Genomic DNA, 115,343 nt, shown 5'->3' with positions numbered 1-115,343 from the left:
CTGGCCGCTCAACTAATGGTGTTATAGCATTCAGTTGAGTTACTATTTTTTCAGGCTTGATACCAATAATGTTAACCGCTTTATCAGCATCACTTTGTGAAACACACCATATAACATCCGTGATATTTGATAATAATTTTTCAATATAACAAAATACGGACTTCAATACGTTACCATTGTAAATACATGACCATCCATGAGAAACATACACACCACGGAAACGCAAGAACAAACGAGCTAACCGACTATAAAGACCAGCATTAGCAGAACTGGATACAACAATATCAATTTTGTTTTCTTTAAGTGTCTTATACAAAGCGTAAATAGCCTTAATACTGGCCATTTTTCTGATTTCAGGAATAATAACCACTTTGTCACAGACAATTGTTTCAGTTAACCAACCTGGTTCAGAGGTTATCAAAATAACTCTACAATCTTCTTTAAGAAGCTTAACTTGCTCTATAACCCAACCTTGGGCACCGCCAATAATTGATTTTGTGATTACAAATGCAACATTCTTCATATCATTTCCATAAACAATAAAATGCAAACATGATTAGATAACAGCCTAAAAACCGTCAATGAACACTAATGTGTTTTGCATTTTCGTCGTGAGTCTTTTGCCAAACCAAGTCGCAGATACCATCTGTTGGTTGAAATCCAGCGGGTGCTTCTAATAATAACGAACGAATAGATTCATAATTAAAGTCATCGCAGGCAGTTTCAATCCTGTTTAGTAAAGCACTCAAATTATCCCATTCAAGCATAACTTCAGTTGCGGTCATAATTCGTGGATGATAGGTGTTTTGCACAGATTCACCGATTAGTAACTCTTCGTATAACTTCTCGCCAGGCCGCAAACCTAATATCTCTATCGCAATATCACCATCAGGATTTTCGTCACTCTTAATTGAAAGACCAGAAAGATTAATCATCCGCTTTGCCAAATCAATAATTTTAACCGGCTCACCCATATCTAATACAAAAACATCGCCACCTTGCCCCATTGCACCGGCCTGAATAACAAGCTGAGCCGCTTCAGGAATGGTCATGAAGTAGCGAATAATATCTTTATGAGTAAGAGTGATCGGGCCGCCCTCAGCGATTTGTTTCTTAAAGAGAGGTACGACTGAACCTGAAGAACCGAGTACATTGCCAAAGCGAACCATACAAAATTTTGTCTTATCTTGTTCTTTAGATAATGCCTGCAATACAAGCTCAGCCATTCTCTTAGTGGCTCCCATGGTATTGGTTGGCCGCACGGCTTTATCCGTAGAAATTAAAACAAATTTTTCCACCCCAGACTTGATTGCAGCTTTGGCGCAATAGAGCGTACCGAATATATTGTTTCTCACGCCCTCAACCACATTATTCTCGACAAGTGGGACATGTTTGTAGGCAGCAGCATGATAAACGGTATTAACCTGGAAGCTAGTCATGACTTGGACTAACCTCTTTTCACTTTGCACAGAACCAAGCAATGCTACAAACTCAGTATCAATTTTATTATTTCGACAGATCGATGCTATTTCATTTTCGATGGAGTAAAGTGAAAATTCAGAAACATCAAAGAGAATTAATAAGCTTGGTTTTTCGACAATAATTTGACGACATAGCTCTGAACCAATTGACCCGCCAGCCCCAGTAACCATGACCACTTTTCCAGTGATATTTTTAGCTAATAACTTTCCATCTGGCACGACAGGATCGCGTCCCAATAATTCCTCAATTGACACTTTTTTTAAGCTACTGATTTGTGCTCGACCTTCAACTAAGTCGGACATTCCAGGGATAGATAGAACCTCGCAAGAAAGATTTTCGAGTTTACCAATAACAGCTCGACGCTGACTTTGGCTAACACTTGGCATTGCGAGCAATACCTTCTTGATACCATAGCGACCAATTAGATATTCTAGTTTTTCTGAGGGGTAAACTGTAACGCCATGAATAACGGCTTTATGCAGTTTAGGATTATCGTCAATAAACGCAATTGGAAAATATTCACTTGCTTGCATCAGAGCAGGTAATAATTGTCTACCTGATGCACCCGCACCATAAATCACTACTGGAATCTGCCCTCTGACACCATAGTTTAATAGCATACGAAAGAACAATCGAGAGCCACATATTAATACTAACGAGAAAATAAAGAACATCACAGAGACTGTTCTTGGTAAGTATATGCCCAAGAAATAGGAACCCAATACCAGTAGACCGGAGGAAAGTATCACACCAATCATCACGGTAGTGACAATCTTCGCACTGACATAGCGTAGTACCGTCCGGTACAAACCAAGTCGAATGTAGACCAAAAGAGTCGGTGGTATAATAGCAGCCAATGCCGCCCATTGTTCAACACTGGTAAAGGGACTATCTACATCCAATCGTACCCAGAAAGCGCCCCAATATGCCAAAATAATTAGAATAGTATCTAACAACAGCATAATAATTCGTTTAATAGGTCTTGGTAAAGATAATAAAAATACGAAAAACATATAATACCAACCCCAAGATAGAATGCGCCATTTTTAACGAGTGAATTAAATTAGTTAGTTTATAAAGCCAATCGGTTAACTATTATTAACACCTGCATTAAGTTTATAATCAATATACATAACAGGGATGTAGGAAATAATTAGCGCTATTATTGGATTAACCATATTTAACCCAACCAGCAGTGCAATAGGAAATAGCCAGACAATGTTTATAGCAATAGCAGATAATGTAACCGGTAAATGTCTTTTAAATTTTCTGGCCGCAATTTGGTAGCCGTGGCTTCGATGGGCTTCATAAACTTTAAAACCACCGAGCACTCTACGCGCCAAAGTCCATGTAGCATCGACAATAAATACAGCCAATAAGATCAACCAACAGAAGAAGAATTTTGTTTCTATCCAGCCAGCACTTATTACTAAGGAACCAATAATTAGCCCCAGAAACCCACTACCGGCATCTCCCATAAATATTTTTGCCGGTGGAAAATTCCACAGTAAAAATCCTAAAACTGTACTTGCGAGCAACCAAAGAACCAGATAACTGTCCAGTTCGATGTGATCACCACTTATAAGATAGATGACTATTGCACCAATACAGGTGGTTACAGCTTGAGCACTGGCTAAACCGTCAATACCATCCATAAAATTATAGAGATTCAGCATCCACACTAGAAATAACAACCCCAAAATATTACCAAAAATCCCGAGATTGATAACATATCCTGAAAAAGTTAATATCGGGAACCCACCTAAGCAAAATAGTAAAAATGCGGCGGCAGAAAAATGTGCTAAAAGACGCCAGCGGGCAGCAATATGCCCATGGTCATCCCAGAAGCCAATCAGCGCGATTATCCCACCAGACACCACTAGCCCTATAGCCGTTAAACCTGGCAGATAACCTTGGAAATAGAAAATGGCTATCCCACAGAGGAAACTAACAACTATCGCGACACCACCTCCTCTTGGAGTTGGAATCACATGCGAACTACGTGAGTTAGGCGTATCAATAATATTATTTTTTAATGCATACTTACGTAACACCAACGTTAAGATTGTCGATAACATAAAAAACATAAACACAGCGACTATTTTAACCATCATTATGCTGTTACCTCCCTTAATATTATATATTTCATTCGAGTATATTATTTAATAATAATTAGTCTGTTATTAACATGATATACGGACTACAGAAACATCCCAATATACTCATTCATATTTTTTTAATATTTCGAGTATCTCTTTTTTTTTCTCGTTCACTAAACCAATATTAGCCTTTGATTCTACATTGAGTCTAATCATAGATTCCGTATTAGATAAACGAAGGTTGAAACGCCAGTCAGCAAACTCCATAGAAACACCATCAGTTTCATCGACTATCAAAGCATAATCTTGGAAGGTTTCTTTGATGCACATAATTGCATCTTCAGGATTAGCTAACTTTGAATTTATTTCACCCGATACAGGATATGCTATCATACGTTCACCAATAAGTTGCGCCAGACTCTTATTTCTTATGCATAATAATTGAACAACAAGTAACCATGGTATCATACCTGAATCACAATAATAAAAATCTCTAAAATAATGATGAGCACTCATCTCACCACCATAAATAGCATTTTCTTGTCGCATTCTTTCTTTAATGAAAGCATGACCCGTTTTGGATAGAATTGGCTTTCCACCAAAATTACTAATAATATCTTGAGTATTCCATATCAGGCGCGGATCATGAATTATCTTAGCTCCTTTTTCCTTTTGTAAAAAAAACTCAGCTAATAAGCCAACAATATAATACCCCTCAATAAACTCACCTTTGTGGTTAAATAAAAAACAACGATCAAAATCACCATCAAATGCAATTCCCATATCAGCACTGTACTTAATTACAGCATCTGTAGTGTCTTGTCTTGACTCAGGTAATAATGGGTTAGGTATCCCATTCGGAAATGTACCATCAGGTTCATGGTGAATTTTAATTAGTGTTAGGGGTATATTGTTAATTTTAAAACGTTCTTCTAATGCATCTATGACATGTCCGGCAGCACCATTTCCACTATTAACAACCAACTTCAATGGATTAATACAACCTGGGTCGATATATGTCATGAGATGGTCAATGTAATCATCAAGAATACAGATTGACTTGTACTTCCCTCTGGCTAATTCATCAACAGGTAAAAACTCATTCAATTCAGCTAAATGCTGTATATCGCGTAATCCAGAATCCCCACTAATTGGCTTAGCCTCTTCGCGAATCAATTTCATGCCATTATAATTTATAGGGTTATGACTGGCAGTAACCTCAATACCACCATCTATATTGAGGTGAAATGTTGCAAAATAAATTTCTTCCGTACCCGAAAGTCCAATATCTAACACATCAGTACCGGTATCTAGCAGACCTTGAGCCAGAGCATGCTTGATCTTTTCGCTACTTAAGCGTACATCACCACCTATAACTACTGTTTTAGATTTTGTAAATTCACCGTATGCACGACCGATACGATAGGCAATATTTTCATTTAGTTCTTTGCCTAATTGGCCTCTAATATCGTAGGCTTTAAAACAAGTTAATATATCCATGATTCAATAACCTGCATTTTTATGGTCAATGCGAACAATATCATCTTCCTGCAAGTAACTACCGCTACGAACCTCAATAATTTCCAAATCGAATTTTCCGGGATTTTCTATGGCATGTGCAAGCCCCACAGGTATGTAAGTTGATTCATTTTCCGTTACTAAAAAAATCTCATCACCTCTATATACTTTAGCCGTGCCGGAAACTACGACCCAATGCTCTGCCCTGTGGTGGTGTATTTGCATCGCGGTACGCTGACCTGGGCGCACAATAAGATGTTTGACATGATATCTCTCGCCTTCGGCGATGGAATCATGCGATCCCCAAGGTCTATAAACCTCTCGATGTTGCAAATGTTCAGTACGGCTATTTTTTTTGAGTTGAGCCACTATACTTTTTACATCTTGAACTTTGTCTTTATGGGCAACTAATATCGCATCTTTGGTTTCAACAATAATTAAGTCATTCACACCTACGGTAGCAACTAATTTATTTTTAGAATATATATAACTATCGTTTGTATTTTCTATTAATACATCGCCACGAATGACATTACCATTGCCGTCTTTTTCATTTAAAGCCCAGAGTGCAGACCAGCTACCAACATCACTCCATTTAGCATCCATTGGTACAACTACTGCATCACTTGTTTTTTCCATGACAGCATAATCGATTGAATCCTCGGGACAGTTGAGAAAAGGTTCCTCATTTAGTCGAATAAAATCCAAGTCATTACGGCATCCATCGATAGCTTTTTTACATGAAGCAAAGATTTCAGGACGATATAGTTCCAACTCTTGCAAGTAGCGCGACGCTTTAAAAATAAACATCCCACTGTTCCAGTAATATCCTCCGGAAGCGATAAATTTTTCAGCGGTGGACTGATCAGGTTTTTCGACAAAAGCGTCAACCTTATAAGCATTATCGCCGACACTCATGCCCCGACAAATATAACCATACCCTGATTCTGGAGCATCTGGAACTATACCAAAAGTCACTAGCTTACCTGCTTCTGCAAGAGGTAGCGCACTTATGATTGAGTCAATAAAAGTAGTTCTATCCTGGATAACATGATCAGCAGCTAATACCAGTAGTAGTGGATCTTCGCCTCTTGATCTCGCTAACAATGCTGCCAATGCTATTGCAGGGGCTGTACTACGTCCGGCAGGCTCAAGCACAATACCACTATGCTCAATATGCAGTTGCCGTAACTGTTCAGCAATAATGAATCGATGCTCTTCATTGCAGATAATTAGAGCGGGTTGGTGGGATATTCCATCTAACCGGGTTAACGTTTCTTGCAACATTGTTAATTCGGAAGTTAATGCCAAGAATTGTTTAGGATAAAGTGTTCGGGATAAAGGCCATAACCGACTACCTGTTCCCCCAGCCATAATTACGGGTAATAACATAGATAGCTATATCCTATCTTAAAAAATTTGAGATGAAAAGTATACCATCCAAAAATCAATAAAGACTTTAGGTTGAAGTATGCAACTATTCAGTTCTTACTGATATACTCGCAGCCTGCGAATGGCCCATTTAATTTAATATGCAGACCATTGTGTTAATAAAAACAATAGTGAGGATAGAGTTACACTCTATTTATCTAACATTAATAATATAGCGCTATTACTTTCTTATTTTATCTTGATGATACAAAAACCATTGATAAGTCATTTCAAGTCCTTGTTCTAAAGAAATTTTATAAGTCCAACCTAGGTTAGCTAGTCTGGTGACATCTAATAATTTTCGAGGAGCACCATCAGGTTTGGTATCATCAAATACTAATGCACCTGAAAAATTAATAACCTTGGATATGGTTTCAGCTAACTCACGAATAGTACAATCAATACCAGTCCCGACATTAATATGAGAAGTCATAGGATCAGTATTTTTTTTATAAATATCGCCATCAAGTTCCATGATATATATGCTCGCAGCAGCCATATCTTCTACATGTAAGAATTCACGCATTGGCTTGCCACTACCCCATATAACTATCTCAGAATCATTACGTTGCTTCGCTTCATGGAAACGATTCAGTAATGCTGGAATAACATGTGAATTTTCGGCATGGAAATTATCATTTTCCCCATAGAGATTAGTTGGCATTACACTGCGGTAATCGCGATCATATTGTCGGTTATATGACTCACACAATTTAATACCTGCGATTTTAGCAATCGCATAGGGTTCATTTGTTGATTCTAAACGGCCAGTCAAGAGCGCCTCTTCCTTCATTGGCTGTATGGCTAATTTTGGATAGATACATGAGGAACCAAGAAATAATAATTTTTGTACATCTGCCATATGAGCTGCATGGATTATGTTGCATTCAATGATCAGATTTTCATATATAAAACTGGCGGGATAATTATTATTCGCCAGTATCCCTCCCACTCTGGCTGCCGCTAAATAAACCTCATCAATATTCTCAGTCTTAAAAAAATTCTGTACTGATGTTTGAGACATAAGATCGAGCTCACTGCGTGTCCTTAAGACTAGCTCAATATCATTACGTTCTTTGAGTTTACGAACAATAGCTGAGCCTACCATACCTTGATGTCCGGCAATAAATACTCGTTTTTTATACATTTCTTATTAGCTCTCTATTGAAATGGAGACATCAAAGCCATTAGCTTTCAATAATGCATGTTGCTTAGCTTGTAGCAAGTCATTAGCTACCATTTCAGCACACAACTCTTCAACACTAATTTCGGGTAGCCAACCTAATTTTTGTTTGGCTTTGCCAGGATCCCCAAGAAGAGTTTCAACTTCTGATGGGCGGAAATATTTTGGATCTATGCGTACGACAATGTCACCGATGCGAGCAGTGGGTGCACTATCACCCTCTATTGAAATAATTCTACCAATTTCATCGATTCCTTCCCCAGTAAATTCAAGTTCGATACCGACTTCTCGTGCTGACATACACACAAATTCACGAACTGTAATTTGCTTACCGGTGGCAATAACAAAATCCTCTGGCTGATCTTGTTGTAACATTAACCATTGCATACGAACATAGTCCTTCGCATGACCCCAATCACGTAAAGAGTCTATATTCCCTAAATAAAGGCACTCTTGTAGACCCAAAGCTATATTTGCTATCGCTCTGGTAATTTTTCGTGTGACGAACGTTTCCCCACGGCGTGCTGACTCGTGATTAAATAAAATACCGTTACATGCATACATGCCATATGATTCTCTGTAATTTACAGTAATCCAATATGCATACATTTTTGCAACTGCGTAAGGTGAACGCGGATAAAAGGGAGTGGTCTCCCGCTGTGGTGTTTCTTGTACCAATCCATAAAGCTCTGACGTTGAGGCTTGATAAAAACGAGTTTTCTTTTCAAATCCATTAATTCGTATGGCTTCAAGAAGGCGAAGAGTACCCATTGCATCTACATCAGCGGTATATTCTGGGGATTCAAATGATACCGCAACGTGAGATTGTGCTCCTAAATTATAAATCTCATCTGGCTGAATTTCTCGAACCAGCCTTACTAGATTAGAGGTATCAGTTAAATCACCATAATGAAGGAAGAAGCGAGTATCTGCGCCTTGATAATTCTGAAAAATATGATCAATTCGGCTGGTATTGAAAGAGGATGAACGACGCTGAATTCCATGAACTTCATAGCCTTTATCTAATAAAAGCTCCGCAAGGTAGGAACCATCTTGTCCAGTAATTCCTGTTATTAATGCCTTTTTCATTTTAACCTCAACCTTATCTTGATCTAAAAAAGAACTTCGCGATGGCCACTAATATTGCAAAAAAATAAATCAATGATTTTCTTAATAAGCACTCTCTTAACATTAGAGATGCTGTTTCAGCATATGCCAGTGGTTTTCTTTGTGCTGTACTGTCATGAACTCTATAATTAAAAAGAATTTCAGGAAGATTATCCCACTTTACACCATCTCTAGAGAGCCTAAGCCACAGATCATAATCCTCTGAGTTATAACCTGCATTATATCCTCTAACACTCAATATTTTATCTCGCCTAAAAATTACAGCAGGATGGCAAAAAACGTTCATAAATGGTATTTTTTTATTAATCTGTATACCTGTCGGATATTTTCTAGTGCCAGTTATTTCGCCATCAGAATTAATTATATTAATATCACAACCAAGGACGTCTAGTTCATTTTTATAAATGTAATTCAATTGTTTTTCAACCCTGTCTCTATTAGAGATATCGTCTGCATCCATGCGTAGAACATACTCATAGTTACAAAGACATAACCCATAATTAAGAGCGTAGGCTAGTTGTCCCAATTCAGTTGTAACAATTTTTATTTTTGACTCACTGCCATAAAACTCGATAATCTCTCGCTCTATTAATTGGCGATCTGGCCCATTAATAACAATTATAAACTCATCAACTGGTCTGGTTTGAAATAAGATACTATCAATAGCTAATTTTGTGTAAGTATCTATATTATTCAGCGCTAATAAAGCGCTTACACCATGTTTTATTTTCATAATAAATCTCAAAAATCACTAGAGTATCTTATTTGAAATAAATCTAATCAAACAACCTCGAAGTCCCACCCAATGCGAGTATTAGCCTCTATTGACATAAATTGAGCTTTTGAGTTTGGAATAACTACTCTGGTATTTTCATTCAGACTCAAAATAGCAGCCCACCAACTAAAGGTACTCCCACTCAAAATAAAGTCTTTGCAACACATTAGACCAATAAAATCCTCTATTGCAGAATTACCAGAAAAATAAACTATACCATCAGACTCACCTAACTTGTCTCGACACCAACCAATATCATCTGAGAAAACAATAAAATTGCGGTTGTTGAATTTTTTAATTGATTTTTTAATATAGTCAATGCCTGTAGCTAAGTGCAGTGGGTCAGTTGATTTTATAAAATCCCCACGTCGAATGTGTATGCCGACATAGTGACGCTCAAAAAATTCAGACTCACATTTTTTTATAAATTCGCCATGAATAGATCTCATGTTAGAAAGAAAAATATCTCTTGAAAATATGGCAGCTTCAATAAATTGAAAATATCCAAACTGATAGCGATAATTAGCCATCTTGTTGCAATGCTCGAAATCTGTTAATGCATCATAATCATGCAGCAATATATTCGGTATAGAATGCACACCTAATATTCGCAATGATTTTCTTATTATTTTTGAAGACAATCTGTCATCAAGCATTATTAACTTCTCTTTAGAGACAGATAATAATGGAACTTTCCCAATCAACTGAGAAAAGTTAATTGACGCATGTTGACTTTGTGAATATAAAAGTTGCAAATTGATTTCAACATTATATTGATATTTTCTTACTAAATAATTAGCCCAAGCAATTTGAAATAATTGATTTCCTAAACCACCTTGAACTAATACACTGATCTTCATAAACATTCCTGTAATTATTAATAAATAATTCGTTTAAGTTAATAGGAAAGTTTAAATTATTCACCCACTCTCTATGAACTAACTTAATCATACAAACGATATATAGGGTGAATATATACACCAGTATATATTCCAAATGAATCATCAGCGAATGGACATTAACACTAGCCATGCGAAAGCTTCAAAAGCCCGTATTGTACATCAGATTCTACTAATTGGAGGTATTACCATTCTTTTTAATAGCTTTTACGTTAGTCTTATTTTTTATTTCCATAGAGAACTTCAAATAATAATTTTTTTCTTTTAAGAATTAAAACCAATAAAATCAATGATAAAGTTTCAACAGCGATAATTGACATCACTCCTCCCCTGGCTCCATATTTTGAGGCAAGATAAGCACAAAGAGGGATATGTACAATGGCTAATATTATTGGTATAAGTGTATATTCCTTTTTGTGACCATGTGTAAGTAATATATAACTACCCAAAACAAACGATTGTAGAATAAGGAAATAAACAGGAGAGAACAATATCAATAGAGTAGATACTTCTGAATACTCATCTCCGAACATCACTTTAGTGATCAACTTTGAAAAAGTAATGATAAATACAATCATGAACACACATAATATTCCTTGCCAATAAAAAATCCGTCTAATTAATGCATAGGCTTGAGGTTTATTATTAACAAGTAAAGCATTTATTCTTGGATAAAAAGCATTCCCTAATATTAAAAACACGCCTAGAATAACACCTTTGACCCTATCAGCAGCAGTAAATATACTTACTTCATAAATATTACTGAATATACTAATAATTACTGTAGTACTCATGCCATAGAGACTATTAGAAAATATTGCACAAAAAATAGGAAATGAATCTTTTAATGTGCCTGTTATTTTCAAACTAGAAAAATTTATCGCTCTTACTAACTTCTGCCTATATATGTATACTAGTGCTATTACTCCAGCAAGAAAACTCAACGAGGACTGTATTATTATAGCAAACTTAACATCTTCATCACTACGAACAAATATAAAAAACAACGGCAGCAATGCTAATCTAGAGATCACCATCAATTTTGTAATAATAGATAGTTTTTCTAATCCTTGGAAAAACCAAATAGGCATCAACATAGTCCCTATTAACATAAGAACTGTATAAATTAATTCACTTTTAATTATTGAGTATGAACTTAGTGATACCAATAAAACAATACCTAATATAGAAACAAAACATAGTATTGATTTAGCATATAGAGTTTCAAAAAAAACTCTCGATATATACTCAGGTTCACTTTGATGTTCAGCAATTCTTTTAGATGCTGATAAATTAAACCCGAAATCAATAAAAATAACAAAATATTGCGCTATTGAAAGTGTAAGACTATAAACACCAAAGCCCTCAACACCCAAAACCCTGGTTAAATAGGGTAATGTTAAAAGAGCTATAATGTTATTACTACCTTGCAATATGAATAAAGAAAATATATTTCTTCGTAATACTGACATTGTCATTTCCAGCTATTGGATTAAATTTTATTTCTTATGAGCATTCATCATAATGATCAGTTTTTCTAACTCATAAAGAAAAGTCAATTTCGTGTAGGCATCTACCAAAACACCACCAAAAATCAGGACACGCTACCGCCCTTGGCTTACAGCTACCAATGCACTGTTCTTAGAACTCATTGTCGCATCGAACTTAAAAATAAATTTATAACAAGTAGTTATAGAAAAATCATGAATAATGAGGCAACGAACCAATCTCTTGTTTTATCAATTGTTCTAAAAGGTCTATATGCCCTTCATCGTCGTTCAATGCAGGAATATATTCAAACTTCTCGCCGCCCGCGTGTAAGAAAATCTCTCGATTTTGCTCTTTGATCTCTTCCAGTGTTTCCAGACAATCAGCAGAAAAGCCAGGGCAGATTAGCTGAATATGCTTAACGCCTTGTGAAGGAAGACTTTTTAATGTCTCGTCGGTATAGGGGGTTAACCAAGGTTCACGGCCAAATCGGGATTGATATGTCATCATGATTTTTTCTGCTGATAAGGCTATTTCTGCCCGTAAAGCGTGGCTGGTATCCTCACAACGCTGTGGATAGTCATCCCCCAGTTTAGCGTAACGCTTGGGAATACCATGGAAAGAAAGAACTAACCGGTCAGGTTGCCCATGCTGCTCAAATGAGCGCTCGACACTTTGTTTCAAGGCTGAGATATAAGCAGGATGCTCCGCATAATCGCGGATAAATGAAACGGATGGTAAGCGACGGTATCCTTTCAAAATACGGGCAACTGCATCCCACACCGCAGCACTTGTCGAGCAAGAATATTGCGGATAAAGCGGCAACACCACCAGCTTAGTGACGCCTTGTGCTAATAACGTATCAATGGCATCGGGTAAATTTGGCGAGCCATAGCTCATGCCTAACTCAACCGGGATGTCTGGCATACGTGCCGCCAGTGCTTTCTGCTGTCGCCGGCTATAGACCAACAGTGGAGACCCCTCTTCCATCCACACAGATTGATATAATTTAGCCACTCGAGGGGATCGAATCGGCAAAATAACACCGCGTAACAAAGGCCACCAAAGCAATGGAGAAGTATCAACCACTCGGCGGTCACTCAGGAACTCAGCCAGGTAGCGTTTAACTGCTTGCGGTGTCGGAGCATCCGGTGTTCCCAGATTAACCATTAATACGCCGAGCTTGCTTTGCATGATGCAGAGTCCTTTTTGTAGATGTTACGCTTATTATTCAAACTGATGAATAAGCTTCCAACACGGCTTAGGATGAGCCAGGTAAAATAAGAAAGGCGACACCAGGCCGCCTTAGCTATCTTACCATCCAGAATTAACCGAGAATAGTCGCCAGTTCTGCACTGACTTCTGCTACTTTACGGGTCCCGTCCAGTTTAAAATATTGTGTGTTACCTGCATCGGCTTCTTTATGGTAGTAAGAAACCAATGGCGCGGTTTGTTGATGATATTCGATCAGACGTTTTCGTACGGTGGCTTCTTGATCGTCTTTACGAATAGTCAGCTCATCACCGGTCACATCATCTTTACCTTCAACTTTAGGTGGGTTGAATTTAACATGGTAAACACGACCTGAAGCGGTATGTACCCGACGGCCGACAATACGCTCAACAATCAGCTCGTCTGGAACATCAAACTCCAGCACATAATCAACCTTGATACCGGCTTCTTTCATGGCATCAGCCTGAGGAATGGTACGCGGGAACCCGTCTAACAGGAAACCGTCACGACAATCGTCCTGGGTAATACGCTCTTTGACCAATGCGATGACCAACTCGTCAGTAACCAGCTTGCCGGCATCCATAATTTCTTTCGCTTTCAGACCTAACTCAGAACCTGCTTTTACAGCGGCGCGCAACATATCACCAGTAGAGATTTGCGGAATACCGTATTTCTCCATGATGAATTGAGCCTGAGTACCCTTACCAGCGCCCGGAGCGCCCAGCAGAATGATACGCATTGCGTAAATCCCCTTGCTATGTAGTTTTTCTATGTGTTTTTATTTAAATAAATCGAAATTGCGGAAAACAAGCAACCATACCATTTTCAGGGGGGTTGGCTCAAGGTATGAGAGGCGGATTAGCGGGATAGAGTCCGACACGTCAAGGTGAGATGAAAATATAACACATTGAAATTAAATATAAAAACGCCCCAGACAAGATATCTGTCAAGGGCGTTCCATTACGCAATTAAGCCGTTAATAACTGATTCATTCTGCGAATGAACTGATTAGGGTCATCTAATGTTCCTCGCTCAGCTAACAGCGATTGATCCAGTAATAACTCGATCCACTCAGCAAACTGGGCATCATCAGCAACATCGGCAGCGCGTTTGACCAAGTCATGTTCCGGATTCAATTCAAAGATATACTTCACTTCTGGGGCCTGTTGGCCCGCAGCAGCAAACAGTTTTGCCATCTGCGTACTCATCTCGTCAGCGTCTGTCGTGACAATCGCCGGAGTATCGGTCAAACGGTGAGTCAGACGAACATCTTTCACCCGCTCACCCAGCAGAGTTTTCACCCGCTCAACGAATGGTTCTAGTGCTTTATCAGCTTCTTGCTGTTCAGGGCGCTCTTCATCAGCCAACTTGTTCAATGAATCATCTGCTTTGCTGACTGACTGGAAGATTTTGCCATCAAACTCAGTCAGATAGCTCATCATCCATTCATCGATGCGATCGGATAACAGCAAGACTTCAATACCTTTTTTGCGGAACAGTTCCAAATGCGGGCTGTTCTTCGCTGCGGCATAGCTGTCAGCAGTAATGTAGTAAATCTTCTCCTGCCCTTCTGCCATACGGCTGACATAGTCTTCCAATGACACTGTTTGCGCAGAGCTATCAGTATGGGTTGAAGCAAAGCGGAGCAATTTAGCAATGGTTTCTTTATTGCTACCATCTTCAGCCGGGCCTTCTTTAAGCGCCATGCCGAACTGTTGCCAAAACTGCTGATATTTCTCAGCATCGTCTTTGGCCAGTTTTTCCAACATTTGCAACACACGTTTGGTCAACGCACTACGTAGATTCTGAGTAATACGGCTATCTTGCAGGATCTCACGCGATACGTTGAGTGGCAGATCATTAGAATCGATTAAGCCACGGATAAATCGTAAGTAATTAGGCATAAACTGTTCAGCATCATCCATGATGAATACACGCTGAACATAAAGTTTCAAACCATGTTTATGGTCACGATTCCACATATCCCACGGAGCCTGTGCCGGGATATAGAGCAAGCTAGTGTACTCCTGCTTACCTTCTACACGGTTGTGGCTCCAACTGAGTGGGTCAGTGAAGTCATGAGCGATATGTTTGTAAAATGCTTTGTATTCGTCGTCGGTTATTTCTGCTTTACCACGCGTCCACAGCGCCTGAGCCTTGTTGATTTTCTCCCAAGTCACTGTACCGTCTTCTTCGTTTTTGCTCTGGATCTCAACCGGCAGCGCAATATGGTCTGAATATTTACTGATAACAGAACGCAGACGCCAGTCATCCAGATATTCGTCTTCACCTTCACGCAGGTGCAAGGTTATTTCTGTGCCACGCTCTTCTTTGGTGATATCTGCGATGGTGTAATCGCCCTCGCCCTCTGATTCCCAGAACACACCGGCATCGACTGGTGCACCAGCCGCGCGCGTACGAACCGTCACTTTATCTGCCACGATGAAAGCAGAATAGAAGCCGACACCAAACTGGCCGATTAATTGGCTATCTTTAGCGTGATCTGAACCAATAGACTCAAGGAAAGCTTTAGTTCCTGACTTCGCAATAGTACCGAGATTATCGATGACTTCATCACGGCTCATACCGATGCCGTTATCACTTAGGGTTAAAGTACGTTTTTCTTTATCAAACGATAAACGTACGCGTAGTTCACCGTCCCCTTCGAACAACTCAGGGTTAGACAGTGCGCGAAAACGGAGTTTATCTGCCGCATCAGAGGCGTTAGAGATCAGCTCACGCAAGAAAATTTCTTTATTAGAATAAAGCGAGTGAATCATCAAATGGAGAAGTTGTTTTACTTCAGACTGGAATCCACGGGTTTCTTGACCTTTCATACTCATTAATTACCTCAATCCAAATTACCGACAGGTAGATAAAATCGAACAATGAGTATCAGATGGGGCCAATAACAGGAGGTTTCAAGTCTCAACACTGAAAAAATAGAGGATCAGGGACGATTGGCTGAGCATCAGGAATAAAATTATTCACATGATAATCAATAACAAAACAATCGCCCATGGGATGAAATGGGATTAGCACTGAATCAGGTTAGAGCTTAATGGGGTTACGCCCGGCTAACGAGTGGGATAAGGTGGTACCATCAACCATTTCCAACTCCCCCCCCACCGGCACACCATGTGCGATACGGCTGGCTAACACACCATACTGGCCGCACATCTGACCAATATAATTGGCGGTAGCATCCCCCTCAACTGTTGGGTTAGTTGCCAGGATGACTTCAGTGATAGTTTCAGTTTCAAGCCGTTTTTCAAGCAGATCCAAACCAATATCACCAGGGCCAATACCATCCATGGGGGATAAGTGCCCCATTAGCACAAAATAACGCCCGCCAAACTGGCCCGTTTGCTCGATAGCATGAATATCTGCTGGGCTTTCGACCACGCAGATTTGACCATTTTGCTGACGACGCGGGTTGGCGCAAATAGTGCAATGGTCTTGCTCGGTAAATGTACGACAGTCAGCACAGTGACCAATTTCGGACATCGCCCGCGTCAACGACTGCGCCAGCCGCATTCCACCACTACGATCACGCTGTAGCAGTTGGAACGCCATACGTTGCGCTGATTTCGGGCCTACGCCCGGCAGGCAGCGCAACGCCTCCATTAGTGATTCAAGGAGTGGACTGGTTTGCATCAGAACGGCATCTTAAAGCCTGGTGGTAATTGCATACCACTGGAGACTGAAGCCATTTTCTCTTTTTGCGTTTCATCGATGCGGCGAGCCGCGTCGTTCAATGCAGCGGCAATCAAATCTTCCAGCATCTCTTTATCGTCTTCAACCAACAGGCTTGGGTCGATTTCAACCCGGCGGCAGTTGTGCGCCCCATTGATAGTTATTTTTACCAAGCCCGCGCCAGATTCACCGGTAACTTCTAATTTGGCGACTTCTTCCTGCATCTGCTGCATTTTTTCCTGCATCTGCTGGGCTTGTTTCATTAAATTGCCAATACCGCCTTTACCAAACATAATCATCTCTCATCGCAAGAGCCGCGTCAGTGCACCATGCACTTATCGCAGCAGTTAAACCGGTCGGATACTCTCTTCATCCAGTTCGGCGTCGAAGAAACGCCGCAGTGTCTGAATATTATTATCCGCGATAATCGACTGACGCGCTTGCGTCAGTTTTTCTTCATAAATGGCCTGCCGCCATTCCAGTGGGGTACGCTCCGCTGGGTTGTCATCTTCGATAACGCTAAGTGTCACAGTGCTACCCTGTAATTCACTCAAAGCATCACCCAGTGCCTTTTGCGCCGATGGCGAATTTAAGTGGCGCTGGGCAGAACGCAGGTGAAGGCGAATATTACCCGGTTCTATTTCTTCTTTAAATGCATTCAGCGCAAGCTGCTGCACCAATTTGGGAATTTGTAGTTTATCTATCTCTGCTGCCCAAGGATCCCGTGCCATAGCTTCTTCAGCCAATTTAGCCGAAAGCTCAGGTGTTTTTTCGTGTTCCAGCGCAGATCGCAACGCTTTAGGTGTGGCTACCGGTTCAACCACTATGTCAGGCTGATTCTGCGCGGTCCAGCGATAGGCTTCCTTCTTAGCTGGTTTCTTTTCTTCCGTTGATTTAGCGGCCAGACGCTGCTGGCTGCGCTCAGTCACCGAAGCCAAACGCTCCAGTGCTGAGTTTGCCGGCCGCGCTTTTCCAGGCGCCGCCGGTTCATTCTTTTTTGGTGTGGTTGTCCCGGATTGCCGCAACAACTGGGTGCGAGCGTGAAGAAGCTGGGCGGTAGAATCAGGTAGCTGAGTGCTCACTTCAGCTACAGCCCCTAACGACGGGGTATCTTGCGGTGGCCCTGCTTGAGCAAAATTCGACTGTTGGGTATTTTGATCGTGCTGAGGCCCCGCGGCATTGCTAGCCGCGATGACCGCCGGAGCACTGACAGGCACAATCTGAGATTCAGTAATGATTGCTTTAGGATGGAAAGCCAGCGCCCGCAATAAGGTCATTTCAACCCCCATGCGGCGATCAGGGGCATAGGCCAGTTCTTTGCGGCCCACCAATAGTGTTTGATAATACAGCTGAATATCGGCAGGCGGCAACGTGCGAGCCAGTTCGCGTAGGCGTGGCTCAATGGTTGCGTAGTGATTATCCAACATTGATGGCAACAGTTGCACCATCGCAATACGGTGTAGCAAACTTAAGGTTTCAACCAATAAGTTTTCCCAATCGACGCCACGAGATGCTGCTTGTTCTATCTGAGCCATAACCCGTGCACCATCCGCACTGACTAACGCTTCGATAATAGCCAGTGGTTGCTCATCATCCAAGGTTCCCAGCATCTGGCTAACAGTGGCGGTAGTCACCTGCCCATCACCCATTGCGACGGCCTGATCTGTCAGGCTAAGAGCATCACGCATACTGCCATCGGCAGCCCGCGCCAGTAATTGCAATGCACGGGCATCACTGCTGATGTGCTCTGCTAACAATATCTTTTCGAGCTGCGCCCGGATTACCTCAACATCGATCACTTTGAGGTGGAATTGCAAACAGCGCGAAAGGATAGTCACTGGCAATTTCTGTGGATCCGTGGTCGCCAGCAGGAATTTCACGTGTGCTGGTGGCTCTTCAAGAGTTTTCAGCAACGCATTGAAACTGTGCCGCGATAACATATGCACTTCATCAATCAAATAGACTTTGAAGCGGCCACGGGCTGGGGCATATTGCACATTATCCAGCAGTTCTCGGGTATCTTCTACTTTAGTCCGTGAGGCGGCATCTATCTCGATCAGATCAACAAAACGGCCTTGTTCGATTTCCTGACAGTTCGCGCAAGTACCGCAAGGTGTGGCTGTAATGCCGGTTTCGCAGTTAAGTCCCTTGGCTAATAACCGGGCGATAGAGGTCTTGCCCACACCACGGGTGCCGGAGAATAAATAGGCATGATGAATTCGCCCTAGCGAAAGGCCATTAGCCAGCGCCGTCAGGACATGCTCCTGACCAACGACGTCTGCAAACCTTTGGGGGCGCCACTTACGGGCAAGGACCTGATAGCTCATTAATACTTCATCATTGATTTATAAAGAATAATTTAATCACCAATAAAAAAACCACCATTTAGCCTACATAGATTAAATGGTCTGTTTTCGAACACATTAACCCGAATAACTACAGGCTGAACCTTAGTGTACCAGTACGAACATCGTCATTCACACAAATTTACTTTGTGGAAGTAGACTTGTCGATTCTTTGTACCCTGCGATGCAGTAATAAATCATTTTTAGTTTCTGCAACATAGAAAAATGCATCCAAATCTATCGACAAGGTTTTAGCTGAGATCGAACCGCGCTAGCGTCTATACACAATGTAAATGCATCAACCCTGCCAACAGATGGAAATGGCAGATCAATACCACTCAGATCTTATTGTCCAGGTTCACTAAAGCTACGAGCTAAAACTGATTGTTAATTATGGTCTGAAAGTGAAAGAGTTAACGTCTGGCTAAGGTAGATGATTGGGGCATCTATATTTGCACATTGTAGTGAGGTAGTGAGGTAGTGAGGTAGTGAATGATTGATTTTGGGCAAGAAGGTGACATTTTAAACTTGTTTTAACAGCAGCGGACGGTGAGCGAGTGTCATGATAAATGCGAATGGTTCAAACCAGATAAAAAAGCCTCTTCTGAGGCTTTTAATCATTAGACGTCAAAATCGTCAGGATAAGCTGCTTTAAGTCTTTTTTGCTTTTCTTGGAAATTGGGATCTACTTGGTTAGGTAACTTTACTTTTAGCCCCTTTCTGATTTGTGAAGCAATATAAAAAGCATCGCCTAGCCGATCCTCAAAAATAGGATCTGTTGCTTCGAATTCTTTTGTTGCATACATGCCGAATGTCAGTTTCCAAAGCTTTGTTTTGTCTTTTTTCTCACCGGTAATCACGTTGTGCAGATAAATTAATTGCTGAACGATGGAGTTATACATGGGTTCAAGCGTCTCACCACCAATAACGTTATACTTAATGTGATGATGGCGTTTCTGAGCCAGACGCAATGCCCTGTCCACGTAATCTAACGCGGTATCCTTGGTCATTTTTTCGGACTCCATACGTCTTTATTGGTACTGAACCATTGTATGCCTCCGCCTTCAGCCTGGAAAGGCGTTTTAGGGACTGACCAGGTGTCCAGCGCTGGACTGGCGGTACTGCGCAACATCTACACCGGCTGCTGTGATTGATAGGTTGTCGTCACTTTAGGAACCTTTATATCGGTGCCGCGCAAGTTCCCTTCTGGGTTAATGCCCAGTTTGGTTGGTGGAGTATTTTCGTTTAATGAATACCAATTACCTTGCCAATTACCCGGAGTCTGATTCTGGTAAGCAAGCTTACCTCGGTTTATTGTTTCTACTGAAACTCTCTTATTAAGATTTATTCCTTCCATATATTCAGGAATTTTATTCTCGGCAATACCTTATTTTTTCATAAAGTCGGTTACTTTTCTGCATTACCTCGAATGTTGATATCGTGATTGATATCACCACTTCGACCAAATTTGTCATTAAGGTAAGCATGTCTGTCTGAAACGGTATTGGTCGTGGTTTGCCTCCCGAGCGTCGATAATCCCTTCGGCTCACCGACTTACTGTATTCAGTAGTAATTCTTTTCGCACCATCAAAACGAAAAGCAAGCGGATCGCTGCAAATCAACGCGCCTTCTTCATTGATATGAAAGAGCTTTACCGGGCCGTAGAGATCACTCAATATCACTACGTCACCGGAAAATACCATTTTTCCAGTTTCTCTTTTTCACGCGACCCACGAGAGGAAGCCTGAGTATGGTTGGCCCGGCTTTCGCGCATGTTAATAATATAGCCACTGGTCGGGTGACCCTCATCAAATTCATACTCACGGCAAATCCGTGACCAGCCCGCATATGCACTGACTATACGTTCATATTCTTCGGGTGGAAGATTATCTCTTGATAGGTTGTATCAATAGATACCCGGCAGACTGAGGCTCATTTCATTCCCTGCCGAAATGAATCATGATACAAGGCTTGGATAGGCAGAAGGCCGGTTTCAGTGGTGACATTAGCGTGAATATTCATTGCTCCCTCAATATTAATATTCCATTTAATGTGGTTAACGTTAACACACTCAGAACGTTGAGAAGAAAAGCAAGTATTGCCATTAAGTTAGGCGGCTAACACTGTCGTCAGTACTGCCTGTTGAAGCCAGTGGAGTGGGATAATCTAGAAAGTCATGCTAACACAGCCTCGCCACTGACGGCGAGGCTGATATCTTCAATACAATCAATGCCCGCTGAAGGACACCAGGCTGTAGCAAGTAATCCCTTGCTGAGTCAAGCGCGCTTCGCCACCCAGTTCGGGTAAATCAATCACAAACGCAGCGTCGGTCACCACACCACCCAATCGGCGAATCAGCTTAACAGTCGCTTCAATCGTCCCGCCGGTAGCCAGCAAATCATCAATAACCAGGACTTTGTCGCCCGGTATAATGCTGTCGGTATGGATCTCAAGTTTGTCAGTGCCGTATTCTAGCTCATAGCTTTCACTGATAGTTTCACGTGGTAATTTGCCCGGTTTGCGCACCGGAACAAAACCGATACCCAGCGCCAAAGCCACTGGCGCACCGAACAAAAAACCGCGGGCTTCGGTCCCCACGACTTTGGTCACGCCTTTATCCAGATAGCGTTCAACCAGCAGTTCGATGCTGGAAGCATAGGCCAATGGATTTTCCAGCAAGCTGGTCACATCACGGAACAGTATTCCCGCTTTTGGATAATCGGGGATGGTCTTAATACTGTCTTCAATATATTTAAGCTGTTGTGCTGTATTAGGTGCAGTAGCGGTCATAATTTGTGCCTGATAAAACTGCTGTACATACTAAAGCGCGGCCAGCCAATGTTAAATAGCATCGGCTGAGTCACTTATTCTATCGATAACACCGGATAGCTTAAGTCACTGCATCCTTAACCCTAAGGATGCAACGAGGATTATCCCCGCGCACGAAAACGCTAAAATCTATGCAAACTGACATTAAAATGCAACTGATGTGCAGTGATCAGCGCCGTTCTTGTGGCGATGGGTCAATAACAGGCATCCGCAACATGAAGGTCAACAATATGATTAATATAATAAGCAATATGCCTCTGACCCACCAGATTTTTACCCACCAAAGTGAAACAGTGAATGTGAGTAGCGTGACCAATACTGCCTTCCATTTAGCCCCCGGAGGCAAAGCACGATGTTGCTGCCAACTGCGTATATAGCAGCCAAACCATGAGCGATAGAGCAACCAACGATGGAAACGGGGAGAGGATCGTGCGAAGCACCACGCAGCCAGTAGCAGAAACGGTGTCGTGGGCAAAAGGGGAAGCACGACACCTAAGGTTGCCAACACCACCGCCAGCCAACCTAAAATTATTAACAACCAACGAGACATAAACTCCCTTTATAATACTCATCAACATGGCCTTATCATTAACGCATGCGCTGGCCATCATCAACAGATATTCTTGCCATTATTAGCACAATACGCATCTATCCATTTTATTTAGCCTATTGCTTGTAACTGTTACTATTCAAAGGCAAGCTGACGGGAAAATGCCCAGGAGAAGCGCCATGAGTACGGAAAAGTTATTGCAGGTGCTTGAAAGCCAAATTGAAACACTGTCGGCGCAGGTTGGCTCTCAAGCTAACACACCCTCACAGCAAGCCCGTTTTGATCTAAACCTATTCGGTAATCATGGTAACCGCTTTCGCGATTATCTACAGGAAGTGCGCAAAAACATGGCGCAACTGAAACTGGTGGTTGCAGAAAATCGCACCCAGCAGGTCGCCTTTTTAGCTGAAAAGCTGGTTGCACAGATTTCTGCATTACAAAGAGAGCTGGCAACACAAAAGTTGAGGAAATCCAACCCTGAACCCAAGGATAATAAATTTGATCCTTACCATAAGCTGGCTGAGCATCAAGATTATGAGCGGCGAATACTGACCATGATTCAGGATAGAGAGAGCCAGCTTGGTAAGCAAAGTTTGTTATCCGAGCAGCAAAAGATACAAAAAGAACTCGCGGCATTGGAAGGCCGTCTGATGCGATGCCGGCAAGCGCTGATCAAAATAGAGCGCAATATTGAAAAAAAAGAGAACGGTTTTTGAATATTTGTCACATTTTTTGAATCATTAATGATTCTAACTGAGAATAGTTATCTATAATAACTTACGGATTGAAATAATGATGTCAGGTGGAAGCTCGCAGTAAGATGTTCCCACCCGGCTTTCCCAATTAACTGAAAATCAAATGTTGGCTACATTATGTCAGTTGAAAAAGCACCACCAGAACTGCAACTGGCAGTAGATCTTATCTATCTGCTGGAATGTAATGAGATAGCGCCAGAAACAGCACTGGCGGCGTTAGCGATCGTGCAACTTGATTATCAGCGTAAACTCCGCCATCAAACCCCAGATTAAGTCTGTTACTTCTGAGGGGTAACCGAGGCGACACAGCAAAGTGTCGCCTCACTGCCTCTACGAATAAGAGTAAGTTATTGCCCCACTCTTACCCTGCAACCAGATAGCCTCAAGCAAGTGGCTTATTGATATCCGGTAGGTCAGGCTTGGTATCCCCCAGATCAGATTGCGCAACGGGTAAACCTTTAGTATCAAGCGGGCTCCCCACTTCCTGAACCTCGGTACCATCCGGTTTATGCAAATACACTTCCAACTGGTTAAAGGCGATATTGATGTCATTCTCGCGACATAATTTATCAATTGCCCGATTAAGCTCATCCACCGTGTAGCTGCGATCCCGTAGTTCACGCACATACAGACGTAATTCGTGATCAAGGGTACTACTACCGAAATTAAGGAAGAAGACCTGAGGCTCAGGATCAGTCATAACCCGTGGATTCTCATGGGCCGCTTGTAAAAGCACCTCTTTTACTCTTGCCAAATCAGAACCATATGCGACCCCAACTTTAATAATGATGCGGGTGATCGTGTCTGACAGTGACCAGTTAATCAGGCGTTCGGTAACAAAAGCCTTGTTTGGAATAATCACTTCTTTACGGTCAAAATCGGTAATGGTTGTCGCACGGATCCGTATCTTGCTGACATTACCCGAAAAGGTGCCGATGGTAATGGTATCGCCGATACGAACGGGGCGTTCAAACAGAATAATCAAACCTGATACAAAGTTGGCAAAGATTTCCTGTAAACCAAACCCCAAACCTACGGACAGCGCAGCCACCAGCCATTGCAATTTATCCCATGAAACCCCAAGTGAACTTAGCGCGGTTATCCCTCCGACGGCGGTAATAAGGTAAGTCAGGATGGTGGTGATGGCGTAAGACGTTCCTTGCCGTAATTGTAAGCGCGACAACACCACAACTTCGAGCAACCCAGGTAAGTTGCGCGTCAGAACATAGGCAACCACCAAAGCCATCAAGGCCACCAGCATATTACCCAATGTCACCGCCTGCGTTACGCTAGCACCCGCCACTGTTGTGGTGTAATGCCACAAAGAGATACTGTCCAGATAGGAAATAACCGTTATCAGATCAGCCCAAATCCAGTAGAAGCCAGTGGCAAAGATGAGGAACAACGCCATAGTGGTCAGGCGTAATGACTGTTGGTTAATTTGATCCAATGCCAATGGTGGCTCTTCTACTGGCTCACCACCTTCGGCCCCCTCTTTTACCATACTTTGCCGTCGGGCAATCGCACGACGATAAGCTAAACGCCGTGCTGCAACCCCTAAGCCACGAATTGCAGTTAGATAAACAATATTCCACAGGAATAATAAATACAGGCTATCAATCCAACGGCCTGCCAGTTGCAATGTTGTATAGAAATACCCGGCAATCATTAATCCAATCAAGATAATCGGGGTTACCGCTATCGCGGTAACAATCACCAATCGCACCGCATGGGAGTCTTTCTCGCGCCAGCTATCACGGCAGAATGGGTAGACGAACAGAGCTAACAATGCCAGCGCAATAACAATGACAATCTGCCCGATAACATCATCCACTAATCGAAGTGGGCTTTTATCCCCCAATGTCGACCAGAAGATCACCGGCAATAATGCAGTGCCCAAACGCACCATTTGGCGGCGATAATGAGCGCATCGGTCAGCTGCTATCATAAAGTGCCGCTCGGTTATCCCTCCAGGGGATAACATACGATAGGTCAGATCAAATACCAGCCAGAACAAGGCTAACCGTTGGAAGAAGCTCCAGAATAACTCACTGAGATTGAAGTCCGAACGCGAGCACCAGTAGCCAATGCCTAATATGATTAAGGCACCCGGCAACACCTTCAGTAAAGTAAGAATGATCGCGTTGGGTGTATGCATCTGGCTATCGTGCTTTAATTGCCCAACATCAGCGGCCAGCCTATCAAGATGTTTATTAATGATTTTATAGCGTGACCGGATCACTACCACCACAATCAGCATGGGCACCAGGAACACCAGTGATTTGATCAAACCTGCCAATAAATCACCCAGTGACAAGGTAATGTGGAAATTACTCACTTCAGCGGAAAGCGCGCCCGGCAGTGCTTTCAGCCAAGACCAATCCATCGGTTTATTACTGCTAACCCAAAAAATCTGCTGCGTTAAAGTATGTTGCAGTGATTGATTCACACTCAATAGCTGCTGTTGGTTAATTTGCAGATTGATAGCCAGTGTCAGTTGATTACCCAGTTGCTTATTCAATTGATCCAGCAGTTCACGCCTGATATCAACAATCTGCCCTAACGCGTCTTCTACATCAGGGCTGATTTTCTCTTTGCTGCCATTCACCAGAGTTTGGATGTAGTCATCACCTTGGAATAACTGGTCACGCTGCTGATTGATTTCAAATTGCTCCAGCCGCAAATCAGCTATGCGTGGCCCCATATTAGTAATCAAGCCGGAAGCCGGTAAATTGAGCTGCTGCTGGTACAGAATACGTGAAAGCAGCAAACTGCCCCGTAATACGGTGATTTGTTCTTTTAAATTACGCTCAGATTGCAGGGCACGATCCAGCCAGTTTTTAACTCTGATATTCTGTTGTACCAGCGTGTTGCCTTCTTTAGTGGCGTTAATCAGCCGTTCGCTTAATTCTTTGTTAATCGCCAGTTCCCGGCTGACTAACGGATCATGTTGAATATCAGTAGCATCACTGGGGGCTTGCGCTTCTTTGGCTGTTTTCTCAGACAGAATTAGCCGTTTACCACTGACCACCTCTTGCAGTAGCTGAACATAACGCTCCAGTTGGTCAATGTGCGCAGTGGTGTAATCCCGTTGTTTTTGCAGTAAATCTTGTAGAGTGGTGTTGGCTTCCAGATTTTTACGCTGCAAATCCAACTGCCCGTTTAGCATCACCTGCTCGGTCAATAACTCTTGCTGCTGGGTTGGGCGTAAAACCTCTTGGCCCGGAGCCAACCCATTGAGTTGATTGCGAATCTGCATTAAGCGCATTGACGCGTTATACATCGCACTCTGTACCCGTTCTGGCTGGGTTTGCAGGGAAATTAATTGGCTGTTATACGCAGAGAGGTCTTCCTGAGCTGATTGTAAATCATCCAGGGTTTCATTGAGGCGCGACTCCAACTGACGCAATGAGTAGTTTGCCAGCGACTCGCGGGTCAGGGTATCTGCTGAACTGTTCTTAAGCGCATCTAGCGCTTCCGTCGCCTGACGTAACTTCGTTGGGGCTTGCGCCAACTGTTGTCTAAGCTGGTTCGCTTCCTGCTTGGTACGCTCGATGGTATCAAGGTATTCCAACGTGTTAGTCAGATCTTGCTGTGCGAGTTTCTCCGCTGGTGATAATATTTTTTGTTTTGATAATGCATCTAACTGGCTCAGTACTTCACTGCGAGTCGGCACATCAATATTGATACCGGATGCCATGGCCGACGATGACAATATCAGTGCCATTATAATCAGGATAATCATCATGTTAAGGCGCGCAACAAATGCGCCTACTGACGACGTCATGCGCAAAGAAAACGGTAAAGAAAATTGATTATGAAATCTGCTGCTCATATTTGAACTTCACTTCAACAGAGAGGCTGAAATCCTATCACGTTCAGTCTTGGGTCATTATAAGAAAAGTCTTTCAGAGCGTGAGTAGCTGTAATAATGCGGGCAGTTGCGCACTTGTTATTGAATAGGATGTAACAGCCCACAATATCGGTTGATTAAGGAACATAATAGCAGTAATTCAGAACGTCAGAACCTTCTCGGCAGCCAGCGTCCATTGAGCCTGCTCAACCAAAGTACCGATTTCGACACCATCAACCAGTGTTAATCCACTGACACCGCAGGCATCCGTACCGGTTTTGCATAATTTAATCGGTACATTCTGTGCCGTAAGAATTTCCAGCATCTGCTATAAATTATAGCCTTCTCGTGGCTGTTGCCCGTTAAGCCCGGCAATGACCGCATCAGACATTAAGAATAGGCGTAGATCGAGATCGGTTTGTTGTTCTTTCAAGGCAATAGATAGACGTAGGGCACTAAATAATGACTCATGGCCATAAGCGGCCCCATTGGCAATCACGACCAGTGAACTCATAATTCATTACTCCTATAAACTATTCCAGTTAATCCGATACCCTGCTATTAATCTCTCGTCGTAATGAAAGGCTGTGGACTAACATATCCAGATAAGCATCAATTAATATCGGTGCCTCTTGCTTTATATCAAAACTTTCTGGCATAAACAGCCAGTTTTCCATCAAACCTGTAATATAAGCTTTCATGATTATTGCCGCGCGGTGAGTATCAAGATTGGCAGGCAATTGATTGGCATCAATACAGCCTTGCAAAACCGACGCAATTCGCTCATAACTAGCTAAATCAAGAACTTTACGTGCGTCATGGACCGAGGACATCTCACCGACAAACTCGCATTTATGGAAGACAATTTCCATTAATGCGCGGCGTCGGCAATCCTCACGCGTAGAAACCAGAACATAAATAAGAATTTCACGCAGGATGCGGAGTGGATTATCAGGATATTTTACCTGATACTCTAATTCGAGCTGATCAATTTTAGACTCTGATAACGCCCAAACTTCGTTAAACAGGTCTACCTTATTCTTGAAGTGCCAGTAAATTGCGCCTCGGGTTACGCCTGCGGCGACAGCAATATCAGCAAGTGAGGTGCCGGAAACGCCATGCGCAGAAAATTCCTGTACTGCGGCATCAAGAATTTGTTGCCGGGTCTCTTCAGCTTTCTGTTTGGTTTTTCGTGCCATAGCGTTGTTTTTTCGAGGGGGTGCGATTTACATACATTCACGAATGTATGTACCATAGCACGCACATATAATTTACGCAGCAATGGGTTTTAAAGCTTGTGATCCATTGAATTAAATTAAAAATCGGACACTTGAGGTTTATCTATGAGCAAAAACAGAGGGGTAATGCCTCTGGCTGCAATTCTGGTACTTTCAGGCAGCTTAGTACTTATAGGATGTAATGACAAAGATGCGGCGCAAGCCCATGCTCAACAAACACCTGAAGTCGGCATTGTGACATTGAAAGCGGCACCACTGAATATCACAACCGAACTACCGGGCCGCACGTCCGCATTCCGTGTTGCAGAAGTTCGCCCGCAAGTTAGTGGGATTATTCTTAAACGTAACTATGTTGAAGGCAGTGATGTCACCGCCGGAACATCACTTTATCAAATTGACCCTGCCACTTATCAGGCCGCTTATGACAGCGCAAAGGGGGATTTAGCCAAAGCACAGGCAGCCGCTGAAATCGCACGTCTGACCGTGAATCGCTACAAACCATTACTGGGTACTAACTACATCAGTAAGCAAGAGTACGACCAGGCAGTGTCTAACTCAATGCAAGCTAATGCCAGTGTTCTCGCGGCCAAAGCAGCGGTAGAATCTGCACGTATTAACTTGGCCTATACTCAGGTTACTTCGCCAATCAGTGGGCGTACCGGTAAATCTTCAGTCACTGAAGGGGCATTGGTAACCAGTGGTCAGGCAACAGCGATGACGACGGTTCAGCAACTGGATCCAATGTATGTCGATGTGACTCAATCAAGCGATGAATTCTTGCGCCTGAAAAAAGAACTGGCTGATGGCACCCTCAAACAAGAAAACGGTAAGGCCAAGGTTCGTTTATTACTGGAGAACGGCACTGAATACGCTGAAATCGGTACATTGGAATTCTCTGGCGTGACCGTGGATGAAACCACCGGTTCAATTACTATCCGTGCCATCTTCCCTAACCCGAATGAAGCTTTGTTGCCAGGGATGTTTGTCCGTGCTCGTCTGGATGAAGGTGTCAGACCTGACGCACTGTTAGTACCTCAACAAGGTGTGACGCGTAACCCACGTGGCGAAGCAACAGCCATGGTTGTTGGCGCAGATGACAAAGTTGAGTTGCGGACACTGGTCGCTAATCAGGCCATCGGTAATAAATGGTTGGTTACTGAAGGCTTGAAAGCAGGCGATCGCCTGATTGTTTCTGGCTTGCAGAAAATCAGACCGGGCGTGCAGGTGAAAGTGCAGGAAGTGACTGAGGCAGAACAAAAAGCAGCCCCGGCTGACACAGCGAAGAAGTCTTAAAAGGAGCCGGTAATTCATGGCTAAGTTCTTTATTGATCGCCCTATTTTCGCTTGGGTTATCGCCATCATAATTATGTTGGCTGGTTCCCTGGCGATAATGAAATTACCCGTAGCGCAATATCCGACCATTGCGCCACCGGCAATTTCAATCTCCGCCAACTACCCTGGCGCCGATGCGACCACTGTGCAAAATACAGTTACGCAGGTTATCGAACAGAACATGAACGGTATCGATAACTTGCTGTACATGTCTTCTAGCAGTGACTCCTCCGGTAACGTTCAGTTGACGTTGACCTTTAACTCAGGCACTGACCCAGATATCGCTCAGGTTCAGGTGCAGAACAAACTGCAATTAGCCATGCCTTTACTGCCGCAAGAAGTGCAGCAGCAAGGTGTGAGCGTTGAAAAGTCCAGTAGTAGCTTCCTGATGGTTGCCGGCTTTATTTCTGAAGACGGCACCATGAAACAAGAAGATATCGCTGACTATGTGGGTTCTAACGTTAAAGACCCTATCAGCCGTACCGCTGGTGTGGGGGATGTTCAACTGTTTGGTTCCCAATACGCGATGCGTATCTGGATGGACCCGCATAAACTGAATAACTTCGGTTTGACACCGGTTGATGTAATCAACGCGATTAAAGTACAAAATAACCAGGTCGCAGCTGGCCAGTTAGGGGGGACACCTCCGGTACCTGGTCAGGAATTGAACTCATCAATCATTGCGCAGACCCGTTTAACCAATGCAGAAGAATTCAGCCAGATCATGCTGAAAGTGAATACTGATGGTTCACAGGTTCGCTTGAAAGATGTGGCTATCGTTCAACTGGGTGCTGAAAGCTATAACATTATCGCTCGTTATAATGGTAAACCAGCAGCAGGTATCGGTATTAAGCTGGCGACAGGGGCTAACGCCCTGAATACTTCTGCGGCAGTCAAAGCTGAACTGGCAAAATTACAGCCGTTCTTCCCGGCAGGGTTGAAAGTGGTTTATCCGTATGACACCACTCCGTTCGTTAAAATCTCCATTAATGAAGTGGTTAAAACGCTGGTAGAAGCCATTATTCTGGTGTTCTTGGTAATGTACCTGTTCTTGCAAAACTTCCGTGCAACGTTGATTCCGACGATTGCAGTACCGGTTGTATTGCTGGGGACCTTTGCCATCCTCTCCGCCTTTGGCTATTCGATAAACACCCTAACGATGTTCGGGATGGTGTTGGCGATAGGGCTATTGGTGGATGACGCCATCGTGGTAGTAGAGAACGTCGAACGTGTCATGCAAGAGGAAGGGCTACCACCGAAAGAAGCCACCAAAAAGTCTATGGATCAAATCCAGGGCGCATTGGTGGGAATCGCGATGGTACTGTCGGCGGTATTTATCCCGATGGCCTTCTTCGGCGGCGCAACCGGGGCGATTTATCGTCAGTTCTCTATTACTATCGTTTCAGCCATGGTGCTCTCGGTTCTGGTGGCATTGATTCTGACACCTGCATTGTGCGCAACGATGCTAAAACCGATTGCCAAAGGTGAACATGGTCCGAAAACCGGCTTCTTCGGTTGGTTTAACCGCATGTTCGAGAAAAGCACTCATCACTATACCGACAGCGTTGCCAACATTCTGCGCAGCACTGGCCGTTATTTGGTGATCTATCTGCTGATCGTGATTGGTATGGCCGTGCTATTCCTGCGCTTACCAACATCATTCTTGCCGGAAGAGGATCAGGGCGTGTTCCTGACCATGGTGCAAATGCCTGCGGGGGCGACGCAAGAACGTACCCAGAATGTATTGAACCAGGTTACTGACTATTATCTCGACAAAGAAAAAGACGTTGTTAACTCCGTATTTACCGTTAACGGCTTCGGTTTCAGTGGTCAGGGTCAGAACACCGGGCTGGCATTCGTCAGTCTGAAAAACTGGGATGAACGTCCAGGTGAGCAAAACAAAGTTCCGGCAATCGTTGCCCGCGCCTCGGCAGCCTTCTCGCAAATTAAAGACGGTTTGGTGTTCGCCTTTAACTTGCCAGCAATTGTGGAATTAGGTACCGCTACCGGCTTTGACTTCCAGTTAATTGATCAGGGTAACCTCGGCCATCAGAAGTTAACTGAAGCGCGCAACCAACTGCTCGGCATGGCGGCGCAACATCCGGATATGCTGGTCGGTATGCGGCCAAACGGACTGGAAGATACACCTCAGTTCAAAGTGGAAGTTGATCAAGAAAAAGCACAGGCTCTTGGTGTAGCAATTTCGGATATCAATACCACCCTCGGTTCTGCTATGGGCGGCAGCTACGTAAACGACTTTATCGACCGTGGTCGGGTGAAGAAAGTTTATGTGCAGGCTGATGCACCATTCCGTATGTTACCGGGTGATATCGACAAGTGGTATGTCCGTAACAGCTCAGGTCAGATGGTATCATTTGCTACCTTCTCCAGTGCAAAATGGGAATACGGTTCACCGCGACTTGAACGCTACAACGGCTTGCCATCCATGGAAATTCTGGGTCAGGCTGCACCGGGTAAAAGTACCGGTGAGGCAATGGACCTGATGCAGGATTTGGCCTCTAAATTACCAAGCGGCATCGGTTATGACTGGACAGGTATGTCCTATCAGGAACGTATGTCTGGTAACCAGGCACCGGCACTGTACGCAATCTCACTGATTGTGGTCTTCTTGTGTCTGGCTGCGTTGTATGAAAGCTGGTCGATTCCATTCTCTGTTATGTTGGTGGTACCACTGGGTGTGGTTGGTGCGTTACTGGCCGCCTCGTTGCGCGGCTTAAATAACGACGTTTACTTCCAGGTAGGCTTGTTGACCACCATCGGGTTGTCGGCCAAGAACGCCATCTTGATTGTTGAGTTCGCCAAGGACTTAATGGACAAAGAAGGCAAAGGCTTGGTGGAATCAACGTTGGAAGCAGTACGTATGCGCCTGCGTCCAATCCTGATGACCTCACTGGCCTTTATCCTTGGGGTTCTGCCACTGGTTATCAGTAGCGGTGCAGGTTCTGGTGCACAGAATGCGGTAGGTACCGGTGTCATGGGCGGGATGATAACCGCGACAGTACTGGCTATCTTCTTTGTTCCGTTATTCTTTGTGGTGGTTCGCCGCCGCTTCAGTCGAAAATCTGAAGATATAGAACATACTCATGCTGTTGACCCTAAGGCGAAGTAAACCTTATTAACAACCATGTTGTCACGTTAAAGGCCGCAGATGCGGCCTTTGTCTTTATCTGACCCGTGCTACTTTGTTAAAAAGCCCGCAAACTTCGGCTTGTGGTTAATGAGAAAGCTATTTATAGCTTAGTGAGTGAAGGGTTGACCGCACCTTGAAGCGATCCGACGGCTCACGCCGTTACGACCCCAGCAGCACGTTTCCCCTTTATTTAACGTTGCCAACAACCTCCCCATTTAACTGTGCCAGCAAGCTCCCCGCAGACTTCGGTTTGCGAGTTTTTTTCATTTGGACTTGAAACTGAAAAGTGAATGGCGCATAATTATTGTTATATTATAACATAACATATGGAGTTCTTATGAAACCGGGTATTCATCCCAACTATCGGACTGTGGTATTTCACGATACCAGTGCAGACACCTATTTCACTGTGGGTTCAACCATTGCCACAGCACGGACTATTGAACGCGATGGGCAGAGCTATCCTTATGTCACGCTGGATATCTCCTCAGCCTCGCATCCGTACTACACCGGTAAACAAAAAGAGTTTTCAAAAGAAGGCAGTACCGCACGCTTCAATCAACGTTTTGGTCGTTTCCTGACTAAAAAAGCCAGCTAATTCTGAGAGTTAACTATGCAAGTATTGAGTTCATTACGTTCAGCCAAAAACCGTCATCCGGATTGCAAAATCGTCCGTCGCCGTGGCCGGGTGTATGTTATTTGTAAAAGCAATCCACGTTTTAAAGCCGTTCAGGGAGGGACCCATAAGAAGCGTTGATTTTAGTTCGTTATCGGCTCATCAGTTTGCTGTAATAATAAGCCCCGTTGCTGCCCAGCGGGGCTTTTTTCTGCCACTATTTCTAGTGGTTACATATTATTTCATACTGCCTACAATAGTATCCACATTGTGTTTAAATGCTTCGCTATACGTCGCTGCAGGGCCACCTGCTGTTGACAATGCTTCAGGGTAGAGTTCCCCGCCAGCTTTAGCGCCACTGGCCGCGGCAATTTGTTTTACCAAACGCGGATCAGTCTGATTTTCAATAAAATACGTTTTGATTTTCTCTTGCTTGATTTGTTTAATTAATGCCGCCACATCGCTGGCACTGGCTTCAGACTCAGTTGAGAATCCCACTGGGGACAAAAAATTAACCCCATACTCCTGGCTAAAATAGCCGAAAGCATCATGACTGGTCAGGACTTTGCGTTGTTCAGCGGGGATCGTTGCAAACTGCGCTTTTGCATAGGCATCCAGTTTTTCCAATTGCTGGATGTATTCTCTACCGCGTTTACGGAAATAATCAGCATCTTGCGGATCAGCAACGATCAGTGCATTCATGACATTGTTGGCATATTTAATGCCATTAGCCATGCTATTCCATGCATGGGGATCGGTCACCGTCTTGCCCTCTTCGTTCATTTTACGGCTATCCACCCCGGTTGAGGCGATAACCACCGGCCCTTGATAACCAGAGGCACTGATCAACCGCTCTAGCCACCCTTCTAGCCCTAACCCGCTCACAAACACCACATCAGCTTTAAATAATTGCTGACTGTTTTTCGGCGTGGGTTCAAAACCATGAGGATCACCATCCGGTCCAACCAACGTCACCACGTTGACATGCTCGCCCCCTACCTGCTGGACGATATCACCTAAAATAGAAAAACTGGCAACAGCTTCAACGGTTTTTGCCATCGCCAATGGGCTTGACAATAAGGCAGCCACCGCCAAACCAATGGGTAAACGCTTCATTTAACTCTCCTTTAATAACACTGGGTTCTCAATAATAATAAATAGTTCTCAACGGCGCGCAGTGACCAATACGCCACCCCGCGTGCCAAATAAGATGGATAAAAAGAAAATCAGACTGGCGCTGAGGACAATTGCCGGACCGGCAGGCAATGACGCGTAATAAGACCATAACAAACCGACAATGCTGGCAACCATGCCGATAACCATGGCGATACCCAAGGTTTGAGGAAGATTTTTTGCCCAGAAACGGGCACTGGCGGCAGGTAACATCATCAACCCGACAGACATCAGGGTGCCAAGGATCTGAAACCCGGCAACCAGATTGATGACAACCAACGACAAAAATAGCCCGTGGATTACCATCAACCAGCGCCCCATACTGACCCGCAGAAAGACCGGATCGAACGATTCAATCACCAGCGCCCGGTAAATGGCGGCTAAAGTCAGCATAGAAAATGTGGTGATAATCCCGACCATGGTCATGGCTCTGGGATCAACGGCCAAAATAGAACCGAATAACACATGGAGCAGATCCATGCTGGAACCACGCAATGATACCAACGTGACCCCTAACGCCAGGGAGCCAAGGTAGAAACCGGCAAAACTGGCGTCTTCTTTTAATAATGTCCGGCGGCTGACCCAACCAGACATCATGGCCACTGCCAAGCCAGCAATAAAACCGCCGATGCCCATTGCCACCAATGACATACCCGAAATCAGATAGCCAATCGCGGCTCCCGGTAAAACCGCGTGAGACAGTGCATCACCGACTAAACTCATTCGTCGTAATAATAAGAAAACCCCTAAAGGGGCTGAACTGAGTGACAGTGCCAGACAAGCCACCAATGCCCGTCGCATAAAGCCAAAATCCAGAAAAGGATCAGCGAGTAAATGGAGCAATGTCATAGGGTAATAACCCACTGTGGTTCGGGCTGCGGTGTCAGAGAGGCATGCGCACAAGATGAATTGTGTGAGTGATGCCATTGGGCTAAAACCAGTTCAGATCGCTGCCAACAATGGCCCTGAGGTGTTAGCCACAGCGCATCGGGGAAATGCTCAGCGACCATCGACATATCGTGCAAGACAGCAATAATGGTCCGGCCATCACGGTGTAACTGATTAATAACCTCGAGTAAAAACCTGACCGTTTGGCTATCAATGCCAGCAAAAGGCTCATCCAGCAAGATAAGCGGTGCTTGTTGGACTAAAAGACGAGCAAACAGGACCCGTTGCAACTGCCCTCCCGAAAGTTCACCTACCGACTGGCGCGCCATATCCTGCATACCAACTGTATTTAATGCCTGTTTGATTCGTTGCCGTGATAGATGGTTAATCCCACCAAGTAACCCACTTTGTGGCCAGCACCCCATTGCCACGACATCTTGCACCACGATGGGAAACTGCTTATCCAATTCAGCCTGCTGGAGAAGGTAGGCCATTTGAGGTACCTTGGTGTCGGTAAACGTTATTTGTCCTGCCAATGGGGGTTGTAAGCCTGCCAACGTTTTGAGTAATGTGGATTTACCGGCCCCATTGGCACCAATAATGGCGGTGAGAGAGCCCGCAGCAAAACAACCGTCAATAGGGGGCGTCAGTGGGCTTCGCTCATAACCTATTACAATTTTTCTCAATTTTATCATGGCAGTACATTCGCCCAATAAATAGCACACCACAGCAATATGCAAAGTAAAGCGATCCCCGCGATACGTTGTAATGAGGAAAGTGAGAACAACCTCCAGTCAGTAAGACGGTTTCGCTGGGCCAGGAAAGAGTGTTTATTCATATTAGGAAAGAATAGGTGATTATTAGTGATATATTATAACATCACATAAAATAATTAAACTCAAGAAAACATCGATGGTTTATCAATTTCAAAAATCGCAAACCATAATGGGATACCCACACCACACAAAGCACCAGGCGGAAACAGACCTGCTGTTCTTAGCACAACCAACAGTACTAACAGGGTTAGTTACCCTAAATTAAACTATCTTTACTGACCATCTACTGGAGAGAGGATGCTTGGCTTTGGTACTCTAGCCTCTGCGTTGCTGGTTAACGTCCGTAAACGGGTAAATTACACCATAGAAAAGACGTCATGCGTGTTCCTTCCTCTTGACCAAACCAGCTCAGCATTCCAGGTTAATAGAGCGCGGTTACATTAACCGTGTATAATAATCCTAAATATGAAGAGTCCTATTTAGGCCGTGTTATATTATTAAAAAAGCATGGTTCAAATAACATCAGGCTGTGTTAACTAACAGCATTGGTTGAAAAATCTCATTAAATTTTATTTTTTTGATTAAAATCATGCGAGTAGTTGCTGAAAATCAAATGTCATCGCATTTTTTGTTACAATGGTAATGCAAAAATTAATTATTCTTACCATCATGAATGGACAATAAATGAACAATGAAATAGCCGGAGACTTCGCGTCAGGGCGTTACCCGATTTCATTACTGAAGAATGTAATCAGCAATAATATCGGTGGAATTGAAAGATGGTTGGTCTCCGGCTTAATGTCTTATTCGGAAAATGCCAGATACGGTGTCGGCTCATTAGAAATTCTTGATATTTCTCACTTGGAAGACTACCATTATTCAATGAGTTACTGTTATCAATCACATATCTTTAACCCATGTTTAGATATCGAAACTGAAGAGTCCCTAATAAATGCTGTAACATTTATTGTACATCCCAAAAAAATCACCTTTGATATAATTAACAATGACAGGCCCTCAACCGCTGACGAATTGTAAGATTAAGTAATAAAGTTGCGCGGTGAGTGAAGAAATGATTTATATTCATAGTATGACGAGTTTATTTAGGTTAACGATAAGCTTCTGCGTTTATATGATTATCAATCTACTCACATTGTGTTATCAACACCGAATTAAGACTTTACGGAGGGGATGATATGGATGAGTACTCGCCTAAGCGGTATGATATTGCCCAGTTGAAGTTTTTATGTGAGAGTTTGTATGATGAGGGTATCGCTACCCTTGGTGATAGCCATCATGGGTGGGTAAATGACCCAACATCGGCCGTAAACCTGCAACTCAACGATTTGATCGAGCATATAGCTTCATTTGTGATGAGTTTTAAAATAAAATACCCGGATGACAGCGACCTTTCAGAGTTAGTAGAAGAATATTTAGACGATACATATACTCTGTTTAGCAGTTACGGGATCAATGATCCTGAATTGTGTCGCTGGCAAAAAACCAAAGAGCGTTTATTCAGACTTTTCTCGGGGGAATACATCTGTACCCTGATGAAAACTTAAGGGATAGTTTCCCTATATTAATTTATATCGAGAAGAAAAGATTACCATGACAAAAACTGACTATCTGATGCGTTTAAGAAAATGTACGACTATTGATACATTGGAACGTGTAATTGAAAAAAATAAGTACGAACTTTCCGATGATGAACTGGAATTATTTTACTCAGCTGCAGATCATCGGTTGGCGGAACTCACCATGAATAAACTTTATGATAAAATTCCACCTACGGTTTGGCAACATGTGAAATAGTCTGCTTAACGCTGGTTAAGACACACAACGTTGAGCCGATAATCGTTATCGGCTTCAATGAACCGGTGATTTTTCTGTGTTTTAATTTGAGATAAATGCCTTGATAGGAACACGGTATTGAAGGTTAACTTTAGCCCCGCGTTATTATTTATCGATATTTAAGTGAAATCCTGTGAGTTATCAGACTTATGTAAGAGCATTTAAGTGAAAATGCTTTGCTGTTCTATTTATTAAAACTTGCTCTCACTGCTAATAATTTCAAAATATTATTAATCATCGGCTAAATCTAAAACACAAATAGAAACTAAAACCGATAAATAAATAAGAAAAATCTCATTCCACTGTTCAGGCATGGACCTACGTAGCTATCCCTGACAAATAGGATAAAAAGTTTTAAAGCTGAGAGTTATTGGGGGAAATGGCACTGGAGATGGATAACCACAGAAATAACATAAGGCAGCAGTATATTAGAAATGGTGGAGGCCCTGCCAGCTACATCCCGGCACACACCTCGCCTGCTACGGCTGCTTCCTTCCGGATCTGACCGAGTTCACAAGTTAGTGTTGCGGGAGAACCAACAGGGCCTCCATTGACGTTGACGGCCCCTTGCACTCTGGAGCGATGGGCATTATCGACCATGCCCCACCAAATAGCAAGACAACACACGCTAACCGGTTATTTCTTACCCATTCATCCTCAGGTAAATGCTAAATCTATTTTCATCTGGTACAAAAAACAGCAATGATGTTATTTATATCCATATTGCGCAACGCTATCTGCCATGTAAATAACCGCGACCAAAGAGGATGCAGTGACGTCATCAGAACCCGATACCCAAAGCCAAAATGAACCTGAAATAGCAGAGGATCAAACCGAGCGGGGTAACTCGCCGATAATAGACAGCTTTCGCCAACGGGTATTCCAGGTGGTTGCAGCCATCCCATACGGGCAGGTCACAACCTATGGCGATATCGCTCGGTTGATTGGATCGCCAAAAGCCGCGCGGCAAGTCGGCGGCATTCTCAAACGCTTACCTGAAGGATCTGCATTACCCTGGCATCGGGTGATTAACCGCCATGGCGAAATATCATTAATGGGTGATGATTATCTTAGGCAAAAAAAAGCATTGTTGGCCGAAGGCATTAAAATAGATACCACTGGCCGAATTAATTTACAGCAATATCGCTGGCAATACTGCTAAAGCAAACGCCACAGAACAGTGAATACCCTGTGGCGCTGATCCCCAAACTTATTGGGGTTGCAGCAAGTTAAAGCTACTGTATGGTGGCAGTGCCTGGTGTCGTCGTCGTCGTCCCTACCGGAGCGGTTTCAATAGCGACAGAGGTTACAGGAACCAGCAACAGATTAGCCTGAGTACCGGTACCACGGTTGATCACTTCCTGGATGGTATCGGTGATAAACAGTAGCTGACCATTATGGGTAATCGCTGCACTCACGATAATACGTGCATTTGGCTGAATTTCTGCTGGATTAAACGGCAAAATAAAGGTAAATGGCGCCTGTTTGCCCTCAGTACGGATCGCTTTCTGAGCAATCACCCGTGATGGTGTATCAGCCAATGAGGCATCCGATAGCGTGACCGTAACTACCGCATCTGGTGGTAATGCGATGCGCTCGCGGATATTCACTGTCCCTTGTACAGTAGGCTGCGCAATAGATGTCGCCACAGTCGTCGACTCTACTGGTGCAGCAACCGGAACATCGGCCCCTTGATGAGCACACCCGACCAAACTGATTACTAATGCTGCCCCACCCGCTATCTGCCAGAGTTTTATTGGTTGCCAAGGTTTCATAGGTCGCACTCCTTCTTATTATTAAGATGCTGGCTATTGACAAAAAAGCCCGCGTTTAATAAGTGGTTTCAACCACCTAGCATGCTAATTATAGCACAATCCGCTAATGATTTCTGCCCTCACCTCGAACGAGCTATTTATCAGACTAATCCTTATAAGTTAATCATCAGTTGGAGCGCAGTTTCACCGCAATATATTGACGATCAGTCAACAGATTCAGCACACTGTGTCTGAACTCAACCATCAGGGGCCACAACATGAGTCAGGCATTAGAAAAACTACTTGAACTACTCGATTTAGAAAAAATTGAAGAAGGGCTTTTTCGTGGTCAAAGTGAAGATCTGGGCTTGCGGCAGGTCTTTGGTGGTCAGGTCGTCGGTCAGGCTATCTATGCAGCCAAACAAACTGTACCCACGGATCGGGTAGTTCACTCACTCCACAGCTATTTTTTGCGTCCTGGGGACAGCAGTAAACCCATTATCTATGATGTAGAAACCTTACGCGATGGCAACAGTTTCAGTGCCCGTCGGGTCAGTGCGATTCAAAATGGTAAACCCATCTTCTATATGACTGCGTCGTTCCAACGTCAGGAAGAAGGGTTTGAACACCAAAATACCATGCCGGACGTACCACCGCCGGAAGGATTGATGTCTGAAACTGAAATTGCACGCAAATTCGCCCATTTGATCCCCGAGAAAGTACGTGAGAAGTTTATTGGTCAGCAGCCAATTGAAATGCGACCGGTGAAATTTCATAATCCGCTGCAAGGTTCGGTAGAAGCACCAAATCGTTATGTCTGGTTCCGTGCCAACGGCAAAATGCCGGATGATTTGCGGGTACATCAGTATTTACTCGGCTATGCTTCAGACTTCAATTTCCTGCCAACTGCCTTGCAACCACACGGCGTTGGCTTCCTTCAACCGAATGTGCAAATTGCTACAATAGATCATTCCATGTGGTTCCATCGACCATTCCGCTTAGATGATTGGTTACTGTATGCCGTAGAAAGTACTTCGGCCTCTGGAGCTCGGGGGTTTGTTCGTGGGCAAATTTACAATAGCGAAGGGGTATTGGTAGCCTCTACAGTGCAGGAAGGCGTGATCCGTTTACATCAGAAATAACAATAAATACAAGGGGCGATGTCGCCATCGCCCCCGTTGCTATCATTATTAATTTATTTTACTGTTAGAGTTAACTTATTGATTGTATGCATTCTCGCCGTGGCTGTTAACATCCAGACCTTCGCGTTCTTGTTCTTCTGGTACCCGCAGACCCACTAACAAGTCAGCAATTTTAAAGGCAACAAAAGCAACAACACCAGACCAGACCAAACACACACCGACGCTGAACAATTGCACGCCAACCTGATGACCCATGGTGACACCAGCAGCGTAACCGGTACCGCCCAGTGAAGCCGAAGTGAATACCCCCGTCAGGATACAACCGATAATCCCACATACCCCATGGACACCGAACACGTCACAGGTATCATCAACCCGCAACCATTTTTTCAGCAGAACCACCCCCCACAGACCGGCAACACCCCCTACCAGACCGATAATTAATGCACCGCCTACCCCCACTGTCCCTGCCGCTGGTGTGATAGCAACCAACCCGGCAATACAACCAGAACACGCCCCCAACAGGGAAGGTTTACCCCGTAAAATCCACTCAGCAAATACCCACGAAAGGATAGCTCCCGCAGTTGCTACCACCGTATTCAAGAAGGCAAGTGCGGCAATTTCGTTCGCGGCACCGGCAGAACCGGCATTGAAACCAAACCAGCCGATATACAGAATGGCTGTACCGGTAAATACCATGGGTAAATTGTGTGGTTTGAATGCTTCTTTACCAAAACCAGCACGTTTGCCCAGCAAGTAAGCGCCCACCAAGCCGGCAATAGCAGCATTAATGTGCACCACGGTACCACCAGCAAAGTCCAGTGCGCCATCCATTGCCAGGAAACCCCCTCCCCATACCATGTGTGCCATTGGCAGGTAGGAGAAGGTGAACCACAGCACAGCAAAAATTAATACCGCAGAGAAACGAATACGTTCGGCAAATGAACCCACCACCAGAGCAACGGTGATACAAGCGAATGAAGCTTGGAACACCACATGAATATATTGGTAAAACGTACCACTCAAGCTGGTCAGGCCGATACCTTTCAGCATCGCCATATCAAAACCGCCGAAGAACGCATTACCGGTACCGAATGCCAGACTATAACCGTAGAGTATCCACAACACGCAAACCAGCGCAAAGGTCACCATGACCTGAGTCATCATCGATAATACGTTTTTGGAACGCAGCAGGCCGCCGTAGAACAGGGCAATACCGGGTACCGTCATAAACAGTACCAAGGCGGTACAAATCATCATAAAAGCATTATCAGCTTTGTCAGCTACAGCCGGTACGGCGGCCATTGCCAAAGAGGGCAGCATCGCTACCGAACTCAGGCCCAACATGGATAAAAGTTTTTTCATCGTCAACCCATCCCTATTCACTAAATTTGAGCCCGCAAATTACAGTGCTGCTTCGTCTGTTTCGCCGGTACGGATGCGAATAACACGTTGCAATTCAGCAACGAAAATTTTGCCATCACCAATTTTGCCGGTATAGGCCGCCTTACTGATCACATCAACCACTTCATCCAATTGATCATCAGCAATCGCAATATCAATTTTCACTTTGGGTAAGAAATTGACACTGTATTCAGCTCCCCGATAGAGTTCTGCATGCCCTTTCTGGCGACCAAATCCTTTCACTTCGGTCACGGTCAGCCCCTGAATACCCACAGAGGATAAGGCTTCACGCACATCCTCCAGCTTAAATGGTTTGATAACCACGGTAACCAGCTTCATATTTGCCCCTTCTCGAATTAAGTCGAATTCATCTCTGCCACACAAGATAAAGCAAAGGCTATGCCATAAATAATGATAGCGGTGATTTAGTGTAAAAATGGCGAACATAAGGCGATTGAGAGACCCAAGCCAGAAGTCGCATCGCTGAATCGATAAGGTTGAACGGTTTTCCCGCACCAAATTAGTGCGATGCGCGTCACACAAGTGCACAACAGCATTAATACCTTATTGCCATGCCAGATTAGGGTGCGGTCACTCTGCGGGATGGGTGTTATCTACAGAAGAGATCTGTTCGGAAAGAAATTTGGAGAATAGTAGGGGCCGCGTGGCCCCATACCCATAGACTATCGCTTAACTTACAGCGGGTTCCACCTGATCAATGGCGGCTAAATCTTCACTGACCAGTTGCAATTGGTACATTTGATAATAGCGCCCATGGGCCGCGAGTAGCGCTTGATGCTTACCTTGTTCTACTGCCATACCACGGTGCAATACCAATATAGTATCGGCATCGACAATGGTCGAAAGACGGTGAGCAATCACCACCAGCGTGGTATTTTTCCGAATTAGCTGCAATGCCCGCTGAATGGCCTGTTCAGTGCCAGAGTCAATATTGGCGGTCGCTTCATCTAAAATCAGAATTTGCGGTGCCTGCACCAATACTCGTGCCATCGCCAACAGTTGTTTTTGCCCAACAGACAAGGTGTTACCCTGCTCCCCGAGCAAACTGTGCAACCCATTAGGCAAAGCCCGCACTAATGACGCAAGTTGCACGGTTTCCAATGCATCCCACACTTGCTGTTCACTGATATCACGGCCCAAGGTCACATTAGCGAAAAATGAGTCAGCTAATACCACGGGGTCCTGTTGCACCATAGCAACCCCCTGGCGCAAGGTCTGATGTGATAACGCCGACAAAGGCCGCCCATCAAGTAGGATCTCCCCATGCTGCACCGGATAGTAACCCATCAATAGGTTAGCTAACGTACTCTTACCGCTACCGGTATGCCCCACCAAGGCGACAAAGCCGCGCGAAGGCACATCAAGCGAAATGTTTTGCAGCACCATTTTATCGCTACGGTATGAAAAGCTGACATTATCAACCTGAATACGGCCACTGGTGAGTGGGCGGTCATCGCTACCATAGCCTTGCTGAGCACGATCCATTAGATCGAAAATACGCTCCCCGGCCACCACAGCCTGCTGCATAATTGATTGCTGTGATGTTAGCTCAATTAATGGCTCATTCAGCCGCCCCAGATAGTTAATGAACGCATACAACACACCGACACCCACTGAACCCTCAGGGCTAAAACCGAAAAGCAACAACAAACCACATAACACCATGGCAGAAAATAAGCTCAGCAACGGCCGCAATAGAAAACCTTCTAAGCGTAGAGTTTGCATCCGTGCCATATAATGAGCACGGCTGGCAGACTCCATGCGTTCGCCAAAACGCGCTTGCTGGCGAAACTGCTGAATGACGCCCATGCCATTGATGATTTCATTAAAACCGTCGTTAATATCCGCAAGATAAGCCCGAACCTGGCGAACCACCGGTGTGCTATAGCGCTGAAAAATAGCCATGACCACCAATACTGCCGGGAAGATGCAAATCGAAATCAGCGCCATACGCCAATCCAGACTGAACATTGCCACCAGCATTGCACCAATTAACGCGGCACTTTTCAGCACCGTCGACACCACCATCACATACAAATCTTTGATGACTTCAGTGTCATTGGTAACACGGGAAATCAATTGCCCTACCGGCTGGGTATCAAAAGCACTGAGAGGCTGGCGCAAAGCCGCATCCATCACTTCAATACGTAACCGTTGCACCACACCGACAGCAGCACGGTTAAACAGCAATGCTTGAAAATAGTGCAACGCGGCGGCCAACAATTGCAGCAGCAGATATGCCAATGCCAACCCACTCACCAAACCGAGAGGCAAGGTGCCTTTAGCGACCACATGGTCAATGAAGTAGCTTATCAACAACGGGCCGCTGACTTCGGCAGCCGCCGCAATCCACAACATCAACACCGCCAGCCCTAATGGCTTACGATAAGGAGAACCATAAGAGAGCAAACGTTTGAGTGTCGGCCAAAGTTGCTGAGCTTTACTCATCGGTTTTGACCCCTGACTCACCATCATCTAATGCTGCCTCCAGTTGCTGATAACGGTACATCTCCCGATACCACCCAGACTGATTCACCAATACATTATGCGCACCACGCTGCATCACACCGCCGTGCTGCATCACCAGAATCTCGCTGGCTTCCGTCAAAGCAGAAAGACGATGCGCGCTGATAATCACGGTGCGCTGTTCACCCCACTCACGTAGGTTTTTTAAAATTTGGTACTCGGTCTGGCCATCAACTGCGGACAGTGCATCATCGAGGATCAGGATTTCAGTATCCAACAACAGTGCCCTGGCAATGGAAATTCGCTGTTTCTGCCCACCAGACAGCATCACTCCGCGCTCGCCCACTTCGGTGTCATAACCTTGCGGAAGGCGTAAAATATCGTCATGCACACTGGCTAAGCGTGCTGCCTGCTCAATTTGTGCCTGAGTGGCATCAGGCTTACCCAGCGCGATATTGCCGGCAACCGTATCAGAGAACAGAAACGGTGTCTGACTGACCACCGATAAACGACCACGCCAGTCATGCAAACGGATATCAGGTAGTGGATGCCCTTGATAACAAATAGCGCCGTCATCAATATCAAATTGCCTCTGAATGAGTGCCAACAAAGTGCTCTTACCAGAACCTGTCGGCCCACATAACCCCAGCATCTGCCCCGGAGCCAATTTCAGTGCCACATCATGTAATGCGGGCTGTTCACTGCCCGGATAAGTGAAATGGCGAATATTTACCGCTAACGTGCCACGCCCGTTAGATAATTCGATCTCACCGTCTTCCACCACTGGAGCCTCTTCCAACAAACTGCGGATACGACTATAAGCTGCACTGCCGCGTTCAACGATATTGAACATCCAGGCCAATGCCAGCATCGGCCAAATCATCAGCCCCAGATACATCACAAAACTGGTTAATTGCCCCAAGGTAATGCTGTGGTTAACCACCATCCAGCTACCACCGCCGATAGCCAATAAATTAGCGATCCCGATAGCAATATAAATTGTTGGATCAAAACGGGCATCAATGCGCGCGACGTACATATTCTTCGCGCCGGCTTCTGCGGCTACCTGCGCAAACTGCTGTGATTGCTTCTCTTCCAGGCCAAAGGCTTTAATCATGCGAATGCTAGTCAGACTTTCCTGCGCCTGATTATTCAGTGTCGAGAATGCTCCTTGAGCCGATTTAAAACGCTGGTGCAGTTGGTCACCATAATATTTGATTACTACCGCCATCACCGGCATGGGTAACAATGACAACAGTGTTAATTGCCAACTGATTTGGGTACTCATCACAATCAGAACCGCGCAGCCCATCACCAGCGAATCCACCAACGTCAACACGCCCTCACCTGCAGCAAAAACCACGCGATCGACATCATTGGTGGCGCGCGCCATTAAATCGCCAGTACGATGACGTAAATAGAATCCGGGAGCCTGACGGCTGAGTTGACGATAAAATTTCGCACGCAATTCCACCGCCAATTGATAGGAAGCGCCAAATAATAAAATGCGCCAGACATAACGCAGCAGATAGACCACGATAGCCGTCACCAGCATCACGCCAATCCATACCAGTAATATGTCGGTCGACATCTGTTTTGTACTGATGCCATCGACAATCACTCCGACCAGCTTAGGTGGCAATAATTGCAGGATAGCGATAATAATCAGCAGCAACACCGCGCCCACATAACGACGCCACTCTCGGCGGAAATACCAGCCTAATTGTGCAAACAATCTCACGAAGTTTTATTCCATACTCTGACACCGAACAGCATCGGTATTTTCTCGCTAAATGCGACAAGAAAGTAGAATACCATCGTTAAAATGGTTTTTTATCCCATTAATCACTCAGGAACAGGCAACATAGTCGTATATTTAATTTTTTCCATTGCAAAGCTTGATGTCACATCAATCAGCCCCGGAACGCCATTAACCATCCGTTTGTAAAAATTATCGTAACTTTTCATATCGGCAACTTCTACCTGCATCAGATAGTCATATTCGCCAGCCATACGATAGAATGCCAGCACCTCAGGCATTTGCTTGGTAAATTCGACGAACTCCTGATACCAGACACTATTATGCTGCTGTGTTTTGATCAGTACAAATGCCGTAAGTCCTAATCCCAACTTTTCGCTATCCAGCAATGCGACTCGTCCACGGATAAATCCCTCATCCTCAAGGCGTTTCAAGCGTTTCCAGCAAGGTGTAGAGGTCAAATTGACGGCCTCGGCCAGCACGTGTAGTGACTGGGTGCAATCTTCTTGCAACATACAAAGGAGTTTACGGTCAGTTTTATCTAACATAACGAGAAACCAGAGAATAAATTTCTACTATTTGGCGATAAAGAAGGAAAAATGGCAACGTTTTTTTCTTTGATAACCGTTAATCTAGTCATCATTAGTTTACTACCTACATCGCAGGCCATAAAATGACCAACACTTGGGTAAAGAATGCTATCAGTGAAATAGAAGCTGATTTTCAGCGCTCCGCTGATACCCACCTGATCCGCTTAAATCTGCCCACTTTTCCCGGCATTTATCTCTATTTAAAAGATGAGAGCACTCATCCAACCGGTAGCTTGAAGCACCGTTTGGCGCGCTCATTGTTTCTTTATGGTTTATGCAATGGTTGGATAACGGAAGGAACAACCATAATCGAGGCTTCCTCAGGAAGCACGGCGGTATCTGAAGCCTACTTTGCCCGCTTGATTGGCTTGCCATTTATCGCCGTGATGCCCAGTTGTACCGCTCGGCGTAAAGTTGAACAAATCATGTTCTACGGCGGCAGTTGCCATTTTGTTGAAAGCACTGGGCAAATTTATGCGGTATCAGAGCAACTGGCTCGTGATCTGAATGGCCACTATATGGATCAGTTTACTTATGCCGAGCGAGCTACCGACTGGCGAGGCAATAATAACATTGCTGATAGTATCTTCCGTCAAATGGCTCGTGAACCCTTCCCGGTACCTGATTATATTGTAATGAGTGCAGGTACTGGTGGCACATCGGCAACCTTGGGCCGATATATCCGCTATCAGGGGCATGATACTCAACTGATGGTGGTCGATCCGGAAAACTCGGTATTTTATGACTGTTTCTGCAACCGTGACCGCACGGTAACCGGCAGTTGTGGTAGCCGCATTGAAGGGATAGGCCGCCCACGGGCAGAACCTTCATTTATCCCAGAAGTGATCGACAGCATGTTACGGGTTCCTGATGCTGCCAGTGTTGCAACTATCCATTGGCTGGAAAGTATTCTGGGCCGCAAAGTGGGCGCATCAACCGGTACTAACGTCTGGGGAGCATTACAATTGGCCAAACAGATGCGAGAACAGGGTAAAACTGGTGCTCTCGTGACGTTACTCTGTGACAGCGGTGAGCGCTATCTTGATACCTATTACGATGCCCAATGGGTCAGTAATAATATTGGTGACCTAACACCGTTTAGCAATGAATTGAAAAATCTGTAATAAGAATAAGGTCTCAGTTAGCAGCCAAAAACCATCAAAAGCAAAAGGCAGTTTATCAGCAATTCATGCTAACAAACTGCCTTGCGGAAGAAAAAAACCGGATGGTTATCCGGCTGGCTAATAGCTATACCCAGAGCAATTAAAATCGTAGGCCGCAGCGAGAGAACCTCGCGACCACGGCTACAGCCTCAAGAACAAAGGGTATGAACCTCAGAATTCGGGGGAATAGGTGAGGTGTGGTGAACTTAGCCAATGTTGCAAATAGTGGGCGACACCTTGTTGTTCGCAGCGCCCAATAACCTGTAAATGAGGTAACTCTTGTTTCAATTGCGGTAATGCATTTCCCATCACTAACCCGCGCCCCACCTGCGACAACATCTCTTTATCATTCATTGCGTCACCAAATGCCATGCAATCTGCCAGGGTTAAATCGAGGTGATGGCTTAATCGCGCTAAAGCGGCCCCTTTGTTGCAGCCACGGGGTAATACCTCCAGGCACTCAATAGCCGAGAAACAAAAATCTGCCTCACTGCCCATCTGCTGTTCGAGCTGAGTTTTAAGCGCGACCAATTCCTGATGTGGTGCAATAAAGCAAATTTTGTGATTGCCGGTCAGTGGTAATGTATCCAGCGCGGTGAGTTGGAATTGAAAACCGCTGGTTTTATGTGCCGTCAGCAGCGCTGAATCATTGCGGTCAGTAAACCAGCCATTATCGCGGAATATATGGATACTGGCATGAGTTTCCCATGGGGTACGCATCGCAAACTCCACCAGTTCTGCGGGTAAATCCATACTCTGTAATGGCTCCCCTTCGACGTCATAGACCCGAGTACCATTGCCAGTGATCAAATAACCATTAATACCTGAATGAGATAAAATCCCCTTCATATCAATATAATGCCGACCGGTGGCAAAGGTGAGGATCACCCCGTTTTCCACTAACTGATGCAAAGCATTCAAGGTAGTGCCACCCATTTTATGGTCGCGCATCAGTAAGGTTCCATCCATATCAAAAGCGGCTAAACGGTACATTTAAAACCTCATAGAGAGTGAAACTGGTGGTATGAATAAAATTATGGCGTACTATTTACGGAACTAATAGTGAACAAATATTTTAAACTGTTCCGGATTTAATTATGCGCATTATTCACCGGCTAACCCAATATCAGCGTTTGTATCAGAAATTCGGGGATCAACCCGTTGCTACCACGGTGAGTGAACTGGCAGGTTTGCTATTTTGCAGTGAACGCCATGCCCGCACCCTGATTCAGCAGCTACAGGCGAATGACTGGCTCAGTTGGCATTCACAAGTTGGCCGAGGAAAGCGGGCACAACTGCAATGCTTGAAAAACCCGGATGCACTGCGGGCAACCTACCTACAGGTATTCCTCGAGCAAGGAAATCATCAGGTAGCACTCACATTAGCTCAACTGGAGCCAGAACGCCTACAAGCGTTACTGAACCCTCATATGGGGGGACAATGGCAAGCAGACAGCCCAATATTGCGAATTCCTTATTACCGCGAGCTTGAACCGTTAAATCCACTCACCGCCACTGGGCGGGCTGAGCAGCACCTAATTTATACATTGCACGCTGGTCTGACTCGATTTAACACCGGTGATCCACTGCCTAAGCCCGATTTGGCGCATCACTGGCAGGTCAGTGACGATGGTCTAACCTGGCAATTCTTCTTACGTAGCCAATTGCGCTGGCATAATGGGGAGCACATCCGCAGCGAACAATTGCTGCAAACGTTAGCGCTATTGCGGGCAAATCCACGCAGCCAGGCTAGCTTTACCTCTATTTCGGCCATCACCCTCCCCCATGCCTTATGCCTGCAATTCACCCTTTCTCAGCCTGATTACTGGTTAGCGCATCGATTGGCGGATTTACCGTGCCGACTGTTTCATCCGGACTATCCACTGTTAGGCGCAGGCCCGTTTAAGTTGGCGACCTTCGACCCGCATCTTGTCCGGCTGGAGCAACATGAGTTTTACCATTTACAGCATCCGTATCTGGAACTCATTGAATACTGGATAACTCCGAGCCTGGTGGCACAATCAGCAGCCGGTAGTTGCCAACATCCGGTGCGTATTACCCTCGGTCAGGAAGAAGATGTCCCTTTAGCCCGCCCTGTCCAACGCAGTATGAGCCTCGGATTTTGTTATCTGGCCATTAATCAGCACCTCAACAACATGACTCCCCAGCAAATAGCCAAGTTACTGATGTTAGTACAAACCTCCGGCATATTAGAAGAACTGTCAATTCGGCGTGGCGTGATAACGCCCAGCCATGAAATGCTGCCCGGCTGGCCTATCCCGCAGTTCACATCGGATGAAAACCCGCCACTGCCTGCCCACCTGATATTGGTCTATCAACCGCCAATGGAGCTTGAAAGTGTTGCCGAACAACTAAAAACGGTATTAGCGGCTCATGGCTGCATATTAGAAACTCGTGCCAGCCACGATAAGCAGTGGAAAGACACTCATCAAATTCAAGAGGCCGATTTATTATTAGCAGACCATTTAGTCGGTGAATCACCCGAAGCGACTATGGAAAGTTGGCTCCGGCTTGACCCACTGTGGCGTGGTATTCTCTCCCCTAAGCAGTTAGAACAGCAGCAAAAAACACTGATTCATATTCAACAAATTGAACCGGCTCCAGAACGTTTTCGCCAATTACAAGAATATTATAATGACCTGATGCTCTCAGGGCTGATTCTGCCGCTGTTCAATTACCAATATCAGGTCAATGCTCCCCCACGGATTAACGGCGTTACTCTAACCGCATATGGCTGGTTTGATTTCAGCCAGGCATGGCTGCCACCAGCCATAACCTGATAGCAAAGTACGGGTAACTACCCTTTAGAATGCGAACTGAGTAACATACTGTCAGTTATTAATTTTGCCGTGGGATTTCCCCTGCCAAACCCACTACCGTACGAGGCCACAATATGAAGCGCGCCGTAGTTGTCTTTAGTGGTGGACAAGATTCCACTACTTGTTTAATCCAAGCATTACAGCAATATGATGAAGTCCATTGCATCACATTCGATTATGGGCAACGCCACCGGGCAGAAATAGACGTTGCTCGTGAGCTTGCCACACGACTTGGCGCTAAAGCCCATAAAGTACTGGATGTTGGTATGCTTAATGAGTTAGCCGTCAGCAGTCTAACCCGCGACAGTATTCCCGTTCCTACTGATAGTGAAGAAGATGCGGATACGGTTCCCAGCACCTTTGTCCCAGGCCGCAATATCTTATTCCTGACCTTAGCCGCAATTTATGCTTATCAGGTGCAAGCTCAGGCGGTTATCACTGGTGTCTGCGAGACCGACTTCTCTGGGTATCCTGACTGCCGGGATGAGTTCGTCAAGGCACTCAACCATGCCATCGATTTAGGTATTGGCCGAGATATTGCTTTTATCACGCCATTGATGTGGCTGGATAAAGCAGAAACATGGGCACTGGCTGATTATTATCAGCAACTGGATCTCGTCCGCCAGGGTACGCTAACTTGTTACAACGGTATTCAAGGTGATGGCTGTGGCCAATGTGCCGCCTGCCATTTACGCGCCAAAGGGCTGGGGCTCTATCTTGCTAATAAACCCGACGTGTTACTGAGCTTGAAACAAAAAACCGGACTGGTTTGATTGATTTTCTGCGCTGATGGCTATCAGGATTTACTGGCTATCATGGCTAAATAACGACTGTGATGGCCAACTAAAACCGTCCCCTAATATTCACCTCGCTCATCAGAGCGAGGCCCCCCACTACTCCTCGTATTCTTATATTACCGAGAGATAGATGCTCCTCAGTAATAGTTGTTGGCTTAGCCTGAGATACCTCGATTAACAAATTCTTCCAGTTTTTCGCGCAGTTCTCCCTCGAGAGGCAATGCCCTCTGACTACGCAAATCAATACAAGCAAACGTCAATTCTGCATCGGCCACCGGAATAGACTCAGGTTCCAGCGTGATCGTTTGCTTCATCACGCCACTTTTAGCGTTTAGCTTTAATAGCTGGCTATCGATTCGTAACCGGTCACCCAGCACTGCGGGTCGACGATAGTTAATGTTGATATTAACCACGATAAAAGCGATTTTCTTTTCAGCCATCCATTGTGCCGCAGGCTCTCCATCAAGCCATTCCCAGCGCGCTTCTTCGAGAAACTCTAAGTAACGGGCGTTATTAACATGTTGAAAAACATCAATATGGAAACCCCGGACTTTAATATAAGTATGCATGACGACGAACGTCTCCAGACAGTGAATAGTAATGATAGAGTGACCCATACCACTGGTATGACCTTAAAACAAAGGTTAGCAGAGGAAGAAATCTTCATAGCATGCTTACAATATAATTTGGATCAACGTCACAGTTTTACCTGACAGTGGCGGCTTATCCTATGGAGTTATGGGCATTATTTATGGTGAACAGGTGTTGTGAAAACATGCGGTAAAAATAGCCAGACAAACACTTATCGGTACCTGCCTGACCACGATAGTTACTCATCTAGCCTAACGTTACATTTTCAGCCTGGCATTGTTTCTCTCTAAGAACGACGGACCAATACCAGGAACTTCAAGCAACTGTTCTGCATCAGTAAAGGGGCCGAATTGTTCGCGATAATTAACAATTGCCTCTGCTTTCTTTCTACCAATTCCACTAAGAAACTGTGCCAATTGCTCTGCATCAGCACTATTAATATTGATTTGGCTTGATGGATTGCCAGCAATGGCCGCGGTAGCCGCGTTAGCACTCTCGCTTTTCGCCTCAGGCACTTTTGCTTTCGAGTTTCCTGCTTGCAGATGGCTACGCGTTGTGACATTGCCTTTTGCTGTGTCTTTGCCTGACTGAGATGAGTTGGTAAGGCTTGCCGGTGCTGCGTTGGCTATCTGTTGCAGATTAAAACCTGCCAACAATGCCGTTATTACCAATAATTTTCCTATGAATTTCATGCTGTATCCTCCTTGTGTTTGACAGCATGGCTACCTTGCCGCACCCTCCGATTTATCGCAAAGGGCAGATTTCAGATATGCGAAAGGCCGCCAAAGCGACCTTTCGTTGTTACATCGAGTTGCAGATGAATGCGAGGCTTATTGCGGTTGTTGTTGCTCCGCAGGACCCAGCTTAATGGTTGCCTGTTTACGCAGGTTTGCCATCAGCGCATCAAAGGTCACGCCGCTAGACCCTTCCAGCATTTTAGCCGTAAAGGGCTTCATTTCGCCTTCCGGCAATTTACCCGGAGTTACCGACAACAGTTCGATCAATACGATATTGTCCTGACGATCCTGAGATAAGCCATAAACCGGCTGATCTTTCTGCGGATGAGGCAAAGCAAAGATTGTCTGTACTAATTGATCGTCACCTGATGCCCGCGCCATGGTTTTCTTCTCACCAAAGCTGATACCGGCGGCCTTCATCGCTTCTTCGCCTTTACCTTGCTTCAGTGCAGTCAGGAGCTTCTCGCCATCAACACGAGCCTGTTGCTCTGCTTTCTGACGTTTCACCAGTTCAGCTACCTGATCACGGACGTGATCAAATGGCTCGACACCTTCTGGTTTGTGGCCGTCAATACGGATAACAAAAGCACGGTCACCGTCAACAGTGATGACATCTGAATTGCTGCCAGGTGCGCCATTCTCACCGACCAGGCGACCTTCAAAGATAGCCTGTATAACCGGTTTGAAGTTAACCTCAGCAGGCACCGCATCACGGGTAAACCACCCAGTTTGCTTAGCTTTAGCGCCTGCGACTTCTTCTGCCGAAGCCAAAGATTCGTTATCACTGGTGGCTGCTTCACTGACCTTTTGCTGTAACGCGTAATAAGCGTCAACGGCTTTTTCCTGTTTAACCTGTTTCGCTAATGCATCATGCACTTCTGACAGCGGTTTAACCTGTTCTGGCTTGATATCGTTTAAACGGACAATCAAGTAACCCACTGAGGATTTAACCACGTCAGATAGCTGGCCTTTCTCACTTAGATTGGCTTGTTTCAATTCATCAGCCGTGGTTTCTGGTTCCAACCAACCCAGTTCACCACCATTTTTGCGAGAAATAATATCGGTAGATTTCTCTTTTGCTACAGCGGCAAAATCAGCACCTTTTTTCAACTCATCCAAAGCAGACTTAGCTTCAGCTTCCGTCTTGAACTGAATAACACTGTAGTTACGGCGTTCAGGCTGGGTATAGCTGCTTTTATGCAGTTCATAGTATGCCGCGATATCCTCTTCAGTGACCGTGATTTTGTCCTGCATCGCGGCAGCATCCATCGCAATGAAACTGACTTTCATCTGTTCTGGTGCAATGAAGCTATTCTTGTTCTGGTCGTAGTAGGCTTGCAGTTCTTCATCCGTCACTTTCTGCGGAGCCTGGAGTGCTTTGAGATCCAGAGTTGCCAGACGGACTTCACGTTGCTGCAAAATCAGCTCTGACATAGCCTGTGCTTCTATAGGCAGCACGAAGCCTGTATCACCAAAGGCTTGTAGCAATTGTTGATTAATAAGCTGCTGACGCTGTGATTGCGCGAATTGATCTGGGGTGTATCCCATCCGGTTAACCAGTTCGAGATATTTGTTGTTATCAAACTTACCATCGGTCTGGAAATAAGGTGCCTGGCGGATGGCATCTCTAACTTGTTCATCGCTGGCAGTCAGGCCCAGTTTTTTGGCGTATTGGTCAAGCAGCATATTGTTGACCAACTGCCCAAGTACTTGCTGACGCAATTGCAGCATGTAGCCTTCATTGCCAGCCAGTGCGGAGAACTGTTCACCTAATTGCTGTTGCAAGCGGCCACGTTCACTCTGTACAGCCTGTTCTAACTGAGCACGACTAATCTCTTGGCCATTAACTTTGGCTGCAAAGTCGTTGGAACCGCCAATCAGATAGCTGCCAACACCAGTCAGGATGAAGGACAACATGATCAAGGCCAGAATGATTTTGAGCACGACGTTATTAGCAGCCGCGCGTAAATTGTCCATCATAATGTGACAATACTCCGCTGTAATATGGATTAAAACTGTTGCGCAGGTCTAAATAAACCCAGCATTCCTTGCGACAGCCCTTCGTGCTGCTGCGCGAAAAAAAAGCGCATCATTAACGATGCGCCTTGTATCTTACCTTACCAGCTCAACTGCGTCAGGTTATTGTTTAACACAAACAATATATACCTTTGGTACTTAAGGTTGCAGAAGTGTTGGCTTACTGCCTGACTGCAACGTCGATGACTTTACAGGTGAGAATTGACTCAATAATCAGTTTACAGCGTCTTTCAAGCCTTTACCGGCACGGAAGCCTGGTACTTTAGCGGCTGGAATACTGATTTCTTTGCCTGTCTGAGGGTTACGGCCAGTACGTGCAGAACGCTCACGTACTGCAAAAGTACCAAAACCAACCAGAGCTACGTCATCCCCTTCTTTCAAAGATTCAGTAACAGAAGCAATAATTGCATCTAATGCGCGCCCAGCGGCCGCTTTAGAAATATCAGCACCTGCGGCAATTTTGTCGATCAGTTGTGACTTATTCACTCTTTCATCCCCTTTAGAATTCTATTGTCGCGCCGAAAATCCCTACGGACAACACGACAGCGCAGCTGTTATATCAATCCTGTTCGACCTTGGCAAGCAGCCCAAAGGCTTAAACTTTTGTCGAACAACCGAACTAACTTAGCGGCACAAAAAATAGCTGGCAAGTAGCATTTCACTTACCAGCATCAATTTTATCAATACTTCTTGCGATCCGTCACTATTTTGACGCTACCGGCTGTGCCCCAAAGACGGGATTTTGCAAAGCAATGGCTAAAACATCATCAATTAGCTTAACCGGATGAATTTCCAGATCAGCGATAACATTGTCCGGAATCTCTTCCAAATCACGTTTGTTATCTTCTGGAATTAGCACAATTTTGATCCCACCACGATGCGCGGCCAACAATTTCTCTTTCAAACCACCAATTGGCAATACTAAACCACGCAAGGTGATTTCACCTGTCATTGCAACATCCGCCCGCACCGGGTTACCTGTCAGGCAAGAAACCAACGCCGTACACATGGCAATACCTGCGCTCGGACCATCTTTCGGCGTCGCACCTTCAGGCACATGCACATGAATGTCGCGTTTTTCGTAGAAATCAGGATTAATGCCTAATTTATCCGCACGCGCACGCACCACGGTCAATGCAGCCTGGATAGACTCTTGCATCACTTCACCCAATGAGCCGGTGTAAGTCAGCTTACCCTTGCCCGGCACACAAGCAGTCTCGATGGTCAGCAAATCACCACCCACTTCGGTCCATGCCAGCCCCGTTACCTGACCTACTCGGTTTTCAGTATCAGCACGGCCATAATCGACCTTCTGCACCCCCAGGAAGTCTTTCAGGTTGTCACCGGTGATTTCAATGTGCTTAACCGTTTTATCCATCAGCAGATTTTTTACTGCCTTACGGCACAGTTTGGAGATTTCACGCTCCAGACTACGCACCCCAGCCTCACGGGTGTAATAACGAATAATGCTCATGATGGCACTGTCATCGATGGTTAGCTCGCCCTTCTTAATGGCGTTGCGCTCAAACTGTTTTGGCAACAGATGCTGCTTGGCAATATTGAGTTTCTCATCTTCGGTATAACCAGACAGGCGAATCACTTCCATACGGTCCAACAAAGGTGCCGGAATATTCATGGAGTTAGAGGTGGCAACAAACATCACATCTGACAGATCGTAATCCACTTCCAGGTAGTGATCGTTAAAGGCAACGTTTTGTTCCGGATCTAACACCTCTAGCAATGCCGAGGCAGGGTCACCCCGCATATCCGATGCCATTTTATCGATCTCATCCAACAGGAATAGCGGGTTTTTCACCCCAACCTTCGCCATCTTCTGGATCAATTTACCCGGCATAGAACCGATATAGGTACGGCGGTGACCGCGAATTTCGGCTTCGTCACGTACCCCACCCAACGCCATACGCACATACTGGCGGCCTGTCGCACGAGCAATAGATTGCCCCAGCGAGGTTTTACCTACCCCTGGAGGCCCAACCAGACACAGGATTGGCCCTTTAATTTTGCTAACCCGGCTCTGTACTGCGAGATATTCTAAAATACGATCTTTGACGCGTTCCAAGCCGTAGTGGTCGGTATCCAGAACTTCCTGCGCCTTTACCAGATCTTTTTTAACTTTACTGCGGCTGTGCCACGGAACCTGCAACATCCAATCGATGTAACCACGTACCACTGTAGCTTCCGCTGACATGGGTGACATCATTTTCAGTTTTTGTAGCTCGGCTTCCGTTTTTTCGCGCGCATCTTTCGGCATTTTGGCCGCTTCGATTTTACGCTTTAGTGCTTCATACTCATCTGGCGTATCGTCCATCTCGCCCAGTTCTTTCTGAATGGCTTTCATTTGCTCGTTCAGATAGTACTCACGCTGGCTCTTTTCCATCTGCTTTTTGACGCGATTACGGATCCGTTTTTCGACCTGTAACAGATCAATTTCTGATTCCATCATCGCCATCAGATATTCCAGACGTTCGGTGATATCGAACATTTCCAGAACAGCTTGTTTATCATTTAACTTCAACGGCATATGTGCCGCGATAGTATCAGCAAGACGTGCCGCATCATCAATGCTATGCAATGATGCCAGCACTTCCGGCGGGATTTTTTTGTTCAGTTTGATATAACCTTCAAACTGATTAATCGCCGTGCGCACCAAAACTTCCTGCTCACGATCGTCCATCACTGGCGATTCGAGGTATTCCGCCTGAGCAGCAAAATGTTCGCCGCTGTCAGAAAGCGTGGTAATACGCGCACGCTGTAATCCTTCAACCAGCACTTTGACCGTGCCATCAGGCAATTTCAGCATTTGCAAAATCGAAGCTACAGTACCTACTGAAAACAGATCATTGATACCAGGCTCATCCGTCGAGGCTTCTTTCTGCGCAACCAGCATGATTTTTTTATCATGGTCCATTGCAGCTTCCAGGCACCGAATCGACTTTTCCCGGCCAACAAACAGTGGGATCACCATATGCGGATAAACCACTACATCGCGCAGAGGCAATACAGGGATTTCTATGCGTTCGGAACGCTCAGGGTTCATAGAGCTCTCTCTTAGTTTAGCTTCCGTCAGATTACTGGGAATCTCGTGAAACACGAGTCATCACGAGTTTCACTGAATATGTAATTGAGTATATGGGGACGAATGTCTTACATTCAACGATTACAATGCGAGGAAAAAGAAATGGGGGATAAAATCCCCCATTGTCATACTAACCATCTGGATTAATTGGCTAATTATTCGCCAGAAGCCTGAGCTTCAGGTTGACCATAAATCAGCATTGGAGCAGATTGACCAGCGATAACTGACTCATCTACAACCACTTTCTCCACACTGTCCATTGACGGTAAATCGTACATGGTATCCAGCAATGCGCCTTCTACGATAGAACGCAGACCACGAGCACCTGTTTTACGTGCCATTGCTTTTTTGGCAATAGCCGTCAACGCCTCATCACGGAACTCAAGTTCCACACCTTCAAGGTTGAACAACGCCTGATACTGTTTAGTCAGTGCGTTCTTCGGTTCTTTCAGGATCTGAATCAATGCGTCTTCGCTCAATTCACTCAAGGTTGCAACTACTGGCAAGCGGCCGATAAATTCAGGGATTAAACCGAATTTAATCAAGTCTTCCGGCTCAGCCTGGCTCAATAATTCGCCTTCTGTTGCCTTCTCTGACTTGCCTTTTACCGTCGCGCCGAAACCGATACCCGTTCCGGTGTTAATCCGCTGCCCGATAACTTTGTCCAGCCCCGCAAAAGCACCACCACAGATAAACAGAATTTTAGAGGTATCAACCTGTAAAAACTCCTGCTGTGGATGCTTACGACCCCCTTGTGGCGGCACCGCAGCAATAGTCCCTTCGATCAATTTTAACAGGGCCTGCTGCACACCTTCGCCTGAGACATCACGGGTGATCGACGGGTTATCAGACTTACGTGAAATCTTATCAATTTCATCGATATAGACGATACCACGTTGCGCTTTCTGAACGTCGTAATCACATTTCTGCAGTAGCTTCTGAATGATGTTTTCAACATCTTCGCCCACGTAACCGGCTTCAGTTAGCGTGGTTGCATCTGCCATAGTAAACGGCACATCCAAAAAGCGGGCCAATGTTTCCGCCAACAGCGTTTTACCGCTACCCGTCGGACCAATCAGCAAAATATTACTTTTACCCAGCTCGATACCATTACTGGTATCCGCATTACGCAACCGCTTGTAGTGATTGTATACCGCAACGGCCAACACTTTTTTCGCCGGTTCCTGCCCGATGACATAATCATCCAGGTGGTGGCGGATTTCATGCGGCGTAGGCAGCGAACTGCGCTCCCGATGTGGGGCGACTTCTTTGATCTCTTCGCGAATAATGTCGTTACACAAATCGACACATTCATCGCAGATATACACTGACGGCCCGGCAATTAGCTTACGCACTTCATGCTGGCTTTTGCCGCAGAAAGAGCAATACAGCAGCTTTCCAGAACCGTCTTTGCGCTTATCTGTCATCAGTAAACCTCTTTTTCAGTATCTACCACACCCAAAAAATGGTGGTAGGGAGACTATTCTCGGTATTTCTGGACGCCACATTAGCCTTCAACGGGCTGCCGATATCATGGGGAGTGTACGAACAATACACAGTTTAACTTGTTCTACTCCACGATCTGTTCTATTTACATACACTATAGTATATCGGCTCACAGAAATAAGTCGTTAGACACGTCTAGTCAACACGGCATCAACTAATCCGTATCCTACAGCCTCTTCGGCTGACAAGAAACGGTCACGCTCAGTGTCTCTCTCTATTTCTTCAAGAGATTTACCCGTGTGTTTTGCCATCAGTTCATTCATGCGCGATTTTACTTTTAAAATCTCTCTGGCATGAATTTCAATATCTGTCGCCTGCCCCTGGAAACCGCCCAGCGGTTGGTGAATCATGACCCGTGAATTCGGCAAACAGAAACGTTTACCCTTAGCACCCGCAGTCAACAGGAACGCACCCATTGAGCATGCCTGGCCCATACAGATAGTGCTGACATCAGGCTTAATGAATTGCATGGTGTCATAAATTGACATTCCGGCAGTAATCACCCCACCTGGTGAGTTAATATACAGGAAAATGTCTTTTTCTGGATTTTCAGCTTCCAAAAATAGCATCTGTGCCGTGATCAAGTTTGCCATATGGTCTTCAACCTGACCGGTCAGGAAAATGATGCGCTCTTTTAACAGACGGGAGAAGATATCGTAAGAACGCTCCCCACGTGAAGTCTGCTCAACCACCATTGGCACCAGAGCCATGTTAGGTGCAAATTGATCTCGTTCGCCACTGTATGACATTACCGTCTCCTAATAGAATTTACTTTGGCGCCATTCATAACCGATTCTACTTGAGATAAGTAATGATGACTATGTTCATGCATCAAGGTCGCGTTCAAACCACCGGGTTCAAACAATCTGGTTATCCAGACACATTACGCGAGTAATCAGCCCGTGTTTCATCAACATGTTATATGAACGTCTGTTAGGTAAATTGGGGGATTAATATTATTTTTCAAGCCCCACAGACATTTTTTCGCCTGACGCGCCCCCATCACCCCTACCGTAACCCCGACGCTCAATGGGCTGTTTCTCTGTTAAGTACTTTATTTCACGTTTCAAATATAGCGCAGATTACGGTGAAACATGCCAGATTAATCATACTATTGAAGCATTATTGTGACTAAAAGAAAAAGCCCGCAGCCAAAGGCGACGGGCTCAATCAATCACAACACCGGATAGATTATATCCAGTTTGATGCGCTAAAAAACATTACGCAGCAGTGGTCTGATTCATCAGCTCACTGAAGGTCGTTGGTTTTTCAGTTACTTTGGCTTTAGACAGTAGAGTTTCTACCGCCTGTTCTTCCAGAGCAACATTGCGCATATTGTTCATCAGCTCTTTGTTTTTGCTGTAGAATTCAATAACTTCTTGTGGATCTTCGTAAGCAGAAGCCATTTCTTCGATCAGCACTTTAACGCGATCTTCATCAGCTTTCAGCTCGTGCTGGCTGATAACTTCGCCCAGCAACAAACCAACAACAACACGACGTTTAGCTTGTTCTTCAAACAGTTCACGTGGCAGCTCAGCAGCTTGTTTCTCGTTACCACCGAAACGCTGTGCAGCCTGACGACGCAATACGTCGATTTCGCTGTCAACCAGTGCTGCTGGAACGTCGATTTCGTTAGCGCTAACCAGACCGTCGATTGCCTGAGTTTTAACACGGTTACGTACCGCGCCTTTCAGCTCACGTTCCATGTTTTTGCGCACTTCAGCACGCAGACCCGCTAATGAACCATCAGCAACGCCGAAACGCTTGATGAATTCTTCAGTCAGTTCTGGCAGCTCACGCACTTCAACTTTCTTCAACACGATGTCGAATTTCGCTGATTTACCTTTCAGGTTTTCTGCGTGATAATCTTCTGGGAAGTTTACGTCGATGGTGAATTCTTCACCGGCTTTATGGCCGATAACACCGTCTTCGAAGCCTGGGATCATACGACCCTGACCCATCGCCAGAACGAAATCAGACGCTTTACCACCTTCAAACTCTTCACCGTCGATAGAACCGCTGAAATCAATAGTTGCGCGATCTTCAGCAGTCGCTGCGGCGTCAGTTTCTTTCCAGGTCGCTTGTTGCTTGCGCAGAGTTTCCAGCATGGTATCAACGTCAGCGTCGTTTACTTCAACAACTGGCTTTTCTACTTCGATGCTTTCCAGATCTTTCAGTTCAACGTCTGGGTACACTTCAAACTCAACAGTATAGGTAAAATCTTCACCCTGCTTGTATTCACCCGGCACATAGTTTGGTGCACCAGCTGGGTTAATTTTTTCTTTAATGATCGCATCAACAAAATTACGTTGCATCAGGTCACCCAGAACATCCTGGCGAACAGAGGCACCGTAACGTTGTTCAACGATGTTCATCGGCACATGGCCTTTACGGAACCCGTCGATACGAACATTTTTAGCGGCTTTCACTAATTCGCTTTTTACTGCTTTCTCAATGCTGTCAGCAGCAACAGTAATTGTTACACGGCGGCCAAGGCCTTGAGTGGTTTCAACAGAAACTTGCATCTTGTTACCTCAAAAAAATCACAGTGCTCGGTCAACTCCAGAAGCTGCCAACGAAGCAGCACCATACCCTTGCAGGAATGATGCGAACTCTGAAAACATTTTCTAAGAACCGGGGCGGCCGCATTATACAGAACCGAGTATCCCAGATGTCAGAAGCGTCCCGAAACCATTCCGGAAAAATAAGACGCGACATTATAGCGGCGCACAGGTTATGAGTCGAGGAAAGCAAGCGAATGTTGTCGCGGTAAAATTCACGCGTGAATCGTTCCTTCGGCTAAAACTCCTGCGGCGCACTAATGAAATAAAGGTGTCGCCTATATAGAAACGCAAGCGGCACTGAGGCCGCTTGCAAAATTCTCACTTACTAATACCCTAAAACAGGCTGAAATTACTACTGTTATCCGGCCTGTTTTTGATTAAGCCAGCAGATTAAGCCAAAGTCCCTGCTCCGCGACAAGGCGGGGAAGCCGGGACGGTATCTTGTAACCCCGCCCACTCTTTCAAAGTATAAGTGTGCAAGGCCAACGCATGAACGCTGCCCGCCAGCTCATCAGCCAACACACTATAAATCGCGCGATGGCGACTCAGGAAGCGTTGATCCTGAAATTTATCACTGACGATCACAATTTTAAAATGACTTTCAGAACCGGCTGGCACATTGTGGCGATAACTTTCATTAATCACCTCCAGATGATTAGGTTCGAATGCCGTTTTTAGTTTTTCTTCAATTTGTTCCCGAATCAAAATCATCATGCTCTCCTTAAACCGCTGAGGCAGAAACTGCCTACTCTCTCATGCAATGTTAGTTGATTTTCGCTGTTTTATAACATTTCAGATACAAAATATCCCGAATATCTCCCTGCCGCCAGCTTAGGCTATGAGGCTAATCTGATAGTCTATTGAAAAGGTTACTTGTAAGGTCTTTAAGTGAAATGAACGATTACTTGGGGGAAAATCACCTTTTTTGGTGAATTTCTCTGCATCAGGATCTTCCACCGGCCAATCCCAGTGCTATGATGTCGCTACTGCAAATTCGCAAAATAACATGGCAGCTATCCCGCTCTGATTATTAAAAAATTCCATAACTATTGAGAAAGTGAACATGCTAAAGAAAATTTTTTTCCCGCTGTTGGCTGTTTTTATCCTGGCGGGCTGTGCTGCTAGTAACAACACATTGAATGTCACACCCAAAGTGGTATTACCACCACAAGATCCCACCCTAATGGGTATTACCATCAGTATTAATGGCGCAGATCAGCGCCAGGATTCAGCACTGGCTAAAGTCAACCGTGACGGGCAACTGGTGGTGTTAACCCCATCCCGTGACCTGCGCTTCCTGTTACAAGAAGTTCTGGAAAAACAAATGACGGCTCGTGGTTATATGATTGGCTCTGATGCTCCGGTTGATTTACAAATTGTGGTAAACCAACTGTTTGCCGATGTACAGGAAGGTAACCTGCGCTACAACATCACCACTAAAGCGGATATCTCCATTACTGCCACCGCAAAAAATGGGAATAAGCAGGTTAAAAACTACCGTGCCAGCTATAACGTTCAAGGCGCATTTACTGCGACTAACGAAAAAATCACTGATGCTGTCAATACCGTGTTAAGCGATGTGATTGCAGATATGGCGCAAGACATTAGCGTCAGTAGCTTTATCAAACAGAATGCTCGCTAATCTTCCGCTTGCTTAACATCATTATTACCGCTTAACAGAATGCTCTACCCCGATCAGGGGTGGAGCATGTAGGTCTCACATGCCCAATCGCTATTCAAACCTTTTTACCCAACGTAATTCTCTCATTCTTTTGTTGTTGGGGTTTGCTTCGGGCCTTCCGTTGGCCCTTACCGGTGGCACGCTGCAAGCGTGGATGACCGTTGAAAACATCGATCTGAAAACGATTGGTATTTTCTCTCTGGTCGGTCAGGCCTACGTCTTTAAGTTCCTCTGGTCCCCATTGATGGACCGTTACACGCCTTCTTTTCTTGGTCGTCGACGTGGCTGGCTGGTCATTAGCCAGTTGCTATTAATTGTGGCTATTATCGCCATGGGTTTTATGGAACCGGCAAAGCATTTATGGTGGTTGGCGGCAATCGCGGTGTTAGTTGCGTTTTGTTCTGCGTCGCAAGATATTGTTTTTGATGCCTATAAGACCGACTTACTTACTGCTGAAGAGCGCGGTACCGGTGCGGCCGTCTCGGTACTGGGCTATCGCCTGGCCATGCTGGTTTCGGGCGGATTAGCTCTATGGATTGCCGATCGTTACCTTGGCTGGCAATCAACTTACTGGTTAATGGCTGGATTGATGCTTATTGGGGTATTTGCTACCTTATTTGCTCCTGAGCCCGATATTCGTATTGCTCCGCCTAAAACACTGGAACAGGCGATCGTCGAACCATTGCGTGATTTCTTTGGTCGCAACAATGCCTGGCTAATTCTGCTGCTGATCGTATTCTACAAAATGGGTGATGCCTTTGCCGCCAGCTTGAGCACTACATTCTTGATCCGTGGTGTCGGGTTTGATGCCGGTGAAGTGGGATTAGTGAATAAAACATTGGGATTGATTGCCACCATTATTGGTGCATTGTATGGCGGCCTGCTGATGCAGCGTTTGAGCCTGTTCCGGGCGCTGATGATATTTGGCATGTTACAAGCTATTTCTAATGTGGGTTATTGGCTGTTATCCATCACTGACAAAAATATATTCTCCATGGGCAGTGCCATCTTCCTGGAAAACCTGTGCGGAGGCATGGGAACCGCAGCGTTTGTCGCACTGCTAATGACGCTCTGTAATAAGTCCTTCTCTGCCACGCAATTTGCTTTGTTATCGGCGCTGTCCGCCGTGGGGCGAGTTTATGTCGGCTCGATCGCCGGGTGGTTTGTTGAGACTCATGGTTGGCCTCTTTTCTATTTATTCTCGATCGCCGCAGCTATTCCGGGCCTGATATTGCTTTATATTTGCCGCCAAACTCTGGAACATACGCAGAAAACAGATGAATTTATGCCTCGAACTGCGTTTAAAAACGCTTACCGATGGGCGCTACGCTTTCTGACGGTTGGCTGCATATTGTTAGCTGTATGGCTGATTTTGCTGATAAGCAACGCGCTGGATTGGACTGCTGCGCCCCAAGTCGCTGATATGCTGCTTTTACGAGGTATTCAGCTCAGCGTGGTTGGCATGGTTCTGGGCGGCGCATTGGATTATCTGGCGTTAAGACGAGAAAAACTAGCTTAATACACCACATCGACAACATAAAGCCGGTACTTGTACTGGCTTTTTTTATGCTCGCAAAATAAACCCGCTGAATACCCCACCACTAGATTATTGAGTCAAGTCACAAATTTAAGTAATCATTGCAAATAGTTGTTCACAAAATGAGAACTGCATCACTCTTAACTATTTATCCTTTCGGGCGGTGAGACTATGATGAGCGCACTTTTTGTTAAGGACTGTGTCCTTTTGTTTCTTCTGACATCTTTCAACTACACAGAGGCATTTATGCGTAAAATTCTTATCGGTGCGCTCGCGCTGACTGCAATCACTTTGGTGCCGGCGGCACAAGCTGAATACCAGTGGGGTTTTGGTAATATCAGCATGAACTATCTGGACTGGACCCGAAGCACTACGCATAAATCAGGGAATTCCTCACATAAAGATGACTTTGCTTATATCGAGTTGGAAGGTGGCGCAGGTTATAGCTGGGGGGAGGTCTATGGTTTCTTTGATTTAGAAAACCCATTTAATTCAAAAACAGCACAACCCGGTGATAATCAACGCTATACCTTTAAAAGCACCGGCCGCTACTATTTAGGTGATACTGGTTTCAACTTGTACGGTCACGTCTATGGCACTTACTCGCTGCCAAGTGCTGAAGGTAATGATTACAACAACTTCCACGAAGTAAATACCCTGTACGGTGTCGGCTATAACGCAACGCTAGCTGGCGTGTGGATGAAGCCTTTCGTGGCATTACATTATGTTGATCAAACCTATTATTCAGGTAATAACGGTTATGTAGTGGGTTGGGTTGCAGGTTATGACTTCACCGCGTTTGATGAAAAATTCAGCATTACCAATTGGAACGAGCTTGAATTCAACCGTGCAGAACGCTACGCAGCAGGTAACGGTGGCCGTAATGGCGTGAACGGTGCCATTTCACTGTGGTGGACACCGGTTAAACAATTCACTACCGGTATTCAATACCGTTATGCTTATAACAAGTTGGGTGAAGACTTTTTACAAGACGCTATCATTTACTCAATTAAATATAATTTCTAGTTGAATGATTCCGAGGTACCTATTTATGTTACCTCGGGATGGTTTTTAATTTACCTTCGCGTCACATATTAATTACATAAAATAAGCCTACGTATACATTGAAAATCAGTATTTCCCGTGAGTAAAACACTAATTACCGTTGTTTTTCCTTAACATCTACCGTTTAATGCCCAAGTCCTATCGCCAACATATTGTTGCCATTAGTAAATTATCACGCAGGGCAACATCTGTGACCCCCTTAACATAAAGTGTCAACAAGCCGCTGACACAATATTAAGCGTGTTTACAGTCCTGCAACCTTCCCGTAAAATGCCCGCACACATGAAACGACAATAGAGCCCTTTTGTAATTGAGGTCGTTAGATGAGACTTAAGAAATACATTAAAAATATGGGTATGTTGTCTTTATTTGCAGCCACAGTGATGCTCAGTGGTTGCGATATGGTATTGATGAACCCCAAAGGCGCAATCGGAGTCGAACAAAAAACACTGATACTTACTGCTATCGGTTTAATGTTGATCGTCGTGATCCCGGTTATTTTTATGGCGTTTGCTTTTGCATGGAAGTTCCGCGCCTCCAACAAAAGTGCGACCTACACCCCAAATTGGTCCCATTCCAACAAAATTGAGCTTGTTGTCTGGGCTGTTCCCATCATTATCATCGCTATTTTGGCGACAATAACGTGGAAAACCTCGCACGAACTTGACCCGTTCAAACCTATCGAAGTGGCTGGTAAAAAACCGATCACTATTGAAGTAGTTTCCCTTGACTGGAAATGGCTGTTTATCTATCCAGAACAAGGTATTGCTACAGTAAATGAACTGGCTTTCCCTACTGATGTTCCGGTGAACTTTAAAATCACCTCTAATTCAGTAATGAACTCGTTCTTTATTCCTCAGTTAGGCGGGCAGATTTATGCGATGGCCGGGATGCAAACCAAGCTGCATCTGATTGCCAACGAAGCCGGTAAATACAACGGTATTTCCAGCAGCTTCAGTGGCAAGGGCTTCTCTGGTATGAAATTCACTGCAATCGCAACACCAACGCAGGAAGACTTCAACCAGTGGGTCGCACAGGTAAAAAAATCGCCAAATACCCTAAATACCACTGCTGATTTCAATAAACTGGCTGAACCGAGCGAAAATAACCCGGTTGAGTATTTCTCCAGTATTAAACCGGAGCTGTTTAAAGGGATTATTGGCAAGTTTATGGGCGATATGAACATGCACAAGAAGGGCGATGACATGCATAAAGGCATGGATATGAGCCAGGGCATGGATATGGGCGAACACGCCGCTCACGCCGGAGCCGAGGAATAAAACGATGTTGGGAAAATTAACACTTGACGCGGTTCCGCTACACGAACCCATCATTATGGTTACCGTTGCTGCAATTGTGCTGGGTGGATTAGCGGTTGTCGCTGCCCTGACCTATTTCGGCAAATGGAAATGGTTATGGAGCGAATGGTTGACCTCGGTTGATCATAAAAAAATCGGTATCATGTACATCTTGGTCGCCATGGTCATGCTGTTGCGTGGCTTTGCCGACGCCATCATGATGCGTAGCCAGCAAGCACTTGCTTCCGCAGGTGAGGCCGGTTTCCTGCCACCTCATCACTATGATCAAATTTTCACCGCTCACGGCGTTATCATGATTTTCTTCATGGCAATGCCTTTTGTGGTCGGTCTGATGAACGTGGTGGTACCGTTACAAATCGGTGCTCGAGACGTTGCCTTCCCGTTCCTGAACTCATTGAGTTTCTGGTTCTTTGTCGTCGGGGTGGTGTTAATTAACATCTCTCTCGGGGTCGGTGAATTCGCGCAAACCGGTTGGTTGGCTTACCCGCCACTGTCAGGTAAAGAGTACAACCCAGGTGTTGGGGTCGATTACTGGATATGGAGTCTACAGATCTCCGGTCTGGGGACCTTGCTGACCGGTGTTAACTTCTTCGCCACTATATTAAAAATGCGGGCGCCTGGCATGTCGATGATGAAGATGCCGGTCTTCACATGGGCGGCACTTTGCACCAACATTTTGATTATCGTTTCTTTCCCGATCCTGACAGTGACCGTCGCGTTACTGACATTGGATCGTTACCTTGGCACCCATTTCTTTACTAATGATATGGGTGGCAACATGATGATGTACATCAACCTGATTTGGGCCTGGGGCCATCCGGAAGTGTACATTCTGGTCTTGCCGGTATTCGGGGTGTTCTCTGAAGTTACTGCGACCTTCTCAAGAAAGCGTCTGTTTGGTTACACCTCTTTAGTTTGGGCAACCATCGCGATTACCGTACTGTCGTTTATAGTTTGGCTACATCACTTCTTCACTATGGGATCCGGTGCCAACGTTAACGCCTTCTTCGGTATAGCTACGATGATCATTTCCATCCCTACCGGGGTGAAAATATTCAACTGGTTGTTCACCATGTACCAAGGCCGTATCCAACTTAACTCTGCAATGCTGTGGACCATTGGCTTCATCATCACCTTCTCTATCGGTGGGATGACCGGGGTTCTGCTGGCGGTTCCAGGGGCGAACTTTGTACTGCATAACAGCCTGTTCCTGATTGCTCACTTCCATAACGTTATTATCGGTGGTGTGGTATTCGGTTGCTTCGCAGGTCTGACATACTGGTGGCCTAAGTCCTTCGGCTTTACGCTGAACGAGAAATGGGGCATCCGTGCATTCTGGTTCTGGATTATCGGTTTCTTCGTGGCCTTTATGCCACTGTACGTACTGGGCTTTATGGGTATGACCCGTCGTTTAAGCCAAGATATCAACCCAGAGTTCCACGCCATGTTAATGGTGGCAGCGGGCGGTGCAGCACTGATTGCCTGCGGTATTTTGTGTCAGGTTATCCAAGTATTCGTCAGTATCCGTGACCGCGAACAGAATCGTGATCTGACCGGTGATCCATGGGGTGGCCGTACGCTGGAGTGGTCTACTTCATCCCCACCTCCGTTCTATAACTTCGCCGTAGTGCCTAAAGTTGTCGACCGTGATGAATTCTGGGATATGAAAGAGAAAGGCGAAGCGTACAAACGCCCGGAGAAATACGAAGAAATCCACATGCCGAAGAATACCGGCGCAGGTGTGATTATTGCTGGCTTCAGCTTGATCTTCGGCTTTGCCATGATCTGGTATATCTGGTGGCTGGCTATCGTTGGCTTCGTCGGCATGATTGTTACCTGGATTGTGAAAAGCTTCGACGAGGATGTTGATTACTATGTGCCGGCGGCAGAAGTTGAGCGCATTGAGGATCTTCATCATGAACAAATCAGCAAAGCAGGCGTGAATCATGTCAACTGAAACTCTGACTAACCACAACGTCGCCCATGCAGAGCATGGGCATCACGATGCAGGAGCAACGAAAGTATTTGGCTTCTGGATCTACCTGATGAGCGACTGTATTTTGTTTGCGACCTTGTTCGCAACCTATGCAGTGCTGGTGAACGGAACCGCTGGCGGCCCTTCAGGTAAGGATATCTTCGATTTGAACTTTGTTCTGGTCGAAACCTTCCTGTTGCTGTTCAGCAGTATTACTTACGGCATCGCTATGCTGGGCATGAATAAAGGCCATAAAAACCAGGTAACGACCTGGTTAGGTCTGACTTTCCTGTTCGGTCTGGGTTTTGTCGCAATGGAAGTTTACGAATTCCATAAACTGATTGAAGAAGGTTATGGCCCGGATCGTAGTGCGTTCCTGTCCAGCTTCTTTGCTCTGGTCGCCACCCACGGTATTCACGTTACTGCTGGTCTGGTTTGGATCATCATTATGATGATTCAAGTAACAAAACGCGGCCTGAGTGAAATGAACCGTACCCGTCTGATGTGCCTGAGCTTGTTCTGGCACTTCCTGGATGTGGTCTGGATCTGCGTATTCACCGTTGTCTATCTGTTAGGAGCCATGTAATGAGTCATCCAACAACTCGTCACCCAACAACGACTCACGGTGGAGCCAGCCACGGTAGCTTGAAGTCATATCTTATTGGCTTCATTCTGTCAGTCATTCTGACGGTTATTCCATTTGCGATGGTGATGAGCGGTACTGCCTCTCATACGATTATTCTGGCCACAGTGGTCGGTTTAGCTATTGTGCAGATTATTGTGCACTTGGTGTACTTCCTGCATATGAATGGATCGTCCGAAGAACGTTGGAATCTGGTGGCGCTCCTGTTCACCGCTATGATTATCGCAATCGTTGTTGTGGGCTCACTCTGGATTATGTACAACCTCAACATCAATATGATGGTTGACTAAAGAGCTGCATGTGATGATTAAGCAATACCTGCAAGTCACTAAACCAGGAATTATTTTCGGCAATTTAATTTCTGTCGTTGGGGGATTTCTCCTCGCTTCCAAAGGCGTGATTGATTACCCCCTTTTTCTCGCCACGCTGTTCGGTGTCTCGTTAGTTGTTGCCTCCGGGTGTGTATTTAACAACTATATCGACCGTGATATCGACCGTATCATGGAGAGAACGAAGAACCGTGTCCTGGTAAAAGGGCTTATCGATCCGAAAGTAAGCCTGATTTATGCATCAGTACTGGGTATTGCTGGCATGCTGCTACTCTATGTCGCCGCTAACCCATTAGCCATGTGGCTGGCGGTTATTGGTTTCGTTATCTATGTCGGGGTTTATAGCCTCTACATGAAACGCAAGTCAGTCTACGGGACGTTAATCGGCAGCCTGTCAGGTGCTGCCCCTCCGGTGATCGGTTACTGTGCGGTAACCGGCCAGTTTGATATGGGCGCATTGATTCTGTTGCTGATTTTCAGCCTGTGGCAGATGCCGCACTCCTATGCCATCGCGATTTTCCGCTTTAAGGATTATCAGGCTGCCAATATTCCAGTTCTGCCGGTGATAAAAGGAATATCGGTCACCAAAAATCATATTACCCTTTATATCCTGGCTTTCATGGTGGCAACCCTGATGCTGACATTAAGTGGCTATGCCGGTTATAAATATCTGGTTGTTGCCGCTGCGGTGAGTCTCTGGTGGTTGGGTATGGCATTGCGCGGTTACAAGACCACCAATGACAAAGTATGGGCGAGAAAACTCTTTGTATTCTCTATCATTGCCATTACGTCATTGAGCGTCATGATGTCTGTTGATTTCAATGTCCACTCATCGGCGGCATTACTGACATACGCTGGGTAATTTCAGCCGTTGATGTGAGCAAATAGAGTGGTTGGTAGGCCCGTTCCTACCAGCCACTTTTTATTTCTGCCCTACCCTGCTGTTGCCTAAAATCTTGCCTGTAATACATTATAAACATCAATAGATTTACCGGCTGCACCCAATATCATTACAATGGGGAAGGATGTTTTTTTGAGGTGGTAATGAACGACAATAAAATGACCCCGCTAGAGCTTCGGGCAACTTGGGGGCTGGGCACGGTATTTTCGCTGCGCATGCTCGGCATGTTTATGGTTTTGCCGGTTCTCACCACCTATGGTATGGCGCTTTCCGGTGCCAGCGAAGCGCTAATCGGCATTGCAATTGGCATCTATGGACTGTCTCAAGCCATTTTCCAGATCCCCTTTGGATTGGTTTCCGATCGCATTGGCCGTAAACCGCTGATCGTCGGCGGCCTGTTAATTTTTGCACTGGGTAGTGTGATTGCTGCCATGAGTGATTCCATTTGGGGCATCATTCTTGGCCGGGCACTCCAGGGCTCTGGGGCTATCGCCGCCGCCGTCATGGCGCTGCTATCAGATTTGACCCGTGAACAAAACCGTACCAAAGCTATGGCATTTATCGGTGTCAGTTTTGGTGTCACCTTCGCCATCGCCATGGTAGTTGGGCCGATAGTGACGCATGCCTATGGCCTGCAAGCCCTGTTCTGGTCAATAGCAGTGCTGGCACTGTTAGGCATTGTCATTACATTAGCCGTGGTGCCGGACGCCAATAGCCATGTGCTTAACCGCGAATCCAGTATTGTTAAAGGCAGTGTCAGCAAAGTACTCAATAATAGCCGGCTGCTTAAACTCAATTTTGGCATTATGTGTCTTCATATTCTGTTGATGTCGAGTTTCGTGGCCTTACCGCAGATGATGGCCAGCGCAGGATTGGCCCCCGCTCAGCACTGGATAGTTTATCTGGTGACCATGTTGGTTTCTTTTGCTGCGGTGGTGCCGTTCATTATTTACGCCGAAGTTAAACGCCGAATGAAACAAGTGTTTATGGGGTGTGTCGCGGTACTGTTTGCTGCTGAGGTGGTGTTGTGGTCTGCTGGCCAGAACCTGTGGGTGATCATCGCGGGTGTGCAGTTATTCTTTATTGCTTTCAATGTGATGGAAGCCATATTGCCGTCGTTGATCAGCAAAGAGTCGCCAGCAGGTTACAAAGGAACTGCGATGGGAATTTATTCCACCAGCCAGTTTATTGGTGTGGCTATCGGCGGTAGTTTAGGTGGATGGATATTTGGCATGGAAGGGGCGAGTATGGTATTTGCCGCCGGAGCGGTTATAGCACTGATATGGTTTGCGGTCAGTGCCACGATGCAGGAACCCCCTTATGTCAGTAGCCTGCGAATTACCTTGTCTGAATTGGCAGTGAAAGACTCGGCATTGGAAGAGCGAATCAAGGCTCAGCCAGGGGTGACGGAAGCAATAGTGGTCACGGCTGAGCGCAGCGCATATGTCAAAGTTGATACTAAACAGACCAATCGTAGCCAACTGGAACAGCTAGTTAATGCACTATAAACCTGATAGTTAACCCGCTATAAACCCAAGTTTAGGTACAAAGGAGATAAATACCTTTGTACCCATTTAATGAATATCAGTCGCGGAAATTATTAAACTGGAATGGCTGCCCCAGATCAGCGCCACGAATCAATGCCATCACACCCTGCAAATCATCACGGGCTTTACCGGTAACCCGAACTTGTTCACCCTGAATCTGAGCCTGAACTTTCAGCTTGCTGTCTTTAATCAGCTTAACCAGCTTTTTGGCCTGAGCACTTTCAATCCCTTGCTTTAGCTTGGCGTCCACACTGTAGGTTTTACCACTACGGTCCATCTCTTCTGGGATTTCCAATGCAGCACCTTCAATTCCGCGCTTACTCAGTTGAGCGCGCAAAATATCCAGTAGCTGTTCAACCTGAAAATCAGATTCACTGGCAACTTTGATACTTTCGTTCTTTTCATTTAACTCAAAACTCGCCGGAATATTACGAAAATCCCAACGGTTTGCCAGATCACGGGTGGCGTTTTCAACTGCGTTACGCACTTCCTGCATATCAATTTCAGATACGATGTCGAAAGATGGCATATTCCCTCCTCCAGATAAGATGAATGGCAAGCATAATAACCGCTTTATCCCGGCAGACAAAGCCAAGCTGCTGACAATTATTCAACTGGCGTGGGGTTCTTACCTCATCAGCGGTTGTAGCTAACTCTGCGTTTGATGACTAAAAAGTCTATAATCACAGCCTAACCAAGGGGGTTTCAATGAAAATTACTGTGCTTGGTTGCGGAGCTCTCGGGCAGTTATGGCTATCCGCGCTATACCAGCAGGGTCATGATGTACAAGGCTGGCTCCGTGTGCCACAGCCCTTTTGTTCCGTCAATGTCATCATGCTAAGCGGCGAAGCATTCAATCAGAATCTCCCCACTAACGATCCGGAGCATCTGTCAAAAAGTGAATTATTGTTGGTGTGCTTAAAAGCATGGCAAGTGTCCAGTGCGGTCACCACCTTATTGCCTAAGCTGAACCCTGAATGCACGATTTTACTGTTACATAACGGGATGGGAACACAGGAAGAATTGCCACGGGATGAGCATACTTTTCTGCACGGTGTAACCACGCATGCTGCACGCCGGGACGGCAACACGATTGTCCATGTCGCAAGTGGGGTTACCCATATTGGCCCAACCTCTCCGACAATCATGGATATCAGCCAGTTGGCCGATATGCTACATCAAGCATTACCCGATGTTGCCTGGCATAACGATATTTCAGCCGCCTGTTGGCAAAAGTTGGCGGTAAACTGTGTGATTAACCCGCTTACCGGTCTGTATAACTGCCGCAATGGTGATTTGCAACGCTACCCTGAGCTGATTGAAAGTTTATGCGCTGAAGTTGCCGGAGTCATGGAGATGGAAGGCTACCACACCTCAACAGACAGTCTCTTAAGCTATGTTAATGATGTTATCCAGAGTACGGCAGATAATACTTCGTCACTGTTGCAGGATTTACGCTGCCAGCGGCATACCGAGATAGACTACATTACCGGCTATTTACTGCGACGCGCCCGCAGTCATGGCATGACATTACCGGAAAATGCCCGGCTGTATGACTTAATTAAACGTAAGGAAAATGAGTATGAACGTATCGGCGCTGGTTTGTCTGGCTCCTGGTAGCGAAGAGACTGAGGCTGTCACCACCATTGATATTCTGGTGCGTGCGGGCATCACAGTGACAACAGCCAGTGTGGCCGGTGACGGCGCATTAGAGATTGTCTGTTCGCGCGGGGTGCGGCTGCTGGCTGATACCCGATTAGTGGAGGTGGCAGATCAGACGTTTGATGTGGTGGTCCTTCCCGGCGGTGTTAAAGGTGCGGAATGCTTTCGCGATAGCCCGTTGCTGGTCGCCACTGTACGGCAAACGCATAATGAGGGCCGTCTGGTTGCGGCCATTTGCGCCGCCCCCGCCTTAGTGCTTGAACACCATAACTTGTTCCCCATCGGAAACATGACCGGCTTCCCCGCACTGAAAGATAAAATCGATGCTACTAAATGGATGGATCAGCGGGTGGTATATGATCGTCGAGTGAATTTAGTGACCAGCCAGGGGCCTGGGACATCCATCGATTTTGCTCTAAAGATCGTGTTCTTATTACTCGGACGGGAAAAAGCCGAAGAGATTGCCTGGCAGTTGGTATTACCGCCGGGGATTTATAACTATCGTGAATAACATTAGCCTAACAGCCACTGCGCCAGCCCAGAATGGCAAAGCGCAGTCGCCGTCAATGATGCAAAAACTAAGGGCGGTACACCTTCACATTGGTATATCCCTGTTCGCGTAGATATAACGCCTGCAAACGGCTCATTACACCACGATCGCAATACAGCAGATAGGTTTTGCGCTGATCCAGACTGGCAAATTGTGAACTCAGTTTATAGAACGGTAATGCCTGTACTTCAACGCTACTCAGGTTAAGCGGCTTTTCTTCCTGCTCATCCGGTGCGCGGATATCCAGCAGCACATCACTATCGGCCAGTTCGGCAACAGTTTCAACTTCAACAAGTTGCTCACGACTTTGCTCGGCAATCTCACGAATATCGACGTTTTTGGCTTCACTTATCACCTGATCCAGAATGGAGAAATCAAAGTGGGACTCCTCTTCTTCAATCTTGGCTTTGACCGCTTTCACCGTCGGGCTTTTCGAAATCACGCCACAATATTCCGGCATGGTTTTTGCGAAATCTTCAGTACCGATATGCCGCGCCAGATTAATGATGTGTTCTTTGTCATGGGATATCAGCGGGCGTAAAATTAGGGTGTCTGAAGCATTATCAATTAAACGCAGATTGGTTAATGTCTGGCTGGATACCTGCCCCAGCGCTTCACCGGTAACCAGTGCCTGCACGCCATAACGTTCTGCAACCTGAGATGCCGCACGCACCATCATGCGTTTCAGTACCACCCCCATCTGACCATCTTCAACTTTTTCAAGGAGTTCGCCCACAACGGGTTCGAAATCGATAGCGACAAAACGCACCCGGTGGGAGCTACCAAAACGATTCCACAGGTAATGTGCCACCTGCTTAACCCCAATTTCATGGGCTGAGCCACCCAGATTGAAGAAGCAATAGTGTACACGGCAACCACGGCGCATCAGCATATAGCTGGACACACCAGAGTCAAAACCACCTGAAATCAAAGATAAAACATCTTCTTGCGTACCGATCGGGAAGCCACCCAGCCCTTCATGACGCGCTTTAACCAGCGTCAGTTTGTCCTGATCAACTTCCAAATGGACCGTGACCTGAGGATGGGTCAGCTTAACTTTGGCGCTTTCAATATGTTGATTCAGACCACCGCCGACATACCGCTCAACATCACCAGACGAAAACTCATGCTTGCCACGGCGCTTCACCCGCACACAGAAGGTTTTCCCGATCAGTGTCTCGCGATAGGCTTCCAGCGTCTGCTCAAAAATATTGTGCATATCGGTGTAGCTGCGATCTTCTACTTCGAGAATATGGTGAATCCCCGGCACGCGGGTCAGCGCATCACAGATAACCGGGCCAAAATTGTCATCTTTGGCACGAACTTCAATATGATCCCAATAACGGACTACCGCAACGGTACCGTCCTCGAGGTTTCTCAGTACATTGCGAATATTGGTAGTGAGGATCTTAATAAAGCGCAATCGCACAGATTGACTCTTGATGGTGATTTCTGGGAACAATTTAATGATAAACTTCATGGCAGTCTTTAGTCGTCTGGTTATGGATGATGGCGTTGCTATTGATAGCAACAGTCAAAGGCGTTAGCGAAAACATGCAAGCCGGGGAGTATATCACTATCTGATACGCTGCTGCGTACTAAAAACCAGACCTAAACGTCACGATTTCCCCGTCATTATCCGCTAGAATAGTTGGTAATAGGTTTTTGGCCTGAATACCAAGGTTACGTTTCATAGAAATTATCGAGTCGAATAGAACTATGCCGAAAAAAGCCGCATCACCTGAAACCAAAGCAGCCAGTTTTGAGACATCACTCAGCGAACTGGAACAAATTGTTATTCGTCTGGAGTCCGGTGAGCTCCCGCTAGAAGAGGCGTTAAATGAGTTTGAACGGGGCGTGCAGTTGGCCCGTTGTGGGCAACAGACCTTGCTGCAAGCTGAACAGCGAGTGCAGGTTCTTTTGAGCGACGATGTGGATGCGCCATTAGTCCCTTTCACTCCAGATACTGAGTAGCCTTATGTCTAACGCCTACTCATCAGTTGATTTTAGCCGGCAGCTTGCCGCATATCAGCAACGGGTCAATCAGGTCTTACTGGACTTTATCGCGCCTTTACCGTTTGGTAACAGTGAGTTAGTCGAAGCCATGCGTTATGGTGCGGTGCTCGGCGGTAAGCGGCTGCGCCCTTATCTGGTGTATGCCACCGGTCAAATGTTTGGCCTGTCACTCACCAATTTAAATCCGCCTGCGGCTGCAATTGAATGTATCCATGCCTATTCATTGATTCATGATGATCTGCCGGCCATGGATGACGATGATTTGCGCCGTGGGCAGCCTACTTGCCATGTTAAATTTGGTGAGGCCAATGCCATTTTGGCCGGTGATGCGCTGCAAACGTTGGCTTTCTCTATTCTGGCTGAAGCAAAGATGCCTGATGTGGCAGATAAAGATCGTCTGTCAATGATTGCTGAGTTGGCTAAGGCCAGTGGTGTCGCGGGGATGTGTGGTGGTCAGGCTCTGGATCTGGCAGCCGAAACACGCCAGATCTCACTGGCCAGTCTTGAACAGATCCATCGCCATAAAACCGGCGCCTTAATCCGAGCAGCGGTTCGTCTTGGCGCACTGGCAGCCGGTGAGCGGGGGCGCGAAGCACTGCCGTTACTTGATCGTTACAGTGAAGCCATCGGCCTGGCCTTTCAGGTTCAGGACGATATCTTAGACGTTATCGGCGATACAGCTACCATTGGTAAACGTCAGGGATCAGACCAGCAACTCGGGAAGAGTACTTATCCGGCACTGTTGGGGCTCGATTGCGCCAAAACCAAAGCAATGGATCTTTATCAGGAAGCGCTCAGCGCCCTGAATGCCTTGTCGGAGCAATCCTATAACACTGCGCCATTGCAGGCGTTAGCCTGTTTTATTATTGAGCGTGATAATTAGAAATATACTGGCGCTAATAAACGCAGATATACCCACTTTTGATATGAGCATCGAATGAGTCTTGATATAGCCAAATACCCGACACTGGCACTTGCACAGAATCCTGAAGAACTGCGCATGTTGCCGAAAGAAAGCCTGCCGAAGTTATGTGATGAACTGCGGCAGTATCTACTCGCGTCTGTCAGCCGATCCAGTGGGCATTTTGCTTCCGGACTGGGGGTAGTCGAGCTAACTGTCGCGTTACATTACGTCTACAACACACCTTTTGATAGCCTGGTGTGGGACGTAGGTCATCAGGCTTATCCGCACAAAATATTGACCGGTCGTCGTGAACAGATCGGCACTATTCGCCAGAAAGATGGTTTGCATCCTTTCCCTTGGCGCGGTGAGAGTGAATACGATGTGCTTTCGGTCGGCCATTCCTCAACGTCAATCAGTGCTGGCTTAGGTATGGCGGTTGCTGCGGAACGAGAAGGTAAAGGGCGGCGTACAGTTTGTGTCATTGGTGACGGTGCTATTACTGCGGGTATGGCTTTCGAAGCGATGAATCATGCGGGTGATATTCACTCAGATATGCTGGTTATCCTTAACGATAACGAGATGTCTATCTCTGAAAACGTCGGTGGTCTGAATAATCATTTGGCCCAGTTATTATCCGGCAAACTCTATGCCACCCTGCGTGAAGGTGGCAAAAAAGCGTTTTCTGGCTTGCCCCCGATTAAAGACCTGCTGAAACGGACCGAAGAGCACCTGAAAGGGATGGTGGTACCGAGTACCCTATTTGAAGAACTGGGTTTTAACTATATCGGGCCGATTGATGGCCACGATGTACAAGCATTGACACAAACGCTGAAAAATATGCGCAGCCTGAAAGGCCCGCAACTCCTGCACATTATGACCAAAAAGGGCAAAGGTTATGCACCGGCTGAAAAAGATCCCATCGGCTGGCACGCAGTACCCAAATTTGACCCCGTCTCTGGCACATTGCCGAAAAGCGTGAGTGGCTTACCCACCTATTCCAAAATCTTTGGCGAATGGTTATGTGAAACTGCTGCCAAAGACAGTCAGTTAATGGCGGTGACTCCAGCCATGCGTGAAGGTTCAGGCATGGTGCGTTTTTCTCGTGAATATCCGCAACAATATTTTGATGTCGCTATCGCAGAGCAGCATGCAGTGACCTTTGCCGCAGGTTTGGCGATTGGTGGTTACAAGCCAATAGTTGCCATCTACTCAACCTTCCTGCAACGGGCCTATGACCAGTTGATTCATGATGTTGCCATCCAGAATCTGCCCGTTCTGTTTGCTATTGACCGTGGCGGCCTGGTTGGCGCAGATGGCCAAACTCATCAGGGCGCATTTGATCTCTCGTTTATGCGTTGTATTCCAAATATGGTCATTATGACCCCAAGCGATGAGAATCAATGCCGTCAAATGCTGCACACCGGTTATCACCATAACGGGCCTGCGGCAGTGCGTTACCCACGTGGCAATGGCACAGGCGCGGTGCTGGAACCACTGGATATAATGCCGATCGGCAAAGGCGTGGTACGCCGCGAAGGTGAAAAGGTTGCCATCTTATGCTTTGGTACTTTACTGGCTCAGGTGCAGCTTGTCGCCGATAACCTTAATGCCACATTGGTGGATATGCGTTTCGTTAAACCATTAGATGAAGAGTTGATACTGGAACTGGCGGCCAGCCATGAGGTATTGGTCACTGTAGAAGAAAACGCCATTATGGGCGGCGCAGGCAGCGGTGTGAATGAGTTACTGATGGCAAAACGGCAGTTAGTGCCGGTATTGAATCTCGGTTTGCCAGACCATTTTGTTCCGCAAGGTGAACAAGATGAAATGCGCGCTGAATTTGGTTTAGATGCGGCGGGAATACAGCGTCAGATTGAAGCGTGGCTGGAGTAACTCAGACAGATAACACTGTGAGCCAAGGGCGACCACTCCTACAGCCGCTCCGGTGGCTAGCGCCACTACAATCCGAACGGAGTGTTTCCCTTGGTTCGAATTTCACCTGCAACTTGAAAGATGACCCAACATATACCCTATAGATTTCAAGCTGCAGGAAGGCGGCAAGTAAGTGCATCCCGATGAGTCTATTTATTTTAAGGCCAACGGGTCGTCAGTGATTCGGGTAAACGAACGCAGCCAACACACCTGCAACTTGAAAGATGACCCAACATATACCCTATAGATTTCAAGCTGCAGGAAGGCGGCAAGTAAGTGCATCCCGATGAGCTGACATGGGTCAGTGATTCGGGTAAACGAACGCAACCAACACACCTGCAACTTGAAAGATGACGGGTATCAGTAGAACAAATCGATTGGCCAGTAATGCCCGATGACAAATATAATCGCGGCCGCAATAACCCCGGCAATAATGTCATCAATCATGATCCCCATTCCACCGTGGACGTTGCGATCAAACCAGCGAATCGGCCAAGGCTTCCAGATATCAAAAATGCGGAATACCACAAAACCGGCAGCAACCCATTGCCAATCATTCACTGGCAATGCCATTAAGGTAATCCACATTCCGACAAATTCATCCCAGACAATACTGCCGTGGTCATGAACTTGCATATCTTTGGCAGTACGATGACAAATGTAAACACCAATACAGATGCTGAACATCACCACCAGGGAATAAAGTTGCCATGGCAGTTGAATTAATAATAGCCAAAATGGAATGGCGGCAATAGAGCCCATAGTGCCGGGCGCCCATGGAGATAAACCGCTGCCAAAGCCAGTTGCCAACAAGTGCCAGGGGTTAGATAACCGCAAACGACGTTTGGCTTCATCCATGGGAATTACCTGTTGAGAAGTGGTCGAAACCACGGAAATCCAACTTTACCACTTGACCTTCACGGAGGAATTTAACCCCTTCCGATTGCGGACCAATCTGACCAATACAAGTATAGTCGGCTCCGGTATTACTGAGCGCAACGTCCAGAGCACCACGGTTTATCTCTGGTACGGTAAAGCACAGTTCATAGTCTTCACCGCCGCTCAACGCCCAGCGCAATGCTTGCTCAGTATCAACCTGGCGTTTTAACGCATCAGAATACGGCAATGCATCCAATTCAATCCGTGCACCACAATGACTGGCTTTCAGGATATGTTGTAGATCGGAAATCAACCCATCGGAGATATCAATGGCAGAGCTGGCAAGCATGCGCAACGCCTGCCCTTGTAAAACGCGGGGTTGTGGCCGTAAATGACGTTGAATTAACGCCGCCCGGTCAGTTTCATTATCAACCCGCAACTTATTCTGCAAAATAGCCAGGCCCGCAGCGCTATCCCCTAATGTACCCGTGACGTAGATCCAGTCACCAATGCGCGCGCCAGCACGAGTCAATGCCCGCCCTTCCGGTACCAAGCCTTGAATCGTGAGAGTCAGACTCAGTGGCCCACGGGTAGTATCACCACCAATCAGTTGCATGCCGTAATAATTAAGCTGATCAAATAAGCTATCACTGAAGGCCTGTAGCCAGTCTTCATTGACATTTGGTAGGGTTAAAGCGAGAGATAACCAAGCAGGATCGGCACCCATTGCAGCTAAATCGCTCAGGTTTACCGCTAAAGATTTGTAACCAAGATCGGCCGGATCGATATCCGGTAGGAAATGAACACCCGACACCAGTGTATCCGTACTGATGGCCAACAGCTGTTTCTCTGCCACTGTAAGAAGTGCGCAGTCGTCTCCAATACCCAGCTCTACATCCCGGCGATTACTTCTGAACCGGTCAAAGTAGCGGGCAATGAGGTCAAATTCGCCACATGCCATAATACAATTCCAGAAATGTTAACCGATATATGATTAAGGCCGGAAGCCGGCCTTAAATCAAATAGTTACTGTAACAAAATTATTTTTTCTTACGTACCGTCGGAGCGACCTTATCCAGTACCCCGTTTACGAATTTATGGCTATCTTCCGCGCCGAAAGTTTTGGCCAGTTCGATAGCTTCATTGATTGCCACTTTATAAGGGACATCTTCACGTTTGCTTAGCTCAAACAGCGCAATACGCAGAATAGCTCTTTCAACCTGACCTAATTCTTCGAGCTGGCGGGAAAGAAAAGGCGCCATTAGCGCATCCAGAGAGGTTGCGTGGACGGCAACTCCGGACAGCAATTCGCGAAAATAGGAGATGTCTACATCTTTGACATCCTGCTCCGACAGGAACTGTAATTCAACATCAGCGATGTCGTTTTTAGACAACTGCCAAGAGTAAAGCGCTTGAACAGCGCACTCACGAGCGCGGCGACGAGCAGCAGGTTTCACGGAATTCCCCTTAACTTAACTAAATTCAGCCTTTAATAGCTTTGATTACATTAATCATTTCAAGCGCGGTCAGGGCAGCTTCTGCACCTTTATTCCCTGCTTTAGTACCGGCACGCTCAATTGCCTGCTCAATACTTTCTGTGGTCAGCACACCAAACGCTACCGGGATATCGCTGTTCATGGCTACACTTGCCAAACCAGAACTCGCTTCACCAGCAACATATTCAAAGTGCGCAGTCCCCCCACGGATGACCGTACCCAGCGCAATTACCGCATCGTAACGATCTGTTTTTGCTAAAACATTGGCAACCAGCGGTAGCTCATAGGCACCCGGCACCCAAACAACCGTAATGTTGTCATCAGATACCTGACCAATGCGCTTCAGGGCATCAATTGCACCATCCAGCAGGCTGTCGTTGATAAAGTTGTTAAAGCGCGCAATCGCAATCGCCACGCGGGCATTAGGAGTAGCAACAACACCTTCGATAACGTTCATAGCTTTCCTCAATATGGGTTCATACCCCGCAGGGGGGCGGATTCTATCATATTCTTTCACGTCCCGCCCCTGCGCATTTGTAAAACGGCTGGCAAGATGGTGATTAACAGAGGTAACCCCTGCGACTAATACTTCGGTTTCAACCGTAATCGTAGATCTGGCCCCACTTGACGCACATCACTGAATACAAACTCAGGAGCTTGCGACAAGTCCGTTAAACCAGCCAACTGGCATAACCCACGGGCATCGCTGCCCAACAGTTTTGGTGCGATATACAGAAGTAACTCATCAACCACACCCGCCTGTAACAATGCCCCCGCCAGTTGCGGCCCGGCTTCAACCCAAACCGAGTTAATTTGCCGTTTGCCCAGTTGCATCATCAATAATACCAAATCCACACCATTACCATGGCGAGGGAGTAATAATTGTTCGACATTGGCAGGCCATGGTTGCTTATCGGCCTCAACACGAGCCAACCAGCATGGGCCATCTTGTTGTGTCACTTTGTGTTGCGGCGTCACGCGATTATAGCTATCCAATATAATCCGAATCGGCTGACGCAGCCTATGCTGAGGATACAAGGCTTGAGTTTCAGCATCTAACGCCGACCAGCGCACCGTAAGCGAAGGATCATCCGTCAATACAGTGGCACTGGTACTGAGAATGGCCGAGCTCTCAGCCCGAAAGCGTTGCACATCCTGACGCGCCTGCGGCGAGGTAATCCACTGGCTTTCGCCCGAAGCCATCGCCGTGCGGCCATCCAGCGATGCAGCCATTTTTAATTGCAGATAAGGGAAACCGGTACGCATCCGTTTCAGGAACCCAAGGTTAATCGCCTCGGCCTCGGCCAGCATGAAACCGTGGTCGACGGCGATACCGGCTTGCTTCAATTTATATAGGCCGCGCCCGGCAACTTGTGGGTTCGGATCCTGCATCGCAGCAACCACTCGCGTCACACCGGCAGCAACCAACGCATCAGCACACGGAGGCGTGCGACCATGGTGGCTACATGGCTCAAGTGTGACATAGGCCGTTGCCCCCTGAGCTTTATCACCCGCCATATGTAACGCATGCACCTCGGCATGCGGTTCCCCTGCGCGCAGGTGATAGCCTTCACCGACAATCTCGCCATTACGGACCAAAACACAGCCGACATTAGGATTAGGTGAGGTGGTAAAGCGCCCCAGCCGCGCCAATTCAAAGGCGCGGGCCATATAGAATTCATCGGGCTGCATGGCTTTCCTTAGTTTTTATACTGCGATATTTGACGTTGTGATAAAGGATGCTCTGACAACGAAAATATGCTGATTAATCTTGCAAACGGGCAATTTCTTCGCCGAATTCGCGAATATCTTCAAAGCTGCGATACACCGAGGCAAAGCGAATATAGGCAACTTTATCCAGGCGCTTTAGTGCTTCCATTACCAGGTTACCGACCATTTTGGTCGGTACTTCGCGTTCGCCAGTCGCACGTAACTGGGATTTGATATGACTTATTGCTATTTCGACGTCATCAGAACTCACTGGCCGTTTTTCTAATGCTTTTAGCATACCCCGACGCAATTTATCTTCATTGAAGGGCTCGCGTACCTCATCACTTTTAATGACGCGCGGCAACACCAGTTCAGCCACTTCAAAAGTGGTAAAGCGTTCATTACAATCTAAACACTGGCGGCGACGGCGCACTTGCGAACCATCACTCACCAGACGGGAGTCAATGACTTTAGTATCCACAGCGGCACAAAAAGGGCAATGCATAGCGCTTCCTGATGGGTGAGCTTAAATTTAGCGACAGTTTACCGCGAACTGCGGCGACAACAAAGGCCAGAAGTAACCGTTTAATTTCTGCAAGGATTTACCACTCCTTGATGAACCGCTGCCAAATTATCCTATCCGAGGATAAAATATTGAGAGGGTCGAAAGGGTATTGAACCGGTGTAGCACGAAGTAATAAATGATGGACTATGTCATAAAATCGGTCTGAATCTACCAAATTGCTATTTTTATTGCTTTCATCTTTTGATAGCGGTATCAAATCTGATAACTGAGAGAGATCTTCATAGAGTTGCTCCTTTTTCTGCTGCCGACATTCAAATAAATCCGGAAATAGGAACGCGGCAATAATGTTAGCCAACCGCGTGCCGATACTTGACTTTGGGGTATCTAATTCCATGATTGCCAATCCAATAAGAAGAGTGGCATTGACATTATCTTTAGTTTTACCCTCATCTCCCTTTTGACCTATATTTACTGCGCATGATTTTACTTTTAACAAGATCTTGTCCAACAGTAACTGATTAACCTCTTTTAATTTTTCGTCGTAAACAGTTAAAACATTCAAATCATTTATTTTGGAAACTTCATCTTTGACAGACAGTGCATTAATCCTTTCCTTTATATTACTTATACCTTCCCATTTAAAAACTCGGTTATCACTACACATATCGACTAATTTTTCAGACAGTATATCGCTATATTTTAAATGGAGATATTTATCATCATCAGTGTTAATTTCATTTTTAACGCTATCTAGTATGACTTTATTCTTTTCATAATCTATCTTTTTAATCATACTTTCCTTAACCTTCCCATCATTATATAAAACCATACCTTTCTCACTAGTTAGCAAAGACATAGCCTCTGAGCTTATCTCTTTTTTATCAATTAATTTAAACCCTCCATTTTTTATTCCCTTCAACTCATAGTGTTCATTAATGGCAGAATCACTCGCTGCGCTAATTAATTTAGCTATTTCGTCACACTTCACACCCTTCACTGACATGTAATTATTTAACTCATATATATAATCACATTCTTTCCCACTATTTTCTAACTTGGCCTTACACAAATAGAAATCCGAACTATTTTTAATCCTATAATTACTTTCCACCTTATTAAAAATACAACGAACTTCATCTCTAATATTACTAAATACCTCACCATACTTTTCAACCTGAATTTCTTTTAAATCAACACCATCATCAATGGTGGAAACATAAAGATAATTACCAGAAACTCCGATATCACGCATTATCCCTCCGATTATTAAAGGTTATTTATCATCAATAAACATCACCCATAAACAATAGTGGATAGTTAAACCATCAGCTATCGAATTAAATCGATTTAGCCTAAAAAAACAAGATCTATAATTTATTATCCTTATTAAATTCACCATATTAATTTAAATAAAAAATATATTTACATAATAAATGCATCATCTAAGATTAATAAGTATATTTAAACAAAAATTGAATAGGAAAAGTAACTCGGTAATTTTTTGACTGCGGTAAATTAATTAATAAAGTCATCTATGTGCCAACAAAAAACCCTGATACCGGCTATACCAGTATCAGGGTTTTATCTTACAGCCTATCGCTTACAACCAATCTAAGGCAGGATCGAAGGCTGATCTGCGCCTTCTTTCTCAACTTTCTGCTGCAACATATGCTCACGTTTCATACCCAGTTTCAACGCCAGCGCGGACGCAACGTAAATGGATGAAACAGTACCGATGGAAACACCGATCAACATCGTCAGTGAGAAGCCTTGCAGCATCGCACCACCGAAGATAAACAGCATCAATACCACCATCAGCGTAGTTGCAGAGGTCATAATGGTACGGCTTAAGGTCTGGGTCAGTGACACGTTCATGATTTCGTAAGGCGTACCGCGTCGAATCTTGCGGAAGTTCTCACGAATACGGTCTGATACTACGATACTGTCGTTGAGTGAGTAACCGATAACCGACATCAATGAAGCGATGATGGTCAGATCAATCTCAATATGGAACAACGACAAGATCCCCATGGTAATGACCACGTCATGGGCCAGAGCAATAACCGCCCCCAGCGCCAGACGCCATTCAAAACGGAAACCGACATAAACCAGAATACTCAGCAACGCGACCAATAACGCCATACCACCGGCCTGGGCTAAATCACTGCCCACACTTGGCCCGACGAATTCGATGCGTTTTACCGATGCATTTTTGTCCACTGACTCATTGATAACCGAAATGATTTTATTGCCCAATTCCTGCCCGGCAGTCCCGGTTGCCGGTGGCATACGGACCATAACATCACGGGTGCTACCAAAGTTCTGCAGGATTGGCGATTCAAAACCGGCCTTTTCCAGCGTGTCGCGCAGTTGATCCAGATCCGCAGGGTTTTCCAGGTTAATTTCAATCACCGTACCACCGGTGAAGTCCAGACCCCAGTTGAACCCTTTAACGGAGATAACCGTAATGGATGCCACCAACAACAGCAACGAGATGCCGAAAGCGACGTTATCCCAGCGCATAAAGTCATAAACTCTACGGCCATAGTTCAGTTGTTCAACAGTATAATCCTGTGCCACAACGTACTCCTCAAATAGACAGCTTGTTAATCCGCTTGCCGCCGTAAAGCAGGTTGACGATGGCACGAGTACCGACTATTGCGGTGAACATTGACGTTATAACACCGATTGCCGTTGTAATGGCAAAGCCTTTAATCGAGCCGGTACCTACAGCATATAGAATAATCGCAGTGATCAGTGTCGTTACGTTCGCATCGACGATACTTGAGAAGGCACCTTTGTACCCTTCATGAATCGCTTGCTGGATCGTCCGCCCGTTCCTGTACTCTTCTTTTATTCGCTCGTTAATCAGTACGTTAGCATCAACTGCTACCGCCAGCGTCAATACGATCCCGGCAATACCCGGCATGGTTAATGTCGCCCCCGGTAAGAGGGACATAACACCGACGATCAACACCAGGTTAGCCAACAGTGCAGTACTGGCGATCACGCCAAACTTACGGTAGTAAACCACCATAAACAGGATAGATACCGCCAAGCCCCACAAGCAAGCTTCCAGACCTTGAGTAATGTTCTGTGAACCCAAAGTTGGCCCGATAGTACGCTCTTCCACAATCTGGATTGGGGCAATCAATGCACCCGCACGCAGCAACAAGGAAAGCTGACGAGCTTCAGCCGGGTTATCAATGCCGGTAATGCGGAAACTGTTACCCAAGCGCGACTGAATGGTCGCCACGTTGATAACTTCTTCCTGCTTAACCAGAATAGCCCGGCCATTAGCATCTTTTTTACCGCTGTCTTTATATTCTACAAACAAAGTCGCCATCGGCTTGCCGATGTTGTCTTTGGTAAAATTAGACATCAAAGACCCCCCCGCACTGTCGAGTGAGATATTAACCTGAGCCTGGTTATATTCGTCGGTGCTGGAGGTTGAATCGGTAATATGGTCACCGGTCAGGATGACACGTTTGTACAAGACAACCGGACGGCCTTCACGGGTATTTTTGACTTCTGAATCACCCGGTACACGACCGGAGGCTGCGACAGTGGCGTCAACATTACTGTTTACCAGACGGAATTCCAACGTTGCAGTCGCACCAAGGATCTCTTTGGCACGCGCTGTATCTTGGATACCCGGTAATTCAACCACAATACGATCTGCCCCCTGGCGCTGAACCAACGGCTCAGCTACACCTAATTGGTTAACCCGGTTACGTAGAATGGTAATGTTTTGTTGCACCGCATATTCACGCGCTTCCCGCAGACGGTCATCAGTCATTACCGCTTTTAAGGTATTGCTACCATTGGAGCCAATAACCAGGTCACGGTGGCGAGAAGAGAGGTAGCTGACGGCATCATCGCGGGTTTTATCGTCGCGAAAACGCACTTCAACACCATAGTTATCAAGCTTACGCACGGTGGCATACGGGATATTTTTCTCACGCAGATCGGTGCGCAGGGTATCCATCGTTTGCTCTTGCAGCTTGCCAAGCGCGGTATCCATGTCCACTTCCATCAAGAAATGTACACCACCACGCAGGTCAAGACCCAGCTTCATAGGCTCTGCACCCAACTTGGCAAGCCAAGACGGTGTTGCCGGAGCCAGGTTTAACGCGATAACGTATTTGTCCCCCATGGCCTCCATCAGTGCCTCACGGGCGCGCAGTTGGACGTCGGGATCTCTAAAGCGAGCCAGGATTGCACCATTTTCCAGCGCAATGGACTTGCTCGCTATGTTGTCTTTTTCTAAAACGTCACGGACTTGGACCAGCGTTGTTTCACTGGCGGCGATTCCTCGCGCACCAGTGATTTGAACAGCCGGATCCTCACCATAAAGGTTGGGAAGTGCATATAGCAGACCGATGAAGATCACAGCGATCAGCATCAGATACTTCCACAAAGGATAACGGTTTAACACGGCAATTCCCTTCGGGAAAATCGAAAATTACAGAGCCTTCATTGTACCTTTCGGTAAAACGGCAGCAACGAAGTCACGCTTGATCATCACTTCAGTGGTGTCGTTCAGTGCGATGACGATATAGCCCGTTTCCGCAACTTTAGTAACACGACCAAGTAAACCACCCGTGGTTAAAACTTCATCACCTTTACCGATAGAGTCCATCAGTTTTTTGTGTTCTTTGGCACGTTTTTGCTGCGGACGCAGGATCATGAAGTAAAAAATCAGACCAAATACCACCAGCATAATCACCAGGGAGTACGGGCTACTCTGAGACGAAGCCCCAGCGGATGCGACAGCATCGGAAATGAAAAGACTCATTAAAATTCCCTCATTGTTATCAATATCAGTAGTGTGAAATCAGTGCGATAAAATCAGTAACGGTAAATCGTAACTGTTTAATCTATAAATATACCCTTCATCGAAATCTATTGGGTAGTCAAAGCTAGTAATTTTAAAATCAAGCGTTTAATGGTGGAATAGGTTTCCCTATTCGGCCATAGAAATCTTCAACGAAGCTCTCTAATTTACCCTCTTCAATAGCCTGCCGTAAACCCGCCATTAAGCGCTGGTAGTACCGCAGGTTATGAATCGTGTTCAATCGCGCACCCAATATTTCGTTGCAACGGTCGAGATGATGCAAGTAGGCACGGCTATAATTGCGACAAGTGTAGCAATCACAGTGTTCATCCAGCGTTGCAGTATCATCCTTATGCTTGGCATTACGGATTTTTACTACCCCGTCAGTCACGAACAGATGGCCATTACGGGCATTGCGCGTTGGCATCACACAGTCAAACATGTCGATACCGCGACGCACACCTTCGACCAGATCCTCGGGTTTCCCCACGCCCATAAGGTAACGTGGTTTATCCGCTGGAATCTGTGGACAGACATGCTCCAGAATGCGGTGCATATCTTCTTTTGGCTCACCGACCGCCAGGCCGCCCACAGCGTAACCATCAAAACCAATATCTACCAGCCCTTTTACCGACACATCACGTAAATCTTCGTAAACACCGCCCTGAATAATGCCGAACAATGCATTTTTATTATCCAGTTCATCAAAGCGTTGGCGACTACGAGCCGCCCAGCGCAGCGACATTTCCATCGAGCCTTTGGCATAATCCCAATCCGCCGGGTATGGCGTACATTCATCGAAAATCATCACGATATCGGAGCCGAGATCGTATTGAATTTCCATCGATTTTTCCGGGCTGAGGAAAACCTTATCGCCATTTATCGGGTTTTGGAAGGTCACCCCTTCTTCTTTAATTTTGCGCATCGCACCGAGGCTAAACACTTGGAAGCCGCCAGAATCGGTTAGGATCGGACCGTGCCATTGCATAAAATCATGCAAATCGCCATGCGCCTTGATAATCGCCTGGCCTGGGCGCAACCAGAGGTGGAAAGTGTTACCCAACAAGATCTGTGCGCCGGTTTCTTTCACTTCTTCCGGGGTCATACCTTTTACTGTGCCATAAGTACCCACAGGCATAAATGCCGGAGTCTCTACCACACCGCGCTCAAATATCAGACGACCACGACGAGCACGCCCGTCAGTTTTTTGTAATTCGTACTTCACATAACCTCCAGCATCAGAGAAACAGTCTGATGTTGTTATTGCCGGATCACACAATATGTATGACCTAAAATTTACGGGTTAACTCGTTCTTGTGGTGCCTGCAGATTACGGCTGATGAACATTGCATCACCGTAACTGAAAAAGCGATATTGTTCTGCTACCGCCTGCTGGTAGGCATTCATAGTATTTTTATAACCAGCGAAAGCAGAAACCAACATTATCAATGTTGATTCAGGTAAATGGAAGTTGGTGACCAATGCATCCACAACCTGATAGTGATAACCCGGATAAATAAAGATACGAGTGTCACCGAAGAAGGGTGCAATCAGCGCATTCTCAGCGGCCTTGGCAGCACTTTCCAATGAACGTACTGATGTAGTGCCTACCGCTACGACCCGATTGCCACGCGCTTTACAGGCCAGAACCGCATCAACCACCTCTTGAGGTACTTCTGCATATTCGGAATGCATAATGTGCTCTTCGAGGGTCTCTACACGTACTGGCTGGAACGTCCCTGCGCCAACATGCAAGGTCACGAAAGCCATCTCAATGCCTTTTTCGCGCAGTGCGGCCAGCATTGGCTCATCGAAATGCAGCCCAGCGGTTGGCGCTGCAACGGCGCCAGGACGCTGGCTATAGACCGTCTGATACAATTCACGGTCTGCATCTTCATCAGGGCGATCAATGTAAGGAGGTAAAGGCATATGGCCAACGGCATTCAGGATAGTGAAAACATCGCGCTCATCCTCAAACCGCAGCTCAAACAACGTGTCATGGCGCGCCAGCATGGTGGCACGAATACTCTCGTCATCGCCCAACAGCAGCTCACTTCCCGGCTTAGGCGACTTTGAGGCTTTTACATGGGCCAATACGCGATGGTCGTCCAAAACACGTTCCACTAACACCTCAAGCTTACCGCCACTGGCTTTACGGCCAAATACGCGAGCCGGAATCACTCTGGTGTTATTGAATACCAGCAGATCACCAGGTACCAGTTTATCCAGCAAATCAGTAAAAATGCCGTGCGTTAACGCTCCCGTAGGGCCATCCAGTGACAATAAGCGGCAACCGCTACGCTGGGGCTGGGGATAATGGGCAATCAGAGATTCCGGTAGCGCAAAAGAAAAATCGGCAACACGCATGGCTTTCCACTTCATATCAGAACGGACCCGTACCAACAGAGTTGATGGGACAGGTTCACAAAAACAGGCCGCTAGTCTAGAGCCCTCAAGGTCTGGCTGCAAGAGATAAGGAGTGTTAGCCGCGATTTGCCATACCTAAAGTCACAAAAATTACGGCGATGCTGCAAACCTGCAAATCCCTCTAGATTGAACAAGACCCAGTGATTCAGATGGCAAATTTGCCGGGAACAGATTTGAACGCGTTTTACAGCGGCCTCGCTAATGGGCCGAGTAACAAGCACCACTCACACACTCACACCGCTGCAACTTCAAGTAAGATGGGTATATACTCGCCGCATGAACTTTCTTGCGCACCTCCATCTCGCCACTCTGGCGGACAGCTCTCTACTCGGCAATCTACTGGCAGATTTCGTCCGAGGTGACCCACAGGGTGAATATGCCCCTGAGATTGTGGCAGGTATAATGATGCATCGCCGTGTTGATGTGATGACTGACACATTGCCGCTAGTTAAAGAAGCCCGCACTTACTTTAGCGCTGATTATCGCCGGGTTGCCCCCATTACATTGGATGTGCTGTGGGATCATTTTCTGGCCCGGCATTGGGATAAGCTGATGCCTGATTGTGCGTTGCCCGATTTTCTCCAATATGCCCAAAGCCAGATTTTGCCGCATTTAGAGCTGACGCCAATACGTTTCCAAAATCTGAATGCTTATCTGTGGCCGGAGCGTTGGCTAGAACGCTACGCTGAACTACCCTTTATAGCTGATGTGTTACAAGGTATGGCTAACCGACGGCCAAAACTGGCCGCGCTTGCGGGTTCTTTTCATGATATAGAGCAACACTATCAGCCATTAGAACAATTGTTTTTGGCGTTTTATCCTGCGATGATGTTGCAGGCACAACGTAAGCAAATCTAGGTAAAAACACTTTTATTTGTATGGTTACTGGCACTAAGTCACTTGCGCTTTCTCGCAAAATGGGTATCTTAGCAAGACTATGAAACTAAAATCGTCGTAACAATAGGCAAAAGCTATCACAGCGATTGGTATTTATCCCTTTATTCATTGCGCTTAAATACCTATGCTGTGCCAATACTTTTAAGATAACTGGTTAATCCATCCCTATTAACAGGAGTAATTTATGGTTCTGGTAACTCGTCAAGCCCCTGATTTTACAGCAGCTGCTGTTCTTGGTAACGGCGAAATCGTTGAAAACTTCAACCTGAAAAAACACCTGAACGGCCGCCCTGCCGTCCTGTTCTTCTGGCCAATGGACTTCACTTTCGTTTGTCCTTCAGAGTTAATCGCTTTCGACCACCGTTACGAAGAATTCAAGAAACGTGGCGTTGAAGTTGTTGGCGTTTCTTTTGACTCCGAGTTTGTACATAACGCATGGCGTAAAACCCCAGTAGATAAAGGCGGTATTGGCGAAGTTAAATACCCAATGGTTGCTGATATCAAACGTGAAATTCAGAAAGCCTACGGCATTGAACACCCAGAAGCTGGCGTGGCACTGCGCGGTTCATTCCTGATCGACAAAAACGGTATTGTTCGCAGCCAAATCGTTAACGACCTGCCAATCGGCCGTAACATCGACGAAATGATCCGTACTGTTGATGCCCTGCAATTCCACGAAGAACACGGCGAAGTTTGCCCTGCACAGTGGGAAAAAGGGAAAGCAGGTATGGGCGCATCGCCAGATGGCGTTGCTAAGTACCTGTCTGAAAACGCCTCTAAATTGTAATAACGGTTTACGCCGCCCCTGATTTGCTCAGGGGTATCAAGCCAGTCAGTTCACACTGACTGGCTTTTTTTATGCTGATATAAACCAAACGACGACATACCAACAATACTGATATATCCCCAAAGTAATTGGAGTTGCAGCTAGGCGGCAAACGAGTAAATTCCGATGAGCTTACATAAGTAAGTGATTCGGGTGACAAATCTGCCGGGAGCAGATTTGAACGCTGCTTGCAGCGGCCTCAACGAGGCGAGGCCCACGGATGGGCCGAGTAACGAGAGCAGCTAACAACGCTATAATTTCAAGTAAGAAGGGGATATTTTTGTGGCATATTCAGCCTCCTTGCCTTTCAGCAGGTAAGAAGCTACCGTAATGTTGCTGGGCATTAGGGAGCCTCGTATTGATTAACTTCAGTACGGGGCTTTTTCCTATCTGCTTTATGGCAACTGCTGCTCCATATCAGTACATCTATCCCTGATTCGAGCAATGCCCAAAGCAGACAGCTTCAAGCACCCGCCGCAGAGTCTATATAATAATCATTTTTATTCCCAGCTTACCTACCGTAGGAATATCTCTCTATATTCAATTAGTTATTTTTATTTATCTTAACGCCACTGACCTCTCAGTTTGACAATAACTGACTCCCTCACCTCCTAATGCCAATTAATTAGCAGCTATAAACATTAATTCTGCTATTAATTATTACTGGCGTGTTATTTGCACACTCCATATGCAGTACTTTGAACTATCAAACAAAAATGATCAGGTAACCCCTGGCGGGCAGGAAATAACAGGAGTCAGAATGTTTTTGAAAAAATGGAATAAACCCTTAACTGTATTGGCGTTATTGGTGAGCGGCACTCTTCAGGCTGCCTCGACACCGGCAGTGGAAGCAAAAAATGGCATGGTTGTCACCTCCCAATATCTGGCTTCACAGGTAGGAACAGATATTCTAAAAATGGGCGGAAATGCCGTTGATGCCGCAGTGGCGGTAGGTTATGCACAGGCGGTAGTGAATCCGTGCTGTGGTAATATTGGCGGTGGTGGCTTTATGACCATTCATCTTGCCGATGGAACCGATACCTTTATAAACTTCCGTGAAACAGCCCCTGCGGCGGCCAGTGCTGATATGTATTTGGATAAAGACGGCAACGTGACTAAGGATGCCAGTTTGTATGGATATCTGGCCGCCGGCGTGCCAGGAACGGTATTGGGAATGGACAGTGCACAGAAGAAATATGGCAAGCTAACCCGCCAGCAAGTCATGGCTCCGGCGATCAAACTGGCTCGTGAAGGCTTTGTATTGACCCGTGCCGATACAGATATTCTGGATACTACCGTCAAACGTTTTCGTCAGGATCCTGAATCTGCCCGTATTTTCTTGCGTAAAGATGGGGAAGCTCTGCAACCGGGAGACCGTTTGATTCAGGCTGATCTGGCTGATACCCTGACCGCCATTTCAGAGAAAGGGCCGGATGCATTCTATCAAGGTAAAATACCTCAAGCAGTAGAAGCAGCAGCCAAAAAAGGTGGCGGCATCCTCACTGCCGCCGACTTTGCTCATTATAAAATCACCGAAACCGCACCGATTACCTGTAGCTATCGCGGTTATAAATTCGTTTCCTCACCACCGCCCAGCTCTGGTGGTGTCACTTTATGTGAAACTCTCAATGTCCTTGAAGGTTATGACCTGAAAAATATGGGTTTTAACTCAGCGGCTTACATTCATACGCTGACAGAAGCCATGCGCCACGCCTATATGGATCGCAATACTTTCCTCGGCGACCCTGAGTTTGTTAAAAATCCGATTGATCGTCTGCTAAGCAAAAGCTACGCAGCAAATATCCGCAAGCAGATAGTCGCCAATCAGGCAACACCCTCAGTAGATGTGCAGCCGGGTATGCAACCTCATGAAAAGCCAGAAACTACCCATTATTCCATCGTCGATCATGAAGGTAACGCGGTATCTACAACCTATACGGTTAATGGCCGCTTTGGGGCAGTGGTGATTGCACCCGGAACCGGTTTCTTCCTGAATGATGAAATGGATGATTTCACCGTTAAAGTGGGCGAGCAAAATATGTATGGCTTGGTTCAGGGGGCAACCAACGCCATCGCCCCCGGTAAGCGCCCACTATCGTCTATGAGCCCGACATTGGTGACCAAAGAGGGTAAGACATTTATGGTATTGGGTTCACCAGGTGGCTCACGGATCATCACCATTACCCTACAAACGGCGTTAAACGTCATTGATCACGGTATGGCACCACAAGAAGCGGTAGATGCGCCACGCATTCATCATCAGTGGCTACCAGACGAGGTTTATTATGAGCAACGTGGTGTATCCGCAGATAGTCTTAATCTGCTGAAAAACAGGGGATATAAAATGGTTGAGCAGAACCCATGGGGGGCTGCTGAGCTGATTCTAGTTGGTTTAGCAGGCGTTGAGGGTGTCAGCCCGGCCAACTCCGGCAATGATTCGGCGGTCTCCGGCAAAGTACGCGAAGGCTATCTGTACGGGGCTAACGATGTACGCCGCCCTGCGGGTGCCGCTATCGGTTACTAACCGTTATCAGTCACTGATGGTTTGACGGCTATAAGTCCCCCATCAACGTATCGATAGGGGACGTTTATCCGCTTAATGGCATCACCACGGCAGTGAATGCCCCTGATAGTCAATAAAGCCATGGCCGCCCTTACCTGAGGCATGTTCAATTTGGTCAACCACACCTTTCACACTGGTTGCAATCGTCAGTGGTGCTGCATCCCCACCCATATCAGTTTTGACCCAACCCGGATGAATCGATAATACCGTCAGAGTAGGGTCTGCCACTTCAGCGACCAGGCTGCGAGTCATCATATTCAGTGCGGCTTTACTGGCTGAATACAAAGATTTATGACCAGAAGCATTGTGGCCAAGGCTACCTAACTGAGAAGACATAAAGGCCAGCACACTGTGGGTTGGATTACGTTGCGCCAGCAGATATTGAGCAATACGGATGGGCGAAATTGCATTGGTTTGGAACAATTCGAGGATCTCTTCCGGTGTAGCCTCAACCGCCGATTGATGCTCCGGCCCGGAGATACCCGCATTAACAAATATCAGGTCAAACGTCTGGTCCTTTACCTGTGGCAGAAACTGTTTAATGCTTTCAGGTTGATTAATATCCAATGTTAACCAATGCGCCGCATGGGCCGCGGTATCTTTCGCCACACCGCGTGTAGTCGCAGTAACTGACCACCCACGGCGATTCAGTTCATCCACCAGCCCTAGCCCCAAGCCTCGTGAGGCACCGATAATTAATGCTTGTCTTTTGGTTGAGTTCATATTATTCCCCTTCAGTGATTTACCCGCCAACTATCTATAGCTGTCATATATTCTATAGCTGTCATATATATAGTATCTCAACCAAAGAAAAAGTGGCGCTTAGCCGCTTCAGATATCTACCCTTGTACAGTCACCGCTAAGTTAGCACTCACTATAGTGGCCAGCTAAAACTGGCTACGCCATAGAGTGACACTCTCTCCCGCCAGTTGCAGATTGATGCCTGCGTCAGTGACATCCAGTGCGGATAAACCTTCCAGACGTTGCCACTCAGCAACATTGAGCAAAGGAGATCTCGGCAATGAGATATCGGTGTTGTTATTACGCTGTATTGCTACCATCACACGTTCACGCTGGTCGCTGCGAATAAATATTAGAGAATCGCCATTGGCATAAATCACCTGACAGCCACCACGCCGTAACGCCATACTTTTGCGACGTAACGCCGCCATTCGCTGACATAGTTTTAGTAAGTCATGGTCCCACTGCGTCTCATCCCACGGGAACGGTTTGCGACAGAATGGATCATTGCCCCCGTCCAAACCAATTTCATCGCCGTAAAATAAGCACGGCACACCAATCCAGCTAAACAGCCATACCAGCGCCATTTGCATACGGGCTTTATCACCATTCAGCAGCGTTATAAATCTGGCGGTATCATGGCTGTCTAATTGATTAAATAAACGAAGCTGATGACCATGCGGCAATCCAGCACGATACTCATCCATCCAGTAGGCACAATCCTCAGCATTGAGTTTTATCGGATGATAAGCCACATCAATACCCGCCAAAAAACTGCGAACTGGCAACGCAAAACCCATATAATTCATTGCCGAATCTTCCACTCCGGCATGTAACCAATTACGGGCGTCACCAAAGTGCTCCCCCAGAATATAAGCCTGCGGGTTTTCTTCTTTCGCGGCCTGATAGATACCGGCCAGATGGCGTAAATTCCCTCTGGCCCCCCCCTCTTCCCCGAGCATGTGCACCACATCCAACCGCCAGCCATCAATGCTGTATGGTGGCCGTAACCAATGCCGCACTACGCTATCATCACCACGGTAAATTTGATTTACCACGCCTTCATTAGCGAAGTTGAGCTTCGGTAAACTGGCATTGCCCTTCCAATCCAGCGCCCGCCCATCTGGGAAGAAATTAAACCAACCACGGTAAGGTGAATCCTGGTGATGGCAAGCCCCATTCTTTCCTTGCTGATGGCGATCAAACCAAAGATGGGAATCACCGGTGTGATTAAATACCCCATCGAGCACCAGTTTTATACCGGCATCACGGGTTATCGTGCGCAACTGAAGGAAAGCAGGTTCACCGCCAAGATAGGGATCAACCTGATAATAATCTTGCGTATCGTACTTGTGTACGCTGGGCGCAGTAAAAATCGGATTCAGATACAGCGCAGTCACACCAAGCTGTTGCAAATAAGGGATTTTTTGGCTGATACCCGCCAAATCACCGCCATAGAATGTCGAGGCGGCATTGACATCATCTAGCGGCTGTTGCCATTCACGACGAGATACCGGATGACCGGCAGCATGATGGATGTAACTTCCCTCCTGCACACCATGATCCCCCTGACTACTGGCAAAACGATCGGGGAATATCTGATAAAAAATTTGGTCGGCAACCCAGTCAGGGCCACTGTCAGGCAGATCAATGGCAAACTGTGCCAGTTGTGCCGGAGGGACTACCGAGAAACCTAACGGGCCGAACCACTGTTGGTGGTCATTCCACAACAGTTTAAAGCAGTAACGCCGCGTCGGCTGGCCTTCATGTAAAGGCAAAGTCGCACCATAGCGCCAAAAACCATCACGCTGCTCAGCTTTCATGGTGAGCAACCATTCCTCATTATCTGGCTCGCAACGTAAGAAAACCTGTGTGGGCAGGGTATCGCCCTGTAGCCACTCTCCATTTAGCCACAGCGTAATATGTAATGCATCGCCCCGCTGACGAACAAAAGGCGGAACCGGTAGATGCCAACCACTCAGCATAAAACTCTCCTGCTTTAACCAAAACCATTCCTGTTAAGGCTATCTGGTGCAGACATTAACGTCGCGACACATTCACCTGTATAAATGTAACCGATATAAACAATGCCATTTTGTGAACAGACTTCCCTCATCTGTCAGCATAAATATCGGGGATGAGGTCGGGGGCGGAGAGAATTATTGCGTCGCTAAATGACCAATATAATTTAAAAAAACAAAAAAGCCGGGAAATCTCCCGGCTTGATATAAAACTCAACGCAGTATTATTCAGCGTTTTTCGCAAGCTCTACCTGTTTCTTCTGGTGGTTTACCTTAAAGTAATACCCCACCAGTAACAGAACAATCCACACTAACCCAACATACAGTGAGATGCGGGTCGTTGGGAACCAGCCAATCAGGCCAATGATAAACACCAGGAAAATGATTGCCAGCACCGATGTGAATGTGCCGCCACGCAGAGGGAAATCCAATGCTTTAATCTGCTCTTTACTCAGCGAACGGCGGAAACCAATTTGGGAACACAGGATCATGATCCATACCCAAACCGTAGCAAAAGTCGCCAGTGAGGCGATCACCAGGAACACATTTTCCGGCATGATGTAGTTCAGGTAAACCGCAGTCAGCATGGCACCCATCATCACCAATACCGTTACCCACGGCACACCGCGTTTGGATATGGCGGCAAACGCTTTTGGCGCATGGCCCTGCTCTGCCATCCCATTGAGCATACGCCCAACACCGAATACATCGCTGTTAATAGCAGATAACGACGCGGTGATAACCACAAAGTTCAGAATACCCGCAGCAACAGTAATTCCCATATGCTGGAAGGTCAGGACAAACGGGCTGCCATTAGTGCCAACCTGGTTCCACGGATAAATAGACATGATGACAAACAGAGTACCGACATAGAACACCAGAATACGCCAGGGTACTGAGTTGATGGCTTTCGGAATGGATTGTTTCGGGTTCTCAGCTTCACCGGCAGTAATACCGATAATCTCAATACCACCATAAGCAAACATCACCAGTTGCAATGATAGGATCATGCCGACAAAACCGTTACTGAAGAAACCGCCGTTAGTCCATAAATTGTGAATACCGGTCGGCTGCCCACCGTTGCCAATACCCCAAATGATGATACCAACACCGGCCAAAATCATGATGATAATGGTGGCAACTTTGAAGAATGAAAACCAAAACTCCAGTTCACCGAACACCTTAACACTCATCATATTGACTGCGCCGATGATAAGGACAACACTCAGCACCCACACCCAATGAGGGACATCTGGGAACCAGACGCCCATATAAATACCAAAGGCGGTCACATCAGCAATAGCAACAATCAGAATCTCAAAGCAATAAGTCCAGCCGGTGATATAACCCGCCATTGGCCCAAGGTAGTCTTGCGCATAGCGTGAGAAAGAACTGGCCTGCGGGTTATTCACTGACATTTCACCCAAGGCCCGCATGATGATAAATGCCACCACGCCACCAATCAGGTATGCCAATAATACGCTCGGCCCCGCCATTCTTATCGCATCAGCCGAACCATAGAATAAGCCGGTACCAATTGCTGAACCCAATGCCATAAAGCGAATATGGCGTGTAGTCAGACCACGCTTTAGCGTGTTTTTGACTGGTAATTCCATGAACATTGCCCCGTTTTTTTTCAGCAAAAAGCCACGGGGATGAGCCGTGGCTAAAAAATCTTATTACTGTGCAGTTATTGCTTAACAGCAACTTCCTGACGACAGCAGAGGCGATCGTACAACCCTACGACGACGAATACCAGCAGGGAAGGCGATAACCAAGCCAGACCTTGTTCAGCCAACGGCAGATGCTGAGTCCATTCGGGCAGGAAATGCGCAAAATTAGAGGCTTTCACCGCATCAAGGATGCCGAACAACAAGCTGACCAACATCACCGGGGCTACAATGCGCGAGGCGTGATTCCACCAGCGCAGGGTGAAACTCATCAGAACCAACACGATACATGGCGGATATATCGCCGTCAGTACCGGAATGGAGATCTTAATCAAATGGCTCAGCCCCAGATTAGATACCATCATTGAGAAGATACCGAGGATGAATACCAGTGTCCGATAAGACAGTGGCAGGTACTGAGCAAAGAATTCGGCGCAGGCGCAGGTCAGGCCCACCGCTGTTACCATACAAGCGATGAAAATCAATGCCGCCAGGAACACACTCCCTAAACCACCAAAAGTATGCTGAACATAAGCATGCAACACCACGGCACCGTTCTGTGCATCTGGTGTCAGGCTGCCACTGCTGGAGCCGAGTTTAAACAAACTCAGGTAGACCAGCGTCAAACCGATACCGGCAATTAACCCAGCCCAAATGGTGTAACGGGTCAGTAATTGTGAGGAAACCACGCCACGGGAACGGGCGGCATTCACAATCACAATGCCGAATACCAAGGCACCTAAGGTATCCATGGTGAGATAGCCATTGACGAAACCTGAAGAGAACGGTACCTGCTGATAGGCATCGGTTGCCGGAATCAATGGGCCAGCAGGCCAAATCAACGCAGCGATACCTAAAATAGCCAGCGCTAAAATTTTCAGCGGGGCCAGAATATGCCCAACCGTATCCAGTAAGCGCCCGGGATACAGCGAAATCCCAATGACCAGCGAGAAATAAATCACACTATAGATAAACAGAGGCAACGGGCCATCGCCAGTTAAAGGTGCGATACCCACTTCGAAGGAAACCGTTGCCGTACGTGGGGTGGCAAACAGAGGGCCAACGGCCAGATAGCAAACGACGGCCAATACCAAACCAGCACTGCGGCCAATTGGGGAGCTAAGTGCATCAATACCTCCGCCCACTCGAGCCAGTGCAATAACCGTAATTACCGGTAAACCGACGGCGGTAATCAGGAAGCCCAAAGCGGCCCACCACACATGTTCACCCGATTGTAAACCAACCATCGGCGGGAAGATGATATTGCCAGCCCCAACGAATAAGGCAAAGGTCATAAAACCTAATGCCATAATGTCTTTAGACGATAAACGATGACTCATAGTGATGTGCGTTGCCTAGTTAAATGATCAAAAGAAAAAGTCCTAAGTTGTGGTCTTTCCGACGTGATCGAAACGATACAAAGCGCTATTAAATGCCAAATCCGGCGGTCAATAAGCCATCTATTTCGTCAGTATGCAGTGTTTTTGAAGTTATTTGCAGGTGGAATAGGCCGACAACGACCATAAGTAGACCGTTTATAGCGGAGAAAGGCAAGTCTTGATCATAAAAGCAGAGTTATCATCTATATAATATAAATAAAGCAGTTAATAACGCCAGATTTAGATAAATATACACCATATGATTTGTATCATTTATATCCAACCGTTAACAATTTGCAGTCAATCCTATCTAACCAACCCAGTCAATCGGATAGAAAATATCATCGGTAAATCGATAGATTGCTTCATAGGAAGTCGCACAGGATGGCGTGGATAAAAGGTGAGATCTAAAACAAGTTAATCTGCAAAACCTAATGTTTTTCGGGTGTGAATCAACATCTCGGGAGGCAATGGCAAATAGCCATCATGAGTGACCTGTTGTTGCCCTTCCGGTGACAAAATTCGCTCAAGGAATGCCGCAGTCAGCGGTTCCAGCGGCTGGCCCGGTGCTTTATTGATATAAATATACAGATAGCGCGACAAGGGATAGCGGCCATCTTTCACATTCTCAGCCGTTGGCATGACAAAATCCTGCCCAGGAGCTGCCAGCGACAGCGGCTTAACCCCACTATTACGAAAACCTATACTGGCATAACCAATGCCATTTAATGAACCGGCCACCGCTTGCGCTACCGACGCAGATCCAGGCAACTCATTGACATTACTTATAAAATCACCATCGCACAGCACCCGATGCTTAAAATAGCCATAGGTTCCTGAGGCTGAGTTTCGGCTATAACGCTGCAAAGAGCGAGCAGCCCAATCGCCTCCTAACCCCAGTTCACCAAAGCGCTGAATAGGGTGCGGTTCCCCACAACGGCGATTCTGCGAAAAAATAGCATCAAGCTGCAATAAGGTCAGCTTATTCAGTGGGTTATCTTGATTTACAAACACCACCAATGCATCAACGGCCACGGGTATAGCCAGTGGTGGATAGCCATAGCGTTGAATAAATGCGGTGATTTCACCGGCTTTCATTGGCCGACTCATCGGGCCAAGCTGGGCAGATCCAGCAGCCAATGCGGCAGGAGCAGTAGAAGAACCCGCCGCCTGTATTTGCAAATTAACGCCGGGATAATGATGATTGAAATCATCCGCCCACAAAGACATCAGATTGGCTAAGGTATCAGAACCGACACTAGAGAGATTGCCTGACAAGATATTGGCTGCGGGATCTGACGTTGATGGCTGAACTGCCGCTGCGGGTGAAACCGCCACCACAGGCGGCACCAAAACGGCCAGGCTCAACCCTGGCATGGCAATTAACAGCGCCCATTTTCCCCATTTCATCAGCGTGGTATCCATGAAGTTTTAGGATTTGACAGCATTCTCGGCTAAAACTGCTGGAACAATCAACCGGTTCGGTAAGGTAAAAATAAATCGAGTACCCAGACCTATCTCACTCATCACCTCTAAACGTGCGTCATGGTGGCTCAATGCATGTTTCACAATTGACAGACCTAACCCACTGCCACCCGTTTGCCGTGATCGCGCTTTATCCACCCGATAGAAACGCTCCGTAAGCCGTGGAACATGTTCCGGGCCAATACCCGGCCCATTGTCGCTAACCTGAAATTGAGCACCCTGTGGGGTTTGTTGCCAGCACACCTCAATCTTGGTACCAACAGGCGTGTGATTGACTGCGTTATAGACCAGATTAGATACCGCACTACGCAGTTGGTCTTCGTTGCCAAATACCGTTAATTGCTCGTTAACCCGAAAAGTAATCTCATGACGCCCGCTACTGAGTGCCTGGACCTCATGCTGCAGCACTTTCAACATCAGCGGAATATCCACCCGCTCATTCATATCCACATTAGGTGCAGCTTCAATACGCGATAGTGTCAATAGTTGTTTTACCAAGCCATCCATGCGCTTGGTCTGCTCCTGCATCGTCCCCAGCGCTTTATCCCGTAATGGTACCGCCAGCGCCTGGTCATGCATCATTTCCAGATAACCCTGCAACACCGTCAGTGGTGTACGTAACTCATGGCTGACATTGGCAAAGAAATTACGCCTTGCACCTTCCAACTGACGCATCTGGGTAACATCACGAGCAACCATCAGTAATTGCCCTTCGGAATAGGGCATCACGCGGAACTCAACGTAATAACCATTATTTAGTTGCAGGGTCAACGGGCGGGAAAACTCTTGTTGTTGCAGATATTGGCTGAATTCCGGATAGCGTAATAAGTTGAGAATATGCTGCCCGTTATCCTCCGGCCAACGGAACCCCAGTAGTTGCTGGGCCAGCCCGTTACACCAAAAAATATTGCCTTCAATGGTCGTGATAACCACGGCATCCGGCAGTGATTCAGCACCACTGCGAAAGCGCTTGATCAGTAATGCCAATTCACGGCGACGGCGACGATTTCGCAACTGCATCTGGTACAAACCATAAAATAAAGGTTCCCAGCTCCATCGGCCGGCTGGCGGTGTCATGCTGCGGTCTAACCACAGCCAGTGAGATAACTTAAGTTGATTGTAGAAACTCCAGACCAGCGCCGCGACCACGGAAACCAGCAATAGCCAAGGGAGATACCCGATAAAGGCACCCAACAGTAATGCAGGCAGACAAAAAAGAGCCAGCTCTAAAGCCAGCGTTTTCCATGATAAACGTTCTAACACAACAAATTCTCCGGCACTGAAAACTCAGTAGCGCGTTGAGAAGCGGTATCCGGTTCCCCGGACAGTTTGTACCATTCTGTCATGACCATCAATTTCAAGCGCCTTACGTAGCCGACGAATATGCACGTCAACCGTCCTATCTTCTACATAAACGTTAGTGCCCCAGACATAATTAAGCAACTGCTCGCGGCTGTAAACACGCTCCGGATGAGTCATAAAAAAGTGCAATAGCTTAAACTCGGTTGGCCCCATATCAAGTGCTTGCTCATTGGCCATGACCCTATGCGACGAAGGGTCAAGACTTAACCCCCGCATTTCAATCACTTCTTCAACTGCCATTGGCGATATCCGGCGCATAACCGCTTTGATACGCGCCACCAACTCTTTTGGTGAGAACGGTTTGGTAATATAGTCATCTGCGCCCACTTCTAAACCGCGAACCCGGTCTTCTTCTTCGCCACGGGCCGTCAGCATCATCACCGGAATATCTCTGGTTAACGCTTCGCGTTTCATATGTTTAATGAACTGGATACCCGAACCACCCGGTAGCATCCAATCCAACAACACTAAATCAGGGTAAGGCTCTGACAAACACGTCACTGCGCTGTCATAATCTTCGGCTTCTAACGGTTGGTAACCATTCTGCTCCAACACAAAGCACACCATCTCACGGATTGGCGCTTCATCTTCCACCACCAGTATGCGTCTTACCATCATCAACCCTGCCAGTATGTTAGTGGTCACTATTTGATTTCGATAGCCATTATGCGTCAGTTTTGTGACACTTTTATGAAAAACATCACGCTTTCACAAGCAATAAGCATAGTGATAAATTTCATCGTAATTGCAAAATGCAGCTGCCAAGTTTGCGAGACGTCTCTGAGATTTTGCTCATCCTGTTTTTTTAGCCGCGACATCCTGCGACCAGCGTTTATAATCAGCGCCATTCTCTTTGACTGATAACCTGCCTTACGGGAGATTCATGCGCATTATTCATACCTCTGATTGGCATTTAGGCCAGTATTTCTTCACCAAAAGCCGTGCTGCTGAACATCAGGCATTTCTGCGTTGGCTCATTGAGCAGATCGAAGAAAATCAGGTAGATGCGCTAATTGTAGCCGGTGATATTTTTGATACCGGCTCCCCACCCAGCTATGCCCGTGAGCTATATAATCATTTTGTGGTCGAACTCCAACCCACCGGCTGCCAGTTGGTTGTGCTGGGCGGCAATCACGATTCAGTGTCGACACTGAATGAATCAAAGGGTTTACTTTCCTATCTCAATACCACGGTAATTTCCTGTGCCAGTAGTCATCTGGATCAACAAGTTATTATCCTGAAAGACCGGCAGCATCAACCGGCGGCGTTGCTATGTGCGATTCCCTTTTTACGGCCCCGTGATTTGGTCACCAGTCAGGCCGGTGAATCAGGTGGGCAGAAGCAGTTGGCATTGCAAGAAGCGATTGCAGGCCATTATCAAGCACTCTATCTGCGGGCCGTTGAACGGCGCATCGAACTGGGTTTATCCCTACCCATCATTGCCACCGGGCACCTAACCACCGTTGGCGTCACCACAACAGATTCGGTTCGTGATATTTACATCGGTACTTTGGATGCTTTCCCGGCACAAGCCTTCCCTCCCGCTGATTACATTGCGTTGGGCCATATTCATCGTGCCCAGCAAGTGGCTAAAACAGAGCATATCCGTTACAGCGGTTCACCCATTGCCCTGAGTTTTGATGAATTGAGCAAAGAGAAGAGCGTCTATCTGGTGGAATTTGAGCAACAAACATTGTCATCAGTCACTCCGCTCTTCATCCCACAATTTCAACCAATGCAACTAATCAAAGGGGATTTACAGCAAATAGAGCAACAGTTGGCTGAATTCGCTGAGCATCAGGGCTTACCGGTATGGCTGGATATCGAAATTGCCACCCAAGATTACCTCACCGATATTCAACGAAGAATTCAGAGTTTGACAGCAGAGCTACCCGTTGAAGTGGTGTTATTGCGCCGCAGTAAAGAACAACGCAACAACAGTATTGAGCGGCAGGAAAAAGAAACTCTCAATGAGTTAAGTGTTTCTGAGGTATTTGAGCGCCGGCTGGCGCTGGAGACCGATTTAGCTGAGCCACGCCAGCAACGGATGCGTCAAATGTTCAATCAAGTGGTTGATGACATCACGCAAGGTAAAAATACCGCAGAGGAACAATCCGTATGAGAATTTTAAGCCTGCGCCTGAAAAACATTAACTCTCTGCAAGGTGAATGGAAGATCGATTTCACCGCCGAACCTTTTGCCAGTAATGGTTTGTTCGCTATCACCGGCCCCACCGGTGCAGGTAAAACCACCCTGCTGGATGCCATATGCCTTGCGCTGTACCACCAAACGCCACGTCTGATTGTGACCCCCAGCCAAAATGAGCTAATGACACGTCATACGGCCGAATCGCTGGCCGAGGTTGAATTTGAGGTGAAAGGCACCCGCTATCGCGCATTCTGGAGCCAGCGTCGCGCAAAAAACAGCCCGGAAGGTAATCTGCAAGCCCCTAAAGTTGAGTTGGCTTTATGTGATAGTGGCAAGATTCTGGCTGATAAAGTGCGCGATAAACTGGAGATGGTTGCCACAATCACTGGGCTGGATTTCGGTCGTTTTACCAAATCCATGATGCTGTCACAGGGGCAGTTTGCAGCGTTCCTCAATGCCGATGCCAACGATCGTGCCGAATTATTGGAAGAATTAACCGGTACCGATATCTATGGCCGGCTATCTGAACACGTATTTGAACAACATAAACAGGCGAAGACCCGTTTGGATGCCTTGCATCAACGAGCCTGCGGCATTGAGCTGCTCAATGAAGAGCAACGTTTAGCCCTGAGCCAAGAAATAGATGCCCTCAGCCAACAAGAAACACAGCTCAGCGCAGAGCAACTGGCGAATCAAAATCAAATAAATTGGCTTACACGTTGGCAGCAGCAGCAGCAAAATCTACTGGAATATCAGCAGCAACAGAAGCTCATTGAGCAAGAGTATCAACAGGCACAGCCCGAGCTGCAACGATTAGCCCGTAGTGAACCGGCAGAAAAATTGCGCCCGTTGCTACGGGACTGCTCGAAAAGCCAGCAGGATGTGCAACAGACACAACTGCGTATCACCACACTAAGTCAACAGCAACAACACCTTCAGGCTCAACTGACTCCTTTGGCTCAGGCGCTGGAACACGCCAATACCGCCCGCCAACAACAAATGGCGAAGCAGCATGAACAAGAAACCCTGATCGAACAAAAAGTGGCCCCGCTGGATAATCTTATTGCTCAGCAACGGCACTCCCTGGCACAACTTGCCACGCAGTTACAGCAGTTGCGAGGTAAAGAGCAACAAGGTAAACAGCAGCTTGAACTAAATGAGCAACAACTACTAAAAACCCATCAGCGCCTACAACAATTGACTGAATATGCACATCTGCATACTCACCACCAACACTGGGAAAAAAGCCTGCCTTTATGGCGTGAACAGTTCCGCCAATTGCAAATACAACAACAGCAATCGCTTGAAAATGAACAGCAATTACAGCAGCAGGCCATACTGCTGAATACACTGCAACAACAAGCCACCACACTGAATGATCAAGATAAACAGCAGCAAGTAGCATTAGCACAAGCAGCCACGCAAGCAACCGGCATCCAACAACAATTATCTGTATTAGAGCAGCAACGGCCCTCGTCCCAACTGCGTCAGCAGCTTGATGCACTTCAGCAACAACGATCAGTGCGGCAACAATTAGCCTCGTTATCGCCTTTGGCACAGCAAGTGCAGGCACTGCACGATAAACAACAGCAGCAATTAGCCAACCAACAGCAACAACTAAAACAGCTCGAACAGCAGCTCGCGGAAAAACGTCAGTTATATAAACAGCAAAAACAACATCTGACTGATCTGGAAACCTTGCAGGAACGCGAAAATCAGATAGTTCGACTGGAAGCGGAAAGAGCCAAACTGCAACCGGGAGAAGCCTGCCCGTTATGTGGCGCGCTGGATCACCCGGCAATTACCGAATATCAGGCAATAAAGCCCTCTGAAACAGCCCTGCGCGTTGATAAACAGCGCCAACAAGTTGAGCTGCTATCAACAGAAGGCTCCGAACTAAATGCCCAGACACAAAGTTTGCGACAACAGCTCAAACATCTGGAGCAAGAATTACAGCACAGCAATCAGCAATTAGCTGATTATCAGCAGCGCTGGCAACTTCTGGTGCAGCCACTGGCACTGACGTTTGCATTAAATGAATCCGCTGCATTAGCAAGTTGGCTGGAACAACAGGAACAATCAGAACAAAACTGCCAACTCAAACTGGCTGAATATGAGCGACTAAATCAACAATATCAGCAAGCTAAAGAGGTTCTTGCTCAAGCAGAACAGCAGCAGCAAAAACATCTGCAACAGTTGGCATTAATCACTCAGCGCCAGCAGGATACCCAGCAATCCCACCAACAGTTACTTACACAGCAGCAACGCCTGCAAAATGAATTGTCGAAAATGCGCCAAGATTTTAGTAACGCACTGGCTGCGTTATCGCTAGCAATGCCTGAAACAGACCAGCAGCAGAGTTGGCTGGCGCAGCGGGAAGAGGAAAATCAGCGTTGGCAACAGTATCAGCAAGAACAACAACAGCTTGCTCTGGAGCAAAAAACCCTGGAAACGCGGATTGAAGATGAGCGTCGCCATTTACAAGAATGCGTTGACCAATTATCTGCGCTCACTCAGCAATATCAACAAGCTGAAACCCTGTTACAGCAGCATGATCAGCAGCGTCAGGTACTGTTTGGTAACACCAGTGTTACCGAGGCACGTCAGCTATTGCGCCAACAGCAGCAACAAGTAGAGCTGGCACAGCAAAATGCGGCCGAGGCCCTGCAACAGGCGCAATCTCAGCTTAACGTGCTATCGGGTGAACTTACGGGGTTAAAACAACAGCATCAGCAAAATCAGCAGCGCGCAGCCACTGCGCAAGCTGAATTACAGCAAGCACTGGCAAGCAGCGAGTTTGACGATGAAGCGGCCTTAACCGCCGCATTGCTGAGTGAAGATGAAAGGCAACGTCTGCAGCAATTGAAACAACAATTGGGCGAGCGTCAACAACAAGCCAATATCCGTCAGCAGCAAGCCAGTGAAGCACTGGAGAAACAGTTACAATCCTGCCCAACCGGAGTCGATCAAACCGCTGAATTGGCAGTATTACAGCAGCAGTTAGAGCAACTACTGGCACAACTGAAAGCCAATACATTACGGCAAGGTGAATTACGCAATCAGTTAGAAAGCGACGCTGTTCGTCGTAGCAACCAGCATGCACTGTTTGAGCAAATTGAACGTAGCCAGCAACAATATGATGACTGGAGCTATCTCAATCATTTAATTGGCGCCAAAGAAGGCGATAAATTCCGCAAATTTGCCCAGGGTCTGACACTCGATCATCTGGTCTATCTGGCAAACAACCAACTCAACCGCTTACATGGCCGCTATCTGTTACAGCGTAAAACCAGTGATGCGTTAGAGCTGCAAGTGGTAGATACCTGGCAGGCGGATGCTATACGTGATACACGCACACTGTCCGGAGGCGAAAGTTTCTTGGTTAGTCTGTCGTTAGCCTTAGCATTGTCGGATCTGGTCAGCCATAAAACCAGTATTGACTCATTGTTCCTTGATGAAGGCTTCGGCACGCTGGACGCTGAAACGTTGGATACCGCACTGGATGCCCTTGATAGCCTGAATGCCTCAGGCAAAACCATTGGAGTCATCAGCCATGTTGAAGCAATGAAAGACCGGATCCCAGTGCAAATTAAAGTAAAGAAAGTTAACGGGCTAGGTATCAGCCGTCTGGATAATGTCTTCCGAGTAAATCAAGACTGAGCACATCCCGAAAGTCATTAAAATTGCAGCGGCCTCGCAGAGGCGAGGCCCAAGGATGGGCCGAGTAACGAGAGCCGCTAACAACGCGGTGGCGTCAAGGACGAAGAATATCACCCAAAGTCATTGGCGTCACAGCTAGGCAGCAAGCGAGTAAATCCCGATGAGCTTACTCAAGTAAGTGATTCGGGTGAGCGAGAGCCGCTAACAACGCGGTGGCGTCAAGGACGAAGGGTGGGCCACAACCAGGCGGCACCGCGCACCCCACTAGAATCACCGTGCATTGCTTTGCGGATTGGAGTCTGGCACTCACCACCAAATACCCAAGGGCTGATTAACGCGGGTAATGTTTTATACAACCGATCAACATTACTCATTCCCCCACCCAACACCACTACATCAGGGTCAAACAGGTTAATAACATGAGCCAACGACTTGGCAAAGCGTTGTTCATAATTGCTTATTGCTCGTTCTGCTGTGGCATCGCCCTGTTCAACTAACGCCATAATTTCATGACCTTTCAGCTGATTGCCACTTATGCGAAAGTAATCTGTTGCGAAACCGGTACCAGAGACAAAGGTTTCAATACACCCTTTTTGGCCACAATAACAAGCGACCTCCTGTTGATATTGCCGTTCGTCATCATTCTGCCACGGTAAGGGGTTATGACCCCACTCACCCGCGATGCCATTGCCACCAGCATGTAATCTCCCATCAATAGCAATACCGGATCCACAACCAGTACCAATAATGGCAGCAAATACCAGATGTTTACCTGCGCCAGCACCATCGGTCGCCTCAGAAACAGCGAAGCAGTTAGCATCGTTTGCCAACCTTACCTGGCGGGAGAGTAATTCTGACAGATCCTTATCTATCACCTGACCATTCAACCAAACTGAATTGGCATTTTTTACTTTGCCGGTAAAAGGAGAAAGTGTCCCTGGAATACCCACACCGACACTGCCCTGTTGACCCGTAGCCTGTTCTGCGTCAGTAACCAAAGCCGCTATCGCCTGCAATGTTTTTTGATAATCATGACGTGGAGTATCAATCCGTTTACGGAAAAGCTCCCGCCCATCATTGGCTAATGCAATGACCTCTATTTTGGTACCACCCAGATCTATACCAATGCGCATAGCGCGTTACCTCATTAACAGATTATTCGTTGTTTATGATAACCAGTTTTAACGATAAACATACCTCGGTATATCAAGACAATGGCGATAATAAAAGTCTTATTTTTACAGTTTGGACAATACACGGCAGTGACACCCTATTTGTCACCCGCTATTTTGCATTCGGTTGTAACTGAATCGCGGTAAAGAGGAATAGGGTTCTGCAAATTGCGAGCGGGCTCTGTTTTTTTCTTATTCTTTTTACTAGGGACAGGCGCGTCAATTCGTTATCATGCCGCCCTGCGTTTGATTAACTCGCGCGCTCCAAGCGCGCCCGAGCCAGGGATAACACTATGTTGTGGTTTAAGAATTTAATGGTTTACCGTTTGAGCCGGGAAGTTTCGCTGTCTGCAGATGAAATGGAGAAACAGTTAAGCGCCTTCAGCTTCACCCCCTGTGGCAGTCAAGATATGGCAAAAACCGGTTGGGTATCACCGATGGGCTCGCATAGCGATGCTTTAACCCACACTATTAATGGCCAGATCGTAATTTGTGCACGTAAAGAAGAGAAAATTTTACCCTCTCCGGTCATTAAGCAAGAATTGCAGGCCAAAATTGAACGCCTGGAAGGTGAACAACATCGCAAGCTGAAAAAAACTGAAAAAGACTCATTAAAAGATGAAGTACTGCACAGTTTATTGCCACGAGCATTCAGTCGCTTTAACCAAACCTTCTTGTGGATTGATACCGCCAATGATTTGATTATGGTCGATGCAGCCAGTGCCAAACGCGCTGAAGATACCCTGGCCTTACTGCGTAAAAGCTTGGGTTCTTTGCCGGTGGTGCCACTGACATTAGAAAATCCTATCGAACTAACGCTAACTGAGTGGGTGCGTAGCAAAGAATTGCCGGCTGGTTTTACGCTGATGGATGAAGCAGAACTGAAGGCTATTCTGGAAGGTGGCGGCGTGATCCGCTGCAAGAAACAGGATCTATTCAGTGATGAAATCGCGGTACATATTGAAGCCGGTAAGCTAGTCACTAAGTTGGCGCTGGATTGGCAAGAGCGCGTTCAGTTAGTCCTGTCCGATGACGGCTCACTGAAACGCCTGAAATTCTCTGATACCTTGCGTGAGCAGAACGAAGATATTGATCGGGAAGATTTCGCTCAGCGCTTCGATGCTGACGTTATTCTGATGACCAGTGAACTGGCCGCCCTGATTAAAAATCTGATAGAAGCCTTAGGTGGCGAGGCTCAGCACTAATTTAGACGCAAACACACCGTAGATAAATATCGCCCTTTCGGGATGAGAGGGCGAAAGTTTCACTCATTCCGAATCAATTAGCTCAAGTATTTGCACAGATACGAAGATGCTTCAGCCACTTGCAGGTTAAACTCACTACCCTCAGGGATGTAGAAGGATTCGCCTGGCTTAAATACTACCCAGCCTGATGAACCAGGAATCAGTACGTTTAAGCTCCCGGTGATCACCGTCATCTCTTCTGCTTTAGCCGTACTGAAGGTGTACTCACCCTTTTCCATCACCCCTACGCTAGCTGGCCCAATGCTGTCACTATCAAAACCAATAGATTTCACTTTTCCGGTAAAATACTCATTAAATTTCAGCATAGTTTTGTACCCGCGTCTTAATCAAGATTGAGCTTTCATATTAGAGTTTCTATAAACGCTCTGTCACTGATTATTATGGCGAAATGGGAGCATAATCTGAATCGTTACTGAGATTGCGGATAAAACGCACGATTTGGCACCGAACAATGTCTTTTTGCTGATATAAACTAACTATTCCGATAACACCCAGAAGCCTAAGAGACGCCTTCAGCGAATAAGTGAAGATTTGTAGCTAACGGATGAAATTGACATCAGAGGTTGCGTAAAATATACAGCGCCAGCGAGGCTTCAAAAACCACAATCAATATTGACCAGAATGCTGGCATAAAATTAGTGTGTTGATGGATAAACAATTTGAAGGTTTTCATCGGCCCGCCTTAGATGGCCTTGCCTTAAGTGGCATTAATCAACGTAAATGATTTACGTTTAAATGATTACGTAGATAATAATTGTACTCTTCGTATAATTATCCAGCAATCAGATAGGCCAACTATTACTATTACAAATCAAGCCATCTTACAAATTGGGCTAGCCTTCCCTCATCACTTCACCGTTTCATCAGTCAGAATCTGCAAAATATGTTCAACAACGTCTTCCGGTGGTTGAGTCGCATCCAGCACATGATCGGCGACTTCTTGATATAACGCTTCCCGGCTGGCCAGTATATCCAGCATTTCCTCAACAATCGGTTTACCTGTAAGGCTTGGTCGCTGGGCATCTTCCGGATCTTCGGCTAACCGTTCGGCCAACACATTGGCTGATGCGCGTAGATAGATAACCAGGCCGTGATTACGCATAAATATACGATTTTCATGGGCCAACACCGCGCCACCGCCAGTGGCAACCACCGTTTTGGGGGCGGTAACAGTCTGTAGAGCCATACTTTCCCGTAGACGGAAACCATCCCAACCCTCACGAGCGACTATCTCAGCAACACTCATGTGCAAGGTTTGCAACATAAACAGATCTGTATCTATAAAACGATATCCCAACACCTGTGCCAACGCCTTCCCTATCGTTGTCTTACCCGCACCGCGCGCGCCTACCATGAAGATGGTCTGTGTCATTACTTGAAAGTCCTTTCGCATCAACTTCTGAGGATAAATTCTCAACATCAAAAAACCGATCACTATTGCTGACCGGTTAAACGGGA

General features: G+C 46.2%; 98 protein-coding genes, 1 other RNA gene, 4 pseudogenes and 1 other annotated feature (1 of these 104 only partly in view). Of the genes and pseudogenes, 34 read left to right on the top strand and 69 right to left on the bottom strand.

Annotation, left to right across the window (positions count from 1 at the left end):
* The 22 genes and pseudogenes from AEP37_RS02605 to AEP37_RS24150 all read right to left on the bottom strand — a co-directional run.
* Positions 1-523: the 5' portion of a glycosyltransferase gene (locus AEP37_RS02605; RefSeq protein ID WP_049609381.1), read on the bottom strand. 494 nt of this gene lie to the left of the window's left edge; only the first 523 of its 1,017 coding nucleotides appear in the window; the start codon lies at positions 521-523; its stop codon lies beyond the left edge, outside the window.
* 55 nt (positions 524-578) lie between these two features.
* Positions 579-2,495, bottom strand: a complete 1,917-nt coding sequence (locus tag AEP37_RS02600) for a polysaccharide biosynthesis protein (protein WP_072086228.1) — start codon at positions 2,493-2,495, stop codon at positions 579-581.
* Positions 2,496-2,570: 75 nt separating this feature from the next.
* Positions 2,571-3,593, bottom strand: a complete 1,023-nt coding sequence (locus AEP37_RS02595; protein ID WP_408068316.1) for an MraY family glycosyltransferase — start codon at positions 3,591-3,593, stop codon at positions 2,571-2,573.
* A gap of 111 nt (positions 3,594-3,704) precedes the next feature.
* Positions 3,705-5,081, bottom strand: a complete 1,377-nt coding sequence (locus tag AEP37_RS02590; RefSeq protein WP_049609372.1) for a phosphohexomutase domain-containing protein — start codon at positions 5,079-5,081, stop codon at positions 3,705-3,707.
* Between the two features lie 3 nt (positions 5,082-5,084).
* On the bottom strand, positions 5,085-6,491 hold the full coding sequence (locus tag AEP37_RS02585) for a mannose-1-phosphate guanylyltransferase/mannose-6-phosphate isomerase (RefSeq protein ID WP_049609370.1): 1,407 nt from the start codon (positions 6,489-6,491) through the stop codon (positions 5,085-5,087).
* Between the two features lie 220 nt (positions 6,492-6,711).
* Positions 6,712-7,677: a GDP-L-fucose synthase gene (fcl, locus tag AEP37_RS02580; RefSeq protein WP_049609364.1), complete on the bottom strand. Its 966-nt coding sequence runs from the start codon at positions 7,675-7,677 to the stop codon at positions 6,712-6,714.
* Between the two features lie 6 nt (positions 7,678-7,683).
* Positions 7,684-8,802 carry a GDP-mannose 4,6-dehydratase gene (gene gmd / locus AEP37_RS02575; protein ID WP_049609361.1) on the bottom strand — a complete coding sequence of 373 codons (1,119 nt, stop codon included), beginning with the start codon at positions 8,800-8,802 and terminating at the stop codon, positions 7,684-7,686.
* A gap of 13 nt (positions 8,803-8,815) precedes the next feature.
* Positions 8,816-9,574 carry a glycosyltransferase gene (locus AEP37_RS02570; protein WP_049609357.1) on the bottom strand — a complete coding sequence of 253 codons (759 nt, stop codon included), beginning with the start codon at positions 9,572-9,574 and terminating at the stop codon, positions 8,816-8,818.
* A 47-nt stretch (positions 9,575-9,621) separates the two neighbouring features.
* A complete protein-coding gene (locus tag AEP37_RS02565) occupies positions 9,622-10,476 on the bottom strand; it encodes an alpha-1,2-fucosyltransferase (RefSeq protein ID WP_049609354.1) in 855 nt (284 codons plus the stop codon).
* Between the two features lie 257 nt (positions 10,477-10,733).
* Positions 10,734-11,987 (bottom strand): oligosaccharide flippase family protein, encoded by a 1,254-nt coding sequence (locus AEP37_RS02560; RefSeq protein WP_049609351.1) that lies wholly within the window; start codon positions 11,985-11,987, stop codon positions 10,734-10,736.
* Positions 11,988-12,216: 229 nt separating this feature from the next.
* Positions 12,217-13,200 carry a ferrochelatase gene (gene hemH, locus AEP37_RS02555; RefSeq protein ID WP_049609348.1) on the bottom strand — a complete coding sequence of 328 codons (984 nt, stop codon included), beginning with the start codon at positions 13,198-13,200 and terminating at the stop codon, positions 12,217-12,219.
* Positions 13,201-13,330: 130 nt separating this feature from the next.
* Complete coding sequence (gene adk, locus AEP37_RS02550) at positions 13,331-13,975, bottom strand: adenylate kinase (RefSeq protein WP_049609345.1); 645 nt, start codon at positions 13,973-13,975, stop codon at positions 13,331-13,333.
* Positions 13,976-14,204: 229 nt separating this feature from the next.
* A complete protein-coding gene (gene htpG / locus AEP37_RS02545; RefSeq protein WP_049609475.1) occupies positions 14,205-16,073 on the bottom strand; it encodes a molecular chaperone HtpG in 1,869 nt (622 codons plus the stop codon).
* A 214-nt stretch (positions 16,074-16,287) separates the two neighbouring features.
* A complete protein-coding gene (gene recR / locus AEP37_RS02540) occupies positions 16,288-16,893 on the bottom strand; it encodes a recombination mediator RecR (RefSeq protein ID WP_049609342.1) in 606 nt (201 codons plus the stop codon).
* The gene (locus AEP37_RS02535) at positions 16,893-17,225 is read right to left on the bottom strand and encodes a YbaB/EbfC family nucleoid-associated protein (protein ID WP_049609340.1); all 333 of its coding nucleotides are present in this window, start codon (positions 17,223-17,225) and stop codon (positions 16,893-16,895) included. Before AEP37_RS02535 ends, recR begins: the two co-directional genes overlap by 1 nt.
* Positions 17,226-17,279: 54 nt before the next feature.
* Positions 17,280-19,259: a DNA polymerase III subunit gamma/tau gene (gene dnaX / locus AEP37_RS02530; RefSeq protein WP_049609338.1), complete on the bottom strand. Its 1,980-nt coding sequence runs from the start codon at positions 19,257-19,259 to the stop codon at positions 17,280-17,282.
* Positions 17,886-17,949 (bottom strand) — a sequence feature (DnaX frameshifting element). It overlaps the preceding gene by 64 nt.
* A gap of 638 nt (positions 19,260-19,897) precedes the next feature.
* Complete coding sequence (locus AEP37_RS02525; RefSeq protein ID WP_049609335.1) at positions 19,898-20,287, bottom strand: immunity protein Tsi6 family protein; 390 nt, start codon at positions 20,285-20,287, stop codon at positions 19,898-19,900.
* A pseudogene (locus tag AEP37_RS27130) lies at positions 20,284-20,634 on the bottom strand (polymorphic toxin type 46 domain-containing protein). Before AEP37_RS27130 ends, AEP37_RS02525 begins: the two are co-directional and overlap by 4 nt.
* Positions 20,635-20,684: 50 nt before the next feature.
* A pseudogene (locus AEP37_RS27545) lies at positions 20,685-20,732 on the bottom strand (hypothetical protein); the annotation flags it as partial.
* A gap of 38 nt (positions 20,733-20,770) precedes the next feature.
* A pseudogene (locus AEP37_RS27125) lies at positions 20,771-21,213 on the bottom strand (hypothetical protein); the annotation flags it as partial.
* Between the two features lie 290 nt (positions 21,214-21,503).
* Positions 21,504-22,067, bottom strand: coding sequence for an adenine phosphoribosyltransferase (gene apt / locus AEP37_RS02510; RefSeq protein WP_049609333.1), 564 nt, complete (start codon positions 22,065-22,067; stop codon positions 21,504-21,506).
* A gap of 208 nt (positions 22,068-22,275) precedes the next feature.
* Positions 22,276-22,656, bottom strand: a complete 381-nt coding sequence (locus AEP37_RS24150; protein ID WP_053101927.1) for a DUF454 family protein — start codon at positions 22,654-22,656, stop codon at positions 22,276-22,278.
* 179 nt (positions 22,657-22,835) lie between these two features.
* Between AEP37_RS24150 and priC the strand changes: the two genes are divergently transcribed.
* Both priC and rsmS read left to right on the top strand, forming a co-directional pair.
* Positions 22,836-23,372, top strand: a complete 537-nt coding sequence (gene priC, locus AEP37_RS02500; protein WP_049609322.1) for a primosomal replication protein PriC — start codon at positions 22,836-22,838, stop codon at positions 23,370-23,372.
* Positions 23,373-23,528: 156 nt separating this feature from the next.
* Positions 23,529-23,684: a pleiotropic regulatory protein RsmS gene (rsmS, locus tag AEP37_RS24145; RefSeq protein WP_053101925.1), complete on the top strand. Its 156-nt coding sequence runs from the start codon at positions 23,529-23,531 to the stop codon at positions 23,682-23,684.
* Positions 23,685-23,793: 109 nt separating this feature from the next.
* On the opposite strand, the gene mscK is transcribed toward rsmS, so the two are convergent.
* The 3 genes and pseudogenes from mscK to acrR form a co-directional block, all read right to left on the bottom strand.
* The gene (gene mscK / locus AEP37_RS02495; protein ID WP_049609320.1) at positions 23,794-27,246 is read right to left on the bottom strand and encodes a mechanosensitive channel MscK; all 3,453 of its coding nucleotides are present in this window, start codon (positions 27,244-27,246) and stop codon (positions 23,794-23,796) included.
* Between the two features lie 178 nt (positions 27,247-27,424).
* Positions 27,425-27,778: pseudogene (locus AEP37_RS02490) on the bottom strand (DsrE/DsrF/TusD sulfur relay family protein).
* Between the two features lie 28 nt (positions 27,779-27,806).
* Positions 27,807-28,463: a multidrug efflux transporter transcriptional repressor AcrR gene (gene acrR, locus AEP37_RS02485; protein ID WP_049609318.1), complete on the bottom strand. Its 657-nt coding sequence runs from the start codon at positions 28,461-28,463 to the stop codon at positions 27,807-27,809.
* Positions 28,464-28,607: 144 nt separating this feature from the next.
* Between acrR and acrA the strand changes: the two genes are divergently transcribed.
* The 4 genes from acrA to ykgO all read left to right on the top strand — a co-directional run bounded on the left by acrA (position 28,608) and on the right by ykgO (position 33,742).
* Positions 28,608-29,795 (top strand): efflux RND transporter adaptor subunit AcrA, encoded by a 1,188-nt coding sequence (acrA, locus tag AEP37_RS02480; protein WP_049609316.1) that lies wholly within the window; start codon positions 28,608-28,610, stop codon positions 29,793-29,795.
* Positions 29,796-29,811: 16 nt separating this feature from the next.
* On the top strand, positions 29,812-32,964 hold the full coding sequence (gene acrB, locus AEP37_RS02475) for an efflux RND transporter permease AcrB (RefSeq protein ID WP_049609314.1): 3,153 nt from the start codon (positions 29,812-29,814) through the stop codon (positions 32,962-32,964).
* Between the two features lie 358 nt (positions 32,965-33,322).
* Positions 33,323-33,583, top strand: coding sequence for a type B 50S ribosomal protein L31 (locus AEP37_RS02470; protein WP_049609312.1), 261 nt, complete (start codon positions 33,323-33,325; stop codon positions 33,581-33,583).
* A gap of 15 nt (positions 33,584-33,598) precedes the next feature.
* Positions 33,599-33,742 carry a type B 50S ribosomal protein L36 gene (gene ykgO / locus AEP37_RS24140; protein ID WP_002208618.1) on the top strand — a complete coding sequence of 48 codons (144 nt, stop codon included), beginning with the start codon at positions 33,599-33,601 and terminating at the stop codon, positions 33,740-33,742.
* A gap of 96 nt (positions 33,743-33,838) precedes the next feature.
* Here ykgO and AEP37_RS02465 read toward each other — a convergent pair whose 3' ends face one another.
* Genes AEP37_RS02465 through AEP37_RS02455 form a run of 3 tightly spaced genes read right to left on the bottom strand, consistent with a single transcriptional unit; the run spans position 33,839 to position 36,357 of the window.
* Positions 33,839-34,717, bottom strand: a complete 879-nt coding sequence (locus AEP37_RS02465; protein ID WP_049609310.1) for a metal ABC transporter substrate-binding protein — start codon at positions 34,715-34,717, stop codon at positions 33,839-33,841.
* Between the two features lie 48 nt (positions 34,718-34,765).
* Complete coding sequence (locus tag AEP37_RS02460; RefSeq protein WP_049609308.1) at positions 34,766-35,623, bottom strand: metal ABC transporter permease; 858 nt, start codon at positions 35,621-35,623, stop codon at positions 34,766-34,768.
* Entirely contained in the window at positions 35,620-36,357 is a 738-nt protein-coding gene (locus tag AEP37_RS02455; protein WP_049609306.1) for a metal ABC transporter ATP-binding protein, read from the bottom strand. Before AEP37_RS02455 ends, AEP37_RS02460 begins: the two co-directional genes overlap by 4 nt.
* A 765-nt stretch (positions 36,358-37,122) precedes the next feature.
* Between AEP37_RS02455 and AEP37_RS02450 the strand changes: the two genes are divergently transcribed.
* The 3 genes from AEP37_RS02450 to ymoA all read left to right on the top strand — a co-directional run bounded on the left by AEP37_RS02450 (position 37,123) and on the right by ymoA (position 38,253).
* On the top strand, positions 37,123-37,476 hold the full coding sequence (locus tag AEP37_RS02450; protein ID WP_049609304.1) for a hypothetical protein: 354 nt from the start codon (positions 37,123-37,125) through the stop codon (positions 37,474-37,476).
* A 158-nt stretch (positions 37,477-37,634) separates the two neighbouring features.
* On the top strand, positions 37,635-38,003 hold the full coding sequence (gene tomB / locus AEP37_RS02445) for an Hha toxicity modulator TomB (RefSeq protein ID WP_049609302.1): 369 nt from the start codon (positions 37,635-37,637) through the stop codon (positions 38,001-38,003).
* A 46-nt stretch (positions 38,004-38,049) separates the two neighbouring features.
* Positions 38,050-38,253, top strand: a complete 204-nt coding sequence (gene ymoA / locus AEP37_RS02440) for an expression modulating protein YmoA (protein ID WP_002208622.1) — start codon at positions 38,050-38,052, stop codon at positions 38,251-38,253.
* A gap of 483 nt (positions 38,254-38,736) precedes the next feature.
* Here the strand turns inward: ymoA and ffs are convergent.
* Positions 38,737-38,833: signal recognition particle sRNA small type (gene ffs, locus AEP37_RS24540), an RNA gene on the bottom strand.
* A gap of 276 nt (positions 38,834-39,109) precedes the next feature.
* Here ffs and AEP37_RS02435 point away from each other — a divergent pair.
* On the top strand, positions 39,110-39,454 hold the full coding sequence (locus AEP37_RS02435) for an MGMT family protein (protein ID WP_235801354.1): 345 nt from the start codon (positions 39,110-39,112) through the stop codon (positions 39,452-39,454).
* Between the two features lie 73 nt (positions 39,455-39,527).
* On the opposite strand, the gene AEP37_RS02430 is transcribed toward AEP37_RS02435, so the two are convergent.
* On the bottom strand, positions 39,528-40,067 hold the full coding sequence (locus tag AEP37_RS02430) for a YbaY family lipoprotein (protein WP_049609299.1): 540 nt from the start codon (positions 40,065-40,067) through the stop codon (positions 39,528-39,530).
* Positions 40,068-40,324: 257 nt separating this feature from the next.
* On the opposite strand from AEP37_RS02430, the gene tesB reads away from it, so the two are divergent.
* Positions 40,325-41,188, top strand: a complete 864-nt coding sequence (gene tesB / locus AEP37_RS02425) for an acyl-CoA thioesterase II (protein WP_049609297.1) — start codon at positions 40,325-40,327, stop codon at positions 41,186-41,188.
* A gap of 75 nt (positions 41,189-41,263) precedes the next feature.
* On the opposite strand, the gene amtB is transcribed toward tesB, so the two are convergent.
* From amtB to AEP37_RS02400, 5 genes are all read right to left on the bottom strand, one after another.
* A complete protein-coding gene (gene amtB / locus AEP37_RS02420; protein WP_049609294.1) occupies positions 41,264-42,553 on the bottom strand; it encodes an ammonium transporter AmtB in 1,290 nt (429 codons plus the stop codon).
* A gap of 39 nt (positions 42,554-42,592) precedes the next feature.
* Entirely contained in the window at positions 42,593-42,931 is a 339-nt protein-coding gene (gene glnK / locus AEP37_RS02415) for a P-II family nitrogen regulator (protein ID WP_004949337.1), read from the bottom strand.
* Positions 42,932-43,282: 351 nt separating this feature from the next.
* Complete coding sequence (locus AEP37_RS02410; RefSeq protein ID WP_049609289.1) at positions 43,283-45,061, bottom strand: SmdB family multidrug efflux ABC transporter permease/ATP-binding protein; 1,779 nt, start codon at positions 45,059-45,061, stop codon at positions 43,283-43,285.
* Positions 45,054-46,820 carry a SmdA family multidrug ABC transporter permease/ATP-binding protein gene (locus tag AEP37_RS02405; RefSeq protein ID WP_049609287.1) on the bottom strand — a complete coding sequence of 589 codons (1,767 nt, stop codon included), beginning with the start codon at positions 46,818-46,820 and terminating at the stop codon, positions 45,054-45,056. The genes AEP37_RS02410 and AEP37_RS02405 overlap by 8 nt, the downstream gene beginning before the upstream one ends.
* 104 nt (positions 46,821-46,924) lie before the next feature.
* Positions 46,925-47,386 carry an Lrp/AsnC family transcriptional regulator gene (locus AEP37_RS02400; protein WP_049609281.1) on the bottom strand — a complete coding sequence of 154 codons (462 nt, stop codon included), beginning with the start codon at positions 47,384-47,386 and terminating at the stop codon, positions 46,925-46,927.
* A gap of 125 nt (positions 47,387-47,511) precedes the next feature.
* On the opposite strand from AEP37_RS02400, the gene AEP37_RS02395 reads away from it, so the two are divergent.
* Positions 47,512-48,552 (top strand): PLP-dependent cysteine synthase family protein, encoded by a 1,041-nt coding sequence (locus AEP37_RS02395; protein ID WP_049609279.1) that lies wholly within the window; start codon positions 47,512-47,514, stop codon positions 48,550-48,552.
* A 210-nt stretch (positions 48,553-48,762) separates the two neighbouring features.
* On the opposite strand, the gene cof is transcribed toward AEP37_RS02395, so the two are convergent.
* Entirely contained in the window at positions 48,763-49,584 is an 822-nt protein-coding gene (gene cof / locus AEP37_RS02390) for an HMP-PP phosphatase (RefSeq protein ID WP_049609276.1), read from the bottom strand.
* Positions 49,585-49,688: 104 nt separating this feature from the next.
* On the opposite strand from cof, the gene AEP37_RS02385 reads away from it, so the two are divergent.
* Both AEP37_RS02385 and queC read left to right on the top strand, forming a co-directional pair.
* The gene (locus AEP37_RS02385) at positions 49,689-51,392 is read left to right on the top strand and encodes an SgrR family transcriptional regulator (protein ID WP_049609274.1); all 1,704 of its coding nucleotides are present in this window, start codon (positions 49,689-49,691) and stop codon (positions 51,390-51,392) included.
* Between the two features lie 113 nt (positions 51,393-51,505).
* Positions 51,506-52,204, top strand: a complete 699-nt coding sequence (gene queC / locus AEP37_RS02380; RefSeq protein ID WP_049609271.1) for a 7-cyano-7-deazaguanine synthase QueC — start codon at positions 51,506-51,508, stop codon at positions 52,202-52,204.
* Between the two features lie 179 nt (positions 52,205-52,383).
* Here the strand turns inward: queC and AEP37_RS02375 are convergent, their stop codons facing one another.
* The 9 genes from AEP37_RS02375 to bolA form a co-directional block, all read right to left on the bottom strand.
* Positions 52,384-52,797: an acyl-CoA thioesterase gene (locus AEP37_RS02375; protein ID WP_049609268.1), complete on the bottom strand. Its 414-nt coding sequence runs from the start codon at positions 52,795-52,797 to the stop codon at positions 52,384-52,386.
* Positions 52,798-53,076: 279 nt separating this feature from the next.
* On the bottom strand, positions 53,077-53,511 hold the full coding sequence (locus AEP37_RS02370; RefSeq protein WP_049609265.1) for a ComEA family DNA-binding protein: 435 nt from the start codon (positions 53,509-53,511) through the stop codon (positions 53,077-53,079).
* Positions 53,512-53,649: 138 nt separating this feature from the next.
* On the bottom strand, positions 53,650-55,536 hold the full coding sequence (gene ppiD / locus AEP37_RS02365; RefSeq protein ID WP_049609262.1) for a peptidylprolyl isomerase: 1,887 nt from the start codon (positions 55,534-55,536) through the stop codon (positions 53,650-53,652).
* Between the two features lie 270 nt (positions 55,537-55,806).
* On the bottom strand, positions 55,807-56,079 hold the full coding sequence (gene hupB, locus AEP37_RS02360) for a nucleoid-associated protein HU-beta (RefSeq protein WP_004392663.1): 273 nt from the start codon (positions 56,077-56,079) through the stop codon (positions 55,807-55,809).
* A gap of 217 nt (positions 56,080-56,296) precedes the next feature.
* A complete protein-coding gene (lon, locus tag AEP37_RS02355) occupies positions 56,297-58,651 on the bottom strand; it encodes an endopeptidase La (protein ID WP_049609258.1) in 2,355 nt (784 codons plus the stop codon).
* A gap of 194 nt (positions 58,652-58,845) precedes the next feature.
* Positions 58,846-60,117 (bottom strand): ATP-dependent protease ATP-binding subunit ClpX, encoded by a 1,272-nt coding sequence (clpX, locus tag AEP37_RS02350; RefSeq protein WP_049609255.1) that lies wholly within the window; start codon positions 60,115-60,117, stop codon positions 58,846-58,848.
* A 204-nt stretch (positions 60,118-60,321) separates the two neighbouring features.
* A complete protein-coding gene (gene clpP / locus AEP37_RS02345) occupies positions 60,322-60,945 on the bottom strand; it encodes an ATP-dependent Clp endopeptidase proteolytic subunit ClpP (RefSeq protein ID WP_049609252.1) in 624 nt (207 codons plus the stop codon).
* A gap of 471 nt (positions 60,946-61,416) precedes the next feature.
* The gene (gene tig, locus AEP37_RS02340; RefSeq protein ID WP_049609249.1) at positions 61,417-62,721 is read right to left on the bottom strand and encodes a trigger factor; all 1,305 of its coding nucleotides are present in this window, start codon (positions 62,719-62,721) and stop codon (positions 61,417-61,419) included.
* Positions 62,722-63,150: 429 nt separating this feature from the next.
* The gene (gene bolA, locus AEP37_RS02335) at positions 63,151-63,471 is read right to left on the bottom strand and encodes a transcriptional regulator BolA (RefSeq protein ID WP_082170656.1); all 321 of its coding nucleotides are present in this window, start codon (positions 63,469-63,471) and stop codon (positions 63,151-63,153) included.
* 352 nt (positions 63,472-63,823) lie between these two features.
* Between bolA and AEP37_RS02330 the strand changes: the two genes are divergently transcribed.
* From AEP37_RS02330 to AEP37_RS02290, 9 genes are all read left to right on the top strand, one after another.
* A complete protein-coding gene (locus AEP37_RS02330) occupies positions 63,824-64,402 on the top strand; it encodes a lipoprotein (protein ID WP_049609246.1) in 579 nt (192 codons plus the stop codon).
* 79 nt (positions 64,403-64,481) lie between these two features.
* A complete protein-coding gene (gene ampG / locus AEP37_RS02325) occupies positions 64,482-65,960 on the top strand; it encodes a muropeptide MFS transporter AmpG (RefSeq protein WP_049609243.1) in 1,479 nt (492 codons plus the stop codon).
* A 264-nt stretch (positions 65,961-66,224) separates the two neighbouring features.
* On the top strand, positions 66,225-67,004 hold the full coding sequence (locus tag AEP37_RS02320; RefSeq protein WP_049609240.1) for a nucleoside-specific channel-forming Tsx family protein: 780 nt from the start codon (positions 66,225-66,227) through the stop codon (positions 67,002-67,004).
* Positions 67,005-67,366: 362 nt separating this feature from the next.
* A complete protein-coding gene (cyoA, locus tag AEP37_RS02315) occupies positions 67,367-68,323 on the top strand; it encodes a cytochrome o ubiquinol oxidase subunit II (protein WP_049609237.1) in 957 nt (318 codons plus the stop codon).
* 4 nt (positions 68,324-68,327) lie between these two features.
* Positions 68,328-70,319 carry a cytochrome o ubiquinol oxidase subunit I gene (cyoB, locus tag AEP37_RS02310; protein WP_049609234.1) on the top strand — a complete coding sequence of 664 codons (1,992 nt, stop codon included), beginning with the start codon at positions 68,328-68,330 and terminating at the stop codon, positions 70,317-70,319.
* Positions 70,309-70,923: a cytochrome o ubiquinol oxidase subunit III gene (locus AEP37_RS02305; protein WP_049609229.1), complete on the top strand. Its 615-nt coding sequence runs from the start codon at positions 70,309-70,311 to the stop codon at positions 70,921-70,923. Before cyoB ends, AEP37_RS02305 begins: the two co-directional genes overlap by 11 nt.
* Positions 70,923-71,270 carry a cytochrome o ubiquinol oxidase subunit IV gene (locus AEP37_RS02300; protein WP_049609226.1) on the top strand — a complete coding sequence of 116 codons (348 nt, stop codon included), beginning with the start codon at positions 70,923-70,925 and terminating at the stop codon, positions 71,268-71,270. Before AEP37_RS02305 ends, AEP37_RS02300 begins: the two co-directional genes overlap by 1 nt.
* Before the next feature lie 13 nt (positions 71,271-71,283).
* On the top strand, positions 71,284-72,171 hold the full coding sequence (cyoE, locus tag AEP37_RS02295) for a heme o synthase (protein WP_049609223.1): 888 nt from the start codon (positions 71,284-71,286) through the stop codon (positions 72,169-72,171).
* A gap of 182 nt (positions 72,172-72,353) precedes the next feature.
* Positions 72,354-73,718 (top strand): MFS transporter, encoded by a 1,365-nt coding sequence (locus AEP37_RS02290; RefSeq protein WP_049609221.1) that lies wholly within the window; start codon positions 72,354-72,356, stop codon positions 73,716-73,718.
* Between the two features lie 76 nt (positions 73,719-73,794).
* Here the strand turns inward: AEP37_RS02290 and AEP37_RS02285 are convergent, their stop codons facing one another.
* Positions 73,795-74,286, bottom strand: a complete 492-nt coding sequence (locus AEP37_RS02285) for a YajQ family cyclic di-GMP-binding protein (RefSeq protein WP_049609216.1) — start codon at positions 74,284-74,286, stop codon at positions 73,795-73,797.
* A 179-nt stretch (positions 74,287-74,465) separates the two neighbouring features.
* On the opposite strand from AEP37_RS02285, the gene panE reads away from it, so the two are divergent.
* Together panE and yajL are read left to right on the top strand one after the other, a co-directional pair.
* A complete protein-coding gene (panE, locus tag AEP37_RS02280) occupies positions 74,466-75,377 on the top strand; it encodes a 2-dehydropantoate 2-reductase (RefSeq protein WP_049609214.1) in 912 nt (303 codons plus the stop codon).
* Positions 75,340-75,930 carry a protein deglycase YajL gene (gene yajL / locus AEP37_RS02275; protein WP_049609211.1) on the top strand — a complete coding sequence of 197 codons (591 nt, stop codon included), beginning with the start codon at positions 75,340-75,342 and terminating at the stop codon, positions 75,928-75,930. Before panE ends, yajL begins: the two co-directional genes overlap by 38 nt.
* A 67-nt stretch (positions 75,931-75,997) precedes the next feature.
* On the opposite strand, the gene thiI is transcribed toward yajL, so the two are convergent.
* A complete protein-coding gene (gene thiI, locus AEP37_RS02270; protein WP_049609207.1) occupies positions 75,998-77,449 on the bottom strand; it encodes a tRNA uracil 4-sulfurtransferase ThiI in 1,452 nt (483 codons plus the stop codon).
* Positions 77,450-77,688: 239 nt separating this feature from the next.
* On the opposite strand from thiI, the gene xseB reads away from it, so the two are divergent.
* From xseB to dxs, 3 genes are read left to right on the top strand one after another with little or no spacing between them, the layout of a single operon-like run.
* Complete coding sequence (gene xseB / locus AEP37_RS02265; RefSeq protein WP_049609203.1) at positions 77,689-77,943, top strand: exodeoxyribonuclease VII small subunit; 255 nt, start codon at positions 77,689-77,691, stop codon at positions 77,941-77,943.
* Positions 77,944-77,947: 4 nt separating this feature from the next.
* A complete protein-coding gene (ispA, locus tag AEP37_RS02260; protein WP_049609200.1) occupies positions 77,948-78,868 on the top strand; it encodes a (2E,6E)-farnesyl diphosphate synthase in 921 nt (306 codons plus the stop codon).
* Between the two features lie 54 nt (positions 78,869-78,922).
* Positions 78,923-80,782: a 1-deoxy-D-xylulose-5-phosphate synthase gene (gene dxs, locus AEP37_RS02255; protein WP_049609197.1), complete on the top strand. Its 1,860-nt coding sequence runs from the start codon at positions 78,923-78,925 to the stop codon at positions 80,780-80,782.
* Between the two features lie 399 nt (positions 80,783-81,181).
* On the opposite strand, the gene pgpA is transcribed toward dxs, so the two are convergent.
* The 12 genes from pgpA to queA all read right to left on the bottom strand — a co-directional run bounded on the left by pgpA (position 81,182) and on the right by queA (position 92,636).
* On the bottom strand, positions 81,182-81,679 hold the full coding sequence (gene pgpA / locus AEP37_RS02250; protein WP_049609194.1) for a phosphatidylglycerophosphatase A: 498 nt from the start codon (positions 81,677-81,679) through the stop codon (positions 81,182-81,184).
* Entirely contained in the window at positions 81,672-82,661 is a 990-nt protein-coding gene (thiL, locus tag AEP37_RS02245; RefSeq protein ID WP_049609192.1) for a thiamine-phosphate kinase, read from the bottom strand. Before thiL ends, pgpA begins: the two co-directional genes overlap by 8 nt.
* Positions 82,662-82,740: 79 nt before the next feature.
* Positions 82,741-83,157 carry a transcription antitermination factor NusB gene (nusB, locus tag AEP37_RS02240; RefSeq protein ID WP_049609188.1) on the bottom strand — a complete coding sequence of 139 codons (417 nt, stop codon included), beginning with the start codon at positions 83,155-83,157 and terminating at the stop codon, positions 82,741-82,743.
* Positions 83,158-83,182: 25 nt separating this feature from the next.
* Entirely contained in the window at positions 83,183-83,653 is a 471-nt protein-coding gene (gene ribH, locus AEP37_RS02235; RefSeq protein ID WP_049609185.1) for a 6,7-dimethyl-8-ribityllumazine synthase, read from the bottom strand.
* A gap of 125 nt (positions 83,654-83,778) precedes the next feature.
* Entirely contained in the window at positions 83,779-84,888 is a 1,110-nt protein-coding gene (ribD, locus tag AEP37_RS02230; RefSeq protein ID WP_049609182.1) for a bifunctional diaminohydroxyphosphoribosylaminopyrimidine deaminase/5-amino-6-(5-phosphoribosylamino)uracil reductase RibD, read from the bottom strand.
* 73 nt (positions 84,889-84,961) lie between these two features.
* The gene (nrdR, locus tag AEP37_RS02225) at positions 84,962-85,411 is read right to left on the bottom strand and encodes a transcriptional regulator NrdR (RefSeq protein WP_049609178.1); all 450 of its coding nucleotides are present in this window, start codon (positions 85,409-85,411) and stop codon (positions 84,962-84,964) included.
* 97 nt (positions 85,412-85,508) lie between these two features.
* Positions 85,509-86,684 carry a hypothetical protein gene (locus tag AEP37_RS02220; RefSeq protein ID WP_049609175.1) on the bottom strand — a complete coding sequence of 392 codons (1,176 nt, stop codon included), beginning with the start codon at positions 86,682-86,684 and terminating at the stop codon, positions 85,509-85,511.
* 359 nt (positions 86,685-87,043) lie between these two features.
* Positions 87,044-88,012 carry a protein translocase subunit SecF gene (secF, locus tag AEP37_RS02215; protein WP_049609172.1) on the bottom strand — a complete coding sequence of 323 codons (969 nt, stop codon included), beginning with the start codon at positions 88,010-88,012 and terminating at the stop codon, positions 87,044-87,046.
* Positions 88,013-88,022: 10 nt separating this feature from the next.
* Positions 88,023-89,870 carry a protein translocase subunit SecD gene (secD, locus tag AEP37_RS02210; protein WP_072086226.1) on the bottom strand — a complete coding sequence of 616 codons (1,848 nt, stop codon included), beginning with the start codon at positions 89,868-89,870 and terminating at the stop codon, positions 88,023-88,025.
* Between the two features lie 27 nt (positions 89,871-89,897).
* Positions 89,898-90,230 (bottom strand): preprotein translocase subunit YajC, encoded by a 333-nt coding sequence (gene yajC / locus AEP37_RS02205; RefSeq protein ID WP_049609169.1) that lies wholly within the window; start codon positions 90,228-90,230, stop codon positions 89,898-89,900.
* A 139-nt stretch (positions 90,231-90,369) separates the two neighbouring features.
* Entirely contained in the window at positions 90,370-91,494 is a 1,125-nt protein-coding gene (gene tgt, locus AEP37_RS02200; RefSeq protein ID WP_049609166.1) for a tRNA guanosine(34) transglycosylase Tgt, read from the bottom strand.
* A gap of 71 nt (positions 91,495-91,565) precedes the next feature.
* Positions 91,566-92,636 (bottom strand): tRNA preQ1(34) S-adenosylmethionine ribosyltransferase-isomerase QueA, encoded by a 1,071-nt coding sequence (gene queA, locus AEP37_RS02195; protein WP_049609463.1) that lies wholly within the window; start codon positions 92,634-92,636, stop codon positions 91,566-91,568.
* Positions 92,637-92,972: 336 nt separating this feature from the next.
* Here queA and AEP37_RS02190 point away from each other — a divergent pair, with 336 nt between their 5' ends.
* The 3 genes from AEP37_RS02190 to ggt all read left to right on the top strand — a co-directional run bounded on the left by AEP37_RS02190 (position 92,973) and on the right by ggt (position 96,943).
* A complete protein-coding gene (locus AEP37_RS02190) occupies positions 92,973-93,554 on the top strand; it encodes an acyl carrier protein phosphodiesterase (protein WP_049609163.1) in 582 nt (193 codons plus the stop codon).
* A gap of 223 nt (positions 93,555-93,777) precedes the next feature.
* The gene (locus AEP37_RS02185) at positions 93,778-94,380 is read left to right on the top strand and encodes a peroxiredoxin C (protein ID WP_049609162.1); all 603 of its coding nucleotides are present in this window, start codon (positions 93,778-93,780) and stop codon (positions 94,378-94,380) included.
* A gap of 799 nt (positions 94,381-95,179) precedes the next feature.
* On the top strand, positions 95,180-96,943 hold the full coding sequence (ggt, locus tag AEP37_RS02180) for a gamma-glutamyltransferase (RefSeq protein ID WP_049609160.1): 1,764 nt from the start codon (positions 95,180-95,182) through the stop codon (positions 96,941-96,943).
* A gap of 81 nt (positions 96,944-97,024) precedes the next feature.
* Here the strand turns inward: ggt and AEP37_RS02175 are convergent, their stop codons facing one another.
* The 7 genes from AEP37_RS02175 to phoB form a co-directional block, all read right to left on the bottom strand.
* Positions 97,025-97,705, bottom strand: a complete 681-nt coding sequence (locus AEP37_RS02175) for an SDR family oxidoreductase (protein ID WP_049609158.1) — start codon at positions 97,703-97,705, stop codon at positions 97,025-97,027.
* Between the two features lie 164 nt (positions 97,706-97,869).
* Positions 97,870-99,708 carry a maltodextrin glucosidase gene (gene malZ, locus AEP37_RS02170; RefSeq protein ID WP_049609155.1) on the bottom strand — a complete coding sequence of 613 codons (1,839 nt, stop codon included), beginning with the start codon at positions 99,706-99,708 and terminating at the stop codon, positions 97,870-97,872.
* A gap of 260 nt (positions 99,709-99,968) precedes the next feature.
* Positions 99,969-101,360, bottom strand: coding sequence for a proline-specific permease ProY (proY, locus tag AEP37_RS02165; protein ID WP_049609152.1), 1,392 nt, complete (start codon positions 101,358-101,360; stop codon positions 99,969-99,971).
* A 74-nt stretch (positions 101,361-101,434) separates the two neighbouring features.
* A complete protein-coding gene (gene brnQ / locus AEP37_RS02160) occupies positions 101,435-102,754 on the bottom strand; it encodes a branched-chain amino acid transport system II carrier protein (protein ID WP_049609149.1) in 1,320 nt (439 codons plus the stop codon).
* 456 nt (positions 102,755-103,210) lie between these two features.
* A complete protein-coding gene (locus AEP37_RS02155; protein WP_049609146.1) occupies positions 103,211-104,203 on the bottom strand; it encodes a PstS family phosphate ABC transporter substrate-binding protein in 993 nt (330 codons plus the stop codon).
* Between the two features lie 21 nt (positions 104,204-104,224).
* Positions 104,225-105,541: a phosphate regulon sensor histidine kinase PhoR gene (gene phoR, locus AEP37_RS02150; RefSeq protein WP_049609143.1), complete on the bottom strand. Its 1,317-nt coding sequence runs from the start codon at positions 105,539-105,541 to the stop codon at positions 104,225-104,227.
* 24 nt (positions 105,542-105,565) lie between these two features.
* Positions 105,566-106,255: a phosphate response regulator transcription factor PhoB gene (gene phoB, locus AEP37_RS02145; RefSeq protein ID WP_049609142.1), complete on the bottom strand. Its 690-nt coding sequence runs from the start codon at positions 106,253-106,255 to the stop codon at positions 105,566-105,568.
* Positions 106,256-106,523: 268 nt separating this feature from the next.
* On the opposite strand from phoB, the gene sbcD reads away from it, so the two are divergent.
* Together sbcD and AEP37_RS02135 are read left to right on the top strand one after the other, a co-directional pair.
* Positions 106,524-107,762, top strand: coding sequence for an exonuclease subunit SbcD (gene sbcD / locus AEP37_RS02140; RefSeq protein WP_049609139.1), 1,239 nt, complete (start codon positions 106,524-106,526; stop codon positions 107,760-107,762).
* A complete protein-coding gene (locus AEP37_RS02135; RefSeq protein WP_049609137.1) occupies positions 107,759-111,448 on the top strand; it encodes an AAA family ATPase in 3,690 nt (1,229 codons plus the stop codon). Before sbcD ends, AEP37_RS02135 begins: the two co-directional genes overlap by 4 nt.
* A 218-nt stretch (positions 111,449-111,666) precedes the next feature.
* Here AEP37_RS02135 and mak read toward each other — a convergent pair whose 3' ends face one another.
* Positions 111,667-112,581 (bottom strand): fructokinase, encoded by a 915-nt coding sequence (gene mak, locus AEP37_RS02130; RefSeq protein WP_049609134.1) that lies wholly within the window; start codon positions 112,579-112,581, stop codon positions 111,667-111,669.
* Between the two features lie 332 nt (positions 112,582-112,913).
* On the opposite strand from mak, the gene rdgC reads away from it, so the two are divergent.
* A complete protein-coding gene (rdgC, locus tag AEP37_RS02125; protein ID WP_049609132.1) occupies positions 112,914-113,825 on the top strand; it encodes a recombination-associated protein RdgC in 912 nt (303 codons plus the stop codon).
* Positions 113,826-113,902: 77 nt separating this feature from the next.
* Here the strand turns inward: rdgC and ppnP are convergent, their stop codons facing one another.
* Together ppnP and aroL are read right to left on the bottom strand one after the other, a co-directional pair.
* Positions 113,903-114,190 (bottom strand): pyrimidine/purine nucleoside phosphorylase, encoded by a 288-nt coding sequence (gene ppnP, locus AEP37_RS02120; protein WP_049609129.1) that lies wholly within the window; start codon positions 114,188-114,190, stop codon positions 113,903-113,905.
* A 542-nt stretch (positions 114,191-114,732) separates the two neighbouring features.
* Positions 114,733-115,257, bottom strand: a complete 525-nt coding sequence (gene aroL, locus AEP37_RS02115; RefSeq protein ID WP_049609128.1) for a shikimate kinase AroL — start codon at positions 115,255-115,257, stop codon at positions 114,733-114,735.
* Positions 115,258-115,343 lie beyond the last annotated feature (86 nt).

The organism is Yersinia pekkanenii (genome assembly GCF_001152565.1).
Classification (GTDB): Bacteria; Pseudomonadota; Gammaproteobacteria; order Enterobacterales; family Enterobacteriaceae; genus Yersinia; species Yersinia pekkanenii.
Note: the sequence above shows the minus strand (reverse complement) of the source record. Positions and strands in the feature narration are given on the sequence as shown.

Excerpts from the sequence above, each read along its gene's own strand:
- clpP (WP_049609252.1), bottom strand. The coding sequence starts at position 60,945 with ATGTCATACAGTGGCGAACGAGATCAATTTGCACCTAACATGGCTCTG.
- AEP37_RS02135 (WP_049609137.1), top strand. The coding sequence starts at position 107,759 with ATGAGAATTTTAAGCCTGCGCCTGAAAAACATTAACTCTCTGCAAGGT.
- mscK (WP_049609320.1), bottom strand. The coding sequence starts at position 27,246 with ATGAGCAGCAGATTTCATAATCAATTTTCTTTACCGTTTTCTTTGCGC.
- ppnP (WP_049609129.1), bottom strand. The coding sequence starts at position 114,190 with ATGCTGAAATTTAATGAGTATTTTACCGGAAAAGTGAAATCTATTGGT.
- glnK (WP_004949337.1), bottom strand. The coding sequence starts at position 42,931 with ATGAAGCTGGTTACCGTGGTTATCAAACCATTTAAGCTGGAGGATGTG.
- AEP37_RS02375 (WP_049609268.1), bottom strand. The coding sequence starts at position 52,797 with ATGCATACTTATATTAAAGTCCGGGGTTTCCATATTGATGTTTTTCAA.
- ppiD (WP_049609262.1), bottom strand. The coding sequence starts at position 55,536 with ATGATGGACAATTTACGCGCGGCTGCTAATAACGTCGTGCTCAAAATC.
- AEP37_RS02570 (WP_049609357.1), bottom strand. The coding sequence starts at position 9,574 with ATGAAAATAAAACATGGTGTAAGCGCTTTATTAGCGCTGAATAATATA.
- yajL (WP_049609211.1), top strand. The coding sequence starts at position 75,340 with ATGAACGTATCGGCGCTGGTTTGTCTGGCTCCTGGTAGCGAAGAGACT.
- AEP37_RS02465 (WP_049609310.1), bottom strand. The coding sequence starts at position 34,717 with ATGAAGCGTTTACCCATTGGTTTGGCGGTGGCTGCCTTATTGTCAAGC.
- ggt (WP_049609160.1), top strand. The coding sequence starts at position 95,180 with ATGTTTTTGAAAAAATGGAATAAACCCTTAACTGTATTGGCGTTATTG.
- xseB (WP_049609203.1), top strand. The coding sequence starts at position 77,689 with ATGCCGAAAAAAGCCGCATCACCTGAAACCAAAGCAGCCAGTTTTGAG.
- AEP37_RS02220 (WP_049609175.1), bottom strand. The coding sequence starts at position 86,684 with ATGCGTGATATCGGAGTTTCTGGTAATTATCTTTATGTTTCCACCATT.
- cyoE (WP_049609223.1), top strand. The coding sequence starts at position 71,284 with ATGATTAAGCAATACCTGCAAGTCACTAAACCAGGAATTATTTTCGGC.
- malZ (WP_049609155.1), bottom strand. The coding sequence starts at position 99,708 with ATGCTGAGTGGTTGGCATCTACCGGTTCCGCCTTTTGTTCGTCAGCGG.
- clpX (WP_049609255.1), bottom strand. The coding sequence starts at position 60,117 with ATGACAGATAAGCGCAAAGACGGTTCTGGAAAGCTGCTGTATTGCTCT.
- AEP37_RS02185 (WP_049609162.1), top strand. The coding sequence starts at position 93,778 with ATGGTTCTGGTAACTCGTCAAGCCCCTGATTTTACAGCAGCTGCTGTT.
- AEP37_RS02525 (WP_049609335.1), bottom strand. The coding sequence starts at position 20,287 with ATGACCAAGGATACCGCGTTAGATTACGTGGACAGGGCATTGCGTCTG.
- fcl (WP_049609364.1), bottom strand. The coding sequence starts at position 7,677 with ATGTATAAAAAACGAGTATTTATTGCCGGACATCAAGGTATGGTAGGC.
- ymoA (WP_002208622.1), top strand. The coding sequence starts at position 38,050 with ATGACAAAAACTGACTATCTGATGCGTTTAAGAAAATGTACGACTATT.
- ribD (WP_049609182.1), bottom strand. The coding sequence starts at position 84,888 with ATGCAGCCCGATGAATTCTATATGGCCCGCGCCTTTGAATTGGCGCGG.
- proY (WP_049609152.1), bottom strand. The coding sequence starts at position 101,360 with ATGGAATTACCAGTCAAAAACACGCTAAAGCGTGGTCTGACTACACGC.
- gmd (WP_049609361.1), bottom strand. The coding sequence starts at position 8,802 with ATGAAAAAGGCATTAATAACAGGAATTACTGGACAAGATGGTTCCTAC.
- AEP37_RS02290 (WP_049609221.1), top strand. The coding sequence starts at position 72,354 with ATGAACGACAATAAAATGACCCCGCTAGAGCTTCGGGCAACTTGGGGG.
- AEP37_RS02585 (WP_049609370.1), bottom strand. The coding sequence starts at position 6,491 with ATGTTATTACCCGTAATTATGGCTGGGGGAACAGGTAGTCGGTTATGG.
- AEP37_RS02595 (WP_408068316.1), bottom strand. The coding sequence starts at position 3,593 with ATGGTTAAAATAGTCGCTGTGTTTATGTTTTTTATGTTATCGACAATC.
- rsmS (WP_053101925.1), top strand. The coding sequence starts at position 23,529 with ATGTCAGTTGAAAAAGCACCACCAGAACTGCAACTGGCAGTAGATCTT.
- yajC (WP_049609169.1), bottom strand. The coding sequence starts at position 90,230 with ATGAGTCTTTTCATTTCCGATGCTGTCGCATCCGCTGGGGCTTCGTCT.
- bolA (WP_082170656.1), bottom strand. The coding sequence starts at position 63,471 with ATGATTTTGATTCGGGAACAAATTGAAGAAAAACTAAAAACGGCATTC.
- AEP37_RS02470 (WP_049609312.1), top strand. The coding sequence starts at position 33,323 with ATGAAACCGGGTATTCATCCCAACTATCGGACTGTGGTATTTCACGAT.
- acrR (WP_049609318.1), bottom strand. The coding sequence starts at position 28,463 with ATGGCACGAAAAACCAAACAGAAAGCTGAAGAGACCCGGCAACAAATT.
- mak (WP_049609134.1), bottom strand. The coding sequence starts at position 112,581 with ATGCGCATTGGTATAGATCTGGGTGGTACCAAAATAGAGGTCATTGCA.
- AEP37_RS02300 (WP_049609226.1), top strand. The coding sequence starts at position 70,923 with ATGAGTCATCCAACAACTCGTCACCCAACAACGACTCACGGTGGAGCC.
- aroL (WP_049609128.1), bottom strand. The coding sequence starts at position 115,257 with ATGACACAGACCATCTTCATGGTAGGCGCGCGCGGTGCGGGTAAGACA.
- cyoB (WP_049609234.1), top strand. The coding sequence starts at position 68,328 with ATGTTGGGAAAATTAACACTTGACGCGGTTCCGCTACACGAACCCATC.
- cof (WP_049609276.1), bottom strand. The coding sequence starts at position 49,584 with ATGTACCGTTTAGCCGCTTTTGATATGGATGGAACCTTACTGATGCGC.
- AEP37_RS02590 (WP_049609372.1), bottom strand. The coding sequence starts at position 5,081 with ATGGATATATTAACTTGTTTTAAAGCCTACGATATTAGAGGCCAATTA.
- AEP37_RS02565 (WP_049609354.1), bottom strand. The coding sequence starts at position 10,476 with ATGAAGATCAGTGTATTAGTTCAAGGTGGTTTAGGAAATCAATTATTT.
- AEP37_RS02175 (WP_049609158.1), bottom strand. The coding sequence starts at position 97,705 with ATGAACTCAACCAAAAGACAAGCATTAATTATCGGTGCCTCACGAGGC.
- phoB (WP_049609142.1), bottom strand. The coding sequence starts at position 106,255 with ATGGTAAGACGCATACTGGTGGTGGAAGATGAAGCGCCAATCCGTGAG.
- htpG (WP_049609475.1), bottom strand. The coding sequence starts at position 16,073 with ATGAAAGGTCAAGAAACCCGTGGATTCCAGTCTGAAGTAAAACAACTT.
- AEP37_RS02305 (WP_049609229.1), top strand. The coding sequence starts at position 70,309 with ATGTCAACTGAAACTCTGACTAACCACAACGTCGCCCATGCAGAGCAT.
- ampG (WP_049609243.1), top strand. The coding sequence starts at position 64,482 with ATGCCCAATCGCTATTCAAACCTTTTTACCCAACGTAATTCTCTCATT.
- thiL (WP_049609192.1), bottom strand. The coding sequence starts at position 82,661 with ATGGCATGTGGCGAATTTGACCTCATTGCCCGCTACTTTGACCGGTTC.
- AEP37_RS02535 (WP_049609340.1), bottom strand. The coding sequence starts at position 17,225 with ATGTTTGGTAAAGGCGGTATTGGCAATTTAATGAAACAAGCCCAGCAG.
- tig (WP_049609249.1), bottom strand. The coding sequence starts at position 62,721 with ATGCAAGTTTCTGTTGAAACCACTCAAGGCCTTGGCCGCCGTGTAACA.
- AEP37_RS02450 (WP_049609304.1), top strand. The coding sequence starts at position 37,123 with ATGAACAATGAAATAGCCGGAGACTTCGCGTCAGGGCGTTACCCGATT.
- AEP37_RS02370 (WP_049609265.1), bottom strand. The coding sequence starts at position 53,511 with ATGAAATTCATAGGAAAATTATTGGTAATAACGGCATTGTTGGCAGGT.
- rdgC (WP_049609132.1), top strand. The coding sequence starts at position 112,914 with ATGTTGTGGTTTAAGAATTTAATGGTTTACCGTTTGAGCCGGGAAGTT.
- cyoA (WP_049609237.1), top strand. The coding sequence starts at position 67,367 with ATGAGACTTAAGAAATACATTAAAAATATGGGTATGTTGTCTTTATTT.
- AEP37_RS24150 (WP_053101927.1), bottom strand. The coding sequence starts at position 22,656 with ATGTCTCGTTGGTTGTTAATAATTTTAGGTTGGCTGGCGGTGGTGTTG.
- AEP37_RS02400 (WP_049609281.1), bottom strand. The coding sequence starts at position 47,386 with ATGTTAGATAAAACTGACCGTAAACTCCTTTGTATGTTGCAAGAAGAT.
- AEP37_RS02385 (WP_049609274.1), top strand. The coding sequence starts at position 49,689 with ATGCGCATTATTCACCGGCTAACCCAATATCAGCGTTTGTATCAGAAA.
- acrB (WP_049609314.1), top strand. The coding sequence starts at position 29,812 with ATGGCTAAGTTCTTTATTGATCGCCCTATTTTCGCTTGGGTTATCGCC.
- AEP37_RS02190 (WP_049609163.1), top strand. The coding sequence starts at position 92,973 with ATGAACTTTCTTGCGCACCTCCATCTCGCCACTCTGGCGGACAGCTCT.
- AEP37_RS02430 (WP_049609299.1), bottom strand. The coding sequence starts at position 40,067 with ATGAAACCTTGGCAACCAATAAAACTCTGGCAGATAGCGGGTGGGGCA.
- AEP37_RS02285 (WP_049609216.1), bottom strand. The coding sequence starts at position 74,286 with ATGCCATCTTTCGACATCGTATCTGAAATTGATATGCAGGAAGTGCGT.
- tomB (WP_049609302.1), top strand. The coding sequence starts at position 37,635 with ATGGATGAGTACTCGCCTAAGCGGTATGATATTGCCCAGTTGAAGTTT.
- recR (WP_049609342.1), bottom strand. The coding sequence starts at position 16,893 with ATGCAAACCAGTCCACTCCTTGAATCACTAATGGAGGCGTTGCGCTGC.
- AEP37_RS02395 (WP_049609279.1), top strand. The coding sequence starts at position 47,512 with ATGACCAACACTTGGGTAAAGAATGCTATCAGTGAAATAGAAGCTGAT.
- ispA (WP_049609200.1), top strand. The coding sequence starts at position 77,948 with ATGTCTAACGCCTACTCATCAGTTGATTTTAGCCGGCAGCTTGCCGCA.
- lon (WP_049609258.1), bottom strand. The coding sequence starts at position 58,651 with ATGAACCCTGAGCGTTCCGAACGCATAGAAATCCCTGTATTGCCTCTG.
- adk (WP_049609345.1), bottom strand. The coding sequence starts at position 13,975 with ATGCGTATCATTCTGCTGGGCGCTCCGGGCGCTGGTAAGGGTACTCAG.
- AEP37_RS02410 (WP_049609289.1), bottom strand. The coding sequence starts at position 45,061 with ATGAGTAAAGCTCAGCAACTTTGGCCGACACTCAAACGTTTGCTCTCT.
- nrdR (WP_049609178.1), bottom strand. The coding sequence starts at position 85,411 with ATGCATTGCCCTTTTTGTGCCGCTGTGGATACTAAAGTCATTGACTCC.
- brnQ (WP_049609149.1), bottom strand. The coding sequence starts at position 102,754 with ATGAGTCATCGTTTATCGTCTAAAGACATTATGGCATTAGGTTTTATG.
- sbcD (WP_049609139.1), top strand. The coding sequence starts at position 106,524 with ATGCGCATTATTCATACCTCTGATTGGCATTTAGGCCAGTATTTCTTC.
- apt (WP_049609333.1), bottom strand. The coding sequence starts at position 22,067 with ATGACCGCTACTGCACCTAATACAGCACAACAGCTTAAATATATTGAA.
- AEP37_RS02320 (WP_049609240.1), top strand. The coding sequence starts at position 66,225 with ATGCGTAAAATTCTTATCGGTGCGCTCGCGCTGACTGCAATCACTTTG.
- queC (WP_049609271.1), top strand. The coding sequence starts at position 51,506 with ATGAAGCGCGCCGTAGTTGTCTTTAGTGGTGGACAAGATTCCACTACT.
- AEP37_RS02600 (WP_072086228.1), bottom strand. The coding sequence starts at position 2,495 with ATGTTTTTCGTATTTTTATTATCTTTACCAAGACCTATTAAACGAATT.
- amtB (WP_049609294.1), bottom strand. The coding sequence starts at position 42,553 with ATGAAAAAACTTTTATCCATGTTGGGCCTGAGTTCGGTAGCGATGCTG.
- dxs (WP_049609197.1), top strand. The coding sequence starts at position 78,923 with ATGAGTCTTGATATAGCCAAATACCCGACACTGGCACTTGCACAGAAT.
- thiI (WP_049609207.1), bottom strand. The coding sequence starts at position 77,449 with ATGAAGTTTATCATTAAATTGTTCCCAGAAATCACCATCAAGAGTCAA.
- queA (WP_049609463.1), bottom strand. The coding sequence starts at position 92,636 with ATGCGTGTTGCCGATTTTTCTTTTGCGCTACCGGAATCTCTGATTGCC.
- ykgO (WP_002208618.1), top strand. The coding sequence starts at position 33,599 with ATGCAAGTATTGAGTTCATTACGTTCAGCCAAAAACCGTCATCCGGAT.
- priC (WP_049609322.1), top strand. The coding sequence starts at position 22,836 with ATGAGTACGGAAAAGTTATTGCAGGTGCTTGAAAGCCAAATTGAAACA.
- AEP37_RS02460 (WP_049609308.1), bottom strand. The coding sequence starts at position 35,623 with ATGACATTGCTCCATTTACTCGCTGATCCTTTTCTGGATTTTGGCTTT.
- AEP37_RS02330 (WP_049609246.1), top strand. The coding sequence starts at position 63,824 with ATGCTAAAGAAAATTTTTTTCCCGCTGTTGGCTGTTTTTATCCTGGCG.
- ribH (WP_049609185.1), bottom strand. The coding sequence starts at position 83,653 with ATGAACGTTATCGAAGGTGTTGTTGCTACTCCTAATGCCCGCGTGGCG.
- AEP37_RS02455 (WP_049609306.1), bottom strand. The coding sequence starts at position 36,357 with ATGATAAAATTGAGAAAAATTGTAATAGGTTATGAGCGAAGCCCACTG.
- panE (WP_049609214.1), top strand. The coding sequence starts at position 74,466 with ATGAAAATTACTGTGCTTGGTTGCGGAGCTCTCGGGCAGTTATGGCTA.
- acrA (WP_049609316.1), top strand. The coding sequence starts at position 28,608 with ATGAGCAAAAACAGAGGGGTAATGCCTCTGGCTGCAATTCTGGTACTT.
- tesB (WP_049609297.1), top strand. The coding sequence starts at position 40,325 with ATGAGTCAGGCATTAGAAAAACTACTTGAACTACTCGATTTAGAAAAA.
- pgpA (WP_049609194.1), bottom strand. The coding sequence starts at position 81,679 with ATGGATGAAGCCAAACGTCGTTTGCGGTTATCTAACCCCTGGCACTTG.
- AEP37_RS02155 (WP_049609146.1), bottom strand. The coding sequence starts at position 104,203 with ATGAAATGGGGAAAATGGGCGCTGTTAATTGCCATGCCAGGGTTGAGC.
- dnaX (WP_049609338.1), bottom strand. The coding sequence starts at position 19,259 with ATGAGCTATCAGGTCCTTGCCCGTAAGTGGCGCCCCCAAAGGTTTGCA.
- AEP37_RS02560 (WP_049609351.1), bottom strand. The coding sequence starts at position 11,987 with ATGTCAGTATTACGAAGAAATATATTTTCTTTATTCATATTGCAAGGT.